Below are 113,429 nucleotides of genomic sequence, written 5' to 3' on the forward strand. Positions count from 1 at the left end.
CGGCGTCGGCGAGGTGCTTGCGGGCGCCGTGGACGAGGTCCTCGTCCACGTCCACGGCCACGACATGGCCACCGGGGCCGACGATGGTGGCCATGTAGGCGGCGTTCACACCGGTGCCTGCCCCGGCCTCGAAGATTCGCTCGCCGGGCTGGGCATCGAGCTGTTCGAGCATCAGGGCGACGATCGCAGGCTGGGAGGCGGCACTGATCTGCGTGCCGGAGCCGTCCGCCTTGGTGTAGGTGGGGTTGTCCGCGTACGCGGTCTCCAGGGGGAAGCCGGGCAGGAATTGCTCGCGGGCAACGGTGCGGAAGGCGTGCTCCACCGCGGCGCTGGCGATGGCCTTCTGGCCGAGCAGGCGGTTGGTGAGCGCGTCACGCAGCTGTCCGGCGGACGAGGCGGCGGCAGCGCCGTTGCTGAGGGTAGCCATATGGGTGACCTTAGTGGTTGTGTGGATGGTGGACTGCGAGGGTCCGGGGCCCTTAGCGGAGTGGAAGACGGCATCCAACGCCCTTGCCGCCATGGCGGCTTGGTGTTCGACCGGCAAGCCCGCGCGGTTGGCATGGAAGATCAGATGGTGGGCGAGGACCGCGCGCAGCCCGCGGGTAAGGAGGCCGTCACGGGCGAGGCGGGTGAGGTCCTGCCCGGCCCGCTCGAATGCGTCGACCCAGCCGGTGTGGCCGGCGAGAGGCAAGCCATCCAGGGTGAGTCGGCGGGTGTCGAGGCTCATCAGGTGGCGCATCGAGGCGGTCAGGGTGGCGGCCCGGTCGGGGGCGATGGCGGGTGGGGTGTCGCGGAGCGCGGCGAACTTGGCCCAGACGTCGCCTTGTTCGTACCAGTCGAGGCCGGCGGCGCGCAGCAGGGCGCCGGTCAGTACCACGGTGGTTTCGGCCCGGCCAAGCGCGACGGGCTCCGACTGGGCGGCGCGGGCGAGCAGGTGGAGGGTGTCGGTGTGGAAAAGCCGGTGGGCGATCTCCATCGCCGCAGGGCCGCCGAACGTCTCGGTCTCCGGCTCGTAGATTCCAAGGACCGACCGCTCGATGTGGCCTTCCTCGATGAGGCCGTCCAGGAGTGCCGTGACCGTGGGGGAGGGCTCGTTGGCGCGGTAGCGGAGCCGGAAGGGGGCTTTGCGCATGTACCACCAGGCGTCCAGCTCGCCTGCGGTCTGGGCGGCGGTGAGGGCGGGGGCGAGGTGGTGGGCGGCCAGGTGCTCGGTTGCGGTGCGGTCGGTGAACGCGATGTTGTGCTGGATCCAGCCGGTGGTCATCGATCGGTCCTCAGTCAGGCGGTCAGGAGGCAGGCGTCCCAGCGGGTCGCCGGTGCAGCGCCGGTGGCGGGGGCGAGCAGGGCGAGGGCGGTGCCGGCGGCGCCTTCCAGGAACGCGGGTCCGGCGCAGGCGAGCAGATGGCGGGCCTGCTCGTCGGGGTCGGTGTGGGGCGGGTGGGTGGTGTCCAGGAGCAGGGCGGCGGCTGAGCGCAGCCGGGCGGCGTTGCGCGGAGCGGCGTCGGCGGCGGCGCGGTGGGCGATGTGGGCGAGCCCGGCGTAGCCGTGGCAGGCGGACAGGTCGGTGGTTGCGGCGAGCGCGGGCGGGTCCAGCAGGGCGGTGGCAAGGACACCCTCGGCCTCGTGACGCAGACGCTGGTCACCGAGCGCGAGGGCGGCGAGCTGCTGGGAGCGGGCCAGACCGGCGGTGCCGTAGCACCAGCTCGGCCGCTGCGGTGGCAGGAGCCTGTGATCGGGGCTGGTCAGGTCGGCGCGGGTGACCCAGTACGGCCAGGCGTGGTGGTCGCGCCAGCGGTCCAGCCAGACCAGGATGGTGCCGATCGCCGTCCGCTGGCCGTCCACCTCCACACCGTGGCGCAGAGCCAGGGCGAGCAGGGCGAGGGGGCCCGCGACGCCGTGCGCAAGTCCATTGTTGGCGTGCCCGCCGGGGAAGCGTTCGTCGGCCCGCCCGGACGGGCCGCTCAGGGTCCACCAGCCGGGCAGCGCCTTCCTGTCGTACTTGACGTTTTCGGTGAGGCGAACCAGGTAGGCGAGGATCGTGCGGATCGCCTGACTGTTGGGGGTCCGGCGCAGGAGGACAGCGCCGATGCCGGCCAGGCCGCGGATGGTGTCGAACTCGGCCAGCGCTGGGAGGTCGCCGCGCTCGATGCGGGCGAGTGCCTGGTCGCAGCGCCTCTCGGCGTCGGCCGCGACCACCTGGTCGAGGTGGGCCAGGGCACGCTGGTAGGAGCCGGGCCGGGCCAGGGCGGCGCACGCGAGCGCGTGGGTGAGTGCGGGCGCGCCGTAGTACAGGTAGCTGTCCTGTCCGCGGGTGACCGGGGCGGAGGCCGCCACGGCGAGCCAGACGCGGGCGTGCTCCCAGAGCCCTCGGCCGGTGGCGGCGCGCTCGATGTGGAGCAGGGCGATGCCGGGGGCGCCGTGGGCCAGGGATTGGCGCCACTGGGGATGTGAAGTCCACGCGGCGGGAACGGTGTTGGGGTCGGCGAGCAGCTCGGCGATGCGGTCGGACAATTGCAGGGCGGGGTGGGTGTTCACTGGTCACCGGCCCGGGAGAGGCGGGCGAGGGCGGCGGCGCGGGCCAGGTACAGGACCTGGGCCTCGTCGTCGAAGTCGATGCGGTGAGCCCGGACGTAGTTGCAGTGCAAGAGGGATCCGAGCACGTCGTCCGGATCGACACCGACGGTGGCTGGGCCAGGGAAGTGGCGGCGGTAGCTGTCGAGGGCTTGGTGGCGGGCCGCCCAGGCGCCGACGATTGCGGCGCCTCCAGGCTCACCGCGCAACGCCACCCAGCTGTCGGCGGGATCGGCCAGGCGCACGGCCTCGCGGAGGACCGGTCGTGGGACGGCGGTTGGGGGCTTGGCGGGGACGTTGGCGACAAGCCAGCGCAGTCCGGCAGCAGGTGATCCGGTGAAGCCGGCGGCGATGGCGACGGCGTGGGCGGCGAGCAGCGCCTGCCGTCCGGGCCTCGCGGGTTGGGACAGTTGGGCGAGGACGGCGGTGGAGTCGGTGCGGAAGACCTGCGTGGCCGAGGCCCAGGCCGGGCCGTCGCCCCAGCGGCCGGTCTCCGCGTACGAGGTTGGGTACACGACTTCGGACAGCAGGCCGACCCGGTGCAGCTCGCCGACCCAGGTGCTGATTGTGCCGGCGGCGGATCCGAAGTCTGTTGGGGCGGGCAGGGTGATGCGCAGTCGCAGGTGCTGGCGAGGGTCGCGGAAGCGGACGAACCACCAAGCCGGGTGTCCGAGGTACTCCAGGAGGTCGGGCAGGTGGCGGGTGAGGACGGTGTCCTGGCGTTCCAGGTCGCCGTAGAGCGAGGCAAGGAGTACCCGGGAGGTGCCGGGCGAGTCGCCGTGGCCTCGGCGAAGGACGCGGGCCGACGTCGGCTGGGGCAGGCGTGGCCAGAGCGAAGCCCGGGTGGCGGTCAGGGGGACGACGATCTCATGGGCCCGGCCGCCGGCCCAGCCGAGCTCGGCCGGGGCAGGGGCCTCGATGAGCGCGGCGTGCGGGGCGGTGCCGAGGTGGGTGCGTAGCAGGACGCGGTGGCCGACGTGGTCGAGGTCGAGCGGCAGGCCCTGGCTGTCGGCGGCCAACAGGACGTGCCGCGGTGCTCGGCGCCGGACCAGCCACCCGGTCAGGGCCTCGTCCCAGCGCTCCCACGGTTCGCGAGGTCCCGGCAGTTCCGCGGCGTTGAGCCGCCAGGTGGCGGGAGAGAGGATCACGCGGCCGTGCCGCAGCCGGGGCCGGAACGGCAGGGTGCCGAGCGATCCCCAGTCGAAGCGGGTGACCTGCGCGCTCTGGGCACGAGATAGTTCGGTGATGAGCCGGGCCAGCGGCGGGGTGTGGACACGAAGGTTCAGTGCGTGGGTAGGGGCAGCCTCGATCCGCACGCCAAGCGCTGGCGCGGCCAGGTACATGCGCCGACCATCGCAGCCAACCGCCAGGTTCTCCGGGAACAGGACGCCGTCGGTGGGCTCGCGGTGCTCGGCGAGACTGACGACCAGCTGGCCCGTCGGGATGCTGCGGGCGATGTGCCCAGTGGCTGGGTCCAGGGGCGGGTAGGAAAGTTGGGCGGTGATGGCGTGTTCGTCCATCGTCGGCAGACCTGTCAGTACCCGGGTGAAGGCCGCGCGGTGCTCTGAGCCGAGCAGGTGGAGGAACCGTCCGGCCGAAACCCCGACCGCCCGCGATGCCGAGACCACCGATAGGTGGAACTCCCCGTCGTTCAGGGCCTGTTGGTCGCGGGCGTGGAGGCAGAAGCTGATCTCCAGGTGCGGGGGAAGTCGCGGTTCCTGCGGCCCCAGGTCGAGTACGGTCAGTAACGCCTCGTCGAGGACGACCTCGCGCTCGCCGTCGAGCGCCGCCCGCTGGGCGAGGGCGGCGAGGACCTCGTCGCGTTCGTCGAAGCGCGGCGGCTCGGCGGACCGTGCGCCGGGGTAGCCGTCGGGCCAGCCGATCCCGCTGTCGGCAACCATGTCGAGCAGCGGAACCAACGCGCCACGGCCGTATCGCTCATAGAAGCGTTGATGGTAGGCCCGCCATGCAGCGGTCCCGTACGGGAAGGCGCTGAGCCGGGTGAGCAGCCCGGCCGCTCGCGCGGCCTCGTCCGCGACGGACGTGGGCAGCACCAGGTCGGCGTCCAGGCGCAGGTCGACGGCCAGAGGCGGACGGTCCGCTCCATCGGGGCGGTCAGCGGTGGCCAGCGCCGTTTCGGCCCGGGCGCGGGTGGTGCGGCCGGGCATCTGGTTGTGGGCGGCGAGGATAGCGTGGGCCGCGCACAGATCGGCGAACAGTCCGGCGGCATCGGGGACCTGGCCGGCACCGGCCTGCTCCAGGGCGGCCAGGAGATGGCCGAGGGCGTCCGGTTCGGTTGCCGGGGCATGGAGGCCGGTGATCAGGGCGCGCCGGACGACGAGTTCGGTGAGCGCGCCGGTGATCCGCTCGGTGGGAGCGGCGGGGAACTCAGCGGTGAGCTTGTCGGCTAGTGCCTGGAACGGGATCGGGTGGCGGGCGGCGGCTAGGGCGAACGCGACAGGAGGGGTGTGGCGCAGCGTGACTTCGGCTGCCCTTGCACCGGGGCGGGGACGGTCGAGCGGCTGGTAAGGGATCACGAGTCGGTCGCCACGCACGTGGACGATGTCGTTCGCAGTCACATTCAGCCGGGTCAGCAGCCCGGGGTGCCGCTCGAACTGCTCGATCACCCTGGTGAGCCGGGCAGCGGAGAGTCGGGCGAGCGTGTGGTGGTCCCTGCCCCAACGGATGTCGGCGCACGGGCCGAAGACGGCTCCCTGAACGCCGGCGAAGAGCCCGAACGGCGTCGGGCGCCCGCCTGCGCGCAGCACGTATCGGGCCGTCGACAGGACGGCGCGCCGCACCTCACGCGGCGCCGGATACTCGTCGGCGACCAGGTCCTCGACTCGCCGGGCAAGCACTGGGCTGGCCAGAGCAAGCGCCTCGGCGCGGTCCTCCTCAGCCCACACCGCCCGCAGCCACGCCAGCCACTGCGGCACCAGAGTGCCGCAGTCGGCGGTGAGGTCTGGCCAAGCGGGCACCGGCAGGTCGGGCTGTGCGACGGCGCGCACGAGCGCCACGCCTGCGGCACGGTAGGAGGCCGACAAAACGGGGTGACGCATGGCGGACCTCGAATCCGGCGCGGGGATGGGGCTGGGACGGTCGGTGCCGCCGGGAACGCTCCCGGCGGCACCGATCAGATGAGTCAGTGCAGACCGGTGGTGCAGGCGCCGCAGGTGCTGCCGCAGCCGTCGTCGGTGAGGACCTGCAGGCTGGCTGCGTCGGCCACCTCGACGGCGGCCACGTCGAGGTCGAAGTCGTCGGCCGTGGTGCTCGGGGTGGCCGGGGCCTCGGTCTTGATCTGCTGAACCATGTGATTCCTCCTTGTGGACGTTCCCTTGCGGGACCTGGCGCCGGGGCGCGGGAGCACACCTTGTGTCACCAGGAGACGGTGGGGCGGTCTGGACCTGCTTCTCGCGCGGATCCCGGGCGGCAGGGAAGTTTTGGTGACCACCTCGAAGCATGGGTTCGCTGTGGCGGGCTCGGGGTTATGCGGTTCCTGGGTTCTCATCGCTTCTCCGCTCGTCTGGGGTCCGCCCCACGCTCCGTGCGCGACTACGGTCGGCATGCCGAGCGCGGCCCAGGCAGGTAGCTCTACCAAGACGATCCATGTAGCTGATGTTGAGTCAACTGCCTTTGGCTGCTGGCTTGATGATGCCTCAGGGCGTGCCGACCGCGAGACCAGCGAAGGCGATGCGGAGTGGCAGGCCAAGGTGTCGAACCCTTGCTACTTGTACCCGAGTTCACAGCTGGACTGTGGAGGTGAAGCGGCAGCGAAGACGGGCTGCCGTTGGTTTCTGCCATCGGATGATCGGGTTGATTCGGACGCTCTGATCCTGATGAGATGGGCGTCAACCTGCCTGATCCAGACGAGAGTTGCTACTCCGCTGCAGCCTGTGAGTCGAGCCGCGATCCGTTCCCCATTCCCGAGCATTCGCGCGACCTCCGCCCGGTCGGCCGGCTTAAGGGGGAGCAGGGCCAGGGACTGGGTCAGAGCTTCGAGAGCGTCCGCAAGGCGGCCGAACTCGGCTGGTTTCGTGGCCTGTTGGATGTCCACGGTCACGGGGCCGGTGTAGGGCACGGGGGGTTGGTTGAGCGGTCTGGCTCCGGTTGCAGGCATGCGTCGCACCGCCTCGCGTCAGACTGCCTGAGCGGCAGCGCGTGCGGTAACCGTATCCCTACAGAACGTGATGTTGCAAGAGTGAAACTAGGACAGCCCCCAGGGAGACGCTGGGGGCTGCCGATCAGTGCAAGTCAGAGCAGGTGGTCGAACTCGCCAGCCTTAACTCCCGCGATAAACGCCTTCAGGCGGGCTCGGTCGGTGGTAACAATCGTGTCCGGGTCGAGTGACTCCCGCACGTAGATCGCGTCACCGTCGCCCTGGGCGACTTCAACCGAGTTCCCGTCGTTGCTGCCGCTGAAGGTGGATTTCTGCCACACAGGCATGCGATGGCCTTTCAGAGTTGATACATGATGTGCTGAATGAGCCCCCACGAGTCCCGGGATGCATGGGCGCGTGCCGAGGAGCTCACCTCCACCGGCGGGAATGCAATCTTCCGCAGGTGATCGAATGTGTTTCGATATTCGGCTAGCTCGCTCTGGGCCACGAGGTACTCGGACCTGTTCGGGTGGTCGACCGCGACCGTCGCAAGCGCAGGATGCCCAGGCTGACAGATCAGAAATGGGCTCGGGTAAGGCGATGACTCCTCGACCGAAGATGGCAGCACCTGAATCTCGACGTTCGGGAGCTCTGCCACCTCCAGCAAGTGAATCAGCTGCTGGCGCATGTTGGTTGCTCCGGCGAACCGCATGTGCAGTGCGGCCTCATGGATGACGAACCGGAACTGTGGTGCACCAGGCTTCGTCAGTATTGTCTGCCGGTCCTGTCGGAACGCTAGAGAGCTCTTTGGCTCGCTTACCGTGCGACCGTACCGGTGCTCGTAGATCCTGCTCGTGTAAGCGGGGGTCTGCAGCAGTCCAGGAATGTAGAACGTCTCATAGTTGTCCAGGCGTTCTGCCGCACCCTCCATCTCCGCCAGATCGAGCGAGTAGTCGGGCATGGTGCCCTTGTATCGGCTCCACCAGCCCTTACCGTCGCCGGCGCCCATAGCAATGAGTGCTTCAATGAACGGCGCATCCTTGCAACCGCAGATCCCGGCAAGCAAGCGCAAGCGCTCCGGGTCGATACCAGTGCGGCCGGCCTCGATGTGGCTGAGCTGAGGACTGCTCATGCCGATCTCCTCGGCAGCCTCCTTGACAGTAAGTCCTGCCTCATCGCGCGCCCGTCGAACCTCGACGCCGATCCGACGCTGGCGTTCGCTGATCTTGGTCCTGAGTGCCAAGGCCTGGCCTTCCCTTCCGTGTGTGTGCAGTCTCGCCTTTCTCTGCCGTCCTGCGCTACTCGCTCGCGAGGCGGTGGTGTGCGGGGGTGGCCACGGTGCGTGGAGAGGTTGCAATCGTGAAACCTTGCCCCTACTGTATGTATCGCACCGCTTACTGACGCTTCGTCAGGCCGGGCCGAAGTGCACCCCGATTCCGTGTTGCAGATTGCCGACATCTGCATGCGCGAAATGCTCGGCGGGGGCGAGCCACGGACTGCGGATCAGCGGGCACTTACCCGACTGGAGTTGCTCATGCTGCTTCCCCTGGTACGCCCTCCCGACTGCGGCTCGCCCAACGAGTTCCGCCTCGATCTCTTCCCGCCGAACACCGCGCGCACGGTGCCCATCGTTCGGCATCTGCTGCGCGACCTGCTGGCCGCCCTCGGGCTCGAATCCGCCACACCGTGCCTCCTGCTGTCCGAACTGCTCGGGAACGCGCTTCGGTACGGCGGCAACCCGACGGTTGCGCTCGAACTCCGCGACGACCAGCTGTACATCGCCGTGGCCGATTCCTCGCCAACGCCGGTTGAAGTGTTGGACGTTGACCCGACCCAGGAGGGAGGACGCGGGCTGTTCCTCGTCAACCTCCTGGCGACCGAGTGGGGCGTCGAGCCCATCGGCACGTACGGCAAAGCGGTCTGGGCGACGGCAGCAGTATCCGCCGTGTGAAACAAGGAAGTTCAGGGTGCGGTGGTTGCAGCACTGCCGCACCTTTCAACGCCCGGCGCGACTCCTACCGGAGGTGCCGTTCGGCGCCCTGCTCGATCAGGGAGACACAGGCGGTGAACGCCTCGTCGGGTCTCCCCCACGGGTCCGGGACATCCCGGCCGCCGTCAAGGTACAGCCCCAGCTTGGGGCTGGTGTGCTCGTCGGCGAGGCTCCGGAGCGCCTCAAGGACGCTGTGGTCCATGGCCAGCACGGTATCTGCCCACTCCAGCAGCTCCGGGCTGATCAGAGTTCCTCGGTGGCCGGTCAGGTCGTAACCGCGCGCGGCCGCAGCGGCGATCATCCCCGGATGGGCGGCCCTGCCCACCCACCTGTCCAGCAGGCCGGCCGACCGGACCTCGACAGCCTCCCCTCCCCGCCGGGCGAGGACGGCTGCGGCGACCGGGGACCGGCAGTGGTTCCCCAGGCAGACCGCGAGGATGCGCCGGGGCCTTTGCCCGGTGCCCTCGGCGGGCACCGCCGCGTCGGTGGAACTCATCACCGTCAAGCCTCCGAGCCGATCGAGCGGGCGGTCCGCGCGGGATGGAGGGCACGCGGCACGGTCCGCACGCGTCCAGCGTGAACCGCCTGGCCTGGCGCCGCCACCGCATGGCGCACGTCGGGGTGCGCTGGTCCGCTCTATGGGCCTGGGGTCCCGCGCTTGCGATAGTCGTAGTCGACGGCCCGAACAGGTCTCCGCGTGGTGGGCCACGTGGTGGCGTGGTGTGCCGCTACCGGGTGACGAGGCCGTTCACCAGGGCTCGGAGCCCGTCCGAGTAGGTGTCCTGGGCAGTCAGCGCCTCCCATCGGTCGGCGGCTTGTGCCAACCGGGGAACCTCGTCGGGGTCGAGGTCGGCAAAGACGCTCTCTCGGTAGATGGGCCGGTCGTCGTTCGCGCGTCGCCGGGCCGCCGCCGCCCGGACCGCGATCTCCCCGGCTGTGTAGTACCAGATCGCGCGGTAGCCGTGCACGGCCTGATCGAGGGTCAGCCCGCAGTCGACGAGCCCGTCCACGATCTGCTCGACGAACCACAGCGCGGTCTTGGACAGCAGGTCGTCAGCGGTCAGCACTGCCACGATCCAGGGGCAGGCGGCCAGTACCTCGTGGATCGCCTCGGCGGCGACGATGACGCGCTCGCAGGGCGGTGCGGGCAGTTCGGGCCGGCGCAGTGTCCGGGTCGCGTAGTCGTCCAGCAGCAGCACGAGCAGTTCGTCCTTGTTGCGGACGTGATGGTAGAGCGCCATGGGCGTACTGCCGATCTCCGAGGCCAGCCGACGCATCGTCAACCGGTCCACGCCTTCCTCGTCCAGGATCCGGAGAGCCGTCCCGATGATCTCCTCGCGGGAGATCCGGGGAGGCCGGCCGGGAGTCTTGCGCGGTGAGGGCGTCTGCGGCATGCCCCCATCATCCCCTGGGTGTCGACAGCGGGGCGTATCAGACGCTAGTTTTCGTACATGTACAGAAACTTACGGGGGCGCCCCGGCGCCGTGCTGGCGGCGGCTGCCGTCGCCCAGTTCGTCGTCGCCCTGGACATGGCAGTGGTCAACGTCGCGCTCCCCACGATCCGCACCGCACTGGGATTCACCCCGCTCGGCCTCTCCTGGGTCGTGCACATCTACGCGCTCACACTCGGCGGACTTCTGCTGCTGGGTGGCCGGGCCTGCGACCTCTACGGTCGGCGTCGGCTCTTCGTGCTGGGCCTGGCGGTCTTCGGGCTGTGCTCACTTGCGGGCGGGCTGGCCCAGGCGCCCTGGCAACTGGTCGCCGCCCGAGCGGGCCAGGGCCTTGGCGCCGCCGCGGCCGCTCCAGCCGCGCTGGCGATGCTGACCGCCACGTTCCCCGAGGGGCCTCAGCGCACCCGGGCGCTCGGGGTGTGGAGCGCGGTGAACGCGGCGGGCGGCGCACTGGGTGTGCTCGCCGGCGGGCTGCTGACGCAGTACGCGGGCTGGCGGTGGGTCATGCTGATCAACCTGCCCATCGTCGCGGGGGCTCTCTCACTGGTCCCTGCAGGCGTGCCCGCCGACGCACCTACCACCCGGCGCAAGGATCCGGACGTGCTCGGCGCCGTCCTGGCGACCGGCGGAATCGGGCTGCTGGTGTTCGGCGTTGTCCGCACCGACACCGTCGGGTGGGACTCCCCGGCCACGCTGGTGGCCCTCGCCGCCTCGGCCGTCCTGCTGACGGCCTTCGTCGTCACCGAATCCAGGACCCCCGCACCGCTGTTGCGCCTCGGCCTGCTGCGCAGCCGCTGGGCTGCCGGCGCCAACGTGCTGGTGTTCCTCGCCGCGGCAGGGCAGTTCACCGCCTTCTACTTCGTGTCCCTGTACCTGCAACAGGTCCTCGGTATGGGCGCCGCTGCCACCGGCACCGCGTTCCTGCCGTTCTCCGCCGGCCTGATCGCGGGCACCGTCGCCGCGACCCGCATCACCTCGTCCCGCTCCCCGCGCGCGGCTCTGGTGCCCGGCGCTCTGCTGGCCGCCGCAGGGCTGGCCTGGTTCTCCACCATCAGACCGGACGGCGGCTTCCTCACCGACGTACTCGGCCCGTCCATCCTCACCAGCATCGGCACCGGACTGGTCCTGGCACCGGTCGCCGCCGCCGCGACCACAGGCGTCACCCCCCACGAGGCCGGCATGGCCTCAGGAGTCTTCAACAGCTCCCGCCAACTCGGCGGCTGCGTCGGCCTGGCCGTCCTCGCGACCGTCGCGGCGCACCGCACCGGCGCGGCCACCACCCCAGCCGCACTGAACGACGGCTATGCCCTGGGCCTGGCGGCCACCGCCGCGCTCTTCCTGCTCGCCGCGGCCGTGGCAATCGCCGTACTGCCCCGCCACCGCGCTGCGGCAACCACCCCGCAAGCCGCCACCCTCACAGAGAAGCAACTGGAAGGAACGCCGTCATGACGACGACACCCATCGACCTGTTCGCCTCGGCACTGCTGTTCCACCCCGACGGCGACGTCCGAGCCGCCGAACGCCGAATGACGAGCAGCGACTCAGGCGCATGGCAGATCGCGACCTTCCACGTCGAGACGGACGCCGACGTCCACGCCGACCACTGGGAAATGCACCCGGAGGCAGACGAGGCGGTGTGCTGCCTGGCAGGCGGCGCGCGGCTCTACTTCCGTCCCACCGGACCCGGCGAATCCAGCGAGGCGGTGCAGTTGCCGGCGGGCGCCGCCGTGATCGTTCCCCGCGGCCGCTGGCACCGCCTGGAACTGGGCACTCCGAGCGACCTCATGTCGATCACCCTTCGCCGCGGCACCCGCCTCGAAAAGCGCACCGACACCCGCTGACCGAACTGTGGCCCGGCAGGCCCTGCCGCCGGGCCACCACCCGCTGCCCAGTGCCCATGGCAGCTACGCCGGGGCGCTGGCAGGCCGTGCGGCCAACGAACCCGAGCAGTACGCGGACTCACCATCGAAGAGTTACACCCTTCACACCGAGAACGCCGTCATGGAAGGCGGTCTTGCACCCCGCCCACGGCGGTGAACACAACAAGTACACCCCGAACAACGACAAGCACCCCACCACCGCCGAGGTCTACGATCACCGCATGGTGACAGTACTGGTGAACGGACTTCCGGGGGCGGGGAAGACCACCCTTGCTCGGGCCCTGGCACGGGAGTTGAGACTGCCACTGTTCAGCAAGGACTCGGTCAAAGAGACCCTGGCCGACACTCTCGGGATTGAACCCACCGCCGGTAACGCCACCGCGCGCGAGTGGAGCAATGCCCTGGGCCGTGCAGCCGCGGAGACGCTGTGGACGCTGCTGACGTACGCACCCGACGGTGCCGTGTTGGAGAGCCCATGGCTGGGCCATGTGCGACAGTTCGCGATTTCGGGACTCGCTCGTGCGGGCGTGAACGACGTCCAGGAGGTCTGGTGCGACGCGCCGTTGGAGGTTGCACGACACCGTTACGCCGAGCGAGCCGCGAGCAGGCACCCGGTGCACCTCGATGACCATCCGGACTCCGACGAGCGATGGGAGTTGTGGAGTCGGACGGCCGAACCATTGGGCCTTGGACCCGTGCATCACGTCGACACGACCTGTCCGGTGGACATTCCGCAGCTCGCGAAGCAGATCAGGGCGACAAGCGGCGAAGACCGCCTGATCGTCCCATAGCCAAAGGTGCGTGGTCGGCTGTCCTACGTGGCCACTGCGCGTGGAAAATTCGGTGTTCTGCCCGCCCTGTGAGGACGCAGGATGGTGCGCATGACTTTGGCCACTCCCGTACTGCACACTGCTCGCCTGCGGCTGCGACCCTTCACCGACGCCGACACGGACCTCCTCTTCGCGCTGCACAGCAGCACCTACGTGATGCGCTACTGGGACTCCCCGCCGTGGAACGAACGGGCTCGCGCCGAGCGCTTCATTGTGAGGTGCCGGGAGCTGGCGGACGAAGGCACCGGGGCGCGGGTGGCCATCGACCGTGCTTCTGACGGGGCCTTCGTCGGCTGGTGCGGTCTGACCGGATGGAACCCGGACTTCCGCAGCGCGTCGTTGGGCTACTGTCTCGACGACGCGATGTGGGGCCACGGCTACGCGACGGAAGCCGCGCACGCCGTGCTGCAGTGGGCATTCGACACGCTGGACCTGAATCGGGTTCAGGCCGAGACCGATACGCGCAACGTGGCATCTGCCCGGGTTCTGGAGAAGGTCGGATTCGTACGGGAAGGGACGCTGCGGGAAGAATGCATCGTGAACGGCGAGGTATCCGACACATGGGTATTCGGGTTGATCAAGCGAGAGTGGCGGCCGTCGGCCGTGCCGATCCTGGCTGGCTGAGTCCGTTTCTGAGCTGCCTCGTCCGGGTTGAGTGAGGAAGCCCTGGCGGGTGAGGCGTCCGAGGCGGCTTGCGTCTACTTCTTCGGCGTGTGCCAGCTGAATTCGAGGATGGCGTCGTTGTAGTCGGCGTCGTCGCCGTTCTCGCCGACGATCACCATCAGGTTGTAGGTGCCGATCTCGTACGGGCCGCCGCTGTTGAGCTTGCCCGGCGAGGCCTGGCCGTCCGCCGCGCTGTACTCGAAGGTGGCGAAGATCTGACGCTGCCCGGTGATGGTCGTCTGCCCGGCGACGGCGTTGCGTTCCCCGGATCCGGTGAACACCTGATCCACCTCGCCGTCCTTGCTGGTGAGCTTCACGGTCTGGGGGGAGCTGGAGTTGGTCTTCACCTTGACGTTGACCGTTGCCCCGTCGGGGAGACTGATCTCGGCGGCGTTGCCCTTGACGAACACGTACGCGTCGGACACCGAAGGCTCCTTCGTCTCGGCCGGAATTCGGAGACGGGAAATCGTCTCTCTGAGCTCGGCCTGGGTTATCCAGAGTGATCAGGGCCGAAGGTATCCGCGTGGGAGCCGGGAACGATCAGAGTGGCGGAACCCGGGACAGGCGCAGCTCTCCCGTGGTACGGCCGGAGCAGCGGGCGCCGGCCGGTGCCTCGCTCCAGACCGCCAACTCGCCCGCAGCCGGGCCGGGTTCAGCCCAGGTCGCGGGCGAGCAGGGCGCGGATGCCCTCGATGTTGGCGGCGAGGTAGGCGCGCAGGCGGGGTGGGACGACGTTGACGGAGGTCACGCCTTCACGGGTGAAGGGGAGGCGGACGATCTCGTACTCGCCCTGGGGGTCGTCCACTTCGGGGCCGTGCCGGCGGGTGGGGTCCATGGTGGCCAGGCGGCAGACGAAGAAGTGCTGGACCTTGACCCCGTGCGGGTGGGCGAGGGTGCCGTCGTCGTGGTGGGAGTGGGAGACGGTGTCGACGAAGGCGGGAACCACGTCCACGACCTTGGCGCCGAGTTCCTCGTCGACCTCGCGGTGGAGTGCGTCCACCACGGTGCGGTCGGTGCTCTCGACGCCGCCGCCGGGAGTGATCCAGTACGGATCGCTGCCGGGGCGGGTCCGCTTGATCAGCACGATGGAGGACGGGGCGTGCGGGTCGTCCGGGTCCAGCTCCAGCAGGATGGCCCGGGCGGTGCGTTTGACGACCGGGCGGACGGGGCCGGGCATGGCCACCTCCGGTGCGTGAGCGTTGTGCAGAAGTCTCCCGCGCGGCGGCCCGGCCGAAACCCGTGGCGGAGGGCGAAAAGGAAGATCAGGTTCCGCCGAACGGATGATTTGGCGTGTCCGGGGGTGTAGTTCCGCGAGCAGGGGTGTGGCTGCCAGAGGGCTCCGATGGCAAGGCACGCACCTCCTACGGTCCGCAGGTTATTGCGTCAGGTCATGATTCAAGTGTTGATTCAAAGGCATTTTGGTGGCTGAGTTGCTGAGAGTGATTGCAGGCATCTCCGCCCTGTGCTGCAATGAGCGCGAATCGGGCAGACGGAGCAACCGGCTCCCGGTCGGGGACTGACATGGCCATCGAGCAGGTCTCGGGACCGCCGTCGGCGGAAACCTCGCGGACCACGGCGGACGGCGAGGCCCGCCCGGACCATCCGGACCGTCGGAGCCGGGCAGAACGTGAGGTAGTGGCGCATGCACAGCACGGTCCAGGGCCACGTGGTGATGCACCTCGTGGTCTCGCAGGAGCTCTCCTTCCGGATCCTGGTCGATCTCGAGTACGACCCGCTCGACCCGTACGCGGTCCGGCTCACCTTCCACCTGCCCGGTGATGAGCCGGTGACGTGGGTGTTCGCGCGTGAACTGCTGCTGGACGGGCTCTGCAGGCCGGCCGGCGAAGGTGATGTGCACATCCAGCCGCTCGGGGAGCAGTTGTCCGAGGTCGGCGTGGTGCTGCGCTCGCCCGAGGGTGAAGCGCTGCTGCGGGCCTCCTCCTCGCCGCTGATCGCCTTCCTCGCCCGTACCGACCGGCTGGTGCCGCTGGGCGAGGAGCGCACCGGCGGCGACCTGGACGCGCAGCTGGCGCTCATCCTCAGCACCGGGGCGCGCTGAGCCCCGCCGCCGTATCGCCGCGCCGCCGTATCGCCGCGCCGCCGTATCGCCGCGCCGCCGTATCGCAGTGTCCGCCGCATGCCACGGGCCCGCCGTCGCGGACGGCGGGCCCGTGGGTGTCGGGCGGGACGGCCGGCGGTCAGTCCTCTTCGTCCCCGAAGGCCAGGTGGAGGCCCCAGGCCACCAGGCTGATGATCAGCGAGCCGAGCAGTGCGGACCAGAAGCCGGTGACGTGGAAGTCCAGGTGGAGCTTGCCGGAGGCCCATGAAGTCAGCAGCAGCATCAGGGCGTTGATCACGAAGGTGATCAGCCCGAGGGTCAGGATGAACAGCGGCAGCGAGAACAGCTTGACCACCGGCTTGATCAGCCAGTTCACCACGCCGAAGACCAGCGCCACCGCGATCACGGTGATCGTCTTGTGCTGCCAGCCGTCCGATGTGAGGTCGATCCCGTTGACGAGCCAGGCGGCGACCCAGATGGCGGCCGCGTTGATGAGCGTTTTCAGCACGAAGTGTTTCACGGGTCGGCCTGCATCCAATCTTCTCTGAGCTTCTCTTGTCAGCCCTGAACGTGTCCTGCCTATAGGCCTACCGCAGCCGAGCCGAAAGCCAAACCGGCCGGCCGGCCCGCCGGTGCGGTGGCCGGTACCGGATGCGGTTGAATGCACCCAGTGCGCGACCGAGTGACGAACGAGGATGTGGGGCAGGCCCGATGAAGGTCTTCCGGTTGGACCAGCTGGACGCGGAACGGGCCGCCAACCAGGGCGCGTACCTCCGCTTCCTCAAGGAGCGCAGCATGTCCGCAGGGCTGTACGCGCTCTCGCCGGGCGACACCGACACCCAGTCGCCGCACGCGCAGGACGAGATCTACCAGGTCATCAGCGGCCGGGCCGAGTTGACCGTCGGATCGGAGACGACCACGGTGGGGCGCGGGAGCGTGGTGTTCGTCCCGGCCGGGGTGCCGCACCGGTTCCACCACATCACCGAGGAGCTGCGGGTGCTGGTGGTCTTCTCTCCGCCGGAGGACTGACCGGCCCAGTGGTCCGCCACGGGCCGGACGGCCGTGAACGGCGGGGCGGCCGGGCGGTAGGGTCGGCCGCGTACGCAGTCGAACCGCGGGAGCCCGTAGCAGCGGGCTGAGAGGGCGCTGAACGGTCCCCGGGACCGGGGCAGCTGCGCCGACCGCCAGAACCTGGCCGTGGCAGCGGGGAGCCCCCTGCCCGGGACAGGGAGGGAGTCCATACCGTGTCCCATCCGCACGCCGACGAGCAGCCCGAGCAGCCCGAGCAGCCTGGGCAGTTCACGCAGCCCGAGCAGCCCGGCTCACTCACCGCCGAGCTCTGGACGGCCATCGCGCCGATCTACGCGGAGATCCTCGCCCATCCGTTCATCGCCGGGCTCACCGACGGCACCCTGCCGCGCGAGGCCTTCCGCCACTTCGTCATCCAGGACTCGCACTATCTGCGCGACTACGCCCGTGCGCTGGCGGTCTGTGCCGCCAAGGCACCGGGTGAGCAGGACGTCCGGGCCTTCGCCGACGACGCGATCGGGGCGCTGGCCGCCGAGCAGGGGATGCACGCCGAGTTCCTGAACGCCTTCGGTGAGACGGCCGCCGAGGCCGCCGCCGAACCGGTGCTGCCGACCACCCGGGCCTACACCAGCTACCTGCTGGCCACCGTCTACGGCGGCTCGTTCGCCGAGGCCGTGGGCGCGGTGCTGCCCTGCTACTGGATCTACGCCCGGGTCGGCGAGCAGCTGCTCGCGAAGTCCTCGCCCGACCCGCTGTACGCCAAGTGGATCGCCACGTACGGCGACGAGGCTTTCCAGTCGGTGGTCCGCCGGGTGCTGGAGCTGGCCGACCGTCTGGGCCGGGAGCTCTCCCCGGCCGAACGGCGGCGGGTGGTCGAGCACTTCACCACGACGTCACGCTACGAGTGGATGTTCTGGGACGCCGCCTGGCGCGGCGAGGCCTGGCCGGTCTGACGGCCGGGCCGGCGAACCGGCCGGTGGCCCCTCGGAGACCAAGGGGCCACCCGCGCGGGTCAGTCGGCGGTGACGGTGACGGTCAGGCCGTTGCTGTAGGCCGGACCGTCGGACCAGGTCGCGAAGGTGACGGTCGCGGTGTAGGTCCCGGCGGTGGCGTACACATGGCTGACGTGTGCGTCCGTGGTGGTCAGCACGGGGCGGCACGGGTCGGCACGGGTCGGCACGGGTCGGCACGGGTCAGCACGGGGCGCGGGCCCGGAGTGGTGGGGGTATCCCTGGGCTGGGACTCGGGGGGATCTCGGGGTTCTATGGGGGGCAGGAAACCTCGTTTACGTGCTGGGACGCCCGTACGATCGAAGCATCGAAAGCGGACGGGACGCGACGGAAGAGCCGGCGCCGGCCCGAGGGGAGAAAAGGAACCGACATGGCTGAGCTCTGGAAGTCGCTGCCCTCCTGGGTGCGCAACATCGTTGTCCCGGTCCTCGTCCTGGTGCTGGCCTGGAACCTGATCTGGTTCGTGGTCGGCGTGGTGAGCTCGCTGATCGGCCTGCTGATCAAGGGCCTTGTGGTGGTCGGTCTGGCCGCCGGTGTGGTGATCCTGGTGAAGAAAGCCGCGAAGAGCTGACCCGGTCGGCCGGGTCACCGGAGCCCGGGGCACCGAAGCAGCACGACGGGCCCTGCCCCTCCCCTGGTGGAGTGGGCGGGGCCCGTCGGCGTTCCGGCGGCGTCAACGGCCGTGATGCCGGCGCCCGGAGGCTCATCCCCCACGCTGCCGCGCGGCGCCGCCCGGGGGCTACGGGTACCCAAGGGCGCCGGAGCGGCTCGACATGACATCCGTCATGCCGCTTCCCGGACGGTGGACACTGCCGGCGGACCCGCGCCGAACGGGATTCTTGGAGCACGGGGGAGGCCCGGAACAGGGACCAGGAAAGGCTCGGATCATGGCAGTCATCAGCGGCAGTGTGCTTGAGCATCCCACCAAGGCCGTGGCGGCCACCGCGGAGCAGGGCAGCGCCGCCGTCGAGCAGGGCGGTGCCACCGCGGAGCAGGGCAGCGCCGCCTCCGCGCTCCGGCCGCTGCTGATCGACATCGCGCTGCCGCTGCTGGCCTACTACACGGCGCACTCGGTGTGCCACCTGAGCATGGTCGCCTCGCTGACCGTCTCCAGCATCGTGCCCGCCGTCCGCGCCGTGCTCCAGCTGGTGCGTGAGCGTTCGCTCAACGCCTTCGCCGCCCTGATGCTGGTGGTCAACGTGGTGGGCATCGGCCTGTCGGCGGTCACCGGGGACGCCCGGCTGATGATCGCCAAGGACGGCGCGACCAGCAGCGTGATCGGTCTGGCGGTACTGGTCTCGGCCTTCTTCGGACAGCCGTTGATGACCGCCGGGATGCGGCCCTTCGTCGTCAAGGGGGCGCCCGCCATGGCGGCCGCGTGGGATCGGCTGATGTCCGGCACGGCAGCCTCGGTGGGTGCCTCGGTGGCCTTCCGCCGCTGTGAGCTGGGCTTCTCGCTGGTCTGGGGCACCGCGCTGGTGGCCGAGTGCGTCGCCAAGGTGATCGGCGCCTACACCCTTCCGGTGGCGACCATGGCCTGGCTGGGCACGGTCTTCCTGGTCGTCGCGATCGTGCTCGGCACCATGGCGGGCAACGTCTTCGCCGGCCGGATGCGCGAGCTGGTCGCCGCCGAGGCCCAGCACACCCTGGCCCCGCTCGCCTGAGCCCCGACCCCGCCTTCCCGGACAGCACTCGGGCCCGGCCACCGCGAGAGCGGTGGCCGGGCCCGAGGCATGCGGGGTCAGCCCTGCTGGTCCTGCACCGGGATCGCCTGGCTGACGGGCTTCGCCGGCGCGGCCGGTGCACCCGGGACGGCTTCCGCCTCGCCGCCGCCGGTGTTCATCGCGGCCAGCAGCTGGCGGGCGAGCCCGAGGCCGGTACCGCCCATGGTCAGGGCCTTGGCGAACATCTCGCCCATCCCGTCCGCACCGTTGAGCAGCACCATGTGGTCCACGTTGCCGAAGGCCTCGGCACCGGCGCGGACGATCTCGGGCCACTTCTCGGCGAGTTGCTGGGCGACCACGGCCTCCTGGTTCTCGGCGAGCGCGGCCGCGCGGGCCTTGATCCCCTCGGCCTCGGCCAGACCCAGCGCGCGGGCCGCCTCGGCCTGGGCGAGACCCTTGGCCTCGGCCGCCGCGGCCTCCGCCTGACCGGTCGCCTTGGTCGCCTCGGCGGCGGCCAGACCCCGGGCTCGGGTGGCCTCGGCCTCGGCGGCAGCGGCGGTCTTCAGCCGGTTCGCCTCGGCGACGGCCTTCAGCTCGGTCTCCCTGGCGTGCGCCTCGGCTGCCGAGATCCGTGCGTCACGGTCGGCCTCGGCCTTGGTGCGGGTCTCGTACGCGCGGGCGTCGGCCGGCTTGCGGACGTCCGCCTGGAGCTGCTGCTCCTTGCGGTGCGCCTCCAGCTCGGCCACCTTGGTCTCCTCGACCACGACCTCCTGGCGGGCCGCGGCCTGCGCCAGCGGTCCCGCCTGCATCGCGCGGGCCGTGGCCTGCTCCAGTTCGGCCTGGTAACCGGCCTGCTGGATACCGGAGTTGCGGGTCGCCTCGGCCTTGCGGGCGGCGGCCTCCTGCTCGGCCTCGGTGGCCGCGCGGTCGGCCGCGGCGGCCGCGATACGGGCGTCGCGCTGGACGGCGACGGCGTGCGGCGCGGCCAGGTTCATGATGTACCCGGTCGGGTCGAGGATCTCCTGGATCTGCAGCGAGTCGATGATCAGACCCAGCTTCTCCATCTCCGCGCCCGAGGCGGCCCTGGTCTCACCGGTCAGCCGCTCGCGGTCGCGGATCATGTCCTCGACCGTCAACCCGCCGACGATGGACCGGAGATGACCGGCGAAGACGTTGTGCACCCGTGTGCCCATCGCCTTCTGCTGGTCCAGGAAGCGGCGGGCGGCGTTGGCGATCGACACCGCGTCGTCGCCGACCTTGAAGATCACAACACCCTTGACGTGGACCGGAATTCCCTGCGAGGTCACGCACTCGACGTCCAGATCGGCCTCGTTGAGGTCGAGCGAGAGCCGGCGGACCACCTGCACACCGGGCGTAACCAGCGTGCCGCGGCCGGTGACGATCCGGAACCCCATGCTCTCGCCGACCCCCTCGGCGCGGTGCTTGGAACCGGAGATGACGAGTGCCTCGTTGGGCTCGGCCACTCGCCACATGAGCTTGAAGACGGTCACGATGACCACGAGAGCGACGACCGCTCCCACAACGCCGATCAACATCGGCATTCTCCCCCTTCAGGGCACCGGTTCCGTGGCTGCGCTCTGTTGTGCAGGAAAGGCGCGGAACGCGGTGGCAGCAGGATTCTGCGCCTGAAGTGATCAATTGGGAAGCGGGAGCACTGCGTGTTGTGCATCTAAATCGTCAAGATTTCGTCAACGCAGTGACAATACCGGCGATTTGGACTTGCGCGACCAGGCGCTGCTCCCGGCGCGAACGGCGCCCGGGCCGGCGCTCTGACCAGGGCTCAGATCAGCGCTCAGGCCGGGCCTCAGACCAGCGCCCGCGCCACGTAGACCGTACGCGGCGGCTGGTACTCCACCACGACCACCGGAGTGCCGATCGGCAGCGTCTCGTCCGGCACCGACGGGTACGCCAGGAACGCCTCCGTCCCCTGCCGCTCCGGTACGTGCACCAGTACCTCGCCGACCAGTCCTGCGCCGACCCTGCCGGTGACCCGGCCCGTGTTCCCCACCATGGGCCCCAGTCTGCCCGCTGTCCGAGGCGGCCGGAACCCGTCCGGGCCGGCCGGAACCCGTCCGGGCCGGCCGGAACCCGTCCGGACCGGCCGGAACCCGTCTGGACCGGTCGGGATCCGCCCGCTACGGTGTTGGACGTCTTGCGCAGGCAACACCGCCTGTGGACACGGGAGCTCGGAGCACCGGGCTGAGAGGGCGCTGACCGGTACGTGCGTACCGAACGCTGCGTCGACCGCAGGAACCTGACCGGGTAATGCCGGCGTAGGGAGTAGAAGGTCCGAGATGACCGTTTTTGATGCACAGCAGCCTGCCCACAGCCCGGCGGCGGCCGCCGAGGTCTCCGGCGCGAGCACCGGTTACCCGACCCCGGCATGGCACAAGGCGTACCGCCAGGGATCCCGCCCCGATCTGCGGGTGCCGTTCCGCGAGGTCCGGCTGACCAACGGGAAGACCGTCCCGCTGTACGACACCTCAGGCCCGTACACCGACCCCGCGTACGAGGCCGACGTGCGCCGCGGCCTGCCCGCGCTGCGCGACCCGTGGATCCGCCAGCGCGGTGACGTCGAGGAGTACGACGGCCGCGAGGCCCGCCCCGAGGACGACGGGATCAGGCACACCTCGCCGCGCGGCGGCGACCTGCGCAACCTGGACGCGGTCTTCCCGGGCCGCCCGCGCCGTCCGCTGCGCGCCCGGGACGGTGTCGCGGTCACCCAACTCGCCTACGCGAAGCGGGGGATCGTCACGCCGGAGATGGAGTTCATCGCACTGCGCGAGGGCCTGGAGGCGGAGTTCGTCCGCAGCGAGGTCGCCGCGGGCCGGGCCGTGATCCCGCTGAACGTGAACCACCCCGAGGTGGAGCCGGCCGTCATCGGCACCAACTTCCTCGTCAAGATCAACGCCAACATCGGCAACAGCGCGGTGACCTCCTCGATCGAGGAGGAGGTGGAGAAGATGACCTGGGCGACCCGCTGGGGCGCCGACACGGTCATGGACCTCTCCACCGGCCGCAACATCCACACCACCCGTGAGTGGATCCTGCGCAACTCGCCCGTGCCGATTGGCACCGTGCCGCTCTACCAGGCCCTGGAGAAGGTGGACGGCAGGGCCGAGGAGCTGAGCTGGGACGTCTACCGCGACACCGTCATCGAGCAGTGCGAGCAGGGCGTCGACTACATGACCGTCCACGCCGGCGTGCTGCTGCGCTACGTCCCGCTGACGGCCCGCCGCAAGACCGGCATCGTCTCGCGCGGCGGCTCGATCATGGCGGCCTGGTGCCTGGCGCACCACGAGGAGAACTTCCTCTACACCAACTTCGAGGAGCTCTGCGACATCCTGCGCTCCTACGACGTCACCTTCTCGCTCGGTGACGGCCTGCGCCCGGGGTCGATCGCGGACGCCAACGACGAGGCGCAGTTCGCCGAACTCCGGACGCTGGGCGAGCTCGGGCGGATCGCCCGGGCCAAGGACGTCCAGGTGATGATCGAGGGCCCGGGCCACGTCCCGATGCACAAGATCAAGGAGAACATGGATCTCCAGAAGGAGATCTGCGACGAGGCGCCCTTCTACACCCTCGGCCCGCTCACCACGGACGTCGCCCCCGGCTACGACCACATCACCTCGGGCATCGGCGCCGCGATGATCGCCTGGTGGGGCACCGCGATGCTCTGCTACGTCACCCCCAAGGAGCACCTGGGCCTGCCCAACCGGGACGACGTCAAGACCGGCGTCATCACCTACAAGATCGCCGCCCACGCCGCCGACCTGGCCAAGGGCCACCCCGGCGCCCAGGCCTGGGACGACGCCCTCTCCGACGCCCGCTTCGAGTTCCGCTGGGAGGACCAGTTCAACCTGGCCCTCGACCCGGAGACCGCCCGCGAGTTCCACGACGAGACCCTGCCCGCCGAGCCCGCCAAGACGGCCCACTTCTGCTCCATGTGCGGCCCGAAGTTCTGCTCGATGAAGATCAGCCAGAAGATCCGCGACGAGCACGGCGAGGGGGCCACGGCGGTCGCCACCGAGTACGACGCCGAAGCCCTGGAGGGCATGCAGGCCATGTCCGAGGAGTTCAAGGCCCAGGGCAACCGGGTCTACCTCCCGCTGGCGGACTGACGAAGGACTGACGAAGATGCCCCTCGACGCGAAGAGGCTGTCCTGGGGCACCGTCTCGTTGTCAGCCGGTAGCGTGGTGCCGGGCCATACTCCAGGAGGACAGATGAACCCTGAGCACCTTGCCTTGATCGAGGAGTTCCGCAGGTCCGCCCCGGCGAACTTCAAGATCGAGCTCTCTGGGGACATCGTCATCATGCAGGCGTCGCCCTCGGCCATCCACGAGCGGAACCTTTCCGTTGTCCGCCGACAGTTCGAGGCTCATGCTCCGGCTGGATACCTCTCCACGGGGAACATGGATCTGTCCTCACCTCAGGTGTCGAAGCTGCGAAATCCTGACCTCACATATCTCCCCGAAGAGGCCATGACGAGCACGGAGAACAAGGTTCCGGCCGAGCTGGCCCTCATCGCAGTTGAGATCGTCTCGCCGTCGAACCCGGAGAACGACTGGGTCGGCAAGCTCCGTGACTATCCGCTGATGCAGATCCCGCTCTACCTGTTGGTGGACGCCGCGCAGAAGACCGTCACGCTCTTCGGCGAGCCCGAGGCCGGTCGCTACCGGATGAGGGAGGACGCCGATTTCGGGGAGGCCATCCACATCCCCGAGCCGTTTGGCTTCACCCTCGACACCACGGTTCTGCTCCCGTACTGAACGGTCTCGTCTGGTCAGGCGGCGCGCCGGCGTGGTTGGCCGGCGTGCGGGAGGCCAGCGTGTGTGCTGGTTTCGGGTTGAAGTTCTGCTCGATGAAGATCAGCAAGAGCATCGCGGAGAAGTACGGCGACGGCGCGGCCTCAGCCGACTACGACGAGGCCGCCATCGAGGGCATGAAGACCAAGTCCGAGGAGTTCAAGGCCCAGGGGAACCGGGTCTACCTCCCGCTGGCGGACTGACCCGGACCGAGGGGAGACGGGGCTGTGGGTTCCACGGAATCCCGCAGCCCCGTTGTCCGCCGTCGGACGGTCGTCGGAGCCGGTCGAGGGCGTGCCCTCGCCTCAACGCCCGTGCGCCGGCGGGCCCTTGGCACCAGACATCCTCCTACCGGATCGCGGCGGCCGACTCCCGGGCGGCAGAGACGATCAGCTCACGGGCCGACCTGGGCGGGGCCTCCAGCAGGTCCGGGAGGTCGGAGCGGGCGGGTGCCGTGAACCCGGCGCCGACGTTCGAGTACAGCGAGACGGCATGCGCGATCTGGTACGGAGCCGCCCCGGCAGCCGCCAGCGTGCTCCAGGTCTCACCCAGCGGTGACGGCTGGTACCGAACCGGCCGGCCGGTCGCCTCGGCCAGCGCGTCCGCCAGGTCCGCACCCCCGACGGACGTCAGGCCCTCCAACTCGTAGGTCCGGCCCGCATGCGGCGACGGCTCACCGCCGTCGATGGCCTGCTGCGCCTCGCGTGCCACCCTCGCGGCGGCCTCGGCCAGATCCTCCCGTGCCACCACCGGCAGACTCCCCTGCCCCCACGGGAGGCGGAAGACGCCCTCGTCGACGGCGACGCGTGTGCCCGCCGCCGCCAGGCCCGCCGCGAACTCCGCGTAGATCCCGTTGCGCAGGACCGTCCAGGCCGGTGGTGCCGCCGCCAGGGCGCTCTCCGTCCAGCGGTGCGGCAGCGCGATCGTCATACGGTCGCCCGAACCGGACAGACTGGTGTAGAAGACGTGGCGCACACCCGAACGGGCCGCCGCCTCGATCGCGGCCCCGTGCCGGGCGACGACGACGTCGTCCTCCGCGTACCCGGCCGACACCAGGACCAGGACGTCGATGCCGGCGAAGGCGTCGGCGAGGCTCCCGGGGTCGTCGAGGTCGACCCGCCGCCCGCCGTCCGGCGGGGTCCTGGAGCCCGCGACCACGGGCGCTCCAGCGGCTGCCAGCCGACGGTGGATCAGGCCGCCGAGGGATCCGGACGTACCGGTGACAAGGATCATCTGAGACTCCATCGCTGTTCTCGAAGGGGAACGGGATCCATCCTCGACAGCCGACAGCGTTCGGGTAAGGAGGCAGTTTCATGTCACCGGGGCACACCGGAGTAACCACCGCCGGACTGTTCGACTCCCGGGAGGAGTGCGGGATCCGCGACGTGCTGGACCGCCTGGGCGACAAGTGGTCGGTACAGGTGGTGGTCGAGCTGAGCCGGGGGGTGCGGCGCTTCCGGGAGCTGCAACGGGCTCTCCCGGGCGGCATCTCGCAGCGGATGCTCACGCTCACCGTGCGGCGGCTGGAACGCGACGGGATGGTGTCCCGTACGGTCCACCCCACGGTGCCGCCCAGGGTCGACTACGAGCTGACGGAGACCGGACGGAGTCTTGCCCACCTCATCCGGACGCTGACCGACTGGTCACTCAGGCACCACGACGAGATCACCGACCACCGCGTCCACTGGGACGCCGCCAACCCGGGCTCCGGCATCCGTTGAGAGTCCGCCGCGCGTCGGCGGTGCCCGGTGGACGACCGGCACCGCTGCGGCAGTGCGCCTGTCCCGGACTGACGTCGGCCTCGATGACCGGCCGGCGGCGGACACCCGGTGCCGTGCTGCCGCCGTATCGCCGCAAACCGCGCTGAGGGCGCTCAGGGCATGTCCGGCGGAAACCGAGTGGTGCCCCGAGCGGCCAGAACCGCTCGGGGCACCACTTCGTCGTCGTTCGTGTCAGTTCTGCGTCTGGCGGCGGTGGCGCTGGGCGAAGAAGACCGCGCCGGCGCCGAGCACCACGAGGGCTCCGCCCGCACCGATGAGGGCACCGGAGTTGCTCCCGCCGCCGGTGGAGGCGAGCGAGGCGGAAGCGGGGGTGAGGTCGGTGGACGGGGTCGAGGAGGTGTCGGCCGCTCGGACGACCTGGCTAGCGGGCGCCTTGGCCGTGTCGGTCAGGCCGGCGTTGACCGCGGTGGACCCCGAAGGCTGCCCGGGCTGGTCGGTCGAGCTGCCGGAGCCGGTCTGCACCGGGGTGCCGTCCACGGTCACGTGCGCGACCTGGGTCTCGGCCACGGGACCCTGCTCGGTGGTCGACATCGCGGTGAGCGAGCCGGTGAAGGTGGGTGCCTTCGCGGTGTAGTTCTTGAGCGAGACCCGCAGCTTGTAGCTGTGGCTCGCTCCCTCGCCGAGGCCGTTGGACAGGGCGGGCAGGTGCCAGTAGTTCCCGGTGGAGGTGACCGGGGCCCATGCGCCGTCCTGCCAGAGGTCCAGGGTGAAGTCGGCCGGGGCGTTGTCGGCGCCCCACTTGAGGTCGAGGTTGGGGCGGATCTCGGAGTCGATGGCCGCGCCGGTGTTGGCCAGGGTGAGGGTGGTCTCGAACGGCTTCTGGAAGGAGACGGTGCCCTCGGAGTCCGAGAACGACTGGACGACCTGGGTGCCGGACTGCACCCGGGTGCCGTCCACGGTCACGTGCGCGACCTGGGTCTCGGCCACGGGACCCTGCTCGGTGGTCGACATCGCGGTGAGCCAGCCCGTGAAGGTGGGTGCCTTCGCGGTGTAGTTCTTGAGCGAGACCCGCAGCTTGTAGCTGTGGCTCGCTCCCTCGCCGAGACCGTTGGACAGAGCGGGCAGGTGCCAGTAGTTCCCGGTGGAGGTGACCGGGGCCCACGCGCCGTCCTGCCAGAGGTCCAGGGTGAAGTCGGCCGGGGCGTTGTCCGCGCCCCACTTGAGGTCGAGGTTCGGGCGGATCTCGGAGTCGATGGCCGCGCCGGTGTTGGCCAGGGTGAGGGTGGTCTCGAACGGCTTCTGGAAGGAGACGGTGCCCTCGGAGTCCGAGAACGACTGGACGACCTGGGTGCCGGACTGCACCGGCGAACCGACGGCCGCGCCGTCGAGGGCGAGCGGGGCCGGCTTGGCGGCGGACCCGAGCGTGGTGCTGACCGCCGGCTTGGCAGCGCCCGGAGCCGCGGTGTCGGCGAACGCCGCCGTCGGCGCGAGTACGGCGGCGCCGGTGGCGATGACGAGGGCGGTGGCGCCCAGCAGGCGGGAGCGACGGGCGAGCGAGTCCGCGAACATGGTTGATTCCCCCCGAGGAATGTGTTTGCAGGTGAGCGGCATGGTGTCGCAGGCGGCATGAGCTTGGTCTGCCATCCGGTCCGCTGCTCGTTCGCGCGGATCACTGGCTGCGATGTGAAGATTTTCGCAGGCAGATCGTGTGCTTGTCATCATGGAATCGTCACCAGCGCGTAACACCCTCCGGCGTCCCTGACGGCTCGTCTCAGGCCGCCCGCCGGGCGGAAACCGGGGGACAGGCGGCAGCGGGGTCCGGTACCGTACGCGTCCTCTGTTGATCGCTTATCTGATCTTTATATGGGACGTCTGTGAACCTCGACTTCAGTGCCGAGCCCCTCTTCTCCTGGTACGCCGTGCTGCTGTTCGGCAGCGGTATCGCGATGCTCGTGATCGCCTCCGTCAACTCCAGTGGCCTCAGCACCGGTTGGCGGGTCTTCAACGCGATCGCCGGCGTCGGCTTCGTGGGCTATGCCGTGTACCTCGGTTTCATCTTCGAGGGCGGCCACTACATCATCTTCTTCAAGGCCTTCATCCTGCCCGTCATGATGGTCGTCAACTTCGTCCGGTCGATGGCGAACCGCCAGAAGGTCGTGGCTCCCGCGGTCCCGGCTGCCGCCGCTGCGGCCCCCGCGGCCCCGGAGGCTCCGGTCGTTCCGCCGGCCCGATGAGGTCCACCGAGGGTGCCGTTCCGGGATGCTGTGGAAGCCCGGGGCGGCACCCTCGGTCCGTCCGTGTGGCGCTCCGGCGCAGCCGGGACCGGCGCACCGGGGGCCGCCCCGGTCCGGTCAGCCCTCGGCGTCCTGCGGGTACCAGCGCAGTTCGACGGTGTTGCCGTCCGGGTCCTGGACGTAGACCGATGTGGCGGTGCCGCGCGCGCCGAACCGGTTCACCGGCCCTTCGAGGACGGTGAACCGGCCCGACTCGGTCACCTCACGCCAGTCCAGCGGCTCCACGGTGAGACAGAGATGGTCGACGTTCGACCCCTCCCGGGGGCCGGTGACCAGGTCGATGATGGTCTCCGGGGTGACCCGCACCGAGGGGAACGGGGCCTGGCCGGCCCGCCACTCGTCGACGCGCACCGGCCCCAGGCCGAGCAGCCCGATGTAGAACTCCAGCGCACGCTCGATGTCCTGGACGTTGAGTACCAGGTGGTCGAAGGCTTTCACCCGCATGACGGTCACTTCGCTTCCGGGATCGCGGCCGGCTGCGCCGGCCGGTGATGAGCGCGCGCGGGTGCCGATGGCGGCGGATGCGCGCGCGACTTGACGGGATGTCGGGCCGGACCGTGGCGCTCCCCGCCGGGCCGGCCGACGTCTTCCATGATCTTCTGTGTGGGAGCGGCCATCAAGACCGCATCGGGGCAGGATCCTGCCGGTCCGGGGGCGAGGGAGTAACAGCCGCCGCACGGGGAACGGTCAGCGCCGGAGCGTGCCGCGCCGGACGTCCCGGACCACCGGCTGCCGCATGACGGCCACGCCCTGCGGCGGGACCGGCGGCTGGCGGCGGTGGGCGCACCGCCGCCCGTGGGCGGCACCTGCCATCGAGATGTCTGTGAGGAGCGGGCCGTGACGGGGAGTTGGGTGGCCGACCTGTCGCTGGGGTGCGTCGTGCTGGTGGGCGCGTCCGTGCAGCGGGTGGCCGGGGTCGGGTTCGCGCTGGTCGCGGCGCCGGTGCTGGTACTGCTGCTCGGGCCGGGGCAGGGTGTGGTGCTGGCGAACTGCGCGGCGGGGGCGATCAGCGCGATCGGGCTGGTCGACGGCTGGCGGCGGGTCCGGCTGGGGGCGATGCTGCCGCTGGTGGCCGCGGCCGCGTGCACCGTACCGGTCGGTGCCTGGCTGGCCGGGCGGCTGCCGGAGTCCGAACTGCTGGCCACCATGGGGGCGTTGGTGAGCGTGGCGGTGGCGCTGGTGATGGCCGGGGTCCGGGTGCCCGCCCTGCGCGGGGTCCGAGGGGCGATCACCGCAGGTGCCGCGAGCGGGTTCATGAACTCCGCCGCCGGTGTCGGCGGTCCGGCCGTCTCCCTGTACGCGGTCAACGCGGGTTGGACGGCACAGGAGTTCGTGCCCAGTGCGCAGTTCTACGGCGTCCTGGTCAACGCCCTCTCCGTCTCGGCCAAGGGCCTGCCACGGCTCACCTGGACCGCCTGGCTGCTGGTCGCGGCGGGCATCGGGGGCGGAGCGGTGATCGGGAAGGCGCTCGCCGACCGGGTGCCGGAGCGGCGCGCCCGGTGGACCGTGCTGCTGCTCGCCCTGGCGGGCGGGCTCTCCACGCTGGGAAAGGGGCTCTGGGAGCTTTAGACCGACCGGCACACCGGATCTCCGGGCCGGAGGGCGGAGAGGGCTGACGTCCGGGCCTCGGCCGGGCCAAGATGAGGGAATGCCAGATGAGCTGATCACGCCACGACGTATCGCCGACGACTACGTGGACCAGGTGGCCGCGCAGGACCCGGCGACCTCCACCGCACTGGGGCTGAACCGGGGCGACGACCGGCAGCCCGACCTGTCGCCGGAAGGCTTCGAGGCGCTCGCCGATCTCGCCCGCAGCACCCTCGCCAGGCTCGAGGGGGAAGAGACGGCCGGCGACCCCGCCGAGCAGGCCTGCGCCCGGCTGCTGCGCGAGCGGCTCACCGCCGCGCTCGCCGTGCACGACGCCGGCGACCACTACCGTGCGCTGCGCAACCTCAACTCCCCCGTGCACCGGCTGCGTTCCATCTTCACCCTGATGCCGACCGAGACCGAGGACGACTGGACGGCGGTGACCGGCCGGCTGCGCAACCTCCCCGGCGCGCTGGACGGCTACCGGGTCACCCTGACCGAGGGGATCTCACGCGGCCTGCTCTCCGCCCCGCGCCAGGTGGGCGCCGTGATCCGCCAACTCGACGCCTGGACCGGCCGGGACAGCGGCGGCGCGAGCTGGTTCGCCGGCTTCGTCTCCGCCGGCACCGCCCGGCAGCGCCCCGAACTCGACGCGGCCGCCGCACGGGCGACCGCCGCCGTGGGCGAGTTCCGCGACTGGCTGCACGGGACGTACCTGCCCGCCGTCGCCGACGTCCCGGACGCGGTCGGCCGCGAGCGCTACCTGCGCTCCGCCAGGCTCTTCACCGGCGCGAACGTCGAGGCGGACGAGGCGTACGCCTGGGCCTGGGACCAGTTCCACCGGAACCTGGCCGAGATGCGGACCGAGGCCGGGCGCATCCTGCCCGGCGCCACCGTGCTGGAGACCATGCACCACCTGGACGAGCACGGCCACGTCATCAAGGGGGAGGAGGAGATCCGGGTCTGGCTGCAGCAGATCATGGACGAGGCGATAGAGGCGCTGGACGGCACCCACTTCGACATCTCGGGGCCGCTGCGCCGGGTCGAGTCGCGGATCGCCCCGCCCGGCAGCTCGCCCGCGCCGCACTACACCCGGCCCAGCCTCGACTTCAGCCGTCCCGGGCGGACCTACCTGCCGACCCTCGGCAAGGACACCTTCCCGACCTGGGAGATCGTGAGCACCTGGTACCACGAGGGCGTCCCCGGCCACCACCTCCAGCTCGCCCGGTGGGTCGAGGTCGCAGACCGGCTCAGCCGCTACCAGGTCACCCTGGGCAGCGTCAGCGCCAACACCGAGGGCTGGGCCCTGTACGCCGAGCGGCTGATGGACGAACTCGGCTTCCTCACCGACCCGGCCCGCCGCCTGGGCTACCTCGACAAGCAGATGCTGCGCATCATCCGCGTCATCATCGACATCGGCATGCACCTGGAACTGGCCATCCCGGCCGACTCCCCGTTCCACCCCGGCGAGCGCTGGAACGCGGCGCTGGCCAACGAGTTCATGGCCGCGTACCACGGCAGTTCGGCCGAGCGCCGCATCGGCGAGGTGGACCGCTACCTCGGCTGGCCGGGCCAGGCGATCAGCTACAAGCTCGGCGAGCGAGCCTGGCTGCGGGGCCGCGAGGCGGCCAGGCGCCGCCACGGTGCCGCCTTCGACCTCAAGGACTGGCACATGAAGGCCCTCTCGCAGGGCTCCTACGGCCTCGACGACCTGGCCGACAACCTCGCCACCCTGTAGGACCGGCCGGTCGACGGGGAGCGCGGACGACCGCACCGAGCGCCGTACCCGGGAGAGGCTCGACCCCGGGTACGGCGCTCGGCCGCGCTCACGCGCCGGTCCGCCCGCTGACCGTCAGCCGAGGGTACGGGCCTGCGCCACGATCTCCGGCGTGCACTTGGCGACCGAACCGGAGTCGAACGGCGGCATCGGGTCGTACTCGGTGTAGAGCTGGACGGCCTGGGCGGTGGCGTCGTCGGTGAGCAGGGCCGTGAGGCTGAGCGCCATGTCGATACCGGAGGAGACCCCGGCCGAGGTGATGATCCGGCCGTGCCGGACGACCCGCTCGGGGGTGTACTGGGCGCCGAACGCCTCCAGTTCGGCGGTCGCGGCCCAGTGCGTGGTCGCCGTGAGGCCCTTGAGCAGCCCGGCCGCGCCGAGCAGCAGCGAGCCGGTGCAGACCGAGGTGGTGAAGCGGGTGCCTTCGTGGATCCGGCCCACCCAGGCGACGAAGTCCCGGTCGTCGACCAGGCTCCGGGTGCCGCGCCCGCCGGGCACCAGCAGCACGTCGCACTGCTCGACCTCGGCGTAGTGGGTGCCGACCTCCACGGTCAGTGCGCCGAGGGCGTCGGCGACCCGCCCCGGCTCGGTCGCGACGAACCGCACGGTGGCGCCGGGCACATGGGCGAGGATCTCGTAGGGGCCGATGGCATCCAGCGGCTCGAACCGGTCGAAGAGCGGGATCACGATGTCCATGCGGTCAGGATAGATCGGTGGACACTGCGTCAAATCGGCGACGCCGAAGCAGAGTCGGACCTTGTCCGGGCCGGTGGAGCCGGGCGGGCCGCAGGCCGGGCCGCAGGACTCGGCGGCGCTCGGCGCACGGACGGGGACGGCTGTTCACTCCGGGGTGACCGCCTCCGGCCGCCGGCGCCCGGCCGGTCCCCGGACCGGACGCCATGGCCTGGGCTTAGACCGACCGGCAATAGGGCCCGCGGCGTCGCGTGCCGATAGCTCTCTCCCTCCTTGCCCGCCATCGGGCAGGAGGGGCCCTTGAACGCACATCCCTCGTCGCGCGCAGCGCCGCTGCGCCCTCCTCACGCTGCCCAGACTCGGCTCTCGACCCTCCCCCAGCCTTCGGCCGGGGGGACCCCCTTCTTGATCCACGCTCCCTATCGCCGGTCGGTCTTACTCAGTTGAGCGGCAGCCTGGCGACCAGCAGCCGTCCCTCCATGGTGACCCCGCCGTCCATCGCGATGGCCAGCTCGTCCGCGTAGATGTACGGGCCGGGGACGTGCGGCGGTACGCCCTCCTCGGCGTGTGCGGAGCCGGTGAGGTACGGGATCGGGCTGTGGCCGTGCACCACGCGCTGCCCGCCGTAGGCGCCGAGCAGCTCGTGCACGGCCATCGGCCCGGCCTGGCCGCGGAAGGCGAACCGCTTGGTGAAGCGGCGGAAGCAGTCCCACCACTCGTCGGCGCCCTCGTCCGCGAGCAGGTGGTGCACCGCGTCGTTGACCTCGGCGATGGACTCGCCGTACTCCAGGTAGGCGGTGGTGTCGGAGTGCAGCAGCAGGTGGTCGTCCTCCAGGGCCATCGCCGGGAGCCGGGAGAGCCAGCTGATGTGGTGCGGCTCCAGGCGCTCCAGGTCCTGCTGCTGGCCGCCGTTGAGCCGCCAGGCGGCGAGGAAGGAGGCGGTGCCGGCGGTGGACTGGACCGGCTCGTCGCCGTACCTGGCGGCGCCGAGGAAGAGCAGCTCGTGATTGCCCATCAGTGCCCGGCAGTAGCCGCCGGCCGCGGCGGCCTCGGCGGCGAGCTGCATGACCAGGTCGATGACGCCGATGCCGTCGGGGCCGCGGTCGGTGAAGTCGCCGAGGAACCAGAGCCGGGCGCGGCCGGCGGACCAGTGGCCCTCGGCGTCGATCAGGCCCTGCTGGTGCAGCGCGGCGCGCAGTTCGTCGAGATAGCCGTGCACGTCGCCGACCACGTACAGCGGGCCGGGGGCCTCGCCGGGGGCGGGCTGCGGGTACGGGAAGTGCACCTCTTCGGGCAGCGGCGGGGTGAGCGGCGGGCCCAGCTCGATGGTCGGCGGGTCCTCGTGGTGGACGGGCGCCGGCAGCGGCTCGCGGTGGACCATCTGCACTGTCACGTCGTCGGGGTGACTGTGCATCGGCCAGTGCTGTTCGAGGAAGCGGGCACCGCCGTAGCCGCTGTAGGTGGACTCGTAGCCGTACCCGGGCGGCGGCTCGGGAGGCTCGTAGTAGGAGCCGTACGGGAGCACGTCGAGGTCCTGGGGGTGGTGGGGGCCTGAGTCGGGCAGTTCAGGCCCGGGGAAGCGGTCCTCGGGTGTCATTCGCCCATCATAGGAAGACCACTCTCCCGGCGTCCTCACCTGGTCGGTATCCAATCGTCCGGAGAGTCTCGCCCACCCGCTCCGAGCGGGCCCGGACGGTCCTTCCGGCGGCTTCGCCGAGGCGATGTACGCCCCGTTTTGTCCCATCCTGTGGCGGTCTAGACCTCGCCCGGAGGGCGGGGTGCGCTGATGGTGGTCCGGGGACTGCGGCGCTGCGAGGAGGCCCGCACGATCAGCTCGGTGGGCATCAGGGTGCCCGGCGGCGGTCCGGTGCCGGCGGTACGGAAGCGCGGCGGGAAGAGCCGGGCGCCCCCCAGCGGGCCCGCCGCGGCCGCACCGGAGCCGGAGTCGACTCCCTCGATGGCGTCGATCAGCAGGTTGACCACGGTGGTGCCGATCCGGCGCGGCTTGAGCGACAGGGTGGTGATCGGCGGCTCGGTGCCCGCGTAGACGTCGCTCTCGCTGCAGCAGACCAGCAGCAGGTCGTCGGGGACCCGCAGGCCGTACCGGCGGGCGGCGGCGAGCAGGTCGGTGCCGTTGGGGTCGAACAGGCCGTACACCGCGTCGGGGCGGTCGGGGCGGGCCAGCAGCCGGTCGGCGGCGACCGCGCCGGCGGCGGGGTCGTGCGCGGGGTAGGTCTCGTAGACCGGCTCCTGGCCGATCCGGTGGCACCAGGAGAGGTAGGCCTCGGTGGAGAGCCGGGTGTAGGTGTCGGTGCTGGTCCCGGTGAGCAGTCCGATCCGGCGGGCGCCGGCCTCGGCGAGGTGGTCCAGGATGCCGAGCACGGCGGCCTCGTGGTCGTTGTCCACCCAGGCGGTGACCGGGCAGTTGCCGGGCTTGCCGTCGCTGACCACCGGCACCCCGGACCGGTAGAGCTCGCTGACCAGCGGATCCTGGTCGGGCGGGTCGATCACCACGGTGCCGTCCAGGGCGATGTTGCTCCAGACGTCGTGCCGGGAGGAGGCGGGCAGCACCACCAGTGCGTACCCGCGGCCGAGTGCCGCGCTGGTGGCCGCCCGCGCCATCTCGGCGAAGTAGGCGAACTCGGTGAAGGTGAACGGTTCCTCGCCGTAGGTGGTGACGGTCAGCCCGATCAGGCCGGACCGGCCGGTGCGCAGGGTCCGGGCGGCGGCGGACGGGCGGTAGCCGAGGCGCTCGGCCACCTCGCGCACCCGGCTTCTGGTCTCGTCGGGCAGGCGCCCCTTGCCGTTGAGGGCGTCCGAGACAGTGGTGATCGACACTCCGGCGGCTGCCGCCACATCCCGGATGCCGGCCCGCTCCAGACGCCGGGAGGTGGTGGGTCGCCGACCGTTCTGATTGGCTGCTGCTGTCATGGCGGACCGATCGTATGGCGCATGACGGGGTCTGTGACCGGGGCGTGGGCTGGCCGGGAAGTACCGTTTCTCCATGAGCCGCGCCGGGCAACTCCCTTGGATATCCGCGCCAATTGGGCCTTCTCGCCTCTGACATGTGCCATGGGCACCCGACACAATGGCTGATCCGCGCCCATGACCGCGACGGGCATCTCACTCCTACGGGTGAGCGCGATCGGTATCGTTCAAGGCACCCGACCGGGGCGGAACGGATGCGTGGGAAGGGCTCGGCACCGCACGGCGACTTCCGCGGCGCCCGGACCGGCCGCAGCATGGCGTCGTGAACGGCACGCACCGGCCGCAAGAGCAGAACCGATGAGCAGAAGGAGAGCACCGTGAGCGAGACGGCAGCGCAGGGGCCCCGGCTGAGGCCGGCCCTGGACGCCATCCCGACCTACAAGCCCGGCAAGCCCGCCGGAGCCGACTCGTACAAGCTGTCCTCCAACGAGAACCCCTACGACCCGCTGCCGGGCGTTCTGGAGGCCGCCGTGACCGCGGCGGGCTCGCTGAACCGCTACCCCGACATGGCGGTCACCGAGCTCACCGCCGAACTGTCCGCCCGCTTCGGCGTGCCCGTCGAGCACATCGCCACCGGCACCGGTTCGGTCGGCGTCGCCCAGTCCCTGGTGCTCTCCACCGCGGGCCCCGGCGACGAGGTCATGTTCGCCTGGCGCTCCTTCGAGGCGTACCCGATCATCACCCAGGTCGCCGGTGCCACCCCGGTCGCCGTCCCGCTCACCGCCGACGAGGCGCACGACCTGGACGCGATGCTCGCCGCGATCACCGACCGCACCCGGCTGATCTTCGTCTGCAACCCCAACAACCCCACCGGCGTGGTGATCCACCGTGCCGAGCTGGAGCGGTTCCTGGACGCCGTCCCCAGCGACATCCTGGTCGTCATCGACGAGGCGTACATCGAGTTCATCCGGGACGGGCAGGTGCCCAACGGCATCGACCTCTACCGCGACCGCCCCAACGTCTGCGTGCTGCGCACCTTCTCCAAGGCGTACGGCCTGGCGGGCCTGCGGGTCGGCTTCGCCGTCGCGCACGAGCCGGTGGCCGACGCACTGCGCAAGACCGCCGTGCCGTTCGGTGTCAGCCGGATCGCCCAGGACGCGGCCATCGCCTCGCTGCGCTCCGAGGAAGCCCTGCTGGAGCGGGTCGAGGCCCTGGTCCAGGAGCGCACGCGGGTCGCCGAGGGCCTTGCCGAGCAGGGCTGGACGATCGAGGACTCCCAGGCCAACTTCGTCTGGCTGCGCCTGGGTGAGCGCACCCTGGACTTCGCCGCCGCCTGCGCCGAGGCCGGCGTCGTGGTCCGCCCCTTCCCGGGCGAGGGCGTCCGCGTCACCATCGGCGAGACCGAGGGCAACACGATATTCCTCGCCACCGCCGCCGCCTTCCGCAAGGAGCTCTGACCTCCGGCGGCAGCGGTCGACAGGGGCACGGCGCACAGCGCGCCGTGCCCCTGCGGCTTCCGGCGGGTGGTGTGAGGCGCGGGGCCGGGTGGAAGGAGCAGTGCCGTAGCGCTCCCGCGACAGAGAGCAGTGCGATGACTACGCTCAAGTACCTGCTGCCCGAGGACCGGATCCCCACCACCTGGTGCAACGTGCTGCCCGATCTGCCCTCTCCGGTGCCGCCGTTGCTGCACCCGGGGACCAGGGAGCCGGTGACCGGGGAGGACCTGGCGCCGCTCTTCCCGGCCGAGGTGATCGCCCAGGAGCTCGGCACCGCGCGGGAGGTGGACATCCCGGGAGCGGTGCTGGACGTCTACCGGCAGTGGCGGCCCTCCCCGCTGGTGCGGGCCCGCCGGCTGGAGAGGTCGCTGGACACCCCGGCGCGGCTGTACTTCAAGTACGAGGGCGTCAGCCCGACCGGCAGCCACAAGCCCAACACGGCCGTCCCGCAGGCGTACTACAACCGGCGGGCGGGGGTGCGGCGGCTGGTCACCGAGACCGGTGCCGGGCAGTGGGGCAGTTCGCTGGCGCTGGCCTGCTCGTACTTCGGCCTCGACTGCGAGGTCTTCATGGTGCGGGTCAGCTACGACCAGAAGCCCTACCGGCGCGGGCTGATGGAGACCTTCGGGGCCTCGGTGCACCCGAGCCCCAGCCCGCGCACGGCGGCCGGCCGGGCGGCGCTCGCGGCCGATCCCGAGGCCACCGGCAGCCTGGGCCTGGCCATCTCGGAGGCGGTCGAGGCGGTCGCGACCGGCGACGGCACGGCCAAGTACGCGCTCGGCTCGGTGCTCAACCACGTCCTGCTGCACCAGACGGTGATCGGCCAGGAGGCGCGGCTCCAGTTCCAACTCGCCGACGACCGGCCGGACATCGTGATCGGCGCGGCGGGCGGAGGCTCCAACTTCGGCGGACTGCTGCTGCCCTTCCTGCGAGAGCACCCCGCCCTCGGCGGCCGGGGCCCCGCGGTACGGGCGATCGCGGTCGAGCCGGCGTCCTGCCCCTCGCTCACCCGGGGCCGGTACGAGTACGACTTCGGCGACAGCGCCGGGCTCACCCCGCTGGCGCTGATGCACACCCTGGGGCACGACTTCGTGCCACCGGGCATCCACGCGGGCGGCCTGCGCTACCACGGCATGTCGCCGGTGATCAGCCATCTCAGGGAGCTCGGGCTGGTCGAGGCGCGGGCCGTGCCGCAGACCGCCTGCTTCGAGGCGGGCGTGCGGTTCGCGCGCAGCGAGGGGATCGTGCCCGCCCCCGAGTCCTGCCATGCCGTCCGGGTGGCCCTCGACGAGGCACTGGCCTGCCGGGAGAGCGGGGAGGCGAAGACCATCGTGTTCTCGCTCTCGGGGCACGCGCACTTCGACATGCAGGCCTACATGGACTACTTCGCGGGCACGTTGACCGACTGAACCTTCACCGGGCGGGAGGGGGCGCCCCCGTGCCCCAGCCTCCGGGGAAGCCGGAGAAGAGCACAGAAGCGTCGACCGGCGAAAAGTCTCAGAGTGTCCTGGTGGCGCACCGTAGTCAAGTGAACGCCGAGCGTGTCGGATTGCGTGTACCGTGTCCGCCGAAGCGGGTCGCCCCGGCAGAAAAGGGGCGAGCCCGGCAGGTGTTAGGGCACCGGGCCGGGCTCTTCATCCAACGAGTGGCAAGGACCACTGAGGATGCTCAGGAATGTTAGCGCGCCCTCGCGCGATTACACGCGGATCGACAACAAGCATGTCTGGGACGACGATCTCTCGGACTCGGCTTTCCGGTTGCTGGTGCGGTCGTTGGCGCTGCCGCCCTCGCGGGCTCGTGGGACGACGGTCACCGAGCTGGCGGCCGGGCTGCCCTGTGGTCGGGTCACGGCGGACCAGGCACGCCGTCAGCTGTCCAAGCGCGGGTTGCTGCACTGCGTGCGGCGGCGCAGCGCCACCGGGCAGGTGCGGACGGAGTCGCTGATCTCCAGCGTGCCGCTCGCCGACGCCGAAGCGGCACGGCTGTTCGCCGGACACTTCGCAGCGGACCGCCCGGATGCCGGAGAACCGGCTCCCGGCGAGGCCGTCATGCGGGGATCCGGCACCGCCCTCCCAAAGGGAGAAAGACTGGTTAAGGGGAATACCCCCCTCCCGGTCCCGGCCGAATCGGTGCGACCGGAACCGGAGGCACAGCCATCACAGCCACAGCCACAGCCACAGCCGGACCCAGACCCGGAGCCGGACCCAGAGCCGGACCCAGAGCCAGACCCAGCGCCGGAGCCAGGGCCAGCGCCGAGCCCGGGGGCGCCGTCGGAGCCGGAGGTCGGCCGGGCGGAGCCGGCCCTGCTCGCGGAGGCCGAGCGGGTCCTGCTGTCGCTGCGGCGCATCGACCCGAGACTTGTGCTCGGGGCGGCCGAGGTGCGGCGGCTGCTGCCGCTGGCCGCCGAGTGGCTGGCCAGAGGGGTGGCTCCGGTCGCCATGCAGCATGCGCTCAGCTCCGGGCTGCCGGAACCGGTCAAGTGCGCGTCGGCCCTGGTGCGTTACCGCCTGCGCGACAAGATGCCCGCAGTCGTGCGGATTGCCGCGCTGACGGCCTGTGAGGGCTGCGACCTGGCGTTCCGTCCGGTCAGCGGCGAGGTGCAGTGCGGGAGTTGCAGACAGCGACGTGCGGCCGCGGCCGCTCCCGCACGGGCGGACGATGCCGGCGAAAGGATCGGCTGGCGCGAACGGATGGCCAAGCTCGCGCGAGGTTGACGCGTGTCCTTCCGTCGGACCGGCGGGAGGTCGGCGGCGCTCGTCACGAGGCAGGTCCGTGGGGAGGGATGGAACGGCCCGGGTGTCCACGGACCGTTGCGGCGGCTGGTCATCCGAAGGGCCAGGTCACCCGTCTCGCGTTCGCCCGGAAGCCCCCGGCCAGATCAGAAAGCGGAACGGAAGTGCTGGGAACTCCCTGGGAGTTCGATCAACCACTGCCCAGCGGGAGGCGGAGCATGGACCGCCAGCGGCCCGGTGTGCGGTGGATTGTCCGGATTGCTGGCGTCAGCTCCCTCCCAGGCCGGGCCCAGGACTTGGCAAGAGCGCCACGTCACGCTGGCATCCATGAAGGTGCTCCCGCGACGGCGTGGTGCCGTCCTCGTCAACTCCGCGCTCGCCGTGGTCCTGCTGGGCGGCGCCGCACTGGCGTACGCCACCCTGGACGGCGGTACCAGCTCGGCCGCGGGCCAGACGCAGAGCCGTACCGCCACGGTGGCCAAGGGCACCGTGCTGGCCACGGTCTCCGGCTCCGGCACGCTCTCCTCACCCGGCGACGCCGGCCAGGACTTCGCCACAGGCGGCAAGGTGACCGCGGTCAAGGTGGCGGTCGGCGACACGGTGAAGAAGGGCCAGCTGCTCGCCACCGTGGACACCACCCAGGCGCTTCAGCAGGTCACCGCGGCCGAGTCCGCGCTGACCGCCGCCCAGGCCGGCCTCACCAAGGCGCAGGCCGGCGAGACCACCACCACCCAGGCCCCGGCCACCAGTGGCAGTGGCAGCGGCAGCGGCAGCGGCAGCGGTCGCGGCGGTGCGACGCCCGCCCCCAAGGAGACCACCGTCACCACCACCAAGGTGGACGCCGCTCAGGTCGCCCAGGCCGAGCAGCAGGTGACCACGGCCGAGGCCGGGCTCGCCAACGCCAAGGCGGCGCTCGCGGGCACCAGCCTGGTCGCCTCGGAGGACGGCACGGTGGCCTCCATCGAGGGCAAGGTCGGCGACACCGTCTCCGGCAGCTCGAACTCCTCCTCCGCCGGCTCGGGCGGCAGCTCGGGTGGCGCCAAGTCCAGTGGCAGCGGCTCGGGTTCGGGTACGACGACCACGCCCACCGGCTTCATCGTGCTCACCAACCCGACCGGGATGCAGGTCTCTGCGGCCTTCTCCGAGCTCGACTCGCTGAAGCTGAAGAAGGGCCAGGCCGCCACCGTCACTCTGAACGCGCAGTCCGACACCCAGCTCAAGGCGACCGTGCTGTCGGTGAGTTCGCTCCCGGTCAGCTCGGGCAGCGGCAGTGCGGGCGGCTCCTCGGGCGCGGTCCAGTACGGCGTGGTGCTGCAGATCGACGGTGACACCAGCTCGCTGCGGACCGGTCTCAGCGCCACCGTCTCGGTGGTCACCGGCGAGGCCGACAACGCGCTCTCGGTCCCGACCGCCGCGCTCTCGGGCACCGGTACCAGCCGGACCGCGACCGTGGTGCACGACGACGGCTCCACCGAGCGGGTCGACGTCACGGTCGGGGTCGAGGGCGACACCACGGTCCAGGTGGTGTCCGGGCTGACCGAGGGCGAGCACGTCCAGCTCACCTCGACCACCGCGGGCACCGGAAACGGCTTCCCCGGCGGCTCCTTCCCGGGCCTGGGCGGCGGCGCCGGAGGCTTCGGCGGCGGTGGTGCCGGCGGCGGCGGGTTCGGCGGCGGTGGTGCCGGCGGCCGCGGCGGCAACGGCGGTGGCGGGGGCGGTCGCGGATGACGCTCAGCCAGACCGCGGCGCAGTGGGAGGCCCGGGACCGGGCCGCTCAGCAGCCGCCGGTGATCCAGATCCGGAACCTCACCAAGGCGTACGGCCACGGGGACGCGACCGTGCACGCCCTGTGCGGCCCGTTCGCGCCCGGCGGCGATGAACCCCAGGGCGTCAGCCTCGACATCGAGCAGGGCGACTACGTGGCGGTGATGGGCAGTTCGGGCTCCGGAAAGTCCACGCTGATGAACATCCTGGGCTGCCTGGACGTCCCGACCTCCGGCCGCTACCTGCTGGACGGCGTCGACGTCGGCCACCTGGACGAGCAGCAGCTCTCGCTGGTCCGCAACCGCAAGATCGGGTTCATCTTCCAGTCCTTCAACCTGGTCCCCCGCACCACCGCGCTCGCCCAGGTCGAACTCCCGCTGGCGTACGCCGGTGTGCGTGCCGCCGAGCGCAGGCGCCGGGCGCTCGCGGCACTCTCGCTGGTCGGTCTGCTGGAGCGCGCCGGGCACAAGCCCAACGAGCTCTCCGGCGGGCAGCAGCAGCGCGTGGCGGTCGCCCGCGCGCTGGTCACCGCCCCCGCGATGCTGCTCGCCGACGAGCCCACCGGAAACCTGGACAGCCGCTCCACCAAGGAGGTGCTGGCGATCATCGACGGCCTCAACGCCACCGGCCGCACCGTCGTACTGATCACCCACGAGGACGAGGTCGCCGAGCACGCCAAGCGGGTGCTGCGCCTGGTCGACGGGCAGATCGTCTCGGACGTCCGGCAGGCCCCGGTGGACGGACCGCCGCCCGCGCTGCGCGAACCCGCGGGAGCCCGCCCGTGATCGTCTGGCAGATGCTCCGCTTCGCCCTCGGCGGACTGGCCGCCAACAAGGTCAGATCCGCACTCACCATGCTCGGGGTGCTGATCGGTGTGGCCTCGGTGATCCTGCTGCTGGCGGTCGGCAACGGCTCCTCGCAGGCCGTCAAGAACTCCATCACCTCGCTCGGCACCAACTCGCTCACCGTCTCCTCGATGAACGCGCGCGGCAGCGGCACCGCCGCCAAGAAGCTCACGGTGGAGGACGCCAAGGCGCTGGCCGCCGCCACCGACGCGCCCTCGATCAAGTCGGTCGCCCCGGTGGTCACCGCCACCGCCACCGCGCTGTACGGGAACATCTCGTACACCCCGGGCTCGATCGTCGGCACCTACCCGGCGTACTTCGAGACCTCCAACCAGAAGGTGGCGCACGGCGACTACTTCAGCAACGACGACGTGCTGAACTCCCGCAAGGTCGCGGTGATCGGTTCCACCACCGCCACCCAGCTGTTCGCCGACGAGGACCCGGTCGGCAAGCGGATCGTGGTCGGCGGCACCCCGTTCACCGTGGTCGGCGTGCTCGCCACCAAGGGCAGCACCGGGTTCAACGACCCGGACGACGTGGTGATCGCGCCGCTGCCCACCGTGCAGAACGCCTTCACCGGCTTCGGCGCGGTCAGCCAGATCCTGGTGCAGGCCTCCTCGGCCGACGCCACCACCGCCGCACAGAGCGACATCACCCGGATCCTGATGGGCACCCACGGCATCAAGGACCCGAGCAAGGCGGACTTCCGGATCAGCAACCAGGCCTCGCTGCTGACCGCCAGGGAGAGCACCACCAAGACCTTCACCGTGCTGCTGGGCGCGGTCGCCGCGATCTCGCTGCTGGTCGGCGGGATCGGGATCACCAACATCATGCTGGTCACCGTCACCGAGCGGACCAGGGAGATCGGCATCCGCAAGGCGCTCGGCGCCCCGAAGGCGGTCATCCTGGGGCAGTTCCTCACCGAGTCCACCCTGCTCTCGGTGCTCGGCGCCGGGCTCGGGGTGCTGGCCGGCCTCATCGGCTCGCGGTTCAGCATCGTCGGCATCAAGCCGGTGGTCATCCCCGAGTCCGTGCTCGGTGCCTTCGGCATCGCGGTGGCCATCGGCCTGTTCTTCGGCAGCTACCCCGCCAACCGGGCCGCCTCGCTGCGTCCGATCGACGCCCTCCGCCACGAGTAGACCCCTGCCAGACGAGAAGAAGAAGGCCCTCCATGACCTCCGCACACGAGCCGCCCGCGCAGCCCGTACCACCGGCCGACCCCGCCGGGCACGTCGAACTGCTGGCCACCGCGCCGGACACCCGCGACATCAGCGCCGAACTCGCCGCACCACCGCGCCGCAAGCTGCCCTGGCTCACGCTGGCCCTGGCCGGCGCTGCGATCGCCGTGTTCTCCTTCGCGGGCGGCGTCTGGTACGAGCAGGGCAACGGGAAGAGCGGCACCACCCAGCAGGCCGGCCAGCGCGGGCCGGGTTTCGGCGGCGGTGGCCAGGGCGGTTACGGCCAGGGCGGCGGTGGCCGCCGGGCGGGTGGCCAGGGCGGTCCGGGCGGCGCGGGCTTCACCCGGGGCACGGTCAAGTCCGTGGACGGCAGCACCGTCTACCTCACCGACGCCAGTGGCAACACCGTCAAGGTCACCACCGGCGACAGCACCAAGGTCCAGCTCAGCAAGGAGGGCAAGGTCTCCGACCTCCAGCCCGGCCAGAGCGTGACCGTGATGGGCACTCCCGACTCCTCCGGCGGCTACGCGGCCACCCAGCTCACCGAGGGAGCCGGCGGGTTCGGCGGCGGTGGCGGCGGTGGCTTCCCCGGAGCCCGCAGCTCGTCCAACGGCTGACCCCCGGACGCTGGACGAACCCGGGCCCGGCCGATTCCCCCTCGGCCGGGCCCGATGCATGGCCGTGGCCGCTCGGCCGGGCCATGCGCCGGGGCCGTCCAGGATGGTTGATGTACGTCTAATCCAGTCCTCATCAACCGCGCGTAGCCTCCCCGGGCTATCGTCCAACAAGGATGCATCGTCCGACCGGGAGGCGGAACAGCAGTGCAAGGGACAGTGTCGACAGCCGGCGGTACCGCCACAGCGGGGGTTCCCGCACGCCAGGCAGGCTCTGCCAGCGAACCGTTCCTGCTGGTGGTGGACGACGAACCGAACATCCGGGAGCTGCTCTCGGCGAGCCTGCGCTTCTCCGGTTTCCGGGTGGCCTCCGCCGCGAGTGGCGAGGAGGCGCTGGAGGCCGTCGCCGCCGAGCGGCCGGACCTGGTGGTGCTCGATGTGATGCTGCCCGACCTGGACGGCTTCACCGTGGTCCAGCGGCTGCGCGAGCAGGCCCAGTGGCCGCAGTCCGGCGAGCACGTCCCCGTGCTCTTCCTCACCGCCAAGGACGGCACCGGCGACAAGGTCCAGGGCCTGGCCGCCGGCGCGGACGACTACGTCACCAAGCCGTTCAGCCTGGAGGAGCTGATCGCCCGGATCCGCGCCATCCTGCGCCGGGCCGGCGGCCCCGCCGAGGACGGCCGGCTGGTGGTCGGCGACCTCACCCTCGACCCGCTCGCCCACGAGGTCAGCCGGGGCGACCGCATGGTCTCGCTGTCGCCGACCGAGTTCAAGCTGCTGCACTACCTGATGGCCAACGTCGGCCGGGTGGTCTCCAAGGCCCAGATCCTCGACCACGTCTGGGCGTACGACTTCGGCGGCGACCTCTCCATCGTCGAGTCGTACATCTCCTACCTGCGCCGCAAGCTCGACTCCGGGCCCGCCCACGGCCCCAAGCTGATCCACACCGTGCGCGGCATCGGCTACGCCCTGCGCCGCCCGCCCCAGCACTGAACCCGTGCGCCGCGTCCGCCCGTCCATGAGGCTCCCGAGGCTGTCCAGACCGTTCCGCTCCCGCCGGCCGTTCCGCTCCCGCTGGCCGTTCCGCTCCCGGCGGCTGTCCCGCCTCGCCCGGGTGCTCCGCCTCTCCCGGCTGTCCCTGCGGACGCGGCTGCTGGTGCTCGCGGTACTGCTGGTGGCCACGGGGCTGGTGGTGAGCGACACCGTCGTCCTCGGGACGGTCCGGGTCCAACTGGCCGACCGGGCCGACCAGCAGCTGCTCCGCTTCGCCGAGCCGCTCTCGCACCGCACCCCGGGCGGCTACCACCAGAACAGCCCGAGCCCGAACCTGCGACGGGCAGGCCAGTTCCTGCCCAGCCAGTACGTGGTGCAGTACCTGACCGCCGACGGCACGGCCCAGCAGACCATGCGGCAGCCGATCGCCGACACCGATCCGGCTCCCGATCTGGGTAAGTTGACGGATCGTCAACTCCACCAGCACGCGGGCGACCTGACCGGGTTCGACCTTCCCGACCAGACCGGCCAGGGGCGCTGGCGGGTGGTCGTGCTCCCGTTCGTCCACTCCGGCGGCAACCAGTTCGTCGCCCCCGCCTACCTGCTGGTGGCGGTCTCGATGGACGACGTGGACGCCACGGTGGCCAAGCTGCGCGCGTCCTTCTGGGCCATCGGCGGCGCCGTCCTGGTGCTGATCGCCGCACTCGGAGCGGTGGCCGTACGGGCCGGGCTGCGACCGCTCGCCCGGATCGAGCAGGACGCCGAACTGATCGCCGCCGGCCGGCTCTCGCACCGCATGCCCGAACTCCCGCCCGGCACCGAGGTCGGGCGGCTCTCCGCGACCCTCAACGGGATGCTCACCCAGATCGAGGCCGCGTTCGCCGCCCGGGCCGAGTCCGAGGCCAGGATGCGCCGCTTCGTCGCCGACGCCTCGCACGAGCTGCGCACCCCGCTCGCGGGCGTCCGGGGCTTCGCCGAGCTGTACCGGATGGGCGCGCTGTCCGACGTGGACCGGGCGATGGACCGGATCGAGAGCGAGGCCGTCCGGATGAGCGGTCTGGTCGAGGACCTGCTCACGCTCGCCCGCCTCGACGAGGAGCGCCCGCTCGACCTGGCCCCGATGGACCTGCGCACGCTGGCCGCCGACGCCCTGCACGACCTGACCGCGCTCGACCCGGGCCGCCCGGTCGCCCTCACCGGGCCCCAGGGCAGCGGTGCCCCGCAGCCCGCCCCCGTGCTCGGTGACGAGGCCAGGCTGCGGCAGGTGGTGACCAACCTGGTCGGCAACGCGGTCAAGCACACCCCGTCGGGCACCGCCGTCCGGATCGGGGTCGGCACCACCGAGGACGGCCGCTGCCTGCTGGAAGTGGCCGACTCGGGCCCCGGTCTGACCGAGGAGCAGGCCGCCCAGGTCTTCGAGCGCTTCTATCGCGTCGACGCCTCCCGCAGCCGCCAGGAGGGCGGCGGCGCCGGCCTCGGCCTCGCCATCGCCACCGCCCTGGTCCAGGCCCACGGCGGCACCCTCAGCCTCTCCACCGTTCCGGGCGAGGGAGCGGCCTTCCGCGTCCACATTCCCGCCCAGCCGCACTGAGTCAGGGCCTTTCGGCCCCTTGTACCGGGCGGGTCTCCCGCGCCCACGGGGAGCCCGGCCGCTGTCGGGCTGTCAAGCTCCCGAGTGGCGAAGAAGCCCCTCCCAATCCGTCCCGGTGCTTCTTGTCGCAGGTCACGGCCTCGTCGGATCATCCGGTTGAACCGTCCGACCCCCACCCCGCCGTCCGCACTGTCGTAAGCATGGTGGATACTGCCCTTGTGAACGTGTTCACGTTCACAAGCGGACAAGCTTGTGTCGATTGATCACGCTCTCCCCCCGGGGGAGTCGTTTGTCCGAAATGCGGGGAGCGACCAGAGAGAGGCGCCGTGGAACTTGCAGTCGCCCACGAGACCATAGCGAGATGGCAGTTCGGGGTCACCACCGTCTACCACTTCCTGTTCGTGCCACTGACGATCAGCCTCGCCGCCACCGTGGCGGGCCTGGAGACCGCCTGGGTGCGGACCGGCAAGGAGAAGTACTTCCATGCCACCAAGTTCTGGGGAAAGCTCTTCCTGATCAACATCGCCATGGGCGTGGTGACCGGGATCGTGCAGGAGTTCCAGTTCGGCATGAACTGGTCGGACTACTCGCGCTTCGTCGGTGACGTCTTCGGCGCACCGCTCGCGATGGAGGCGCTGATCGCCTTCTTCTTCGAGTCCACCTTCATCGGCCTGTGGATCTTCGGCTGGGACAAGCTGCCGAAGAAGATCCACTGCGCCTGCATCTGGATGGTGTCGATCGGCACCGTGCTCTCCGCGTACTTCATCCTGGCCGCCAACTCCTGGATGCAGCACCCGGTCGGCTACGCGATCGACAAGGCCACCGGCAAGGCGCGGCTGACCGACATCACCAAGGTGCTGTTCCAGGACACCACCCTGGTCGTGGTCTTCCACACCCTCACCGCCGCCTTCCTGACCGGCGCCGCCTTCATGGTCGGCATCGCCTCGTTCCACCTGGTCCGGGCCAGAAGGGCCGCCGCGTCGGGAGAGGTCCGCACGGAGGCCGACCGCAAGAAGGTCGCCACCATGCGGACCTCGCTGCGTGTCGGCCTGGCCATGGCCGTGGTGGCGGGTCTCGGCACCGCGATCAGCGGTGACAGCCTGGCCAAGGTGATGTTCGAGCAGCAGCCGATGAAGATGGCCGCCGCCGAGGCGCTCTGGGACACCCAGTCGCCCGCCCCGTTCTCGGTCTTCGCGGTCGGCGACGTCACCAAGGGCCACAACTCGGTGGCGCTGGAGGTCCCGGCGGCGCTCTCCTTCCTGGCCAAGAGCGACTTCAGCTCGGCCGTCCCCGGCATCAACGACACCGCCGCCGCCGAGGCGGCCAAGTACGGCGGCAAGCCCACCGACTACATCCCGAACGTCTTCGTGACGTACTGGGGCTTCCGCCTCATGATCGGCTTCGGGATGACCTCCTTCGTGGCCGGCCTGGTCGGGCTCTGGACCACCCGGAGAAGATTCATGCTCGCCCCCGAGTTCCACACCGCCGAGGACGAGGTGCCCCGGCTGATGCTCACACGGACCCGCGAGATGGGCCCGTTCCTCACCAAGTGGAGCTGGCGGATCGGCATCTGGACCATGGGCTTCCCGCTGATCGCCAACAGTTTCGGCTGGGTCTTCACCGAGATGGGCCGCCAGCCCTGGGCCGTCTTCGGCCTGATGACCACCGCCGACGCCGTCTCGCCCAACGTCGGCGTCGCCACCCAGGTCGGCGCGCTGACCACCTTCACCCTGCTCTACGCCGTGCTCGCGGTGATCGAGGTGCGGCTGCTCGTCAAGTACGCCTCGGCCGGTCCGGTCACCTCGGAACAGCCGCCCGCCAAGGACCCGACGCTCCGTGGCCCGTCCTCGGACGAGGACGCCGACAAGCCCCTTGCCTTCGCCTACTGAGACCCTGATCACCGAGGGACAGTGACATGCAACTCCACGACGTCTGGTTCGTCCTCATCGCGGTCCTGTGGATCGGCTACTTCTTCCTCGAAGGCTTCGACTTCGGCATCGGCGTGCTCACCAAGCTGCTCGCCAGGAACACCGCCGAACGCCGGGTCCTGATCAACACCATCGGCCCGGTCTGGGACGGCAACGAGGTCTGGCTGCTCACCGCCGGCGGTGCCACCTTCGCGGCCTTCCCCGACTGGTACGCCACCCTGTTCAGCGGCTTCTACCTGCCGCTGCTGGTGATCCTGGTCTGCCTGATCATCCGGGGCGTGGCCTTCGAGTACCGGGCCAAGCGCAGTGACGAGCGCTGGCAGCGCAACTGGGAGCACGCCATCTTCTGGACCTCCCTGCTGCCCGCCTTCCTGTGGGGCGTGGCCTTCGCCAACATCGTGCACGGCGTGGCGATCGACGCGCACAAGAACTACGTGGGCGGCGTCCTCGACCTGCTCAACCCGTACGCGCTGCTCGGCGGGCTGGTCACCCTGGTGCTGTTCACCTTCCACGGCGCGGTGTTCGCCTCGCTCAAGACGGTCGGCGAGATCCGCGACCGGTCCAGGGCGATGGCCCTGCGGCTGGGGCTGGCCACCGCCGTGCTGGCGCTGGGCTTCCTGGTCTGGACCCAGGTCCACCAGGGCACCGGCTGGAGCCTGGCCGCGCTTCTCGTCGCGGTGCTGGCACTCGTCGCCTCGCTGGCGGCCAACCAACTGGGCCGCGAGGGGTGGGCGTTCACCTTCTCGGGGCTGACCATCGTGGCGGCGGTCGCGATGCTCTTCCTGTCGCTCTTCCCGGACGTCATGCCCTCGACGCTGAACGGCAGTTGGTCGCTGACGGTCGAGAACGCCGCCTCCTCGCCCTACACCCTCAAGCTGATGACCGTCATCGCGGCGGTGTTCACCCCGCTGGTGCTGCTCTACCAGGCCTGGACGTACTGGGTGTTCCGCAAGCGGATCGGCGTCCAGCACATCCCGGCCGCCCACACCGCCGGCCACTGACCCGTCCGCGTACGTACCGAAGGAGCCGACCATGAAGCCCGTGGACCCCCGGCTCCTCAGGTACGCCCGCACCACCCGCGCCTTCCTCGCCGGATCGGTGGTCCTCGGCGGGGTGGGCGCGGCGCTGGTGGTGGCCCAGGCCTCGCTGATCGCCGAGATCGTGGTCCGGGCCTTCCAGCGGCACTCCCACGACCTCACCACCCCGCTGCTCTGGCTGGTCGCCACCGCGGTCGGCCGGGCGGTGGTCGCCTGGCTGACCGAGCTGACCGCACACCGCTCGGTCGCCACGGTGAAGTCCACCCTGCGGCAGCGGCTGCTCGACCACGCCACCGCCCTCGGCCCCGCCTACCTCGCCGGCCGCCGGACCGGTGAGCTCACCACGCTGGCCACCCGGGGAATCGACGCCCTGGACGACTACTTCGCCCGCTACCTGCCGCAGCTGGCCCTCGCCGTGGTCGTCCCGGCGGTGGTGCTGGCCCGGATCCTCGGCGCCGACTGGACCTCCGCCGCGATCATCGCGGGCACCCTGCCGCTCATCCCGCTCTTCATGGTGCTGATCGGCTGGGCCACCCAGTCCCGGATGGACCGGCAGTGGGCCTCGCTCTCCCGGCTCTCGCACCACTTCCTGGACGTGGTCGAGGGCCTTCCCACCCTCAAGGTCTTCAACCGGGCCAAGGCCCAGGCCCGCACCATCGCCAGGATCACCGACGACTACCGCAAGGCGACGCTGAAGACCCTGCGGATCGCCTTCATCTCCTCCTTCGCCCTGGAACTGCTCTCCACCCTGTCGGTCGCCCTGGTCGCCGTCTCGATCGGCTTCCGGCTGGTGGACGGCAGCCTCGGCCTGGAGACCGGGCTGCTGGTCCTGATCCTGGCGCCCGAGGTGTACTTCCCGATCCGGCAGGTCGGCGCGCTCTACCACTCCAGCGTCGAGGGGCTCACCGCCGCCGGCCAGATCTTCGAGGTACTGGAGACCCCGCTGCCCGCCCGGGGAGCGATCCCCGCGCCGCCGCTGGCCGGTGCGGTGATCTCGGTCGAGGGGGTCGGCGTCACCCACCCCGGCCGGAGCACCCCCGCGCTGTCCGGCCTCTCGCTGACCCTCCGGCCGGGGAGCACCACCGCGCTCACCGGCCCGAGCGGCGCGGGCAAGAGCACCCTGCTCTCCGTCCTGCTCGGCTTCACCCGGCCCGACTCGGGCCGGATCCTGGTCGACGGGCGGGACCTCGCCGACCTCGACCCGGAGAGCTGGCGCGGCCAGATCGCCTGGGTGCCGCAGCACCCCCACCTGTTCGCCGGGACCATCGCCGAGAACGTCCGGCTCGCCCGCCCCGACGCCACCGACGACCAGGTCCGCGCCGCCCTCGCCGCCGCCCACGCCGGCGACTTCGCCGCCCCGGACACCGTCCTCGGCGAGGGCGGGGCCGGCCTCTCGGCCGGCCAGCGCCAGCGCATCGCGCTCGCCCGTGCCCTGCTCACCGACCGCCCCCTGGTGCTGCTGGACGAACCCACCGCCAACCTGGACGGCGCCAGCGAGGCCGCCATCGTCGAGGCGGTCCGCGCCCTGCGTGGCCGCACCGTCCTCCTGGTCGCCCACCGCCCGGCGCTGCTCGCCACCGCCGACCACCGCCACCACCTCACCGCTCCGGAGCCGGTGCACGACGGCGGCCTTCCGCCCCGTACGGTTCCCCGGGGCTCCACGGGTGCGCTCCCCGCCGGTGAGAGCGAGACCTCCGCCCGTGAGAGCGAGCCACCCGCCCGCGAGAGCGAGCCACCCGCCCGTGAGGCTTCGGCAGTCCCGCCGGAAGCGCCCGCGGGGCCCCGACTGGCGCCGGCCGTCCTCCTGGGCTCCCTCGCCCTGGGCTGCGCCGTGGCCCTGATGGCCACCTCCGGCTGGCTGATCTCGTACGCCTCCGAGATGCCCCCGGTGCTGTACCTGATGATGGCCGTGACCTCCGTCCGGGCCTTCGGCATCGGCCGCAGCGTCTTCCGCTACGCCGAGCGCCTGGTCTCCCACGACGCCGTGCTGGGGGCCCTCGGCGGTGTCCGCGCCGCCGTCTACCGCCGGCTCGAACGGCTCGCCCCGGCCGCCCTGCCCGCGTTCCGCCGCGGCGACCTGCTCTCCCGCCTGGTCTCCGACGTGGACGCGGTCCAGGACCACCACCTGCGCTGGCGCCTGCCCGCCGCGGTGGCGCTGCTGGTCTCACTCGGCTCCGCCGCCGCCCTGGCCGCCTTCCTCCCGCTCGCGGGTGCCCTGCTGGCCCTCGGCCTGCTGCTCGCGGGGGCCGTCGTCCCCGCCCTCGCGATTCGCCTCTCGGGCCGTAGCGAGCGCCAACAGTCGCCCGCCCGGGGCGAGTTGGCGGTATCGGTGGTCGACACCCTCACCGGCACCGCCGAGCTGGCCGTCGCGGGGGCGCTCCCCGCCCGTCTCGCGGCCACCCGCACCACCGACCGCCGGCTGACCGCCCTCGCGGCCCGCTCCGCCGCCGTCGGCGGCATCTCGGCGGGGCTGACCGCCCTGGTCACCGGGCTGACCGTGGCCGCGAGCGCGGCCGCCGGGGTCCACGGGGTCAGCACCGGCACGCTTCCGGGGGTGTGCCTGGCGCTGGTGGTGCTCACCCCGCTCGCCGCCTTCGAGGCGGTGGCGGGCATGTCCACCGCCGTCCGGTTCCGTGAGCGCAGCCGGGCCGCGACGGCCCGGCTCACCGAGGTGCTGGCGGCCGAGCCGCCGGTCGCCGAGCCGGCCGCACCGGCCGTCCCGCCCGCCGACCCGTTCCCGGTCACCGTCCGCGGCCTGACCGCCCGCTGGCCGGGCCAGGCCGAGGACGCGCTGCACGGTATCGACCTCGACCTCACCCCGGGCCGCCGGATCGCCGTGGTCGGCCCGTCCGGCTCCGGCAAGACCACCCTCGCCCAGGTGCTGCTCCGCTTCCTCGACCAGCGCTCGGGCTCCGTCACCCTCGGCGGCCGTCCACAGCCTGTGGACACCCGTACGCTCGACTCGGACGACGTCCGCCGCACCATGGGCCTCTGCGCCCAGGACGCCCACGTCTTCGACAGCTCGCTGCGCGAGAACCTCCGCCTCGCCAGGACCGACGCCACCGAGGAGCAGCTCCGGGCCGCCCTCGCCGCCGCCCGCCTGCTGGACTGGGTGGACGGCCTCCCCGAGGGCCTGGACACCATGGTGGGCGAGCACGGCGCCCGGCTCTCCGGCGGCCAGCGCCAGCGCCTGGCGCTCGCCCGCGCGCTGCTCGCCGACTTCCCCGTACTGATCCTGGACGAGCCGGCCGAGCACCTGGACCTGCCCACCGCCGACGCCCTCACCGCCGACCTGCTCGCCGCCACCGAGGGCCGGACCACCCTGCTGATCACCCACCGGCTGGCCGGGCTGGACGACCGCACGGTGGACGAGGTGATCGTCCTGGACGGCGGCCGGATCGTGGAGCGTGGCCGCTTCGGTGAGCTCGCCGACGACCCGGACAGCCTGCTCGGCGAGCTCCACCGGCGCGAGCGGCGGGCCGACACGCTGCTGGCCGCCTGAGCGGCCCGGTCAAACGCCGACACGCTGCTCGCCGCCTGAACGGCCTAATCAAACCCGGACAAACTAGGCTCTCAGCATGGAGAGCAGACCGGAGCGCCCCCAGTCGGACCGTCCCCAGCCGGGCCGTTCCGTTCCGGAGCGTCCCGTCCCGGGGTACTCCACTCCGGACCCCGCCGGGCCGCCGGCCTCCGACCAGGCCCCGCCCCGGGTGCCCGAGATCGCCTCACTCGGCCTGGACACCCTGGTCACCGAGGTCGCCGAACGCCTCCAGTCCGCGGCCGCCGTCACCGACCGGATGCAGCGGCTGCTGGAGGCCGTGGTCTCCGTCGGTGCCGGACTCGACCTGCACGCCACCCTCCACCGGATCGCCGCCGCAGCGGCCGAACTGGTCGACGCCAAGTACGTGGCGCTCGGCGTGATCTCCCCGCACGGCGACGGGCTCTCCGACTTCATCCACATCGGGATCGACGACGACACCGCCGACACGATCGGCCAACTCCCCACCGGACGCGGCATCCTGGGAGCCCTGATCGAACGTCCCGAACCGCTGCGGCTGGCCGACCTCGCCACCGACCCGCGCTCGGTCGGCTTCCCGCCGCGCCACCCGCCGATGACCTCCTTCCTCGGCGAGCCGATCCGGGTCAGGGACGAGGTCTTCGGCAACCTCTACCTGACCGAGAAGCAGAGCGGCAGTGGCGTCTTCACCCCCGAGGACGCCCAGGTGCTGAACGCCCTCGCCGCCGCCGCCGGGGTCGCCATCGAGAACGCCCGCCTCTACGAGGAGGGCCGCCGCCGCGAGCGCTGGATCGCCGGTGCCGCCGCCGTCTCCACCGCGCTGCTCTCCACCGACGAGGCCGAGGTCGCCCTCACCGTCGCCGCCGAGCAGGTGCGCGAACTGGCGGACGGCGCACTCGGCATGATCCTGCTGCCCACCGGCGACGGCCAGATGCGGGTGGCCCACGCCTCCGGCGAGGCGGCCGAGTACGTCCGGGGCGAGCTGCTGCCGGAGGGCAGCTTCGCCTCCCGGCTGCTGGCCGGTGAGGGCGTCTACCTGGACGACATGTCCACCGACCCCGATGTGGAGATCCGGCTGGCCCGCAACTTCGGTGCCTCGATGGCCGTTCCGATGATCGCGGCCGGACGGGTCCTCGGCGGCCTCTGCGTCTGGCGCAGCGTCGGCGCGCCCCCGTTCACCGAGACGGAGAAGCAGCTCGCCCAGACCTTCGCCTCGCAGTCCGCGCTGGCCCTGCGGCTGGCCGAGGGCCAGCGCGACCAGCAGCGCCTGGCCGTCTTCCAGGACCGCGACCGGATCGCCCGCGACCTCCACGACCTGGTGATCCAGCGGCTGTTCGCCACCGGCATGATGCTGGAGGGCGCGGCCCGGCGCGCGATCGTCCCCGAGGTGAAGACCGGCATCGGAAAGGCGGTGGACGAGCTCGACGCCACCATCCAGGAGGTCCGCACCACCATCTACGCCCTCCAGCACGACGACCACGGGGACGAACCCGACAACCTCAGGACACGGGTCCTGCGCGAGGGCAGCCAGGCCGCCGCCGCCCTCGGCTTCAAACCCTCGGTGGTCTTCACCGGGCCGGTGGAGAGCCTGGTCGGGGAGCAGACCGGACGCCAACTCCTCGCCGCACTGCGGGAGATGCTCTCCAACACGGCCCGGCACGCCCGGGCCTCCCGGGTCGGCGTGGAGATCGACGCCACCGTCCACCTCGACGCCGGGGGCCACCCGGTCTCCGGCGACCCCGAGTCGCTGGAACGGGCCGGCCGGCCGGGTGTACTGCTCACCGTCACCGACGACGGCGTCGGCATCCCGCACGGCGGGCGGCGCAGCGGACTGAGGAACCTCGCCCGGCGCGCCGAGAACCTCGGCGGCGCCGCCTGGCACGAGCCGGGGCCCGACGGCGAGGGCGCCCGGGTCCGCTGGTCCGCGAGGCTCTGACGGGCGGGCCCTGTTGCCGGTCGGTCCAAGGCGCCCTACGCCCGCCTGAGGAGCTCCTCGATCGCCACCGCCACCCCGTCGTGCTCATTGCTGACGGTGTGCTGCGCGACCGCCGCCAGTACCTCGGGATGGGCGTTGGCGACGGCGTACGAGGTCCCGGCCCAGGCCAGCATCTCCAGGTCGTTCGGCATGTCGCCGAAGGCCACCACCTCGGAGCGGTCGATCCCCTGCTCGCGGCACCAACTCGCCAGCGTGCTGGCCTTGGTGACGCCGGGCGCGCTGATCTCCAGCAGGGCGACCGGTGCCGAGCGGGTGATCTCGGCGAGGTGCCCGGCGGCCTGGCGGGCCTGGGTCAGGAAGGTATCCGGGTCGAGGTCGGAGTGCTTGGCGAGCACCTTGTACAGCCCGCGCACCGGGCCGTCCTGGGTCAGCAGCTCCTCGGCCCGGGCGACCGGCTGGGCGTCGTCGTCACCCCACATCCTGAGCTCGTACTCGGGCTCGCGGGCGAAGCCGTCCAGGTGCTCGAAGGCGAACGCGGTGCCCGGCAGCGCCTCGCGCAGCGCCGTGATCACGGTCAGCGCGTCCGGCGGGCTCAGCGGGAAGACCTCCACCATCTCGCCCCGCCGGACGTCGAAGACCGCTCCGCCGTTGGAGCAGATCGCCACCCCGTGGCCGCCGATGTGCGGGCTGATCTGCTGCATCCAGCGCGGGGGCCGTCCGGTCACGAACACCACCTGCACGCCCGCCCGCTCGGCCGCCGTCAGCGCGGCGGCCGTCCGTTCGGAGACGTTCCCGCTCGGGCAGAGCAGGGTGCCGTCGAGGTCGGTGGCGATCAGGCGGGGGCGTACGGGGTTGGTGGTCACCGCTCCATCTTCGCTCACCCGTCCGCCGTAGCCCCGTCCCCGGGCGGTTCCGCCCGGGGACGACGGGCCCGCCCCACCGGTCCGGCGTCCGGTGGGGCGGGCCCGAGGGGTCAGGAGTGCCAGATCTCCTTGATCTCGGTGATCTTCCCGTCGGCACCCTGCGTGATGTCGTAGACCGGGTGGGAGGAGCAGGTCTGCGGCGGCTTCACGTTCTGGCCGCCGTCCAGGCAGTCGCCGATGTGGTTCCACAGCTCACCGACCGCGACCGAGGTGTAGCCGGCCGCGCCGTTGGTCAGCTCGGCCTTGGCGTGCGGCGCGAAGAGGTACCTGGCCGCACTGCCGGTCGCCTCCCAGTGGCCGTCGTTGGGGTCGCAGGCGAACGTGGTCGCCTTGGCGAGCATGGTGTCCTGCTTGGGCTGCGCCACCGGCTGGACGATCTTGTGACCGGCCGGGAGCTTGGGCGTGGCGCAGTTCTCACCGGGGTCCCCGCCGGGATCCACGGTGGGAGCCTTCGAGGAGGCGCCGGCGGGTGCGGGCTGCGCCGCACCCGCGGCCGGGGCGGACGCCTGCGGCGCCGCGGCGGCCGCCGAGGAACCGCCCGAGCCGTTGCCCGAGGGGTCGTTGGGATCGCACCCGACCAGCCCGAGGGCGGCGACGGTGAGCACGGCGGCAGTGATCAGTCTGCGAGAGTCCATCACGAAGGTTTCCCCCATAGTTGCGACGCGGCGGTTCCGGGCCGAGCTGACGGCCAGACAGGCTATCCACCTTCCCCGGCACCCGCCCACCCAGCCCGCCCGCGCTCACCTCGCACTCACACCTCGTGCACACTCCGGGATCTGACGGCCGGTGGCCGAACGCGCGATCAGTGCCCGGCCGGCTTGAGGGCGGCCATCAGCAGGCGGCCGGAGATCGCGGTCGCACGGCCGTTGTTCAGGTCGGTGGTGGAGACCGAGAAGACGCCCTTCATGGACAGGTCGCGGGTGGCGAACATGCCGTTGGCGTAGCCGAGGTCGTGGCCCGTCTTGCCCCAGAGCGTGGTGCCGTCCGGCAGCGGGGTGGCCATCAGCCCGGCGCCGAAGCAGGCGGTACCCGGATTGCCGTTGCCGTCGGTGCAGTTGGAGTCGTCGAAGTACTTGAGCGTCTTGCCGTCGGCGCCCTCGGGCAGCCGGAACATCTCGTCCAGCTGGGCGGCGGGCAGCAGCCGGCCCTGGAACAGCGCGGTGATGAAGTGGTCCAGGTCGAGCGGGGTGGAGATCATGTTGGACGGGTTGCCGCCCTGCTCGCTGACGTCGACCGGCACGCCCGCGCTGTCGGTCAGGTAGCCGTGCAGATACGGCCGGGGCATCCGGGTGCTGTCCCCGGGCACCGAGGTCTGCGAGAGGTGCAGCGGCTTGATGATCCGCTCGGTGACCTCCTCCTTGAACGAGTTGCCGGTGATCTGCTCGATCAGCTTCCCGGCGATCCGGAAGCCCAGCGAGTTGTACTGCTGCGCGGTACCGGGCGCGAAGTTGGGGCCGGGCGCCGGGCGGCCGAGCGGGTGCAGGGTGTCCTGGATGACCTGGTCGAAGGTGCGGTACTCGGCCCGCTCGGCGATCAGCTCGTCCGCCGGGAGGGCCGGCGCGCCCTGGTCGACGTCCGGCAGGCCGCTGGTCATGTCGAGCAGCTCGCGCACGGTGACCGGCTGGAACGTGTCCTGCGGCAGCAGGCCCGGCATGTAGTGCTGGACGGTCTGGTCCAGATCGATCTTCCCCTCGGCGGCCAGCTGCAGGACCACGACGGTCTCGAAGGTCTTGGAGATGCTGCCGATGTGGAAGTGCGCGTTGGCCGGGACGCTCCGCCCGGTCACCGTGTCCCCGGACGACCCCTGCCACACCTGGCCGTCCTTGACCACCCGCGCGATGGCCCCCGCCGCTCCCTCCCCCGGCCGGGGCTGGATCGCCGCCTGCAGCGCCGCGACGTCCAGCGTCTGCTGCTGCCCGGCCCGCGCCGGGCCCCGCTCACTCGCCATCGCCTGTCCCCCGACCACGGCCGTGGTGCCGACCGCCGCCGCACAGGCCAGCCCCAGAGCCGAAACACGCCGTACGAGCTTGTCCACCGAAGACTCCACAATCCCTCGACACCGCCCACCGCGGTTCCTGCCCCCAAGCCTGTCCCGCCGCCCCGCCCCCACGGAACGGGTGATCGCCCTGACCGGACCCTGAACCGACCCTGACTGGTCATCAGGTATCCCGGGCCGCGATGGTGACCGAGCGGATGCGGCTCGGCACGCTGGTGACCTCGGTCAAGCCTCGTTCACCTATCGCATGCTGACCTGCGCCGACGTCTGCCGCAGCGGCTGAGATGCCTGCCCGCTTAGGGCGGCAGCGGTCCGGGCGCGCAATCCCTGGAACCGCACCCGTGGTGCGGCGTCCTGGGCTACGGTCGGCTGGAACGCGTGTGCGCCATCAGAGGGGGAGGGGGCACTGTGGCGATCGATCTGCCGGGTGAGGTGGTGTCGTTCCTGCAGTTCATCGGGGTGAACTGGCCTCAGGTGAACGAGGACAAGGTCCGTGAGTTCGCTTCGCACGTACGGGAGTTCGCGGACAACATCCAGAACGCCCACCAGGATTCCACGAACACGATCCAGCAGTTGGGTGAGGCGTATCAGGGGGGCGTCGTACGAGGCGTTGATCGCCAAGTGGGGCCAGCTGTCGGGCAGTCACATGCAGGAACTGGTGCAGGCGTGCCATGTGGTGGCGACCGCGCTGGACGCGGCGGCGGACGTGATCGTCGGGATGAAGGTCGAGGCGATAGGCGAACTCGTCGTGATGGCTGCCGCGTTCGTCGCGGACCAGGCGGCGGCGGTGTCGACGTTCGGTGCGGCGGAGGCGGCGCTGGTCCTGATCGAGGAGGGTGCCAAGAAGCTGGTCAACTACCTTGAGCAGCAGCTGGAGCAGTACATCATGGGCCAGGTGATCGAGGCCGCGGTGAATCCGCTGGTGGAGGTCGTGGGGAACGCGGTGAGCGGGCTGGTGTTCCAGGCTGCGGAGTCCGCCCTCGGGGTCTCCGGGGGCGGGGCGGCGGGGGCGGGTTTCCGGATCCACCCGGACATGGTCGAGCAGCATGCGGCGACCATGCAGCGGCACGCCGAGACGATCGCCGGGCATGCGGAAACGTTCCAGTCCAAGCTCGCAGGGGTGAGCTTCGAGTGAGCAACCAGATCGTCAAGGCGCTTGAACACGCGGCGGAGAAGATCGGCGCCACGCTCGCCAAGGACGCTGGCAAGGCCGTCAAGGACCTGTACCACTCGGCGGGCCAGAACCTGAAGAAGGTCGCCAATAACGTCCGCGAGGTCGAGGAGAAGCACGTCGCCGATCTCAGGAAACTCATGGAGGGCGGCAAGAAGGATGTGCCGCATCCGCGCTCGTCGGGCGGTGGTGGCAGGCATCGCGGCGGCCCACACCCCAAGGGCCGTGGCCGTGAGCAGGTTCGTAGTCCGCGTATCGAGGGACGGCGGCTCGACTCCCGCTGCGGCGGCGGCGAGCCCGTCGACATGGCGACGGGGCGGATGTACATCGACCAGGTCGATGTCTCCCTGCCCGGCTCCCTCCCGCTGGTGTTCACGCGTAACTTCGAGTCCGGCTATGCGGCGGGCCGCTGGATGGGGCCGAGGTGGGTGTGCACCTTCGACGAGCGACTGGAGATCGACGACGAGGGCATTGTCCACATCCGTGCCGACCGCATCACCCAGGCATACCCCCACCCCGAGCCGGGTGACCCGGTCTACGCCAGTGCCGGTGCCCGCTGGGAACTCGCTCTCACCGACAATGGCGACTACGCCCTCAAGGATCCCTCCACTGGTGTCGTCCGCGAGTTCGCCCTCCAGCCTGGTGCCGAGGAAGCCCTCCTCACCCAGGTGCGGGACCGCCACGGCCGCCGCTACACCCTTGCCTACGACGACGACGGCACCCCGCTCAGCATCACCCACTCCGGTGGCTACCGGCTTCTGGTCACCGTCGACGCAGGCCGCATCACAGCTTTACGCCTCGCCGGCGGCGCCGAGGGCGGCCACGACGCCCTCCTGATGCGCTACGGCTACACCGACGGGCATCTGAGCAGCGTCTACAACTCCTCCGGCAAGCCGATGCGCTTCATCAACGACGCATCGGGGCGGATCCTGTCCTGGATCGACCGCAACGACTCCCAATACCTCTACCAGTACGACCAGTTCGACCGCGTCATCGACGAGGGCGGCGCCGACGGCACCCTGCGCTTCCACTTCACCTACGGCACCCCCGACCCCGACACCGGCCTCAAACTCCACACCGAGACCAACGCCCTGGGCCACACCACCACCTACACGGTCAACGAACACGCCCAAGTCACCGCCATCACCGACCCGCTCGGCCACACCACCCACTACGAACGCGACGAGTACGACCGCCTGCTGGCAGAGACCGACCCGCTCGGTCGCACCACCCGCTACGAATACGACGGCGCTGGCGACCTGATATCCGTCACCGACCCGGATGGCGGGCGAAGCACTGCGGTCCTCAGCGACACGCTGGGTCTCCCCGTCCAGGTCACAGAGCCCGGCAATGCGCTGTGGATCAACACCTACGACGAGTTCGGCCGTCGAACTTCGCTCACCGACCCCGTCGGCGCCACCACGTCGTACGGCTACGACGACCTCGGCCACCTGGTGTCCGTGTCGAACGCGTTGGGCGGCACCACACAGGTGCGCCGCAATTCGGCCGGGCTCCCCGTGGAGGTCACGGACCCGGCCGGTGCGACGACCCGGTTCGAGCACGACGCGTTCGGGCGCTCCGTCGCGGTCACCGACCCACTTGGCCACACGACCCTGATGACCTGGACCGTCGAGGGGTACCTGAAGTCCCGTACGGCCCCCGACGGGACCGTCGAGAGCTGGCAGTACGACGGCGAGGGCAACCTCCGGTCGCACACCGATGCGCTCGGTCGGCTCAGCACCTTCGAGTACACCCACTTCGAGACGCTGGCCAGTGCCACTGGCCCCGACGGCGCTCGTTACGCCTTCACCTACGACGCCAACATGCAGCTGACCGGCGCGACCAATGCCGCAGGTCAGACGTGGGAGTACAGCTACGATGCGGCGGGGCGCCTGATCGCGGAGCACGACTTCGACGGACGCGGCGTCACCTACGAGCTCGACGCCGCCGGCCAGATCGTCTCTCGCGCCAACGCTATGGGCCAGCAGATTCGCTACGCGTACGATCTGCTCGGTCGCATCACTCACAAGGACACTGGATTCGGCGTCGTCGGCTACGAGTACGACCCTGCCGGGAACCTGATCCAGGCGAACGGCCCGGATGCCTCGGTGACACGCACGCTCGATGCGGTGGGCAACCTGCTCAGCGAATCGGTCAACGGACGTGTACTGGCGTACGACCGGGACGTCCTGGGGCGCCCGACGCGGCGAACGACACCCCAGGGACACGTCAGCAACTGGGCGTACGACACGGCGGGGCGGACCGCCACACTCACCGTCGCGGGCAGGACCATCGACTTCACGTACGACCCTGCCGGACGTGAGCAGCAACGGATGTACACCGAGAGCCTGGTCCTGACCAATACCTGGGGCCCCCGCAGCCGCCTCGCCCGCCAGAGCGCACGTGCGGTCTCCCAGCCTCAGGGCTCTGCCCTGCTGCAGCGGAGCTACGCCTACCGTGACGACGGCAACCTGGTGGCGATCGACGATCACCGCACTGGCAGGCGCACCTTCGCACTCGACCGGGCAGGCCGGGTCACCGGTGTCCAGGCCGACAACTGGACCGAGTTGTACAGCTACGACCAGGACGGCAACCTCGTCGAGGCGGACTGGCCGGGGACAAACAGCGCGCGGGCCGCGGTCGGTGAACGCCAGTACCAGGGAACCCGGCTCCAGTCCGCCGGCCGCGTCCGCTACGAGTACGACGCCGCAGGGCGCGTCACCCTCCGTCAGAGGGCCCGCCTGTCGAGGAAGCCGCACAACTGGCGGTACACCTGGGACGCCGAGGGTCGGCTCACCCAGGTCATCACTCCTGATGGCGCCCGGTGGCGTTACCTCTACGACCCGTTCGGGCGGCGGATCGCCAAGTACCGTCTGGGTCCTGACGGTTCGGCGGTCGAGGAGCGGGTCGAGTTCAGCTGGGACGGGGCGACGCTCGCCGAGCAGACCACATATGCGCCGTACTTGCCCGGTCCGTACACGCTCAGCTGGGACCACGAGGAGTTCCACCCCCTCGCCCAGACCGAGAAGATCACCATTCCAGATCCGGCCGGTGACGCGCAGGACCGGATCGACAGCAAGTTCTTCGCCATCGTCACCGACCTCGTGGGCGCCCCGACCGAACTGATCGACCCCAGCACGGACAGCATCGCCTGGTCTGCCACGAAGACCCTCTGGGGACACACCACGTGGCCGGCGGAGAGCCTCACGAACACTCCCCTGCGCTTTCCGGGCCAGTACTTCGACCCGGAGACCCGTCTCCACTACAACGTCAACAGGTACTACGACCCGGAGACGGCCCGCTACACCAGCCCCGATCCTCTGGGGCCGGCCGCCTCGGGAAATCCCTACGCCTACGTCCACAACCCGCACACCTGGTCCGATCCGTTGGGCCTGTCACCGCACCAGCACGACGACCTCCTCGACGCGGTGCATGCGCAGGCGGACGAGTCGAGCAAGGTGCGGCCGAACCGGAACACCCCGGGAACAGCCGAGGGCCTCAAGCTGCCCAATGGAAAGATCACGACGAGTCCCAGCATCAAGGGCGCCGCTCCGGTGCTGCATCCCGACGTACAAGCCATTCTCGACACGGTTCAGATTCCGGGGGACGGCCACGGCAAGTGCGGGCTCCCGACGCTGCTGACGGATGCTTTGAACAACGGCGATGATCCCACCGGATCCGCCGCGGCTGCTGTGATCATCCGCAGCAACAAGGAACACCCGAAGCACCGCCACCCGATCGGACCGTGCAAGAGCTGCCGACCGCTCAAGGACCACTACGATCTTGACTTCATTACCGATGACGGGATGTGAGTGGCATGAGTGCCCCGACGAGGTTCTCGGACGAGGTCGAGCGTGTCCTGCGGGCCGCCGGCTGGGAGCCCGGTAGGAACGTCAGCATCGAGCCTTGGCGCCGGATGTTCGAGGGCTCCAACCTACACATGCATGAGGCGGCCGAACACTTCCTCTCCGAGTTCGGTGGCCTGACCGTGAACCCCGACGGGCCCGGGATCTCCCGCGCACCCACGCAGTTCGAACTGGACCCGGGGCTGGCGGACGGGGAGGAAGAGCGGTTCTCCGAGTGGAGCGAGGAGATCGGCGAGACCATCGTGCCGATCGGTGAGTTGGACCGCGGGCGGTACTTCCTCGGCATCGACACCTCGGCGAGGATCTACATCGTCACCGACTGGGTCTCCTCGTTCGGGGAGATGCCCGAGGCGTTCGAGAAGCTGATTATCGGAATCGCCGCGACGGTGGTCCGCGAGTAGCGGTGCCGGGCAGGGCCCCGGTTGCCCAGCCAGCCGAGTGGCGGCCCTCCCGAGACGTAGGGTCGGGGGCATGCGCTTGAGTACCGTGATCCTTCCCATCCACCAGTGGGCCGAGGGACAGAAGATCTGGCGGCGGGCCGAGGAGCTCGGGTTCCACGCCGCGTACACCTATGACCACCTGTCGTGGCGGAGCTTCCGTGAGAAGCCGTGGTTCGGGGCGGTCCCGACGCTGGCGGCGGCCGCGATGGTGACCGAGCGGATGCGGCTCGGCACGCTGGTGACCTCGCCCAACTTCCGGCATCCGGTCACGCTGGCGAAGGAGCTGATGTCGCTCGACGACATCTCCGGCGGGCGGTTGACGGTGGGGATCGGGGCGGGCGGGCTCGGGTTCGACGCCACGGCGATGGGGCAGGAGGCCTGGTCGCCCAAGGAGCGGGCGGAGCGGTTCGGGGAGTTCCTGCCGCTGCTGGACCGGCTGCTGACCCAGGACGACACGACGCATCAGGGCACGTTCTACTCGGCGGTGGAGGTGCGGAACATCCCGGGCTGTGTGCAGCGGCCCCGGGTGCCCTTCTACGTGGCGGCCACCGGCCCGCGCGGGCTGCGGCTCGCGGCGGAGCACGGGCAGGGCTGGGTGACGTACGGCGACCCGAAGGGCCCGGCGCAGGTGCCGGTTGAGCAGGCGCCCGGCGTCATCAAGGCGCAGCTGGACAAGCTGGCGGCGGCCTGCGAGGCGCGGGGCCGGGACGTGGCCACGTTGGAGAAGGTGCTGCTGCAGGGGTCGACCGCGGAGAAGCCGCTGCAGTCGGTGGGCGCCTTCGTGGACTGGGCCGGGACGTACCGCGAACTCGGCATCACCGAGCTGGTCATCCACTGGCCGGTACCGGACTCGGTCTTCGAGAGCGACCTCACGGTCTTCGAGGAGATCGCCACCGAGGGTCTGGCGCAGCTGGGCTGAGCCCGGGCTGCGGGTACGGCGCCGGGGTGTCCGAGTGGCACCCCGGCGCCGTGCGGTACGCATGCGAGGGCTGGCGCGCGGTACGCGCCCTGTGGTGCGGGCCTGCTGCGGTGCGGGTCGCCATGGTGCGGCCCGTTGCGGTTCGATCACGAACGCGTCCGATTGATCGGCCAATGCGCCGACTGTCGGTATCCAACGTGTCGTTGGGGTGCTGGACGGCTTGATAATTTCGGCTGAACGCGTTGCGGCCGGTCCGCGCGGAGCAGGTGGGGGTGGCTCGACCGGGGACCGCGCGCGGCGTCATCCGTTCATGCTGGGGGGATCCCTTGTCCACATCCGACACCGTGCCGGCCGACAGGCCGCCGTCCGATCCGCCGGGGCCCGCGCCCGTATCCGCGCCCGTATCCGCGCCCGTATCCGCGCGCGGGCTGCCGCGCGCCGCGAGCATCGCGCTGGTGACGGCAGGCCTGCTCGCCGTGACCGCGGCCAGCGCCGCGGTCACCGTCGCCGTGGGCAGGCCGACGGCGCACCCGGCCGTAACGGCCGTCCGTCCCGCACCGTCGGTCACGGCCGCCGCCCCGAGCGCGAGCCGGGGCCCGAGCGCCGCCCCGAGTACGAGCGCAGCGCCGGTGCCCTCCCCGAGCAGCACCCTGCACGGCACGGTGAACGGCAGCACGCACGGCGGTGACATCCGCTACTTCCTGCTCCCGGTCCCCGACGGCGCCGAGCCCTACGGCCCGACCGACGGAACCGGGTTGAGCGTCAAGGACATCGCCGCCGAGTACAGCAACGCCGGCGACATCCCCGCCGTGCTGGACTCGTACGGCTACCAGGACGACGGTGCCACCCGCCGGTACCGTACGGCGGACGGCAAGCAGGAGGTCGAGGTCCGCCTGCTGCGCTTCAAGTCCCGTGCCATGGCCCAGGAGTTCGCGCGTTCGGAGACGTTCAAGAACGGCGAGAGCTTCGGCATCGACGGCGACGACTCGGCCCAGGGGTATCTGCTGAAACCGCGTCAGGAGGCCTGGACCGGGAACCTGGTGGGGGTCGGCTACGCCGGCGACATCGAGTACCAGGTCACCGTCTCCGTGAAGGGCACACCCGACAAGTCGCAGCTGATGGACGTGATGAAGCGGCAGCGCGAGCGGCTGTCCGCCGGTGGCTGAGCAGCCGCCGCCGCCCGGCGGCACCGGTTGCCCCGACTCCCTTCCGACACCGCGGCCGAACCGCCGCACTGGAGAGAACGTGATCACCCACGGGACCGAAGAGTCTCCCGAACCGCGTCAGGAGCAGAGCCGGGCGCAGGACCCGGCGGTCGAGTCCGACGACGCCGTCTCGTCCGGAGCGTCCACGCCCGAGCCGGCCGTCGAACCGGCGGTCGAGCCGGCCGCTGGTCCGGACACCGAGCCGGCCGCAGGACCGGACACCGAACCGGCCGCCGGGCCGAAGGCCGGGCGCCGTCCCCGTACCGTGCCGCTGCTGGTCGGTGCACTGCTGCTGGGCCCGCTGCTGGGCGCCGGTGTCGGTTACTCGATCCAGGCCGGCCGTCCCGCGACGCCGCTGCCGTCGCTGCACATCGCGGCCCCGGAGTACCCCGCCACCCCGCTGGACCCGGCCGCCGCCGCCGAGGCCGCGCCGAAGCCGCTCCCGATCGACGGCGACCTGCGCAAGCTGCTGATCAGCAAGCCCGACGGCGCGGACGACTGGGACAACTACGGTCACGGCGACGGGTCCGGCTGGCTCAGCGTCGGCTCGAAGGCCGGCTCGTACGGCCGCGCCGACACGGAGTTCAGGACCCTGGTCCACGAGGGCTTCCGCCGGGACGCGATGGTCGCCTGGACCAAGGGGGGCAACAACTACCGGGTCGAGCTGATCCAGTTCGACGCGGACCACGCCGACTCGGCGATCTCCTGGACCGCGGGGGAGTCCGGTAGCACGCTGGACGGCACGCTGCACGGCACCTACCGGGCGCGGACCGAGCCGAACCACTTCGCCGACAGCACCTCCACCTACTACTACGGGAGCGCGACGGCACGGCACGGCGACGTCGTGATGATGGTCAGCATCTACTCCCAGAGCCAGGTCTCCACCGACGAGCTCAAGGACATCGCCGAGCAGCAGTGGAAGCGGCTGATATGAGTGAGGCCACCGGCATGACCGGTACGGACGAGACCGCGGTGCGGGAGATCACGGCTCAGCAGCCCACCCCGGAAGGCGAGTCGAAGCCGGGACCGGCCCTGCGCGCGGGTGCGGCGGTGGTCGCAGCGGCGCTGCTCGGGGTCGGGATCGGCGTCGGCATCCTGAAGGTCCGGTACGGCGATCCGGCGCCGGAGGCCGCCGCCCGGGCCGCCGTGCCCACCACGGCGCCGAGCGCCTCGGCAGGGTCTTCCTACGGTGCGCAGTCCAACGGCACGCACTTCGGTTCGATGCGCGACCTGCTGCTGCCCGTGCCCGACGGATACCGGCTGGGTCCGGACGCCGGAGCGTACGGCAACGACACCGAACTGACGGATGACCAGCGCAAGGCGTGGGTCGACGACCAGATCAGGTCCCTGCCGGGCGGACTCCGGGACGATGTGCGCAAGGTGTGGCAGGACGCGCCGCTGAAGGGCGGCGGTGTCCGCAGCTACGCGGATGCCGGCGGCGGCGATTTCGTGATCACTGTCTGGCTGCTCCAGTACCACCAGGACGCGGTGAAGGCGGACAACGCCTTCGTGGGCGCGATGGCGTCGGACTCCGGGCTGTTCCGCGCGGGCCCGCAGGTGCCCGGCCACCAGGAGGCGCACTGCTACCTGCCGTCCGCGCCACCGGGCGACAAGCTCGACGCGCTGGTCTGCTCGGCGGCCGTGGGTGACCTCCGGGTCGAGGCGCAGGTGGAGGGTGTGGCGCCGCTGCCCAAGGACAAGGTCGTGACCCTCCTCCGCCGGCAACTCGACCGGCTCGCCCTGCCAGGAGCATCCGCATGACCGAGAGCACCCGACCCGACGCACCGGTCGAGCAGCCTGTCGAGCCGGCGGTGCCCGGCGCCGCTGCCGAGACGCCGTCGCCGACGCCCGCGCCCGCGGTGGCGCCCGAACCCGCGGTGGCGCCCGAACCCGAACCCGCGGCGGTGGGGAGCCCCGGGGACCTCTTTGCCAAGGCCGCCGCCGCCGAGGACGCCCGGAAGTCGCACCGTGCGACCGTACTGCGCTGGGGTGCCGCCGCGCTCCTGCTGCTGCTCTCGGGGACCGCGACGGGGGTGGCGGTCACGGGGCAGGCCAGGACCGACATCCCCGGCCTGCGGACCGCGAACGACGGGCGGTACGTGTTCCCGGCGCTGACGCTGCCTCCGCTGCCGTCCGGCAAGCCCGCGCCGGGCGCGGACAAGGGCAACCGTCGCCACTACGCGGACCTGCGCAGGCTGCTGCTGCCCGCCCCCAGGGGAGCGTCGGACGTGTCCGGTCCCCCGGACGCCCCCGCTCCGGCGAGCGCCGGGTCCTCAGCCAACTCCGCACCCTCCGCGAGCAGTTCACCAACCGCGAGTGCCAGCGCCGCCGCGAGCGCCAGCGCTGCCGCGAGCGCTGCCGCGTCCGCGCCCGCGCCCGCGGACGCCGGCTGGGCGAAGTGCTCGGAGTTCACGGATCGCTACAAGTCCCCGGCGCTGCCGGCCGCCGCGCTCGACGAGAACGCCTGCCGTGCCGCGACCAAGCGGGTCTGGACGGGGCCGGACGGCACCCGTACCGAGATCTGGCTGCTCTCCTTCGGCGCCGGCACCGATGCCGGCGAGTTCTACCACGACCTCGGTCTGAACGACCTCAAGGGCGTACCGGCGCTGACGGGCGATCCCGGGCGGATCGACGCGGGCTCGGACATGACGCCCAAGCTGTTCGCGACCAAGGAGACCGGCAGCACCGGGGACCCGGTCGGCCGGGAGGTCCTGTTCTTCGACGGCGAGGTGTTCGCCTCGATCGTGATGACCAATCCGAAGGGCGTCCCGCTGCGGGCGTTCCAGCAGGTGACGATCCTTCAGGAGGGCATGCTGCACTGACGCCTCACGACACCTGGGGCCCGACCCCTAGGGGATCGGGCCCCAGGTGTCATCCCACAGGCGCAGACGGGATTCGTCGTGCCAGCTCATATCGCGCGCGGCCGTCGCGCACTACGTTGGGAGACGTGTCCACTGTCATCAAGACGGACGGCCTCACCAAGAGGTTCCCCCGGGTCACCGCGCTCGACCAGCTCACCGTGGAGGTGCAGCCCGGGGTGGTCGGCCTGGTGGGGGCGAACGGTGCGGGCAAGTCCACACTGATCAAGATCCTGCTCGGGCTCTCCCCGGCGACTTCCGGTACCGGCCGGGTGCTCGGTCTGGACATCGCCACCGAGGGCCCGGCCATCCGTGAGCGGGTCGGCTACATGCCGGAGCACGACTGCCTGCCACCGGACGTCTCGGCCACCGAGTTCGTCGTCCACATGGCCAGGATGGCCGGTCTCCCCGCGGCCGCCGCCCGTGAGCGCACCGCCGACACGCTGCGGCACGTCGGGCTCTACGAAGAGCGCTACCGGCCGATGGGCGGCTACTCGACCGGTATGAAGCAGCGGGTGAAGCTCGCCCAGGCGCTGGTCCACGACCCGCAGTTGGTGCTGCTGGACGAGCCGACCAACGGTCTCGACCCGGTCGGCCGCGACGACATGCTGGCACTGATCCGCCGGGTGTACAGCGACTTCGGCATCTCCGTCCTGGTCACCACCCACCTGCTGGGCGAGCTGGAGCGCACCTGCGACCACCTGGTCGTGATCGACGGCGGCCGCCTGCTGCGCTCCTCGTCCACGGCCTCCTTCACCGAGGCCACCCAGCTGCTCGCGGTCGAGGTCACCGACCACCCGAGTGACCTCGGTTTCGACGCCGACGCGGCCGTGCGCGCCCGGCTCACCGAGGCAGGGCTCACCGTCTCGCCGGACGGCTCCAGGGTCCTGCTGGTCGAGATAAGGGACGACGACACCTACGACACGGTCCGCGACACCGTCGCCGACCTGGGGCTCGGCCTGGTCCGGCTGGAGCAGCGCCGGCACCGGGTCGCCGAGATCTTCACCGGCGGCGCCCCGGCCGGCGGCGCCCGCAGTGACGGCTCCGTCCACGACGGCTCCGTCCACGACGGCTCCGTCCACGACGACCCCCGAACCGATGCCGCCCGGACCGGAGCGGCACAAGAGGCAGGAGGTGCCCACGATGTCGCTGCCTCCTGAGGCCACGGCCGACCGGACGGCCGCCGCGGACAGCGGCGTGATCCACAACATCGGCTACCGCTCGTACCAGGGCCCGCGCCTGGGCCGCTCGTACGCCACCCGCTCGCTCTTCGTGCAGAGCCTGCGGGCCGCGTACGGTCTCGGGCGCTCGGGCAAGTCCAAGGTGCTGCCGATGCTGGTGCTCGGAGCCCTGACGGCGCCGGCCCTGGTGATCGTCGCCGTCGCGATCCTGCAGCACGGCAAGCGACTGCCGCTGGACTACCCGCAGTACCTGGCCAGCTTCACGATCTTCATCGAGATCTTCCTGGCCGCCCAGGCACCGGTGCTGATGTCCCGTGACCTGCGCTACCAGACGGTGCCGCTGTACTTCTCGCGACCGATCACCCGGGGCGACTACGTACGGGCCAAGTTCGGTGCGATGGTCGCGGCGATGACGCTCCTGATGGTGCTGCCGCTGGTGGTGCTCTACCTGGGCGCGGTCCTCGGCGGACTGCCATTCGGCCACAACACCGCCCACTTCCTCTACGGACTGGCGGCCGCCCTGCTGTACGCCGTGCTGTTCTCGGCACTCGGCCTGCTGATCGCCGCGAGCACTCCGCGCCGGGGCTTCGGCGTCGCCGCGATCATGGGCGTGCTGGCGATCAGCTCGATCATCGCTGGCATCGTCTTCGGCCTGGCGGGCGGGGTGAAGGACGTGGTGCCCGACTCCGCGCAGTGGTCCTCACTGCTCTCCCCGTCGATGCTGGTGAGCGGCCTGGTCAACCAGGTCTTCGGCCAGCCGGCCGGCTCGCGTGCGGCACACGCCCCCGGCGCGCTCGGCGTGGTGGTCTTCGCCGTCGAGATCGCCGTACTGGTGGTCGGTTCGTACTGGCTGATGCTCAGCCGCTACCGGAAGATCTGAGAGGGCGCCGGCATGGCTGTCATCACCATCGACAAGGTCTCCCGCTGGTTCGGCAACGTCGTCGCGGTCAACGACGTGTCCATGAGCATCGGACCGGGTGTCACCGGCCTGCTCGGGCCGAACGGTGCGGGCAAGTCCACCCTCATCCACATGATGAGCGGCTTCCTCGCCCCCTCCGCCGGGGCCGTCACCCTGGACGGCGAGCCGATCTGGCGGAACCAGCAGGTGTACCGGAAGATCGGCCTGGTCCCCGAGCGCGAGTCGATGTACGACTACCTGACCGGATGGGAGTTCGTGCTCGCCAACGCCGAACTGCACGGCCTGCCCGACCCGGGCGCCGCGGCCCGCCGGGCACTCGCCCTGGTCGAGATGGAGTACGCCCAGGAGCGCCGTACCGGCACCTACTCCAAGGGCATGAAGCAGCGCGTCAAGATGGCCTCCGCCCTGGTGCACGATCCGACGGTGCTGCTGCTCGACGAGCCGTTCAACGGCATGGACCCGCGCCAGCGCCTGCACCTGATGGAGCTGCTGCGCCGCTTCGGCGCGGACGGCCGGACCGTGCTGTTCTCCTCGCACATCCTGGAGGAGGTCGAGCAACTCGCCCGCCACATCGAGGTGGTGGTGGCCGGACGGCACGCCGCCTCCGGTGACTTCCGCAGGATCCGGCGGCTGATGACCGACCGGCCGCACCGCTACCTGGTCCGCTCCAGCGACGACCGGCGACTGGCCGCCGCGCTGATCGCCGACGGCTCCACGGCCGGGATCGAACTCGACTGGCAGGAGCGCGCGCTGCGCATCCAGGCGATCAACTTCCAGGGCTTCACCACCCTGCTGCCCAAGGTCGCCAAGGAGGCCGGCATCCGGCTCTACACCGTCTCCCCGGCCGACGAGTCGCTGGAGAGCGTCTTCTCCTACCTCGTCGCGTCCTGACCCCGCGTTCCACTGGAAGGGCTGGAACCCCATGAACCGGACCGTAGCCAGGCTGACCGTACGCGGACTGCTCGGCCGCCGCCGCGGCGTCCTGCTGCTGGTCGTCCCGGCACTGCTGCTGATGATCTCCGTGATCGCACGGAGCTCGGGAGCCGACAGGCACGACCTGGCCGTCAGCATCCTCGGCACGCTCTCGCTCGGCACCCTGGTGCCCATCCTGGGCCTGGTGGTCGGGACGGGTGTGATCGCCACCGAGATCGACGACGGCTCGATCGTCTACCTGCTGGCCAAACCGCTGCCCCGCTGGAAGATCATCACCACCAAGCTGGCCGTGGCCACCGTCACCACCTGGCTGTTCGCCGCCGTCCCAACCCTGCTGGCGGGCCTGATCATCTACGGCACCAAGGACAACCTGGCCGTCGCCTTCACCCTGGGCACGCTGGTCTCCGGCGCCGCCTACAGCGCGGTCTTCCTGCTGCTCGGCGTGGTCACCCGGCACGCGGTGATCGCGGGCCTGGCGTACGCGCTGGTCTGGGAGAGCCTGGTCGGCAACTTCATCGACGGCGCCAGGACCCTCAGCATCCAGCAGTGGGGACTCTCGGTGGCCAAGGCCTTCGCCGCCGACGGTGCGCTGACCGCCCCGGTCGGCCTCGCCGTGGCCGTCCCCCTGCTGATCGTGATCACGGTCGCGGCCACCGCCTTCGCCTCCGTGCGACTGGCGGGCCTGACCCTCGCCGGCGAGGAGTGAGACCGACCGGCGATAGGGCCCGCGGTGTCGCGTGCCGATAGCTCTCTCCCTCCTTGCCCGCCATCGGGCAGGAGGGGCCCTTGAACGCACATCCCTCGTCGCGCGCAGCGCCGCTGCGCTCTCCTCACGCTGCACGCCCAGACTCGGCTCTCGACCCTCCCCCAGCCTTCGGCCGGGGGGACCCCCTTCTTCACCCACGCTCCCTATCGCCGGGCGGTCTAGACCGCCCGGCGCGGCCCCCTCCTCTGCCGGGTGGCGGGGCGTCAGCGCCGGGCGAGGTGCTCCCCGAGCCGGTCGAGGCTGGAGTTGAGGCCCGCGAGGGCCTCCGGGGTGCGGTACATCGGCGGGACGCCGGTCTGGTGGACCACGACCTCCGTCCGGTCCCCGCCGAGGTCGACCAGCCGGATGCTGCCCACCAGCGGCGATCCCTCCTCGGCGAAGGTGAGCAGCTCGGGCTCCTTGACCTCCAGGAAGGCGGCCTTCAGCGGGTACCGGTCGCCGGTCGCGTCGATGACCATGGTGCTGTCGAACCGCCCGCCCGCCCACGGCTCGAGGGTGACGGTGTCCAGCGGCACGCTCGTGCCGGCCGGCCCCCAGAAGCGGACGAACTGCTCCGGCTCGGTGTAGGCCGCGAACACCACCTCGCGGGAGGCGGCGAACTCACGGGTGATGGTGACCTCGCCGAGCTCGTTCGCGTCAGTCATGTCGTTCTCCCAGTCTCGGTTTCGCTGTGTGCACCCTGCGGTGCGCTTTCACAGGGGTAGACCGGGGGGCGACGCGGAACTCATCGCTCCGCTGAGAACTTTTTTCGAAAGTTTCCGACCAGCGCTCAGAGCGTGCGGTTGCGCCCCGCGCCCCAGCCCGCCACGGCGACGACCAGGGCGAAGACCAGCAGCAGGATCAGCGGCAGGTCCCAGCTACCGGTCGCCTGGTGCAGGGCACCCGCGCCGACCGGCCCGGCCGCGGCGACCAGGTAGCCGATCGCCTGGCTCATCCCGCCCAGCTGGGCGGCGCCCGCCGCGGTGCCGGTCCGCAGCACGATGAAGGCCAGCCCCAGCCCGAGCGAACCGCCCTGGGCGACACCGAGCACCGCGGCCGAGACCCACGCACCGGAGACCGGGGCGACGAGCAGACCGGCGACGCCCAGCCCGTTGAGCACGGCCATCGAGACCGCCAGCGCGCGCTGGCTGGTCATCCGGCCGGCCGCCAGCGGGACCAGGAAGGCGCCTCCGACCTGCACCAGGTTGCTGAAGGCGAAGACCAGACCGGCCTCGCCGCGGTCCATGCCGTGGTCGGCCAGGATGGTCGGCATCCACGCGACCAGGGTGTAGACCATCAGCGAGGAGATGCCCATGAACAGGCTGATCTGCCAGGCCAGCGGCGAACGCCAGATCCCCTCGATCGGCTTGCTCGCCACGCCGGCCGCCGCCGACCGCGCACCGGCGGGCGCGGCGCCCACCGCCCGCTCCTGACGGGAGCGCAGCACCTGGGGCAGCCAGGCGACCGCCGCGATCAGCGCGAGCACCGACCAGGCACCGAGCGAGCCCTCCCAGCCGCCGCCGAGCGCCTTCTCCAGCGGCACCGAGGAACCGGCCGCCAGGGTGGCGCCGATCAGCATGGTGGTCGAGTAGACGCCGGTCATGGTCGCGGCCTTGTCCGGGAACTCGCGCTTCACCAGGCCGGGCATCGAGACGTTCAGCACGGCGATCGCGACACCGATCACCACGCAGCCCGCGTACAGCGCCGCCACCGAGGGCAGCACCCGCAGCAGCACCCCGGCACCCAGCACCAGTACCGCGCCGAGCACCACCCGCTCCGCGCCGAAGCGCCGGGTGAGCCGGGGCGTGAGCGGCGCGCCGACACCCTGGAACAGCACCGGGACGGTGGTGATCAGCCCGCTCGCGGTGGAGGACAGCCCGAAGGCCCGCTGGATCTCGCCGACCATCGGTGAGACGGCGGCCAGACAGGCGCGCATGTTGAGCGCGACCAGCACGATGCCGAGCAGCAGCAGCGCGGGGTGGGCGAGCTTGGTGCGGGTACTGACTACCGGGGTGGTGACCGGCTGCTGGGCACGGGTGACCGACATGGCGGGCTTTCTCTCCGGGCAGGGACCGATGAGGTCCGGGCAGGAACCGGGGTCCGGGCAGAGCGGACCCGGGGCGGGACGGGGATGAGGTACGAAAGGACGCGGCCGGCGCGTCGAGCCGGGCGCTACTTGCGCGCGGCGATGCTGGCGAGCAGCTGCTCCACGGCGGCCGTCGGATCCGCGAGCAGCTCGCGACACGCGGCCTCGGCGAGGTCCGGGTCGCCGCTCTCGATCGCGTCCACCAGTGCCTCGTGGGTCGCGACGACCGCCTCGGGCATCTCGTGGTCGCCGAAGGCCGCCCGCATCGACTCGTGCACCGAGGCGCCGAAGTAGCGGTAGACCTCGGTGAGCGCGGGGTTGTGCGCGGCTTCGACCACGGCGGTGTGGAACTCCAGGTCGTGCTCGACCGTGGCCTCCCGGCCGGCCCGCTCCGGGTGGGAGGCGAACACCTCGGCCTCCCGGGCCAGCGCGTCGCGCATCCGGGCGATGTCCTCGGGCGTGTGCCGCAGCGCGGCGAGCCGGGCCGCCTCGGTCTCCAGTGCGGCGCGGACCTCCAGGACGTCCCGTACACCGGAGCGCTGCACACCGCGCAGCACGGCGGCCGGGTCACTGGTGGACCGGACGAAGGTCCCCTCACCCTGGCGCGACACCAGCATTCCGGCGTGCACCAGCACCCGGATCGCCTCGCGCACGGTGTTCCGCCCGACCTGAAGGCGTTCGGCCAGCTCGTGCTCGGTCGGGATCTTCCCGCCGACCGGCCAGCTGCCCGCGCTCAGCTGCTCCCGCAGCTGCTCGATCGTGGCGTCGACGAGCGAGCGCCGCCCGGCGGCCTGCAGACCGTCGTTGCTTGTAGTGGTCATGCCGGGCTCCCTCCAGGTCGGGTGGCGATCATCTCAAAACCGCTTGCCCGGTCATCCTACAAGTAGTTGTCCGGTTGTCCTACAACTGACCGCCTGGTTGTCCTACAACTCACAGTCCGGTTGTCCTACGGCGTGCTGTCCGCTTGTCGTACGGCCCGCTGTCCGCCGGTCCTGCGGCTCGCCGGCCGGTCGTGGTGACAGCCGCCCGCGGACCCCGGGGATGTCCATGTCCTCACGGCTTCCGCGCGGGCCGGCCGTGCCGGGAGGACATCCGTTATGTGAGGGATCGGACAACCCGGTGCCCGGGCGGTGACTTCATCATGTGGCCTTTATATGCTCCGCTGAAGCTCTCTGCGTATGTCTGTGCGAGAGCTGCGTGCCACCGGGGGCGGTGGTGCGGCACGTTCGGCGGGCGCCGGGCGTTGCTCCAGCACACGGCGGGTCCGCTGTGTGCTGTGTTCCTGCCGTCTGGTGAAGGGTGTGGGTATGTCAGGCCAGCGGGCGGGAGCGTCCGGGCACGACGCCGAGTGGTGGCGCGACGGCCGGGGCCCGGGCGGCGCTGCGAGCGCCTCGTACGGAGTGCCCGGGCAGCGTCGCGGGGCCGCGGCCACGGACGAGCCGAGGCCCGGGGGCCGGGCGGCGGCCCGCCGCGGCAACGGCGGCGGTGGCAGCGGTGACGGTGACGGCGACGGCGGTGGACGCGGCGGTCGGGGGTCCGGCCGGGGCGGGCCGCGCGGCAAGCAGAAGCGCAGCAAGAAGAAGGTCATCGCCTGGGTGGCGGCCTCCTCGCTGATCCTGCTGGTGGCCGGCGCCGGTGCGGTCTACCTGAAGCTCAACGGCAACATCAGCACCTTCGGCCAGGACGGTGTCAGCAAGGACCGCCCGGAGGCGGGTGCCGCCGACGCCAACGGCAACCGCCCGGTCAACGTGCTGATGATCGGCTCCGACTCGCGCGGCGGCACCAACAAGGACCTCGGCGGCGGCGGTGACGCGGGTGCGCGGTCGGACACCACGATCCTGTTGCACATATACGCCGACCACAAGCACGCCGTCGGCATATCGTTCCCGCGCGACGCCCTGGTCACCCGCCCCGCCTGCAAGCTGCCGAACGGCAAGTGGACCAAGGAGGAGAACAGCGTCATGTTCAACTCCGCGTTCGCCGTGGGCGACACCGACAAGGGCAACCCGGCCTGCACCCAGAACACCGTGGAGAAGCTGACCAACCTCCGGGTCGACCACACCATGGTGGTCGACTTCGCCGGCTTCGCCGCGATGACCAGCGCCATCGGCGGTGTCACGGTCTGTCTGCCGAACGCCATCTACGAGGGCGACCTCGACCCCAACCTCGGCCACAAGGGCAAGCAGATCTTCCCCAAGGGCGAGCAGACGGTCGAGGGCCAGCAGGCGCTGGACTACGTCCGGCTGCGGCACGGCGTCGGCGACGGCTCCGACATCGGCCGGATGAAGCGCCAGCAGGCGTTCCTCTCCGCCCTGATCAAGGACGTCAAGGGCAAGGGCATGAGCCCGACCAACCTGCTTCCGCTGGCGGACGCCGCGACCAAGTCGCTCACGGTCGACGAGGGCCTGGGCTCGGCGGACAAGCTGCTCTCCTTCGCGCTCTCGCTGAAGAACATCGACCTGCACGACATCAAGTTCATCACCGCTCCCTGGAAGTACGAGGGCGCCCGGGTCGCGCTGGTCCACCCGGACACCGAGGAGCTCTTCGCCGCGCTGAAGGCCGACCGGACGCTGGACGGCCAGGACGCGAGCGGCGGGGCGAGTGCCGCCCCCTCGGCCGACGCCTCCTCGGCCCCCGCCTCCGACAGCGGTCAGAACGCGCCCGCGCCCGCCTCGGTCGACGGCACCGGCATCAGGGTCGGCATCTACAACGGCACCACCACCCAGGGCCTGGCCACCACCGCGGAGACCAAGCTCAAGGACGCCAAGTTCATCGTCACCACGAAGACCAACGCGGCCACCCGGGACCACGCCACCACCTCGGTGCAGTACGGCCCCGGCGAGAAGGCCAAGGCGCAGACGGTCGCCTCGCTCTTCCCCGGCGCCACGCTGGAGCCGGTGTCCAAGGCGGGCATCAGCGTGGTCCTCGGCAAGGACTTCGCGGCGGCGGGCGGCGGCACCGGCGCGGGCGGAGCCTCCGGCGGGTCGGGTGCGGCCCCGGGCCCGCTGCCGACCAGCGTCAGCAACGACGCCCGCTCGGCCGACGACGACCCGTGCAGCAACGTGTCGTACGGCTGACCGGCCCACAGCGGCCGGCCGGCGGCTGAACACGACGGCGGTGGCCCGCTCCCGGATCCGGGAGCGGGCCACCGCCGTATGACGGGCGGGCTCAGCCGGCCGCCGGGAAGAGCCGTTCCAGGACGACCGCGACACCGTCCTCGTCGTTGCCGACGGTGACCTCGTCGGCGACCGCCAGCAGCTGCTCGTGGGCGCCCGCCATGGCGACCCCGTGCGCGGCCCAGGCGAACATCGGGATGTCGTTGGGCATGTCGCCGAAGGCGATGGTCTGCCGGGACTTCACCCCGAGCCGGTTGGCGGCGACCGCCAGGCCGGTGGCCTTGCTCAGGCCGACCGGCAGCAGCTCCACTATCCCCGCCCCGGCCACGGTGACGCCGACCAGGTCGCCCGCGACCTGCTGCGCGATCCGCGCCAGCGTGTCGTCGTCGTGCTCCGGGTGCTGGATGTAGAGCTTGCTGATCGGCGCGGTGAGCAGCTCGGAGCCGTCCACCCGGACGATCGGGAGGTCGGAGCCGATCTGCAGCTGGTAGCCGGGGCCGGCCAGTACGGCGCCGTCCAGGCCGTCCTGGTTGGCGGCCACCGCGAGCGGTCCGGTCTCGGCCTCGATCTTGGCCAGCGCCAGCGCCGCGAGCCGCCGGTCCAGGGTGAGCGAGGTGAGCAGCCGGTGCTCGCCCGCGTGGTAGACCTGGGCGCCCTGGCCGCAGACGGCTATCCCGGTGTAGCCGATCGCGTCGAAGACCGGGCGGGCCCAGTTGGCCGAGCGGCCGGTGACGATGATGTGCAGCGCCCCGGCGGCGACGGTGGCCGCCAGCGCGGCGCGGGTCCGCTCCGAGACGGTCTCGGCCGAGGTCAGCAGGGTGCCGTCAAGGTCGGTGGCGACCAGCCGGAAGGGCAGGTCGCCATCGGGGGAGACGTCGGGTCGGTGGCTTGCGGTGCTCATCTGCCGTGCGTCTCCCGGGAGTTGCATGAGAGTGTCCGGCGTCGCGTGCGGACCGCCGGACGGTGGTGCCGAGACCGGTGGGCGACAGGGGCCGCTTGAGCGGTGCCCCCTGCCGCCCACCGGGTGCTACTTGACGGGCTCCAGCACGGTGCGGCCGCCGAGGAACGGGCGGAGCGCCTCGGGGACGACGACCGAGCCGTCGGCCTGCTGGTGGTTCTCCAGGATCGCCACGATCACACGCGGGACGGCGACCAGGGTGCCGTTCAGCGTGGCCAGCGGGCGGACCTTGTTGCCCTCCTCGCGCAGGCGGATGGAGAGCCGGCGGGCCTGGTACTCGGTGGTGTTCGAGGTGGAGGTGACCTCGCGGTACTTGCCCTGGGTCGGGATCCAGGCCTCGATGTCGAACTTGCGCGCGGCAGAGGCGCCGAGGTCGCCGGAGGCGACGTCGATCACCCGGTACGGGAGCTCCAGGGCGGTGAGGAAGTCCTTCTCCCACTGGAGCAGGCGGCGGTGCTCGGCCTCCGCGTCCTCCGGCGTGGTGTAGACGAACATCTCCACCTTCTCGAACTGGTGGACGCGGATGATGCCGCGGGTGTCCTTGCCGTAGGTGCCCGCCTCGCGGCGGAAGCAGGACGAGTAGCCGGCGTAGCGCAGCGGCAGCTTGTCGGCGTCGATGATCTCGTCCATGTGGTACGCGGCCAGCGGGACCTCGCTGGTGCCGACCAGGTACCGGTCCTCCTCGGGGAGGTGGTAGACGTTCTCGGAGGCCTGGCCGAGGAAGCCGGTGCCGTCCATGGCGGCCGGGCGGACCAGCGCCGGGGTGATCATCGGGATGAAGCCGGCCTCGGTGGCCTGCGCCATCGCCATGTTGACCAGGGCGAGCTCCAGCAGCGCGCCGACGCCGGTCAGGTAGTAGGAACGGGCGCCGGCGACCTTGGCGCCGCGCTCGGTGTCGATCGCACCCAGGATCTGGCCCAGCTCGACGTGGTCCTTGGGCTCGAAGCCCTCGGCCGCGAAGTCGCGCGGGGTGCCGATCTCCTCGAGGGTGACGAAGTCCTCCTCGCCGCCGACCGGGGCGGCGGGGTCGATCAGGTTGGCGAGCGCGCGGAGCAGGCGGTCGGCCTCCTCCTTGGCCTCGGTCTGCTCGGCGTCGGCGGCCTTGACCGCGGCGGCCAGCTCCTTGGTGCGCTGGAGCAGCGCGGCCTTCTCCTCGCCCTGGGCCTTGGCGACCTGCTTGCCGAGCACCTTCTGCTCGTTGCGCAGCTCGTCGAAGCGACTGCCCGAGGCCCGGCGCCGCTCGTCGGCGGAGAGGAGGGCGTCGACCAGGTCGACGTCCTCGCCACGGGCGCGCTGCGAGGCGCGCACTCGGTCAGGGTCCTCACGAAGCAGGCGAAGGTCAATCACGGGGCCAGCCTACCGGGGAGCGGAGCGCTCACAGGAACCGGTTTTGGCGCGTCGCGTCGGGCCCGGGCGCCGGACGGGCCATGGCCGCGCCGGCCCGCCGGTGGTGCCGCCGGTGGTGTCGCCGCCCGCCCGGTCGTCCGGGATCCCGTCCTCCTCCCGGCGGCGGCCGGTGCCGGGCCCCTCTGGCACGCCGGATGACGGTGGATCAGGCCTGGGGATAACTCCCGCCATCCTGTGGATAACTACTGTGGACGAAGGGCTGGGGACCGGTTTTTGCGGCACTGTCCACAGGCTCTCCGCGAGGCCTGTGGATGGGCGGAAGGTGACGAAGTACGGGGTAGCCGACCAGGGAAATGAGGTTTGAAACCCCGATTTACCTTCCCGCGTGAGGTAATTTGCTCACCCGGGCTGGTGATTTGATGGAGCTAGGGTGACTCTGGTCCGATTGGTCGCTCCTGACCGCCTAGCTGATGATCTAGGTGGCCGTGTAGATGGATATGCCGGTTTGTCGATTCGTCCCCAGCCCTGTGGATAACTGTGGATAACTCGACGCCGCCCCGGTCTGTGGATGAACGGTCAAGCCTGTGGATGAGCCCGGTCTGCCGGCATCCCGGGGTCGAGGCCGTGCGACCGCATGGGTGAACCGTCCATCCGTCGAAAAAGGGCGGAATTGGACTGAAATGCACCGAATCGTTCCGTGCTGTTCATGAAAACGATCGCTGGGGAGCGAGGTGCACGGTGCCGCCGGGCGGATCGCCCGGACGGATCAGAGTTCGCCGCGTCCGTCGAGGCAGCGCGAGAGCCAGTCGGCGGCCGCGCTGAAATCCGTGTCCGCGGTACCGGGGCGCTGCGGCGTCGGGGTCCCGTGGTCGGCGCGGGGGTACGAGCCCAGGAACCGCACCTGCGGGCAGATCCGCTTCAGACCCATCAGCGCCTCGCTCACCCGCCGCTCGCTCAGGTGGCCCTCGCAGTCGATCAGGAAGCAGTAGTTCCCCAGCCCCTCGCCGGTCGGCCGGGACTCGATGCGCATCAGGTTCACCCCGCGCACCGCGAACTCCTGCAGCAGCTCCAGCAGCGCACCCGGGTGGTCGTCCGGCAGCCAGACCACCATCGAGGTCTTGTCCGCGCCGGTCGGCGAGGAGACCCGCCCGGGCCGGCCGACCAGGACGAAACGGGTGGTCGCGTTCTCCGCGTCATGGATGTCGTCGACCAGGACGTCCAGGCCGTAGATCGGGGCGGCGAACGCACCCGCGAAGGCGCCGTCGTGCCGTCCCTCCTGCACCAGCCTGGCGCCGTCCGCGTTGGAGGCCGCCGACTCCCAGCGGGTGTCCGGCAGGTTGGCGGCGAGCCAGCGGCGGACCTGCGGCTGGGCGACCGGGTGGCTGGTGACGGTCTTGATGTCCGCCAGCGTGGTGCCGGGGCGGACCAGCAGCGCGAAGGCGATCGGCAGCAGCACCTCGCGGTAGATCATCAGCGGCGCGCCGGTGGCCAGCTCGTCGCTGGTCGCCGTCACCGCGCCCTCGACCGAGTTCTCCACCGGGACGAAGGCGCCGGCGGCCTCCCCGACCCGCACGGCGTCCAGCACCGCCGGCACCGAGGCGAGCGGCACCAGCTCACGGGTGCCCGCTTCGGGCAGGGTGCGCAGGGCGGCCTCGGTGAAGGTGCCCGCGGGCCCGAGATAGGTGTAGCGGGTGGCCGACATGCCGCCTCCGTGCGAAAGGGGTGGTACGTGATCGTGCTCGACGTGCCACCTTAGCCACTTGGGACCGCTGACGGCGATGCCTTCCACCCCGTGAACAGCCGCCCCGTGACAGGAGGCGGGCCCTCGGGCCGGGTGGGTGGCCGCTCGGGAGAAGGGCTCATGCGCTCGGACGCGCCGCAGGGCGGGCGGGCAGGCCCTCGCGCCCCGGGCCCACCCGGCCCACGCCCCCGAAAGCTCACCCCTCCAGCAGGGCCTGGCCCACGTAGCCGCCCTCCGGGGCGCCCGGCGGGACGGCGTACAGTCCGCTGGCCTCGTGCCGCAGGAAGCGGGAGAGGCTGTCCCCCCGGGCGAGCCGGCGCTGGACGGGGACGAAGCCGCGTGCCGGGTCGGCCTGGAAGGCGACGAACAGCAGCCCGGCGTCCAGCGAGCCGTCCGGGAGCAGTCCGTCATGGTAGGAGAACCCCCGGCGGAGCATGGCCGCCCCGCCGTTGGAGGCGGGTGCGGCGACCCGGACGTGGGCGTCGACGGGTATCGCCAGCAGCCCGTCGTCGTTCTGCTTCGCCAGGTCGACGGGGGTCGACTCGGTGCCGCCCGAGAGCGGTGCGCCGTCCGACTTGCGGCGGCCGATGACCCGTTCCTGGCGGTCCGTCGGCAGGTTCTCCCAGTTGTCCAGGAGCATCCGGATCCGCCGGAAGACCACGTACGAGCCGCCGGCCAGCCATCCGGGACCGTCGGCGAAGACCTTGGCGGCGAAGTCGGGGTCGGCGGGTTTGGGATTGTTGGTGCCGTCCACCTGGCCCATCAGGTTGCGCGGGGTCATCGGGCGGTCGGTGGCACCCGGAGTGCGGCTGAAGCCGGACATCTGCCAGCGGAGCGCGGCCAGCCCGGCGGCCTGCTGCTGGAGGACCCGCAGGGCGTGGAAGGCGACCAGTGCGTCGTCGGCGCCGATCTGCACCCAGAGGTCGCCGTCGCTGCGGGCGCGGTCGATGGCGTCCTCGGGGAAGTCCGGCAGCGGGTCGAGCTGGGGCGGGCGCTGGGCGGTCAGTCCGGCCTTGTCGAAGAGCGAGGCGCCGAAGCCGAAGGTGACGGTCACGGCGCAGGGGCCCGCGTCCAGCGCGATCTGGTTCTCGTGCGTCCCGGCCGGCTCCCCGCGCGCCAGCAGCGCGGCGGTCTGGGACCAGCCCTTCATCAGCTTGACCAGCCCGTCCCGCCCCGCGCCGGGAGCCAGGTCGAACGCGGCCAGCTGGGCACGGGCCTGCGCGGGCTGGACGATCCCGGCCTGGTGCGCCCCGTGGAAGGGGACGGACGCCCGGCCGAGTGCGGCGGCGCCCTCGGTCCGGCTGCCGCCGCGCTGTGCGGCGAGGGCCCGGCCGCCGAGTGCTCCCGCGCCGGCGCCGACCGCGAGTCCGGCCCCCGCACTGCCCAGCAGGGCCCGGCGGGAGAAGCCCGCGGCCGCGGGTGCCTCCGTCTCCGGTGTCCTTGATATCTCCGCGATCTGCTCGGTCATCACGTTCACCCGATCTTGAGCGACTTGACCTCGGTCGACTGGTCGATGTCCGAGGAGCGAACCGTCACCGAGACCACCCAGTCGCCGGTGAGCGGGAGTTGGGCCGTACCGGTCCAGCGGCCGGGCCCGTCGGAGTTGAGGGACGCGGGCAGCGGCCCGAGGTCCCGGTCGGGCAGGGTGAAGGCCAGCTGCAGCTCGGGCACCTCGGCGGGCTTGCCCGAGGAGTCGTCCAGGCTGAGCTTCACCGTGTTGGAACCGGTCGCGGCGGGGCTGAGCACCACCGTGGCGGTGCCCTTGGCGTTCGGGGTCCTGCCACCGGTGTCGTACGGGATCCTGAGTTCGACCGTCTTCGCGGCGGCGGCACCCGGCGCACCGCTGCTCGCGGGCGCCGCCGCGCCGGTGCCGGCCGTGGCCTGGGCGACCCGTCCGGGCGGGGAGTTGGTCAGCAGGGTGGTGACCACCAGGACGACCACCGCGACGGCGCTCTCGGTCAGCACCGAGCGGCGCAGCCCCGCGCGGGCCGGCGGTCCGTCCTGGGCCCGCTGCGCGCTGGCCGTCCGCCGGGCCGCTCGCTGCCGGGCCAGCTGGGCCTGCCGCACGGGGTCGGCGGCCTCGTCCCCGGCCGCAGCCGCAGCATCGTTCCCGGCCGCAGCCTCGGCCGGGGTACCGCCCGCGGCCGTGGCATCGGTGCTCGCACCCGAGGTGACGGCAGCCGCCACCACGCCGGTGCCTTCGTCCTCGGCCGCCGTGCGCAGCCGGGCGACCCAGGAGCGGGAGATCCAGGCGACGCCGACCATCGCGGCCACGCAGCCGATCTTCACCAGCAGCAGCCGCCCGTACTCGGTGTCGAGCAGCGCGCCCCAGGAACCGACGCCGCGCCAGGACTGGTAGACGCCGGTGGCGGTGAGGACCGAGACGGCGCCGAGGGCGAGCTTGGAGAAGCGTTCGACCGCGGCGACCGGGAGCCCGCCGCGCAGTCCGGCGACCAGGGCGGCCAGCCCGCCCAGCCAGAGCGCCATGGCCAGCAGGTGCACGATCCCGAGCGGCAGCGCCAGCCAGACCTGGATGCCGACCGACGCGTGGTCGGCTCCGGCCCAGGTGGCGGCGAGCGCCGTGGCGAGGATCAGCCCGGCGATCCCGAGGCCGAGCCGGGCGTCCCGCTGCGGGCGTTCGGCGGCCAGGCGCTCCAGGCGGCGCAGCTCGTCCTCCTCCGGGTCGCCGCTCGTGGCGGCGGCACCGTCGGGCTTGCCGGACTGCTCCTCGTCGGGCTGCCCCAGCTGCCCCACCAGCACGGAGAGGAACACCCCGCCCGCGGCGAGCAGCAGCAGCCGTGCGGAGAGCGCGGTGCCGATCCGCTCCTCCAGCGTGCTGCGCACCAGCGAGAGGTCGAAGGCCACGCCGATGCCGCTGCCGCGCTCGTAGGGGGCGCGCAGCAGCAGGACCGCCACGGTGGCGGCCAGCAGTCCGATCCAGCCGGTCATCAGCATCCGCTGCACCGAGCGCACCGCCGCGCCCCTGGGCCAGCAGATCAGTACGAAGGCGGACACCCCGGCGAGCAGCGCGAAGGCGGCGTAGGCGACGATCCGGGCGAGCCCGTAGACGGCGGCGACCGTGCCGTCGGCCTTGGCGCCCTGGAGCTGACCGGTGGAGACCGTGGTGGCGGAGGGGGCGCCGACGGAGAAGGTGAACGCACCGCCGACCGGGTGTGAGTCCTCCGAGACGGCTCGCCAGGCGACGGTGTAAGTGCCGTTCGCCAGGCCGCTGTTGAGCGAGACCCGGGCGGTGTCGTTCTTCCCGTCCAGGTGACTCGGGTTGCCGGTGTCGACCTGCTGCCCGGTCGGGCTGAGCACCCGGACCGAGTCGGCGGAGAGCGAGACGCCCTCGCTGAAGGTCAGCGTCACCGAGGCGGGGGCCTGCGGGACGACCGAGTTCTGGGCGGGGTCGGTGCTGATCAGCGCGGCGTGGGCGGCGGCGGGCACGGCCGTGCCGAGCAGCAGCACCAGTGCGGCACCGAGGGCCGCCACCAGGGCGCCGAGTCTCTTCAGCATGTCGCGGTCAGCTTCCCGGTCGGTAGGTGAGGGGTTTGACCGGCACCTGGACGGAGATCTTGTCGCCCTTGGCGAAGGTCAGGTCGAGTTCGAGCTTGTCGCCGACGGCCGGGGTCTTCTGCCAGCCCATGATCATGAGGTGGTTTCCGCCCCGGTCCAGCGCGAGTGTGCCGTGGGCGGGCACGTCGAGGGCGTCGACCTCCTGCATGGTGCTGTCGGTGGAGCGGTGCATGGTCACCGACTCGGCACCCGGGCTGGACACCTTGACCAGCTGGTCGTCGGCCGAGCCGGTGTTCTTCACGGTCAGGTAGCCGGCCGCCATGCCGCCGGGGGTGGCCGGGAGCGGGATGTAGGAGTCGGCGACGCTCAGCTCGGGCCTGCGGTCGCCCGCGCTGCCGCCGCCGCTGCCGCAGGCGACGAGTATGGTCCCGGCGGTCAGGGCGGTGGCCACTCCGGCGCCGATCAGCGCGGTGCGGCGGAACTGCCTGCTCATGCGCGCTCCTCGGCTCGCTCGGTCGGGGTGGTCACGCGGGCACCCCCTTGGCCAGCAGCGGCAGGTCGTGCTTGTAGGTGTCGATCGAGCTGTTGCTGAGGTAGAGCAGGTGGGCCCGGTTGTCGGACGGCAGGAAGGCGAGCACCTGGGCGCCGTGGCTGGAGGTGACGCTGCCGTCCTTGTTGACGATCGGGTCCTCGACCATGACGCCGAGGGTCTTGGCGGCGGCCTTGACCTTGTTCAGGTCGCCGGTGAGTCCGATGAAGTCCTTGCCCATCGAGTCCAGCCAGGTGCGCAGCACCTTGGGGGTGTCGCGCTCGGGGTCGGTGGAGACGAAGACCACGTCGATCTTCTTCCGCTCCTCGGCGGGCAGCGAGGCCATCGCGACGCCGATGTCGCCCATGGTGGTCGGGCAGACGTCGGGGCAGCTGGTGTAGCCGAAGAAGAGCAGGGTGGTGTGTCCGTCGGTCTGCTTGCGCAGGTCGAAGGGCTGGCCGGAGGTGTCGTCGAGCACCAGGTCGGGCTTCTCGAACTGCTTGGTCAGCACGGTGCCCTGGTACGGGGAGTTGCTGGCCTCCTTGACGACCTTGGCGGCGCCGTCGGAGCTGGAGCCGTTGGAGCCGCAGGCGCTCAGGGCGAGGGTGGCGGCCAGGCCGAGGGCGGCGGCGCCGAAGGCCCGGCGGCCGACGCGGCGGGCGCCGGTGGAGGTGGTCGCGGTGGTGGGACGTGGCATGGCGGTGGGTCCGATCGTCTGCGTGGTGCGCCGGGCGGCGGGCCGTGCCTCGGTGGGCACGGCCCGCCGCCCGGCCGGTCTCAGGAGGCGGAGCCGGTGTTCTTGCGGCGCAGGCCCGCGACGCCGAGGCCGGCGCCGATCACGCCGACGACGATGCCGGCCACGCCGAGCGTACGGGCGGTGGAGTCGGAGGACTTGGCTGCGGCCTGCTTGTCGGTGCTGTCGTCGTGCGAGGCGTCCGCGGCGGCCGAGGGGGCGGCCGAGGCGCCGCCGTGGTGGTCCCCGGCAGCGGCGGCGGCCTTGGTGAGGGTCAGCACGGGGGCCGGGTGGGCCGGCTCGGGCTGGCCGTCCTTGGCCTCGTCGATCCAGCGGACGATGTCGCCGTTGTCGTAGGTCTGGAGCGCCTTGAAGGTCAGCTTGTCGGTGTCGGTCGGCAGGGCGCCGAGCGAGACCTTGAACTCCTGGAACTGGCCGGGCGCGATCTTCGCACTGTCGTCGGCGGTCCAGGTGATCTTGGAGACGGCCTCGGTGATGTCCTGGCCGTGCGACTGCAGCGGCTTGTCGAGCTTGGACTTCTCCAGGGTGGCGGTCCAGCCCGGCAGCGGCAGGATGCGGACCGAGGCCATCGGGTGGTCCATCGGCAGGTTGACCTCCAGCTTCACGGTGGAGGCGGTGTCGCTCTCGTCCGGCACCCGGAACGCGACGGCGGTGTAGTCGCCCTGCTGGGCGGTGCCCGGCTGCACGGTGACGTGCGCGAAGGCGGGAACGGCGAAGGCGACCACGGCGGTGGCGGCGGCAGCGGAGACGGCGGCGATCCGGCGGGCGGAGGTGATGCGCATCGGGATGTTCTCCAACGGCGAGGGGGCACGCGCGCGGGCCTGGGTGGCGGCGCACATGCGCGGGGGCTGGGGGGACGACGCCGTGACGACCTGGTGGCGTACGGCCGCGCCGCTGGTGACGTGCCCGACTCGTACCGTCCAAAAGGCCCGGACACCTCGGGTGTCATCGGCCCGGACGCGTACCGCTGTTCGGGACACGGCGGCGCGCTGGCGCGCCCGGAGCTCCCCGACCACCCGCAGCCGCAGCTGCCGGAAGGGGGCTCAGCGCGCGAAGGCCGCCACCGGCGGACCCCGCCGGATCACGCTGTGCCGCAGCGCGGCGGCCACCGGCAGCCGCCAGTCCTCGGCCCGGCCACGGGTGAGCCCGGTCGGCCGTGCCTCGGCGGCAGCGCCCAGCAGCAGCGCCGCGAGCAGTGCGAACGCGGTCCGCAGCTCGGTCGCGCACTCCTGTGCAACGGCGGCCGTCACCCGGAGCAGCCGCCACAGCGCGGCCTCGCCGCGCCGCAGCCACCAGCCCGCCAGCACGGCGGCGGCGAGGTGGCCCAGCAGCATCGAGGGCGTGATCCCCGGCAGCGCGTCGTGCGGCGCCGCCGCGTACGCCTGCGGGTCGAGGCCGGCGGCGCTGACCAGCTGCTCGGGGGAGGCCGACGGGATCACGGTGAGCCCGGTGCGCCCGGCGTCGTCGCAGACCAGCCGACCGGCCACCTGCGTCAGCGTGAGCGGGCCGCCCTGGCCGGCGGCGGTGTGCATACCGGCCATGGCGGAGTGCTGACCGAGGCCGTGGAAGAGGAGGTGCAGCCCGAGCTGCCCCGCGCCGAGCGCGCCGGCGATGGCGGCCAGCGACCGCTCACGGCCGCCGAGCAGCACCGCCGGGAGGCAGACCGCGGCGAAGCCGGCCGCGAGCGCGGGCAGGGCGACGTCCCCGCCGCCCACCATGGCGTGCCCGGCCGCCGCGATCAGCGTGCAGACCAGCGCGAACGGGACCGCCCGCGCCACCCGCAGGTCCCAGGCCGCGGCCGGGGCCCGGAGATCCGGGGCGGCGGCGCCTGCGCGAGGGGCGGCATGGTGGTCGGTCATAGCCGGGACATCATCTCACCGCCCACAACCACGGCCCAGGGAGGGGGCGGCCAAGGGCCGGATTGGCCCGTTCGGGCCCGGCGCGCGCGCCGGGTAGTGCGCCGCCCGGCACAGGCTGCTGCCCCCGTCCATCCGCCGAACGGGCGGTGGTGACCGCAGCGCGCGGTTCGTCCCGGGATCGTCCGGAGATACCTCGTTCTATGTGGAGCCGCAGCCTATGCGGAGCCGCAGCCAGGAGGGACCTCCCGTGGACATCTGGTGGACTCTGCACCTCAAGCGCGACCCGGCCAGCGTTCCGCTCGCCCGGCGCATCCTGCTCAGCGCGATGGAGACCGCCGGGGTCGATCCGCAGGTCGCGCACGACCTCGGGATCGCGCTCACCGAGGCCTGCGCCAACGCGGTCGAGCACGCGGTGAGCGGACGGCCCGACGAGGGCTTCCAGGTGACCGTCTCGATCACCTGGGACCGGCTGCGGATCGAAGTGGTGGACTCCGGCCCCGGGCTGCCGGGCGCGGCGCTGCCGGTCCTGCCGCCCGCCCCCGCGCTGCCCGCCGCCTCGGGGGCGAGGGCGGCGCCGGCGGCGGTTCCCACACGGCCGGGGGGTGTGCCCGCACTGCGGCGTACCGGGGCACCGTCCGCCAGACCCGTACGGCCGCCCGTCGGGCACCGGCACGGCCGCCGGGGCCGGGCGGCCCTCTCGGTGCCGGTGCTGACCGCACACCGTCCCCGGCGCGCGGACCGGCCCGCGCCCTACGACACGCACGTCCTGCCCGGCCTGCCGCCGCGACCGCCCGTCTCCGCGCTGTCGGACCCGCTGCTCGGACTGCCCTTGCTCGCCGACCTGTCGGGGGCGGGCGCGCCGCTGGAGACCTCCGGGCTCGAACTGCCGGCCCTCGACGCGGAGAGCGGCCGCGGACTGTTCCTGATCCATGCGCTCACCGACCACGTCCAGCTGCGCAACCACCCGCTGCGCGGGGCGATCGTCAGCTTCGACAAGATCCTCAGACGGCGGGACGGCTCGCTGCTGCGCGCGGTCTCCTGAGCCGTCCGCGCCCTCGGCGGCCAGCAGTGCGCGAGCCGGGCGGCCGCGACCCGTGACCGGTCGGGGAATCCCGGTCGGACGCGGGGCGCCGCAGCGCCCGCCCGCGGGCCCCGGCGCCGTAGCGTGGAGCCATGGAGCCACCGATCCCGCTCGTGCACGCGGCAGCCGCGCTGCGCGCCGGTGAGCCGGGCCTCGCGGTCGAGGTCGAACGGCTGTGCAACCGCATCGACCGGACCGACTCCGTCCTCCGGGCCTTCACCCCCGAGCCCGGCCGGTACGAACGGCTGCTCGCCGAGGCCCGAGCGGTCGAGTCCCGCTACCGGCGGACCGACGCGGCGAGGGCCTGCGCCGGAGGGACCGAGCCGTCCCCGCTGTACGGGGTGCCGGTCGGGGTCAAGGACGTGATCCAGGTGGACGGCCTGCCCACGCACGCCGGGTCCGCGCTGCCGCCGGGAGTGCTCACCGGTCCGCAGGCCGAGGTGGTGGACCGGCTGCGGGCCGCTGGCGCGCTGGTGGCCGGTAAGACCGTCACCGCCGAGTTCGCCGTCAACGCGCCCGGGCCGACCCGCAATCCGCACCACCCCGCGCACACCCCCGGCGGCTCCAGCAGCGGTTCGGCGGCGGCGGTCGCGGCGGGTCTGGTGCCGCTGGCCGTCGGCACCCAGACGATCGGGTCCGTGATCCGCCCGGCGGCGTACTGCGGGGTGGTGGGCTTCCGGCCGACGTACGGCCGGATTCCGACCGACGGGGTGCTTGCCAGCGCACCGACCGTGGACACCATCGGCACCTTCACCACCGATGTGGCGGGCACCGCGCTGGCGGCGTCCGTCCTCTGCGACGACTGGTCGGACGCCGAGGGGGACGGGCCACCCGTGCTCGGGGTCCCGGTGGGGCCGTACCTGGAGCGGGCCGAGCCGCTCGCCCGGGAGGCCTTCGCCGGGCAACTGGACGCGCTGCGCGGGAGCGGCCTGGTGGTCCGCGCGGTGGCGGTGCTGCTGCCCGACCTCGACGACGTGGTGCGCACCTTCCGGACCGTCAACGGCTATGAGCTGGCCCGGGTGCACGCCGAGCTGTTCCCGCGCTTCGCGGCCCTCTACCGGCCCGAGACGGCGGCGGCGATCAGACGCGGGCGCGAGATCGACGGGGTGGCGTACGCGGCGGCGCTCCAGGCCAGGAGTTCGTACCGGCGCCGGATCGCGGACCTCATGGCGGCGCAGGGCGTCGACCTGTGGGCGGCCCCGGCGGCCACCGGACCGGCGCCGCTCGGGCTGGACAGCACCGGGGACGCGATCATGTCGCTGCCGTGGAGCCACGCCGGTCTGCCCGCGATCACCCTTCCGGCGGGGTACACGCCCGACGGGCTGCCGCTGGGGCTGCAGCTGGTCGGCGCGGAGAGCGCGGACGAACGGCTGCTGGCGTGGGCGGCGCACATCGAACCGCTGCTCGGCGGGGGCGCTCGGCGCCGCGCTGCGGGGGCGGCGGCCCGGGGGGTGCGTGGCTCCGTCCGGTCGGCCGCGTGTGCGAGCGACCACCCGCGTTCGTAGCGGGCCGGCCGCACACGCGCCCGGACGGGACCACGCGCCCCTTGGGGACGCCGCTCAGCCGCCGCTCTTGCGGCGGAAGGTGCGCTTGCCGCCGGCCGCCGCCTGGGTGTTGTGGATCTTCGAGCCACCGGCCCCCGGGCCGCCTACCGTGCCCCGGCCGCCGTGCTTGTGCTGGAGGGCGGCGCGGAACCGCGCCTTCAGCTCGTCCGGGTCGGCCTGCGCGTCCGGCGCGTCCTGTGGCGCCTGCGGCTCGGCGGGTTCGGCTGCGTCGCTGCTCATGCGTGACCTCCTGGGCGAGAGCTGGTGTGCAAGGGCCACCCTCCCACGCCGAAGGCGTTCGATGTCCGGATTTTCCGGGCCAGGGCGGGTCAGTGGCGGGGCGGCCGGTAGTTCGGTCCGCCGATCAGGAAGAGCAGTGCGGCGACCGGGAAACCGATCGAGGCGACCACGAGGATGATGAACTGAAGGACCATCACGGCAGGCTCCGGAAGGCTCGGCGGCTGCTCAACGGCAGGTAGAGCCGACGGTATGTCCAGATTCATCCCGTTGTCATCCGCTGTCCCGGCCGGTGCCTCCTTCGAGGGATCATGAACCGGCCTCTGTTCCGGGCCCGGGCGGGCCACCACACTGGGCGGCATGCAGGTAGAGCTCGCTGGGGAACCGCAGAGGCCGGGCCTGGAGACCGAGGACTTCGCCGCCGCCTCGCCCGAAGCGCTGGTACTGCTCGACGGCTCCGGCCCGCCGGCCGGGATGGAGTCCGGCTGCCGGCACGGGACCACCTGGTACGTACGCCGCCTGGGAGTGCACCTGCTGGCCCGCCTGACCGACCGGTCGGACCGGTCGATCTCCGAGTGCCTGGCCGACGCCATCGTGGAGACGGCGGCCCTCCACGGCGGCCGCTGCGACCTGGCCCATCCGAACACCCCGGCCGCGATGGTGGTCGCCGCCCGGCTGCACGGCAGCTCGCTGGAGTACCTGGTCCTCGGCGACTCGCTGCTGGTCCTGCAGTTCAAGGACGGTCCGCCCCGGGTGGTCGGCGACAACCAGCGCTTCCCGGGCGGCGAGGAACTGCGGCGCCAGATCTGGGCGACGGTCCCGGGCTCGGCCGAGCGCAACGCCCTGCGGCTGCGGTACGCGCTGGCCGTCCGGGCCGCCCGCAACACCGGCTGCGGTCCGTGGATCGCCGCCGCCACCCCGAAGGCCGCCGCCCGGGCGGAGACCGGGTTCGTCCGGCTCTCCGGGCTGCACGCGGTGGCCGCCGTGACCGGCGGCGCCTCGCGCTTCACCGAGCGCTTCGGCCTCGGCAGCTGGTCGGACGCGCTGCGCCTGCTCGCCGAGTCGGGCCCGGCCGAGCTGATCGCCCAGGTCAGGGCGGTGGAGCGGGCCGACGCCCGGTGCGAGCGCTGGCCGCGGGGCAAGACCCATGACGATGCCTTCGCGCTCTACGCGCGCATCTGACGAGATGTCGGCCCGGGGCCGGGATCACGTGGTCCCGGCCCCGGGCCGAGGGGGTCAGTCGGTCGGCTGGCCGAAGGCGCCGGACTGGAAGTCCCGCATGGCCTGCTCCAGTTCGCGGTGGCTGTTCATCACGAACGGCCCGTACCAGGCGACCGGCTCCCGGATCGGCTGCCCGCCCAGGATGATCACGTCCAGGTTGGGGTGCCGGGACTCCTGCCTGGCGTCGGCGGAGATGGTGAGGGTGTCGCCCTCGCCGAAGACCGCGGCCTGGCCGGTGTGGACCGGGCGGCCCTCGGCGCCCACCGTGCCGGAGCCGTTCAGGACGTACGCCAGTGCGTTGAAGTCCTTGCGCCAGGGGATGGTGAGCCGGGCGCCCGGGGTGACGGTGGCGTGCAGCAGGGTGATCGGGGTGTGGGTGACGCCCGGCCCCCGGTGCCCATCCAGCTCGCCGGCGATCAGACGCAGGATCGCGCCGCCGTCCGGGGTGGAGAGCAGCCTGACGTGCCCGCCGTGGATGTCCTGGTAGCGCGGGGTGGTCATCTTGTCGGAGGCCGGCAGGTTGACCCACAGCTGGATGCCGTGGAACAGGCCGCCGGTCATCACCAGCTGCTCGGGCGGGGTCTCGATGTGCAGGATGCCCGAACCGGCCGTCATCCACTGGGTGTCACCGCCGCCGAGGCGGCCGCCGCCGCCGTGCGAGTCCTTGTGGATGAACTCGCCGTCGATCAGGTAGGTGACCGTCTCGAAGCCGCGGTGCGGGTGCCACGGGGTGCCCTTGGGCTCGCCCGCCGCGTACTCCACCTCACCCATCTGGTCCATCATGATGAACGGGTCGAGGTACTTGGTGTTGATCTTGGCGAAGGCGCGGCGCACCGGGAAGCCCTCGCCCTCGTAGCCCTCGGGGGCGGTGACCACCGTGAGGACCGGACGGGCGGCGTTCGCGGTGGGGTCGGGGGTGGCGACGCGGGGGAGGGTCAGCGGGTTCTCGACGGTCACGGCGGGCATGTCGGCCTCCTTCGGGGGTTCTGTGGCCTACGTCCACGAGATTAGTTCAATGCTCAACTAGAAGCAAGTTGAAAGTTGAACCATATGGTTGCGGGAGTGCCCGGGTGGGGTGCTCCGGGGTGCTGCCGACTCGCGGTGCCGGACCGTGACGGGTGCGGGTCCTTACCGCCCGACGGGCGTCAGCCGTACATCCGCCGCATGGTGAAGTCGACCATCTGCTCGACCGCCTTGGCGTCGAAGACCATCCGGTGCTCGCCCTCCATGTCGAGCGCGAAGCCGTACCCGGTGGGCAGCAGGTCGAGCACCTCGGCGCCGGTCACGCTGAAGTGCTTGGACTCCTTGCCCGCGTAGCGGCGCAGCTCCTTGAGCGAGCTGAACATCGGGATCACCGGGGTCGGCGTGTTGTGCAGGGCCAGGAAGCCGGGGCGGTCGCCGCGCGGGCAGTGCACCTTGGAGGTGATGAAGATGGCCTGGAAGTCCTCGACGGTCATCGAGCCGGTGGTGAAGGCCCGGACGGCGTCCGCGAGTGAGGGTGGCGAGGGCTCGGGGTAGAGCGACTGCTGGGGTGCGGCCTGCGGCTGCTCGCCGTACGGGCCGGGGCCGGGCATGCCGTTCATCCCCGCCTGCTGCTGGTAGGGGCCGCCCTGGTAGCTGCTCTGGTCGTAGCCGTACACGGGGACAGGCTATCGGGATCAAGGCTCCCCGTGGGGCGGCCGATTCGGACAACTCGTGGTGCCATCGGGTTGTGGGGTACGGCCCGGACGGACGTGACCACCTTCATAGGACTTTCGCACCGGAAGAGCGCGAGAGGGGCTTGAACAAGTTACCAACGGGTAGCATCATGGGATTCTACTGGTGGGTAAGTGGGGCGCTCGTAGCGGCGGACCCCCGGAAGCGACGAACCGGAGAGAACGGTCATGGGTCACTACAAGTCCAACCTGCGGGACGTGGAGTTCAACCTCTTCGAGGTGCTCGGCCGCGACCAGGTGTACGGCACCGGTCCGTTCGCCGACATGGACGTCGACACCGCGAAGAACATCCTCAGCGAGATCTCGCGCCTGGCCGAGAACGACCTGGCCGCCTCCTTCACCGACGCCGACCGCAACCCGCCGGTCTTCGACCCGGAGACCAACACCGCGCCGATCCCGGCCACCTTCAAGAAGAGCTACCAGGCCTACATGGACGCCGAGTGGTGGCGCCTGGGCATCCCGGAGGGCATCGGCGGCCAGGTCACCCCGTCCTCGCTGATCTGGGCCTACGCCGAGCAGATCCTGGGCTCCAACCCGGCGATCTGGATGTACTCCTCCGGCCCGGCCTTCGCCGGCGTCGTCTACGACGAGGGCACCGAGGAGCAGCACAAGGTCGCCCAGCGCATGATCGACGGCCAGTGGGGCGCCACCATGGTGCTGACCGAGCCGGACGCCGGTTCGGACGTCGGTGCCGGCCGCACCAAGGCGATCAAGCAGGAGGACGGCTCCTGGCACATCGAGGGTGTGAAGCGCTTCATCACCTCCGGTGAGCACGACATGTCCGACAACATCATCCACCTGGTGCTGGCCCGCCCCGAGGGCGGCAAGCCGGGCACCAAGGGCCTCGGCCTCTACATCGTGCCGAAGTACGACTTCGACTGGGAGACCGGCGAGCTCGGCGAGCGCAACGGTGTCTACGCCACCAACGTCGAGCACAAGATGGGCCTCAAGGCCTCCAACACCTGCGAGATGACCTTCGGCGCCAAGCACCCGGCCAAGGGCTGGCTGCTCGGTGAGAAGGTCGACGGCATCCGCCAGATGTTCAAGATCATCGAGTTCGCCCGGATGATGGTCGGCACGAAGGCGATCGCCACCCTGTCCACCGGGTACCTGAACGCGCTGGAGTACGCCAAGGAGCGCGTGCAGGGTGCGGACATCTCCCAGTTCATGGACAAGACCGCCCCGCGCGTCACCATCACCCACCACCCGGACGTCCGCCGCTCGCTGATGACCCAGAAGGCGTACGCCGAGGGCATGCGCGCCCTGGTGCTCTACACCGCCTCGGTCCAGGACGACGTGGTCGCCGCCCGCCTGCGCGGCGAGAGCGACGAGGCCGCCGAGCGCCTGAACGACCTGCTGCTGCCGATCGTCAAGGGCTACGGCTCCGAGAAGTCCTACGAGCAGCTCGCCCAGTCCCTGCAGACCTTCGGTGGCTCCGGCTACCTGCAGGAGTACCCGATCGAGCAGTACATCCGCGACGCCAAGATCGACACCCTCTACGAGGGCACCACGGCGATCCAGGGCCAGGACTTCTTCTTCCGGAAGATCGTCAAGGACGGCGGCCAGGCGCTGACCGCGGTCTCCGAGCAGATCCAGAAGTTCCTCGGCGCGAACGAGGGCGGCGACGCCCTGGCCGCCGAGCGCGAGCTGCTCGCCAAGGCCGCCGGCGACCTGGAGGCCATCGTCGGCAAGATGCTCGCCGACCTCTCCTCGGTCGAGCAGGACGTGAAGAACATGTACAAGGTGGGCCTGAACGCCACCCGCCTGCTGCTGGTCTCCGGTGACGTCGTGGTCGGCTGGCTGCTGCTGCGCCAGGCCGTCGTCGCGCTCGCCAAGCTGGAGGCCGGTGCCGCCGACAAGGACGTCGCCTTCTACCAGGGCAAGGTCGCGGCCGCCCGCTTCTTCGCCCGCAACATCCTGCCGACCGTCGCCTCCCAGCGCCAGATCGCCGACGGCGTCGGCAACGAGATCATGGAGCTCGCGGAGGAGGCCTTCTGAGCAAGGCCCAGGTGACCACCTGACACACCCTCACGCTGCGGGGCCCGGCCGTACTGTGCCGGGCCCCGCAGTGCTTCGCCGGCCGGTGGTTTCCCATGTCGGCCCGCGAGTTCGGGCCGGGGCCGCGGTTTCGGGGCCGGTGGCCGGCCGGCGGTGGGAATGTCGACCTTCACCATTCCGTCACTGTTCCCGGGTTCCCCGTTCCGTGTCCGTGTACGGGCATATGCTCAGGGGCGAAGCCGAACCCCCATCCGGCTTCCGCCCTCCCTCTACTCAGGAGCAGCATGTCAACCGCCGCCTGTCAGGCCGCCTTCGACCGAACGCACACCGACGACCTGATCGCCTACCTGAGCGCCTCGCCGTCGCCGTTCCACGCCGTGGCCAGCGCTGCGGAGCGGCTGGAGAAGGCCGGGTTCCGGCGGGTCCAGGAGACCGACGCCTGGGACGCCGCCCCCGGCGGCCGGTACCTCATCCGCGGCGGCGCGCTGATCGCCTGGTACGTGCCCGAGGGGGCCGGTCCCGAGACGCCGTTCCGCGTGGTCGGCACGCACACCGACTCGCCGAACCTGCGGGTCAAGCCGCTGCCGGACACCGGCTCGGCGGGCTGGCGGCAGGTCGCCGTGGAGATCTACGGCGGGGTGCCGCTGAACACCTGGCTGGACCGCGACCTCGGCCTGTCCGGGCGGCTCGCGCTGCGCGACGGCTCCACCGTCCTGGTGCAGATCGACGAACCGCTGCTGCGCGTACCGCAGTTGGCCATCCACCTGGACCGGCAGGTCAACGAGGGCCTCAAGCTGGACAAGCAGCGCCACCTCACGCCGATCTGGGGACTCGGTGAGGTCACCGAGGGGTCGCTGATCGAGTTCGTCGCCGAGCGGGCCGGGGTGGCCGCGTCGGACGTCATCGGCTGGGACCTGATGACCCACGACGTGCAGCCGCCGGCCTACCTGGGCCGGGACCGCGAGCTGCTGGCCGGCCCCCGCCTGGACAACCTGCTCTCGGTGCACGCCGCCACCGCCGCGCTGGCCGCCGTCGCGGGCGCCGAGCTGCCGTACATCCCGGTGCTGGCCGCCTTCGACCACGAGGAGACCGGCAGCGAGTCCGACACCGGCGCGCAGAGCCCGCTGCTGGGCAACGTCCTGGACCGCAGCGTCCACGCCCGCGGCGGCACCGCCGAGGACCGCGCCCGCGCGCTGGCCGGCACCGTCTGCCTCTCCTCCGACATGGGCCACGCCGTCCACCCCAACTACAGCGAGCGGCACGAGCCGGGCCACCACCCGCTGCCCAACGGCGGACCGATCCTCAAGGTCAACGTCAACAACCGGTACGCCACCGACGCGGTCGGCCGGGCGGTGTTCGCGGCCGCCTGCGAGAAGGCCGGCGTGCCGTGGCAGACCTTCGTCTCCAACAACGCCATGCCCTGCGGTACGACCATCGGCCCGATCACCGCGGCCCGGCTCGGCATCACCACCGTGGACTGCGGGATCGCTGCGCTCTCCATGCACTCGGCCCGCGAGCTCTGCGGCGCGGACGACCCCTACCTGCTGGCCAGCGCCATCAAGGCGTTCCTGGAGGGCTGAGCACTCCACGGGCGAGGGTGGGCGGATCAGGAGGATCCGCCCACCCTCGCTTCCGTGAGCCCGGAGCCCGGAGCCCGGAGCCCGGGCCCGGGGGCGTGGGCCTGGGTTACTCCATGCCCGCCAGGACGAGCGGGAGGCGGGTGGCGCCGGAGGCGGTGAGCCTCACCGGGACGCCCCAGTCCTGCTGGTGGACGTGGCAGGCCGGGAACTCGATCCCGGGGTCGTCGTCGCAGGAGGCGGCCATCGCCGACACGTGCAGCACACCCTCGGCCACCTCGGCGGAGAGCACCAGCTCCCGGGAGAGCGCGGTGTCCGCCCCGGCCCCGGAGACCAGCAGCTCCGGCGGCGTCGAGCTGACCAGCAGCCGGGTGGAGGGGCCGTAGCGCTCGTCCAGCTTCTGGCCGGTGGGCGCCGAGAAGACCACGTCCAGCCGCAGCCTGCCCGGGGCGACCTCGGTGGCCGCCCGCTGGGTGCGGTGCGCGACCGACTCGACCCGGACCGCCTCCTCCGGCAGCCGCAGCCGGGTCAGCCGGTGCCGGGCCGACTCGACCACCACGATGTCACCGTCCACCAGCACCGCGCCCGAGGGCTCGCGCAGATCGGTCGCCAGCGTGGTGACCTCGCCACCGGCCGGCTCGTAGCGGCGCAGCGCGTGGTTGTAGGTGTCGGCGATCGCGACCGAGCCGTCGGGCAGCACGGTGATCCCGAGCGGGTGCTGGAGCAGGGCCTGGCCTGCGGCGCCGTCGCGGTGGCCGAAGTCGAACAGACCGGTGCCGACGGCGGTGTGCACGGACTTGGTTTCACGTGAAACCCAGCGCACGGCGGAGGTCTCCGAGTCGGCCACCCAGAGCCGCTCGCCGTCGGCCGAGACCGCGAGCCCGGACGGCTGGGCGAACCACGCCTCGGCCACCGGACCGTCCACCAGGCCCTCGTTGGTGGTGCCGGCCGCGACAGCCACGGCGTCGGCCACCGGGTCGTAGGCCCACAGCTGGTGCACCCCGGCCATCGCGATCCAGAACCGGCCGTCGAAGTACGCGACGTCCCACGGCGAGGAGAGGTCGACCTCGCGGGCCGGGCCCTCGGTGGGCGAGCCCTGCCACCACTGCCGCCCGGTACCGGCCAGCGTGGTGACGCTGCCGTCGGCCAGCCGGACGCCGCGCAGCGCGTGGTTGACCGTGTCGGCGACGATCACGTCGTAGTCCAGGCCCAGCCCGGCCGGGACCAGGGCGAGGCCCTGCGGCTCGCTGAACCGGGGAGCGGTGCCGTCCAGCAGACCGCGCTCGCCGTCGCCGATCCGCCGCAGTACCGTCTCGCCGTCCTCGGCGAGCTCGACCAGCGAGTGGTGGCCGGAGTCGGCGACCAGGAAGGTCCCGCCGGGCAGCCGCACCGCCTTGCCCGGGAAGCGCAGGTCGCCCGCCTCCGGCTCGGGTGCCACGTACGGGCCGTCGCCGCGCCGCAGCGTGCCCTTGGCCTGGTGCTCGGCCTCCAGCTCCTCGACCAGCCTGGCGATGGCGTGCGCGTGGCCCTCGCCCGCGTGCTGTGCGACCACGTACCCCTCGGGGTCGATCACCACCAGCGTCGGCCAGGCGCGGACGGCGTACTGCTTCCAGGTCGCGAGCTCCGGGTCGTCCAGCACCGGGTGGTGCACCTCGTAGCGGGCGACGGCGTCCAGCACGGCCTGGTGGTCGGCCTCGTGCACGAACTTGGGGGAGTGGACGCCGACGATCACCACGGTGTCGCGGTGCCTCTCCTCCAACTCCCGCAGCTCGTCCAGGACATGGAGGCAGTTGATGCAGCAGAAGGTCCAGAAGTCCAGGATGACGATCTTGCCCCGGAGGTCGCCCAGGGTCAGTTCCTTGCCACCGGTGTTGAGCCAGCCGCCCTTGCCGGCCAGTTCGGGGGCGCGTACGCGTGCACGTGTAGCCATGCCCCAATCAAACCTCACGGTGTTCGCGCTCATTCCGGCGCGTGACCGCCTGCGTGGACTTTCGTTGTACCCGTCGGTGCCTGACATCACCACCGGACTGCGACGAGGAGCGGGAGATGGCTGCGATCGCCGGTTCGCCCCAGACGAGTCCCGAGGCCTTCGAGAACCTCGCCGTCACCGCAGAGCGCAACGACGTCCGCCTTGAGTTCATCAACGGCAGGATCGCAGTGAAGCCGCTGCCGGACGGGGACCATGACGAGATCGTCAGGTGGCTCATGGAGCGCTGTATGCGGCAGCGGCCCGATCTATGGCTCTATCCGGAGCGCGGTCTGATCGTCGAGAGCCATCGCGCGGGCAGGGCCCGTCCGGATGGCACCCTGGCGCCCAAGGGCAGCTTCTCCGGCCAGGGCGAGTGGGCCGGCGCGGGCCGGGTGCTGACGGCCGTCGAGGTGACCTCCTACGACCGGGACGCCGACCAGTGCGATCTGCTGAAGAAACCCGCGGCCTACGCGCAGTCGGGTATCCCGGTCTACCTGCTCGTCGACCGCGAGCAGGGCGAGATCATCGTCCACTTCGATCCACTCGACGGCCGGTACCGTGCGCGGACGTACTTCTTCGGTGACAGCGTGGTGATCCCCGAACCGGTCGGTATCACCCTGGACGACACCGAGATCCTCAAGGACCACGTGCGGTAGGCGCGGCTCAGACGATGATGTGCGGCAGGAAGCGGGCGCCCTGATGGGTTATCAGGCTGTCCTCGGTCTCGCGGATGCCGAGGCCCGCGCTCTCGCCGTCGACCACCCAGGCGCCCAGGACCGGGCGGTTGCCGTCGAAGTCCGTTAGCGGGCAGAGCTGTTGGTAGCAGTAGCCCTCGGCGCCGTAGCGCTCGGGGTCGCCCGCCCAGTCGGCCAGGCGGCTGGCGGAGCCGTCCGGGGCGACGATCCGCACCCCCGCGCCCTCCCGGCCGAGCAGCGGCTTCGCCGCGTAGCCGGGGCCGCCGGGCTCGGCCAGCCCGCGGGGGCCGTCGAGGTAGGCGGGCAGCAGGTTGGGGTGGCCGGGGAAGAGCTCCCAGAGGACCGCCAGCAGCGCCTTGTTGGAGAGCAGCATCTTCCAGGCGGGTTCGATCCAGAGCGTGCTGCCGCTGCCGCCGCCCTGGTCCAGCCCGGTGAGCAGCTGCTCGGCGAACTCGTCCCGGGCCAGCCACTCCCACGGGTAGAGCTTGAAGACGGACCGGATGTAGCGCTGCTGCAGGTCCACGAAGCGGCCGGAGAGCGGGTCCCAGCCGATGTCCTCCATCGCGATGCCCACGGTCGTGAGCCCGGCCTGTTCGGCGGTCTCCTGGAGGTAGAGGGTGGTCATCCAGTCCTCGCCCTCGCTGTCCCCGCGCGAGTGCGCGAAGTGGACCGGGCCGGGCGGCAGCAGGTGCTTCTGCCGGGCCCAGGCGTCGACCAGCCGCTCGTGCAGCGAGTTCCACTGGTCGGCGCCGGGGAAGCGCTCCTCCATCCAGAACCACTGCGGGCTGGCCGCCTCGATCAGCGAGGTCGGGGTGTCGGCGTTGTACTCGAACAGCTTGGCCGGTCCGTCGCCGTCGTACGCGAGGTCGAACCGCCCGTACACGGACGGCTGTTCGTCGCGGCGCCGCCAGGACTCGGCGACCGCCTCGGCGAGCCTGGGGTCGGTGATGCCGTACTCGGCGAAGCGGCGCTCGCGCACCACGTGCCCGGCGGCCTCCAGGCAGAGCTCGTGCAGCTCCTCGACCACCTTCTCCAGCCGCTCGACCTCGGGCAGCGAGAACTCGTAGTACGCGCTCTCGTCCCAGTAGGCGTACTCCTGGCCGGGGTTGCGGGGATCGTCGCAGACGGCGTACAGCAGCCCCTGGCTCTCCACGGTCTGCTGCCAGCCCGGGCGGGGCTCGATGGTGCGGCGGCGCACGGCGGTTCAGCCCCCGGCCGAGTGTGCGGGGCAGCCGAAGCCGCCGCGCTTGGTGGCGGCCTTGTCGAAGGTGCCGCCGGTGGCGATCGTGCTGCCCGAACCGCAGTAGTACCAGCGGCCGGTGGACCTGCTGTCGGTGCAGGAGTGGTTGTCCAGGACCTTGAGGGTGCCCGGGTCCACACAGCGCCGGGGCGGGTTGTCGCCGGACGAGCAACCGGTCAGCGCCAGCGCGAGCGTACCGACCATGCCCAGGGCGACGAACCCCGAGCGGCGTCTGCCTGCGGGTGCGGCGTCGGACTGCGTCATAGCGGGGATGCTACTCGGGCTCCGCGACGGCGAAGGCGCCGAGGGGGCGGGGCCGAGGGACGGGGTCGAAGGGGCGGAGCCCAGGGCTCAGCCGGCCGCCAGGCGTTCGGTCAGGCGGGCCTTCGCGGCCGGCCACTCCTCGCGCAGCATCGAGAAGTACACGGTGTCCCGGAAGCTCCCGTCCGCCCGGCGGCGCTCGCGGCGGTGGGTGCCCTCGTACCGGGCGCCGAGGCGGCGGATGGCGTTCTGGGAGCGCTCGTTGAGGTTGTCGGTCTTCCAGCAGACCCGGCCCATGCCCAGCTCCTCGAAGGCGTGGGTGAGCAGCAGCAGCTTGGCCTCGGTGTTGACGGCGGTGCGCCAGACCGAGCGGGCGTAGCAGGTGCCGCCGATCTCCAGCCGCTCGTCGCCGGTGCTGATGTCGAGGTAGCAGGTCAGGCCGACGGTGCGGCCGCTCTCCTGGTGGACCACCGCGAAGGGCAGGAAGCCGCCCTGCCGCCAGATGCCGACGAGTTCGGCGAGCTGCCGCTCGGTCCGCGGGACCGGCGACGGGATCCACCGCCACACCTCCTCGTCCGCCCCTACTGCCGCGAAGAGGTCGGGCAGGTGGGTGTCGTCGAAGGGTTCCAGGCGGACGTGGGAGCCGACGAGGGTCACGGGCGCGGGCGGCTTGGCGGTCATGGGCCGCACGCTAGCCAGAAATTGAACTATGCGCAATAGATTTATGAACTAGTTCAAACTTCCCGATGGCTCCGGCCCATGCGAAAGGGCCCGCACCGAAACGGTGCGGGCCCTGTTCGACCGGGGGCTAGATGAAGGAGTTGATCTGGATGGTCTCGTCGCGGCCGGGGCCGACGCCGATCGCGGAGATCGGGGCGCCCGACATCTCCTCCAGGGCCTTCACGTACGCCTGCGCGTTCTTCGGCAGCTCGCCGAAGGTCTTCGCCTTGCTGATGTCCTCGCTCCAGCCGGGCAGCGTCTCGTAGATCGGCTTGGCGTGGTGGAAGTCGGACTGGTTGTACGGGAGCTCCTCGACCCGGCGGCCGTCGATCTCGTACGCCACGCAGACCGGGATCTGCTCCCAGCCGGTGAGCACGTCCAGCTTGGTGAGGAAGAAGTCGGTCAGGCCGTTGACCCGGGTGGCGTAGCGGGCGATCACCGCGTCGAACCAGCCGCAGCGGCGGTCACGGCCGGTGGTGACACCGCGCTCGCCGCCGATCCGGCGCAGCGCCTCGCCGTCGGCGTCCAGCAGCTCGGTCGGGAACGGGCCCGAACCGACGCGGGTGGTGTACGCCTTCAGGATGCCGATGACCCGGTCGATCTTGGTGGGGCCGATGCCCGCACCGGTGCAGGCACCGCCGGAGGTCGGGTTGGACGAGGTCACGAACGGGTACGTGCCGTGGTCGACGTCCAGCAGGGTGCCCTGGCCGCCCTCCAGCAGGACGACCTTGTTGTCCTTGAGAGCCTGGTCCAGGACCAGGGTGGTGTCGGCCAGGAAGGGCTTGATCTTCTCGGCGTAGCCCAGGTACTCCTGCAGCACCAGGTCGGCCGGGATGGCGCGGCGGTTGTAGAGCTTGACCAGGATCTGGTTCTTGTCGTGCAGGGCCGCTTCGATCTTCTGCTGCAGGATCGATTCGTCGAACAGGTCCTGGACCCGGATGCCGACGCGGTTGATCTTGTCCGCGTAGGTCGGGCCGATGCCACGGCCGGTGGTGCCGATCCGGCGCTTGCCGAGGAAGCGCTCGGTGACCTTGTCCAGGGTGCGGTGGTACGGGGTGATCAGGTGGGCGTTGCCCGAGATCAGCAGCTTGGAGGTGTCGATGCCGCGCTCGTTCAGGCCGTTGAGCTCGGAGAGCAGCACGCCCGGGTCGATGACGACGCCGTTGCCGATCACCGGCGTCACGTTCGGGCTGAGGATGCCGGAAGGCAGCAGGTGCAGGGCGTACTTCTGGTCGCCGATGACCACCGTGTGACCGGCGTTGTTGCCGCCCTGGTAACGGACGACGTAGTCGACGGAGCCGCCGAGGAGGTCGGTGGCCTTCCCCTTGCCCTCGTCTCCCCACTGAGCGCCAACGAGCACGAGTGCCGGCACAGGCGTACACCCCTTCCGGTTGGGGCATCCTGCGTAGGCCGCAGTCTGCCCCGAGATAGACGAAGCCCCTGGCGCAATAGCGCAAGGGGCTCTTGCACCGAGAGATTACCTGAGGAAGGACCGGTCGTGTCGTCGCTGTCCACGCCCGAATCCCGCGCGATGGGCCAGGCAGGTCCCGACCACCTCCTTGTGCTTCTCGACCCGGTGGCCCGGCGGAGCGACGGCGAGTCGGTGCGGATCGCCAGGGACGTCCTGTGCGGCGGCGCGGATGTGAAGGTGGCGCTGCCGGAGAGCCCGTCCGAGCTCGACCGGGCGCTTGCGCGCCGTGGCCGTCGGCGACCGGTCGTGATCGGTTCCGATCTGGCTGTTCAGCGGGTCCTTCAGGCCCTGCACCGGCACCGCGAGTTGGGCGTCGACGCGCTCGGCGTGGTACCGGTCGGCGGCCCGGGCGCGGTGGCCGCGGTGCGGGCGCTGGGCGTGCCGCCGGAGCCGGTCGCGGCGGCCCGCGCGGTGATAGGCGGCAGCTCGCGGAAGCTGGACCTGTTGATCGACGACGCCGACGAGGTGGTCCTCGGGGACCTGCGGATCCACCCGTACCGGCGGAGCCGCCCGGGCTGGCGTTCGCTATGGGCGAAATTCTCTGCGCCCGAGCAGGCGACTGCACCCGCCGGTCATCCCCGGCTGCGGATCGAGGCGGACGGCCGGCTGCTCGCCGAGGTCCACCGGCCGCCGTGCCGGCTCGACGTCACCGTCCCGGCCGGCGCGGGCGCGCTGGAGCTGCTGCTGCGCACCGGCGGCGAACCGCGGCGAATCCGGGCGGGCAGCCTCACCGTGACCGGCCACGGCTTCGGCGGCGAGGCGGACGGCCGCGCGCTCGGCACCCTCGGCGCCCGCACCTGGACGGTGCACGCCGGGGTGTGGGAGCTGGTGCTCCCCGCCGAGTGAGCAGTATCACGTCGCCGCCCCGGCCCCGACGCGCCGTCAGGCCTCCGATATCCCCGCGAAGGCGGACGGCACAGGGAAAGTCGGCGCTCCGGCGAAATGCGATGTCTGAAATGCGCTCGCGGTAAGGGGTTTTGTCTACGCGCGTTGCTATTCGATCGGCCAATAACCGGGGGCTCCCCGGTTCCGGAAGGCCCGCGGAACTGCCCTAGACTCGAAGACGTGCCACGTGGTGACGGAAGACTCAACCACGATCTTCTTCCCGGCGAGAAAGGCCCTCAGGACGCTTGCGGCGTCTTCGGTGTCTGGGCTCCCGGCGAGGAGGTCGCAAAGCTCACGTACTTCGGCCTCTATGCCCTGCAGCACCGTGGACAGGAATCCGCGGGTATCGCAGTGAGCAACGGCTCCCAGATTCTCGTCTTCAAGGACATGGGACTGGTCTCCCAGGTCTTCGACGAGGCCTCGCTGGGGTCCTTGCACGGGCATATCGCGGTCGGACATGCCCGCTACTCGACCACAGGTTCGTCGGTCTGGGAGAACGCCCAGCCGACCTTCCGGGCGACCGTGAACGGTTCGCTGGCCCTCGGCCACAACGGGAACCTGGTGAACACCGCCGAACTGGCGGCCATGGTGGCCGAGCTGCCCGGCGAGGAGCACGTCTCCCGCTCGGGGCGCACCGCGGCCACCAATGACACCGACCTCGTGACCGCCCTGCTCGCCGGTCACCCCGACCTCACCATCGAGGAGACCGCCCGGCAGGTCCTGCCCAAGGTCAGGGGCGCCTTCTCGCTCGTCTTCATGGACGAGCACACCCTCTACGCCGCCCGCGACCCGCAGGGCATCCGCCCGCTGGTGCTCGGCCGGCTGGAGCGCGGCTGGGTGGTCGCCTCCGAGACGGCGGCCCTGGACATCGTCGGCGCCTCCTTCATCCGCGAGGTGGAGCCGGGCGAGCTGATCGCCATCGACGAGAACGGTCTGCGCGCCAGCCGTTTCGCCGAGGCCAGGCCCAAGGGCTGCGTCTTCGAGTACGTCTACCTGGCCCGGCCCGACACCACCATCGCCGGGCGCAACGTCCACCTCTCCCGGGTGGAGATGGGCCGCCGCCTGGCCCAGGAAGCCCCGGTCGAGGCCGACCTGGTGATAGCCACCCCCGAGTCCGGCACCCCCGCCGCGATCGGCTACGCCGAGGCCAGCGGCATCCCGTACGGCTCGGGCCTGGTGAAGAACGCCTACGTCGGGCGCACCTTCATCCAGCCCAGCCAGACCATCCGCCAGCTCGGCATCCGGCTCAAGCTCAACCCGCTGAAGGAAGTCATCGCGGGCAAGCGCCTGGTGGTCGTGGACGACTCCATCGTGCGCGGCAACACCCAGCGCGCGCTGGTGCGGATGCTCCGCGAGGCCGGCGCCGCCGAGGTGCACATCCGGATCTCCTCCCCGCCGGTCAAGTGGCCCTGCTTCTTCGGCATCGACTTCGCCACCCGCGCGGAGCTGATCGCCAACGGGATGAGCGTCGAGGAGATCGGCCGCACCCTCGGTGCCGACTCCCTCGCCTACATCTCGATCGACGGCATGATCGAGGCCACCAAGCAGCCCAAGGACCGGCTCTGCCGGGCCTGCTTCGACGGCGAGTACCCGATGGAGCTGCCCGATCCGGCGCTGCTCGGCAAGCTCCTGCTGGAGGCCGAGATCGCCGGGGGCAAGCAGCAGCCGCCCGTCCGCGGCAAGCCGACCGGCGACCTGGACGGGGTCCAGTCGCTGATCGGGGGCGCGGGCGCGGGCGACGCGCTGCGGCGGCCGTAACCGGACCCTCCGGGGCGGCCGGGTGAGTGACCAGGGGCGCGGGGAGCCGCGCGGGCGACGCGCTGCGGCCCCCGCGCGGTGACCCGCGCCCCCACTGCTTGACCCGGCCGCTGCGGGAGGCCTCCCGCCGACCGAGGTATCTGTTCCAACCCCTTCGACCCGAGAGGGCCGCACAGCAGTGACCAGCAACGAGAGCGGTGCCACCTACGCCGCCGCAGGTGTCGACATCGAGGCCGGCGACCGCGCCGTCGAGCTCATGAAGCAGTGGGTGAAGAAGACCGACCGCCCCGAGGTGGTGGGCGGCCTCGGCGGCTTCGCCGGGCTCTTCGACGCCTCCGCGTTCAAGCGCTACGAGCGTCCGCTGCTGGCCTCCGCCACCGACGGCGTCGGGACCAAGGTCGCGATCGCCCAGGCCATGGACAAGCACGACACCATCGGCCACGACCTGGTCGGCATGGTCGTCGACGACCTGGTGGTCTGTGGCGCCGAGCCGCTGTTCATGACCGACTACATCTGCGTCGGCAAGGTCGTGCCCGAGCGGGTCGCCGCGATCGTCAAGGGCATCGCCGAGGGCTGCACGCTGGCCGGCTGCGCGCTGGTCGGCGGCGAGACCGCCGAGCACCCCGGCCTGCTGGGCCCGGACGAGTACGACGTCGCCGGCGCCGGTACCGGTGTGGTGGAAGCGGACGCGCTGCTGGGCGCCGACCGGGTCCGCGCGGGTGACGTGGTGATCGCGATGGCCGCGTCCGGGCTGCACTCCAACGGGTACTCGCTGGTGCGCCACGTCCTGCTGAACCAGGCCGGCTGGTCGCTGGACCGCCAGGTCGAGGAGTTCGGCCGGACCCTGGGCGAGGAGCTGCTGGAGCCCACCAGGATCTACTCGCTGGACTGCCTGGCGCTCACCCGGGCCACCGAGATCCACGCCTTCTCGCACGTCACCGGCGGGGGCCTCGCGGCCAACCTGGCCCGGGTCATCCCGGACGGCCTGCACGCCCGCCTGGACCGCGGCACCTGGACCCCGCTGCCGGTCTTCCAGACCGTCGCCGAGGTCGGCCGGATGACCGCCCTGGAGATCGAGAAGACCCTGAACATGGGCATCGGCATGGTCGCCGTCGTACCGCCGTCCTCGGTGGACGTCGTGCTGGCCGTCCTGGAGGACCGCGGCGTCGAGTCCTGGCTGCTCGGTGACATCGTCGAGCGCACGGACGAGCACGACGGCGGTGCGGCCCTCTACAACACGTACGAGGGCTTCCGGCTCTGACACCCGCCGCAGCCGACGGAGGGGCCCTTCGGGGCCCCTTTTCCGTACCCGGGCGAGTCAGCCGCCCCAAGGGGCCTCCAGGGGGCGCGCAGACGCTCTCCGGGCCAACGGGCCGCTCAGGGCCGGCCGACCCCGCCGTGCGCACGCGGCAGGCCGGGCAGCGCCCGGGGGTTCACCCGCCCGGCCCGCGGGAGCCGCCTCGGCCCCGGCCCGCGAGAGCCGCCTCGGCCCCGGCCCACGGGAGCCGTCTCGGCGGCGGGCGGCCGCGGGAACGCCGAAGACCGGCCTGGCGCTTCGGGAGCGCCAGGCCGGTCCGGTCAGGCTCTTACGCGCGGCGGCGGGGCTGGCTGTTGCTGCCCGCGTCCTGTGCGTCGTCGTCCTCGTCGGCGTAGAGATCCGCGTACGCCGCGTAGGGGTCGTCGTCCTCTTCTTCGATCGGCTCAGGGTTGATCGAAGCGTTCGGGCTTACGCCCAGCTCGTTGGACAGACGGTTAGCGTCGAAGCCGCCGCTGTTGTACTTCAGCTGGCGGGCGACCTTCGTCTGCTTGGCCTTGGCCCGGCCGCGCCCCATGGGTCGACCCCCTCAACGGTGGGGCTCACGGCCCCGAGTCTGACACGTGTTCATGATCAGGAGCGGCGCGCCCGAAGTGGGAGTGCCGTCCCTTGGAGCATTAACGGTACCTGTTTCCGCCGCCGGACGGTACGTCGCCGGTGTGACGTGGCGCGCACAGTCTGTCCCCGAAACCGGTTCTTTCCTGGTCAGGCGGGGACTTCCGGGCTGCTGCAGGCTGTCCGTCGCCTGCCTTGGTTCCGTTGTTCCTGGACCGATTATCCCTCGCCCGGGGGCCAGGATCGCCCGTTCGGGCTATGAAGTGAGAATCCGGTTCCACATTGTGATGCGCGCCGGGTGGCGGCCCGGCGGCCGCGGACCCCCACCCGGCCGGTCGCCCGTTCGGACGACGGTCGATCAGCCCTTGCGGGCGCCCGGCAGCAGGACCGTGCGCAGCGCGCTGATCTCCCGCATCCGCTTCTCGGCCAGGCGGTCGGCCGCCACGGCCGGCGGGACGCCGTCGGTGGCCGCCCGGGTGAAGATCTCCAGGGTGGTGTCGAAGATCTTGGTGGCCTTGTTCTTGGCGCGCTCGAAGTTGAAGCCGTCGATCTCGTCGGCGACCTGGATCACTCCGCCGGAGTTCACCAGGTAGTCGGGCGCGTAGAGGATGCCGCGGTCGGCCAGGTCCTTCTCGACGCCCGGGTGGGCCAGCTGGTTGTTGGCCGCGCCGCAGACGATCGAGGTGCCGGCCGCGCCGAGCGCGCCCACGGTCACGTCGTCCAGCGCGCCGCCCAGGGCGCAGGGGGCGTAGACGTCCAGCTCGGCCTGGAGCAGGGCCTTGGTGTCGGCCACCACCTGGACCTCCGGGTGCGCCGCGCGGACCCGGTTCAGGGCGGTCTCGGAGACGTCGGTGATGACCACCGTGGCGCCGTCGGCGACCAGGTGGCCGACCAGGTAGTGGCCGACCTTGCCGACGCCCGCGACGCCGACCCGCCTGCCGCGCAGGGTGGGCTGGCCCCAGCGGGCCTGGGCGGAGGCGCGCATGCCCTGGAAGACGCCGAAGGCGGTCAGGATGGAGGAGTCGCCGGCGCCGCCGTGCTCCGGCGAACGGCCGGTCACGTACTCGGTCTCGCGGGCGATTACGTCCATGTCCTGGACGTAGGTGCCCACGTCGCACGCGGTGATGTAGCGGCCGCGCAGCGACTGCACGAAGCGGCCGTACGCACGGAGCATCGCCTCGTTCTTCGCCTTGTCCGGGTCACCGATGATGACGGCCTTGCCGCCGCCGAGGTCGAGGCCGGCGAGCGCGTTCTTGTAGCTCATGCCGCGGGACAGGCGCAGCGCGTCCTCCAGGGCCTCCTCCTCGGAGGCGTACTGGTGGAACCGGGTGCCGCCGAGGGCCGGGCCGAGAGCGGTGGAGTGGATGGCGATGATCGCCTTCAGGCCGCTGCTGCGGTCGTGGCAGAGCACGACCTGCTCGTGGCCGTCGCCGGGGACGCCGTCCTGCTCGGTACGGAAGATCCTGCTCAGCACGCCGGGTGCGGGGTGCGTCGCGGAGGTCTGTACGTCGGTCACTGTGGTGACTCCAGTATCTGTGGCCCACTGCTGTGGTGTGGGCGCCTGGGCGGAAGCGTAGCCCCGGGGCGGGCCCCGGATCTGCCCCCGTGCGGCAACAAAAAGGGGACGGAACCGGCAACGAGGGAGAGCCGCCGAGGGCAACGGGCGGGCGCGGTCCCGAAGAGGCCCGGAACACCCTCCCGGCGGGCGGGGGCGGCGTGCGACGATGCGATGCGTGACCACCGTGCGCACTTCGGTTCTTCCGCCGTACGCCGCCCATCTGCGGGTCTACGAGCCGCTCGCCGCCTATCCGGAGCCCGAGCGGGCCCGTTGGCAGGCGTATGCCGCCGCGCACGGCCCGGACGCGACCGCTCCCGAGCACTCGGTCGCGCCGGCCGCGCTGGCCGAGCAGCGCCGGGCGCTCGCCGATGTGGTGGGCCGCACACCGCGCGCCCTGCCGGACCGGGAGAGCGAGCTGGCCTTCGTCCGGCAGGTGGACGGGGTGACGTACGTCTGTCCGTGGGCGACCAGGCTGCGGAGCTGGCAGGCGCTGGACGAGCTGCGTGCCTCGCTGCCGGTGGCGCTGCTGGACACCGTGCTGCCGCCGGTCGCGCGGGCCGCCGCGGTGGCCGAGAAGGACCGCTGGCAGGCGGGGCACCCGGACGCCCGGCCGTGGATTCTGACCAGCCGTTGGGAGGTGCCGCTGCGCTGGTTCCTGCCGTTCGGGGCGGAGGACCGCCGCTTCGTGCCGGGCAGCGCCGAGGGACGGCCGGTCCCGGCCGCGCTGTTCTACCTGACGCCGATGGCGCAGGCGCGCCGCCGGGTGGCGCGTGCCTACCGGGCGCTCCGGGAGCGGGAGGGACAGGGCGGGCTGCTCCCGGGCCGGGGACCGGTGCGGCGGCCGGTCGGCCGGAGCGGGCCGCTGGTGCAGGAGGTGGAGCAGATCGGGCGCTGGCTGGAGGAGTTCCATCCGAGGTCGCTGGTGGAGCTGGACTACGGGGGCCTGGTGCACCTGCTGGGCCCCGAGCGGCTGGCGGTGGAGGATTCGGTGGCCGAGGTCGAGTCCGGGCTGCTGGCGCTGCGCTCGGGCGACGAGGCCGGCGCGGCGCGGGCATACGAGTCGGTGACGGCGCGTTGGCGCCAGGTGCTGGCCCTGCGGCACGCCAGCTGACCGGGGCGCCCGTCGGGCGGCGGAAGGCCCGCGGGGGCGGCGGGCGGCGGCTGACGGGCCCTCAAGAGGCCGCCGGGGGGAGGGTGTCAGAGGTCCGGGTCAGGATGGTCTGGTCCTTGGCGGTCCCGGGGCGAGGACCTAGGTCCCGGTTCGGGTCAATACCCCTCGAACGTGACACTACTCACCGTTGACGCGAACTTACACCTATGTGCAAAAATGGGACAACCAGCCCAAGTTCACTCAGGTGTGTCCACTTTTGGGTGGATGTGACGGCGGTGCGTGCTTTGCGGGGAAACTAAGGGTCTGGTCCACTCCTGACCGATGGTCACCGTACGGTGACTGTCCGCTATGGGCTGGTCCATGGCCATCCGTCGTGCTTGAACCCGTGAGGGGTCAATTTTGGCGGTTTGGCCGATGGGGCTGGACGAATGGTGTAGTTGTAGACACCAGGACAAGCCGTTCGTCCTATTACCGACTCGGCCCGTCTGTGCCATTTCGGGCATCGCGGGCCAAGGTGCAGAATTTGAAGGATAGAACCGCCCTGGTTCGGTTCTCCCGAGGAGGCCGCTCATGACCGCTCGTACCCCTGACGCTGAGCCGCTGCTGACACCGGCAGAGGTCGCCACGATGTTCCGTGTTGACCCGAAGACGGTTACCCGTTGGGCCAAGGCCGGCAAGCTCACGTCCATCCGCACTCTCGGCGGTCACCGCCGTTACCGTGAGGCGGAGGTGCGCGCACTGCTGGCCGGTATTCCGGCGCAGCGTACGGAGGCCTGAGAGGCCAGCTGACACATTTCGTAAGGGGCCGTATCCCTGACTCCGCCGGGTCTGGGGTGCGGCCCCTTACGTGTGCCGGAATCGGGTGTTCCTATTGGTGCTGATGTGAGTGGGGGGAATTCCCGGGAAATACATGTGCAATTTTATATATTAAATGAGGGGGGTACGCTCGGGGTGTCTGGAGTGTCCGGCCTCAAGAAAAGATAAGTGATGACGATCACGGGATCGCCGCCTTGTGGTCCGCGCCCGGTCCGGGGTAGTGACTGACACCCGCTCAGCGCAAAACGAGAGGCCCGGAACCTTACGGCTCCGGGCCTCTCATGTACTGCGATCCCGACGGGACTTGAACCCGCGACCTCCACCTTGACAGGGTGGCGAGCTAACCAACTGCTCCACGGGACCAGAGTGTTCTGATCTCCTGTCCGCTTGCTTGTCGCTCGCGAACAAGACAGATCGTACTGCATGTCTGGCCCCCAGGTCGAACTGGGTCCGCGGCCCGTCCTTCCCCCCGTGCCCGGAGGGAAGGACGGGCGGCTACAGAGTCGCCGCGGCGGCGTCCATCGCCTTGAGGATGCGCTTCTCCGAGACGGGCGCCGGGGTGCCCAGGCCCTGGGCGAAGAAGCTCACCCGGAGCTCCTCGATCATCCAGCGGACCGCCCTGACCTCGGGCGAGGGCTCGCGGCCGGCCGGCACCCCGGCCAGCAGCCGTCCGTAGGCGTCCTGGACCTGCTGGATCTTGCCCAGGTGCAGCAGGTCGCGCTGCGGGTGGTTGGGCAGGGCCTCCAGGCGGCGGTCCACGGCGAGCAGATAGCGCTTCAGGTCGGGCAGGCGCTGCCAGCCGGTCTCGGTGACGAAGCCGGCGTGGACGAGCGAGGCGAGGTGCAGCCGGACGTCGTTGACCGCCGAGAGCAGGACCGGGCTGGAGACCGACTTCAGGCGGGTGGACGCCTTGTGGAAGGCGATCAGCGCACTGGCCGTCTTCAGCGTGGTGTCCGCCGACAGGTCGTAGAGGTCGGCCCGCACCTTGTCGTACAGCTTGGTGAAGGCCGCCTCCTCCCAGACCGGGCCGCCGTTCACGGTCATCAGCCGGTCGGTGGCCGCCGCGACGATGTCCTCGAACAGTGCTGTGATCGAGCCGTGCGGGTTGTAGGAGAGCGCGAGCTTGGCCTGGTTGCCCAGCCGGCCCTGGATCGACTTGGCGGGCGAGGGGATGGTGAGCATCAGCAGCCGCCTGGTTCCCGCCCACATCGCCTGCGCCTGGGCCTCGGGCGTGTCGAAGAGCCGGATGCCCACGCTCTCGCCCTCGTCCACCAGTGCCGGGTACGCGCGCAGCGAGTGCCCGCGCGAGCGCTGCTCGAAGGTGCGCTGGAGCAGCGGCAGGTCGGCCGGCCAGGCGGTGAGCCCGCCGCGCTCGATGCCCTGGCCGGAGGCGGCGCTGGAGAGCGTCTCCTTCAGCCTGGGCTTCAGCTTCAGCCGCAGGTCCTCCAGGTCCTTGGACTCGGCCAGCTTCCGCTTGCCGTCCACCACCCGGAAGGTCACCTTCAGGTGGTCGGGGATCCGGGAGTCGTCCCAGGCGTCCGCCGGGATCGGGAGCGCCGACATCCGGTGCAGGATCCGCTCCAGGGTGGGCAGCAAAGGCTCCTGACGGTCCTTCACCTGCTTCAGCGCCGCCGCGGCGAAGTCCGGGGCGGGGACGAAGTTGCGCCGGATCGCCTTGGGCAGCGAGCGGATGTACGCGGTGACCAGCTCGGCCCGCAGGCCCGGGATCTGCCAGTCGAAGCCCTCCGAGGAGACCTGGTTGAGCACCGGCAGCGGGATGTGCACGGTCACGCCGTCCGCGTCGCTGCCCGGCTCGAACTGGTAGGTCAGCTTGAAGCGGAGCTTGCCCTGCTGCCAGTAGTCCGGGTAGTCGGCCTCGGTGACGCCGCCGGCGGCGTCGTTGATCAGCATCGACTTCTCGAAGTTGAGCAGGTCCGGC

Annotated in this window: 102 protein-coding genes and 1 tRNA gene (2 of these 103 cut by a window edge); 54 read left to right on the forward strand and 49 right to left on the reverse strand. The window is 71.5% G+C overall.

Going from position 1 to position 113,429, the window contains the following annotated elements; translation table 11 throughout:
- From fxlM to ACSMTC_RS19685, 6 genes are all read right to left on the reverse strand, one after another.
- Positions 1-1,264 carry the 5' portion of a methyltransferase, FxLD system gene (gene fxlM, locus ACSMTC_RS19660; RefSeq protein WP_436561005.1) on the reverse strand. Its footprint begins 821 nt before the window's first position, so 1,264 of the gene's 2,085 nt are visible here — the first part of the coding sequence; the start codon lies at positions 1,262-1,264; the stop codon falls past the left edge of the window.
- Between the two features lie 14 nt (positions 1,265-1,278).
- Positions 1,279-2,535 (reverse strand): lanthionine synthetase C family protein, encoded by a 1,257-nt coding sequence (locus tag ACSMTC_RS19665; RefSeq protein ID WP_436561006.1) that lies wholly within the window; start codon positions 2,533-2,535, stop codon positions 1,279-1,281.
- The gene (locus tag ACSMTC_RS19670; RefSeq protein ID WP_436561007.1) at positions 2,532-5,588 is read right to left on the reverse strand and encodes a lantibiotic dehydratase; all 3,057 of its coding nucleotides are present in this window, start codon (positions 5,586-5,588) and stop codon (positions 2,532-2,534) included. The genes ACSMTC_RS19665 and ACSMTC_RS19670 overlap by 4 nt, the downstream gene beginning before the upstream one ends.
- A 125-nt stretch (positions 5,589-5,713) precedes the next feature.
- Complete coding sequence (fxlA, locus tag ACSMTC_RS19675; protein WP_436561008.1) at positions 5,714-5,881, reverse strand: FxLD family lanthipeptide; 168 nt, start codon at positions 5,879-5,881, stop codon at positions 5,714-5,716.
- 941 nt (positions 5,882-6,822) lie between these two features.
- On the reverse strand, positions 6,823-7,014 hold the full coding sequence (locus tag ACSMTC_RS19680; protein ID WP_436561009.1) for a DUF397 domain-containing protein: 192 nt from the start codon (positions 7,012-7,014) through the stop codon (positions 6,823-6,825).
- A gap of 11 nt (positions 7,015-7,025) precedes the next feature.
- Entirely contained in the window at positions 7,026-7,910 is an 885-nt protein-coding gene (locus tag ACSMTC_RS19685; protein WP_436561010.1) for a helix-turn-helix domain-containing protein, read from the reverse strand.
- 195 nt (positions 7,911-8,105) lie between these two features.
- Here ACSMTC_RS19685 and ACSMTC_RS19690 point away from each other — a divergent pair, with 195 nt between their 5' ends.
- Complete coding sequence (locus tag ACSMTC_RS19690; RefSeq protein WP_436561011.1) at positions 8,106-8,618, forward strand: ATP-binding protein; 513 nt, start codon at positions 8,106-8,108, stop codon at positions 8,616-8,618.
- Positions 8,619-8,682: 64 nt separating this feature from the next.
- Here ACSMTC_RS19690 and ACSMTC_RS19695 read toward each other — a convergent pair whose 3' ends face one another.
- Together ACSMTC_RS19695 and ACSMTC_RS19700 are read right to left on the reverse strand one after the other, a co-directional pair.
- Positions 8,683-9,153 carry a low molecular weight protein-tyrosine-phosphatase gene (locus ACSMTC_RS19695; protein ID WP_436561012.1) on the reverse strand — a complete coding sequence of 157 codons (471 nt, stop codon included), beginning with the start codon at positions 9,151-9,153 and terminating at the stop codon, positions 8,683-8,685.
- Between the two features lie 232 nt (positions 9,154-9,385).
- Entirely contained in the window at positions 9,386-10,051 is a 666-nt protein-coding gene (locus ACSMTC_RS19700; RefSeq protein ID WP_436561013.1) for a TetR/AcrR family transcriptional regulator, read from the reverse strand.
- Positions 10,052-10,108: 57 nt separating this feature from the next.
- On the opposite strand from ACSMTC_RS19700, the gene ACSMTC_RS19705 reads away from it, so the two are divergent.
- The 4 genes from ACSMTC_RS19705 to ACSMTC_RS19720 all read left to right on the forward strand — a co-directional run bounded on the left by ACSMTC_RS19705 (position 10,109) and on the right by ACSMTC_RS19720 (position 13,442).
- Entirely contained in the window at positions 10,109-11,557 is a 1,449-nt protein-coding gene (locus ACSMTC_RS19705) for an MFS transporter (RefSeq protein WP_436561014.1), read from the forward strand.
- Positions 11,554-11,949, forward strand: coding sequence for a cupin domain-containing protein (locus ACSMTC_RS19710; protein WP_436561015.1), 396 nt, complete (start codon positions 11,554-11,556; stop codon positions 11,947-11,949). Before ACSMTC_RS19705 ends, ACSMTC_RS19710 begins: the two co-directional genes overlap by 4 nt.
- Before the next feature lie 173 nt (positions 11,950-12,122).
- On the forward strand, positions 12,123-12,779 hold the full coding sequence (locus ACSMTC_RS19715) for a P-loop nucleotide/nucleoside kinase family protein (RefSeq protein ID WP_436561016.1): 657 nt from the start codon (positions 12,123-12,125) through the stop codon (positions 12,777-12,779).
- 90 nt (positions 12,780-12,869) lie between these two features.
- Positions 12,870-13,442 carry a GNAT family N-acetyltransferase gene (locus tag ACSMTC_RS19720; protein ID WP_436561017.1) on the forward strand — a complete coding sequence of 191 codons (573 nt, stop codon included), beginning with the start codon at positions 12,870-12,872 and terminating at the stop codon, positions 13,440-13,442.
- 74 nt (positions 13,443-13,516) lie between these two features.
- On the opposite strand, the gene ACSMTC_RS19725 is transcribed toward ACSMTC_RS19720, so the two are convergent.
- Positions 13,517-13,906, reverse strand: coding sequence for a fucose-binding lectin II (locus ACSMTC_RS19725; RefSeq protein ID WP_436561018.1), 390 nt, complete (start codon positions 13,904-13,906; stop codon positions 13,517-13,519).
- Positions 13,907-14,133: 227 nt separating this feature from the next.
- Entirely contained in the window at positions 14,134-14,658 is a 525-nt protein-coding gene (locus ACSMTC_RS19730; protein WP_436561019.1) for an NUDIX domain-containing protein, read from the reverse strand.
- Positions 14,659-15,123: 465 nt separating this feature from the next.
- On the opposite strand from ACSMTC_RS19730, the gene ACSMTC_RS19735 reads away from it, so the two are divergent.
- Positions 15,124-15,540, forward strand: coding sequence for an SsgA family sporulation/cell division regulator (locus tag ACSMTC_RS19735; RefSeq protein ID WP_436561020.1), 417 nt, complete (start codon positions 15,124-15,126; stop codon positions 15,538-15,540).
- Positions 15,541-15,679: 139 nt separating this feature from the next.
- On the opposite strand, the gene ACSMTC_RS19740 is transcribed toward ACSMTC_RS19735, so the two are convergent.
- The gene (locus ACSMTC_RS19740) at positions 15,680-16,060 is read right to left on the reverse strand and encodes a phage holin family protein (protein ID WP_436561021.1); all 381 of its coding nucleotides are present in this window, start codon (positions 16,058-16,060) and stop codon (positions 15,680-15,682) included.
- A 191-nt stretch (positions 16,061-16,251) separates the two neighbouring features.
- Here ACSMTC_RS19740 and ACSMTC_RS19745 point away from each other — a divergent pair, with 191 nt between their 5' ends.
- Entirely contained in the window at positions 16,252-16,569 is a 318-nt protein-coding gene (locus ACSMTC_RS19745; protein ID WP_436561022.1) for a cupin domain-containing protein, read from the forward strand.
- 215 nt (positions 16,570-16,784) lie between these two features.
- Positions 16,785-17,522, forward strand: coding sequence for a thiaminase II (gene tenA / locus ACSMTC_RS19750; protein WP_436561023.1), 738 nt, complete (start codon positions 16,785-16,787; stop codon positions 17,520-17,522).
- A gap of 59 nt (positions 17,523-17,581) precedes the next feature.
- On the opposite strand, the gene ACSMTC_RS19755 is transcribed toward tenA, so the two are convergent.
- Positions 17,582-17,719 (reverse strand): hypothetical protein, encoded by a 138-nt coding sequence (locus ACSMTC_RS19755; RefSeq protein WP_436561024.1) that lies wholly within the window; start codon positions 17,717-17,719, stop codon positions 17,582-17,584.
- Positions 17,720-17,949: 230 nt separating this feature from the next.
- Between ACSMTC_RS19755 and ACSMTC_RS19760 the strand changes: the two genes are divergently transcribed.
- Both ACSMTC_RS19760 and ACSMTC_RS19765 read left to right on the forward strand, forming a co-directional pair.
- Positions 17,950-18,150: a DUF5326 family protein gene (locus tag ACSMTC_RS19760; protein ID WP_436561025.1), complete on the forward strand. Its 201-nt coding sequence runs from the start codon at positions 17,950-17,952 to the stop codon at positions 18,148-18,150.
- Positions 18,151-18,466: 316 nt separating this feature from the next.
- Positions 18,467-19,243 (forward strand): VC0807 family protein, encoded by a 777-nt coding sequence (locus tag ACSMTC_RS19765; protein ID WP_436561026.1) that lies wholly within the window; start codon positions 18,467-18,469, stop codon positions 19,241-19,243.
- Positions 19,244-19,320: 77 nt separating this feature from the next.
- Here the strand turns inward: ACSMTC_RS19765 and ACSMTC_RS19770 are convergent, their stop codons facing one another.
- Together ACSMTC_RS19770 and ACSMTC_RS19775 are read right to left on the reverse strand one after the other, a co-directional pair.
- Entirely contained in the window at positions 19,321-20,805 is a 1,485-nt protein-coding gene (locus ACSMTC_RS19770; protein ID WP_436561027.1) for an SPFH domain-containing protein, read from the reverse strand.
- Positions 20,806-21,068: 263 nt separating this feature from the next.
- Positions 21,069-21,275 carry a hypothetical protein gene (locus tag ACSMTC_RS19775; protein ID WP_436561028.1) on the reverse strand — a complete coding sequence of 69 codons (207 nt, stop codon included), beginning with the start codon at positions 21,273-21,275 and terminating at the stop codon, positions 21,069-21,071.
- A gap of 283 nt (positions 21,276-21,558) precedes the next feature.
- Here ACSMTC_RS19775 and thiC point away from each other — a divergent pair, with 283 nt between their 5' ends.
- From thiC to ACSMTC_RS19790, 3 genes are all read left to right on the forward strand, one after another.
- Positions 21,559-23,385 (forward strand): phosphomethylpyrimidine synthase ThiC, encoded by a 1,827-nt coding sequence (gene thiC, locus ACSMTC_RS19780; protein WP_436561029.1) that lies wholly within the window; start codon positions 21,559-21,561, stop codon positions 23,383-23,385.
- Positions 23,386-23,488: 103 nt separating this feature from the next.
- Positions 23,489-24,034, forward strand: coding sequence for a Uma2 family endonuclease (locus ACSMTC_RS19785; protein ID WP_436561030.1), 546 nt, complete (start codon positions 23,489-23,491; stop codon positions 24,032-24,034).
- A gap of 92 nt (positions 24,035-24,126) precedes the next feature.
- Entirely contained in the window at positions 24,127-24,273 is a 147-nt protein-coding gene (locus tag ACSMTC_RS19790) for a hypothetical protein (protein ID WP_436561031.1), read from the forward strand.
- A 145-nt stretch (positions 24,274-24,418) separates the two neighbouring features.
- Here ACSMTC_RS19790 and ACSMTC_RS19795 read toward each other — a convergent pair whose 3' ends face one another.
- Entirely contained in the window at positions 24,419-25,303 is an 885-nt protein-coding gene (locus ACSMTC_RS19795) for an NAD(P)H-binding protein (protein ID WP_436561032.1), read from the reverse strand.
- 80 nt (positions 25,304-25,383) lie between these two features.
- Here ACSMTC_RS19795 and ACSMTC_RS19800 point away from each other — a divergent pair, with 80 nt between their 5' ends.
- Positions 25,384-25,791 carry a winged helix-turn-helix transcriptional regulator gene (locus ACSMTC_RS19800; RefSeq protein ID WP_436561033.1) on the forward strand — a complete coding sequence of 136 codons (408 nt, stop codon included), beginning with the start codon at positions 25,384-25,386 and terminating at the stop codon, positions 25,789-25,791.
- Between the two features lie 231 nt (positions 25,792-26,022).
- On the opposite strand, the gene ACSMTC_RS19805 is transcribed toward ACSMTC_RS19800, so the two are convergent.
- Positions 26,023-27,360 carry a hypothetical protein gene (locus ACSMTC_RS19805; RefSeq protein WP_436561034.1) on the reverse strand — a complete coding sequence of 446 codons (1,338 nt, stop codon included), beginning with the start codon at positions 27,358-27,360 and terminating at the stop codon, positions 26,023-26,025.
- Positions 27,361-27,665: 305 nt separating this feature from the next.
- On the opposite strand from ACSMTC_RS19805, the gene ACSMTC_RS19810 reads away from it, so the two are divergent.
- Complete coding sequence (locus ACSMTC_RS19810; protein WP_436561035.1) at positions 27,666-28,025, forward strand: hypothetical protein; 360 nt, start codon at positions 27,666-27,668, stop codon at positions 28,023-28,025.
- 117 nt (positions 28,026-28,142) lie between these two features.
- Here the strand turns inward: ACSMTC_RS19810 and ACSMTC_RS19815 are convergent, their stop codons facing one another.
- Both ACSMTC_RS19815 and ACSMTC_RS19820 read right to left on the reverse strand, forming a co-directional pair.
- Positions 28,143-28,529, reverse strand: coding sequence for a VOC family protein (locus ACSMTC_RS19815; protein ID WP_436561036.1), 387 nt, complete (start codon positions 28,527-28,529; stop codon positions 28,143-28,145).
- A gap of 243 nt (positions 28,530-28,772) precedes the next feature.
- Positions 28,773-28,898, reverse strand: a complete 126-nt coding sequence (locus ACSMTC_RS19820) for a hypothetical protein (RefSeq protein WP_436561037.1) — start codon at positions 28,896-28,898, stop codon at positions 28,773-28,775.
- 24 nt (positions 28,899-28,922) lie between these two features.
- On the opposite strand from ACSMTC_RS19820, the gene ACSMTC_RS19825 reads away from it, so the two are divergent.
- Together ACSMTC_RS19825 and ACSMTC_RS19830 are read left to right on the forward strand one after the other, a co-directional pair.
- The gene (locus tag ACSMTC_RS19825; protein WP_436561038.1) at positions 28,923-29,654 is read left to right on the forward strand and encodes a TSUP family transporter; all 732 of its coding nucleotides are present in this window, start codon (positions 28,923-28,925) and stop codon (positions 29,652-29,654) included.
- A gap of 79 nt (positions 29,655-29,733) precedes the next feature.
- Positions 29,734-31,410: a DUF885 domain-containing protein gene (locus ACSMTC_RS19830; RefSeq protein ID WP_436561039.1), complete on the forward strand. Its 1,677-nt coding sequence runs from the start codon at positions 29,734-29,736 to the stop codon at positions 31,408-31,410.
- A 114-nt stretch (positions 31,411-31,524) separates the two neighbouring features.
- Here ACSMTC_RS19830 and ACSMTC_RS19835 read toward each other — a convergent pair whose 3' ends face one another.
- From ACSMTC_RS19835 to ACSMTC_RS19845, 3 genes are all read right to left on the reverse strand, one after another.
- The gene (locus tag ACSMTC_RS19835) at positions 31,525-32,145 is read right to left on the reverse strand and encodes a DJ-1/PfpI family protein (RefSeq protein ID WP_436561040.1); all 621 of its coding nucleotides are present in this window, start codon (positions 32,143-32,145) and stop codon (positions 31,525-31,527) included.
- A 436-nt stretch (positions 32,146-32,581) separates the two neighbouring features.
- Positions 32,582-33,739, reverse strand: coding sequence for a metallophosphoesterase (locus ACSMTC_RS19840; protein ID WP_436561041.1), 1,158 nt, complete (start codon positions 33,737-33,739; stop codon positions 32,582-32,584).
- 158 nt (positions 33,740-33,897) lie between these two features.
- Positions 33,898-35,073: a LacI family DNA-binding transcriptional regulator gene (locus tag ACSMTC_RS19845; protein ID WP_436561042.1), complete on the reverse strand. Its 1,176-nt coding sequence runs from the start codon at positions 35,071-35,073 to the stop codon at positions 33,898-33,900.
- A gap of 374 nt (positions 35,074-35,447) precedes the next feature.
- Here ACSMTC_RS19845 and hisC point away from each other — a divergent pair, with 374 nt between their 5' ends.
- Positions 35,448-36,527 (forward strand): histidinol-phosphate transaminase, encoded by a 1,080-nt coding sequence (gene hisC / locus ACSMTC_RS19850; protein WP_436561043.1) that lies wholly within the window; start codon positions 35,448-35,450, stop codon positions 36,525-36,527.
- Positions 36,528-36,661: 134 nt separating this feature from the next.
- Positions 36,662-37,975 carry a TrpB-like pyridoxal phosphate-dependent enzyme gene (locus ACSMTC_RS19855; protein WP_436561044.1) on the forward strand — a complete coding sequence of 438 codons (1,314 nt, stop codon included), beginning with the start codon at positions 36,662-36,664 and terminating at the stop codon, positions 37,973-37,975.
- 747 nt (positions 37,976-38,722) lie between these two features.
- Here the strand turns inward: ACSMTC_RS19855 and ACSMTC_RS19860 are convergent.
- Complete coding sequence (locus tag ACSMTC_RS19860; protein WP_436561045.1) at positions 38,723-39,013, reverse strand: hypothetical protein; 291 nt, start codon at positions 39,011-39,013, stop codon at positions 38,723-38,725.
- Here ACSMTC_RS19860 and ACSMTC_RS19865 point away from each other — a divergent pair.
- The 11 genes from ACSMTC_RS19865 (at position 39,005) to ACSMTC_RS19915 (ending at position 54,701) form a co-directional block, all read left to right on the forward strand.
- Positions 39,005-39,280, forward strand: a complete 276-nt coding sequence (locus tag ACSMTC_RS19865) for a hypothetical protein (protein ID WP_436561046.1) — start codon at positions 39,005-39,007, stop codon at positions 39,278-39,280. The two genes, ACSMTC_RS19860 and ACSMTC_RS19865, sit on opposite strands and share 9 nt — an antisense overlap.
- 345 nt (positions 39,281-39,625) lie before the next feature.
- Positions 39,626-41,026: an efflux RND transporter periplasmic adaptor subunit gene (locus ACSMTC_RS19870; RefSeq protein WP_436561047.1), complete on the forward strand. Its 1,401-nt coding sequence runs from the start codon at positions 39,626-39,628 to the stop codon at positions 41,024-41,026.
- Positions 41,023-41,847 carry an ABC transporter ATP-binding protein gene (locus tag ACSMTC_RS19875; protein ID WP_436561048.1) on the forward strand — a complete coding sequence of 275 codons (825 nt, stop codon included), beginning with the start codon at positions 41,023-41,025 and terminating at the stop codon, positions 41,845-41,847. The genes ACSMTC_RS19870 and ACSMTC_RS19875 overlap by 4 nt, the downstream gene beginning before the upstream one ends.
- Positions 41,844-43,046, forward strand: a complete 1,203-nt coding sequence (locus ACSMTC_RS19880; protein WP_436561049.1) for an ABC transporter permease — start codon at positions 41,844-41,846, stop codon at positions 43,044-43,046. Before ACSMTC_RS19875 ends, ACSMTC_RS19880 begins: the two co-directional genes overlap by 4 nt.
- 32 nt (positions 43,047-43,078) lie before the next feature.
- Positions 43,079-43,702: a hypothetical protein gene (locus ACSMTC_RS19885; RefSeq protein ID WP_436561050.1), complete on the forward strand. Its 624-nt coding sequence runs from the start codon at positions 43,079-43,081 to the stop codon at positions 43,700-43,702.
- 297 nt (positions 43,703-43,999) lie between these two features.
- Positions 44,000-44,692 (forward strand): response regulator transcription factor, encoded by a 693-nt coding sequence (locus ACSMTC_RS19890; protein ID WP_436561051.1) that lies wholly within the window; start codon positions 44,000-44,002, stop codon positions 44,690-44,692.
- Between the two features lie 25 nt (positions 44,693-44,717).
- Entirely contained in the window at positions 44,718-46,283 is a 1,566-nt protein-coding gene (locus ACSMTC_RS19895; RefSeq protein ID WP_436561052.1) for a sensor histidine kinase, read from the forward strand.
- Positions 46,284-46,609: 326 nt separating this feature from the next.
- Positions 46,610-48,172, forward strand: a complete 1,563-nt coding sequence (locus ACSMTC_RS19900) for a cytochrome ubiquinol oxidase subunit I (RefSeq protein WP_436561053.1) — start codon at positions 46,610-46,612, stop codon at positions 48,170-48,172.
- A gap of 26 nt (positions 48,173-48,198) precedes the next feature.
- The gene (gene cydB, locus ACSMTC_RS19905; protein WP_436561054.1) at positions 48,199-49,212 is read left to right on the forward strand and encodes a cytochrome d ubiquinol oxidase subunit II; all 1,014 of its coding nucleotides are present in this window, start codon (positions 48,199-48,201) and stop codon (positions 49,210-49,212) included.
- A gap of 31 nt (positions 49,213-49,243) precedes the next feature.
- Positions 49,244-52,750 (forward strand): thiol reductant ABC exporter subunit CydD, encoded by a 3,507-nt coding sequence (gene cydD, locus ACSMTC_RS19910; protein WP_436561055.1) that lies wholly within the window; start codon positions 49,244-49,246, stop codon positions 52,748-52,750.
- Positions 52,751-52,826: 76 nt separating this feature from the next.
- The gene (locus tag ACSMTC_RS19915; RefSeq protein WP_436561056.1) at positions 52,827-54,701 is read left to right on the forward strand and encodes a GAF domain-containing sensor histidine kinase; all 1,875 of its coding nucleotides are present in this window, start codon (positions 52,827-52,829) and stop codon (positions 54,699-54,701) included.
- A 35-nt stretch (positions 54,702-54,736) separates the two neighbouring features.
- Here ACSMTC_RS19915 and ACSMTC_RS19920 read toward each other — a convergent pair whose 3' ends face one another.
- The 3 genes from ACSMTC_RS19920 to ACSMTC_RS19930 form a co-directional block, all read right to left on the reverse strand.
- On the reverse strand, positions 54,737-55,564 hold the full coding sequence (locus tag ACSMTC_RS19920) for an HAD family hydrolase (RefSeq protein ID WP_436561057.1): 828 nt from the start codon (positions 55,562-55,564) through the stop codon (positions 54,737-54,739).
- A 110-nt stretch (positions 55,565-55,674) separates the two neighbouring features.
- Positions 55,675-56,259 carry a hypothetical protein gene (locus ACSMTC_RS19925; RefSeq protein ID WP_436561058.1) on the reverse strand — a complete coding sequence of 195 codons (585 nt, stop codon included), beginning with the start codon at positions 56,257-56,259 and terminating at the stop codon, positions 55,675-55,677.
- Positions 56,260-56,426: 167 nt separating this feature from the next.
- Positions 56,427-57,659, reverse strand: coding sequence for a serine hydrolase domain-containing protein (locus tag ACSMTC_RS19930; protein WP_436561059.1), 1,233 nt, complete (start codon positions 57,657-57,659; stop codon positions 56,427-56,429).
- Positions 57,660-58,197: 538 nt separating this feature from the next.
- Between ACSMTC_RS19930 and ACSMTC_RS19935 the strand changes: the two genes are divergently transcribed.
- From ACSMTC_RS19935 to ACSMTC_RS19990, 12 genes are all read left to right on the forward strand, one after another.
- Positions 58,198-58,755: a hypothetical protein gene (locus ACSMTC_RS19935; protein WP_436561060.1), complete on the forward strand. Its 558-nt coding sequence runs from the start codon at positions 58,198-58,200 to the stop codon at positions 58,753-58,755.
- Entirely contained in the window at positions 58,752-62,603 is a 3,852-nt protein-coding gene (locus ACSMTC_RS19940; RefSeq protein WP_436561061.1) for an RHS repeat-associated core domain-containing protein, read from the forward strand. The genes ACSMTC_RS19935 and ACSMTC_RS19940 overlap by 4 nt, the downstream gene beginning before the upstream one ends.
- 5 nt (positions 62,604-62,608) lie before the next feature.
- Positions 62,609-63,058: an SUKH-3 domain-containing protein gene (locus ACSMTC_RS19945; RefSeq protein WP_436561062.1), complete on the forward strand. Its 450-nt coding sequence runs from the start codon at positions 62,609-62,611 to the stop codon at positions 63,056-63,058.
- A gap of 70 nt (positions 63,059-63,128) precedes the next feature.
- On the forward strand, positions 63,129-64,016 hold the full coding sequence (locus tag ACSMTC_RS19950) for an LLM class flavin-dependent oxidoreductase (protein WP_436561063.1): 888 nt from the start codon (positions 63,129-63,131) through the stop codon (positions 64,014-64,016).
- Between the two features lie 455 nt (positions 64,017-64,471).
- Positions 64,472-65,182, forward strand: a complete 711-nt coding sequence (locus ACSMTC_RS19955; protein ID WP_436561064.1) for a hypothetical protein — start codon at positions 64,472-64,474, stop codon at positions 65,180-65,182.
- Positions 65,183-65,261: 79 nt separating this feature from the next.
- Positions 65,262-66,155 carry a hypothetical protein gene (locus tag ACSMTC_RS19960; RefSeq protein ID WP_436561065.1) on the forward strand — a complete coding sequence of 298 codons (894 nt, stop codon included), beginning with the start codon at positions 65,262-65,264 and terminating at the stop codon, positions 66,153-66,155.
- Complete coding sequence (locus tag ACSMTC_RS19965; RefSeq protein WP_436561066.1) at positions 66,152-66,982, forward strand: hypothetical protein; 831 nt, start codon at positions 66,152-66,154, stop codon at positions 66,980-66,982. The genes ACSMTC_RS19960 and ACSMTC_RS19965 overlap by 4 nt, the downstream gene beginning before the upstream one ends.
- Positions 66,979-68,043, forward strand: coding sequence for a hypothetical protein (locus ACSMTC_RS19970; protein ID WP_436561067.1), 1,065 nt, complete (start codon positions 66,979-66,981; stop codon positions 68,041-68,043). The genes ACSMTC_RS19965 and ACSMTC_RS19970 overlap by 4 nt, the downstream gene beginning before the upstream one ends.
- Positions 68,044-68,168: 125 nt before the next feature.
- On the forward strand, positions 68,169-69,239 hold the full coding sequence (locus ACSMTC_RS19975) for an ABC transporter ATP-binding protein (RefSeq protein WP_436561068.1): 1,071 nt from the start codon (positions 68,169-68,171) through the stop codon (positions 69,237-69,239).
- Positions 69,223-70,140: an ABC transporter permease subunit gene (locus ACSMTC_RS19980; protein ID WP_436561069.1), complete on the forward strand. Its 918-nt coding sequence runs from the start codon at positions 69,223-69,225 to the stop codon at positions 70,138-70,140. The genes ACSMTC_RS19975 and ACSMTC_RS19980 overlap by 17 nt, the downstream gene beginning before the upstream one ends.
- Before the next feature lie 12 nt (positions 70,141-70,152).
- On the forward strand, positions 70,153-71,070 hold the full coding sequence (locus tag ACSMTC_RS19985) for an ABC transporter ATP-binding protein (RefSeq protein WP_436561070.1): 918 nt from the start codon (positions 70,153-70,155) through the stop codon (positions 71,068-71,070).
- Positions 71,071-71,101: 31 nt separating this feature from the next.
- Entirely contained in the window at positions 71,102-71,818 is a 717-nt protein-coding gene (locus ACSMTC_RS19990) for an ABC transporter permease (RefSeq protein WP_436561071.1), read from the forward strand.
- A gap of 263 nt (positions 71,819-72,081) precedes the next feature.
- On the opposite strand, the gene ACSMTC_RS19995 is transcribed toward ACSMTC_RS19990, so the two are convergent.
- From ACSMTC_RS19995 to ACSMTC_RS20005, 3 genes are all read right to left on the reverse strand, one after another.
- Entirely contained in the window at positions 72,082-72,522 is a 441-nt protein-coding gene (locus tag ACSMTC_RS19995; RefSeq protein WP_436561072.1) for an SRPBCC family protein, read from the reverse strand.
- A gap of 125 nt (positions 72,523-72,647) precedes the next feature.
- Positions 72,648-73,904, reverse strand: coding sequence for a CynX/NimT family MFS transporter (locus ACSMTC_RS20000; protein WP_436561073.1), 1,257 nt, complete (start codon positions 73,902-73,904; stop codon positions 72,648-72,650).
- A gap of 125 nt (positions 73,905-74,029) precedes the next feature.
- Positions 74,030-74,764: a FadR/GntR family transcriptional regulator gene (locus ACSMTC_RS20005; protein ID WP_436561074.1), complete on the reverse strand. Its 735-nt coding sequence runs from the start codon at positions 74,762-74,764 to the stop codon at positions 74,030-74,032.
- A 486-nt stretch (positions 74,765-75,250) separates the two neighbouring features.
- Between ACSMTC_RS20005 and ACSMTC_RS20010 the strand changes: the two genes are divergently transcribed.
- A complete protein-coding gene (locus ACSMTC_RS20010) occupies positions 75,251-77,020 on the forward strand; it encodes an LCP family protein (RefSeq protein WP_436561075.1) in 1,770 nt (589 codons plus the stop codon).
- 91 nt (positions 77,021-77,111) lie between these two features.
- On the opposite strand, the gene ACSMTC_RS20015 is transcribed toward ACSMTC_RS20010, so the two are convergent.
- From ACSMTC_RS20015 to ACSMTC_RS20055, 9 genes are all read right to left on the reverse strand, one after another.
- Complete coding sequence (locus tag ACSMTC_RS20015; protein WP_436561076.1) at positions 77,112-77,960, reverse strand: HAD family hydrolase; 849 nt, start codon at positions 77,958-77,960, stop codon at positions 77,112-77,114.
- 126 nt (positions 77,961-78,086) lie between these two features.
- Positions 78,087-79,364 (reverse strand): serine--tRNA ligase, encoded by a 1,278-nt coding sequence (serS, locus tag ACSMTC_RS20020; protein ID WP_436561077.1) that lies wholly within the window; start codon positions 79,362-79,364, stop codon positions 78,087-78,089.
- A 766-nt stretch (positions 79,365-80,130) separates the two neighbouring features.
- Complete coding sequence (gene pheA / locus ACSMTC_RS20025; RefSeq protein ID WP_436561078.1) at positions 80,131-81,066, reverse strand: prephenate dehydratase; 936 nt, start codon at positions 81,064-81,066, stop codon at positions 80,131-80,133.
- 235 nt (positions 81,067-81,301) lie between these two features.
- A complete protein-coding gene (gene efeB / locus ACSMTC_RS20030; protein WP_436561079.1) occupies positions 81,302-82,573 on the reverse strand; it encodes an iron uptake transporter deferrochelatase/peroxidase subunit in 1,272 nt (423 codons plus the stop codon).
- A 5-nt stretch (positions 82,574-82,578) separates the two neighbouring features.
- Positions 82,579-84,621, reverse strand: a complete 2,043-nt coding sequence (locus tag ACSMTC_RS20035; RefSeq protein ID WP_436561080.1) for a copper resistance CopC/CopD family protein — start codon at positions 84,619-84,621, stop codon at positions 82,579-82,581.
- A gap of 7 nt (positions 84,622-84,628) precedes the next feature.
- Positions 84,629-85,114 carry a copper chaperone PCu(A)C gene (locus ACSMTC_RS20040; RefSeq protein WP_436561081.1) on the reverse strand — a complete coding sequence of 162 codons (486 nt, stop codon included), beginning with the start codon at positions 85,112-85,114 and terminating at the stop codon, positions 84,629-84,631.
- Between the two features lie 31 nt (positions 85,115-85,145).
- Positions 85,146-85,847 carry an SCO family protein gene (locus ACSMTC_RS20045; RefSeq protein ID WP_436561082.1) on the reverse strand — a complete coding sequence of 234 codons (702 nt, stop codon included), beginning with the start codon at positions 85,845-85,847 and terminating at the stop codon, positions 85,146-85,148.
- A gap of 80 nt (positions 85,848-85,927) precedes the next feature.
- A complete protein-coding gene (locus tag ACSMTC_RS20050; protein WP_436564742.1) occupies positions 85,928-86,686 on the reverse strand; it encodes a YcnI family copper-binding membrane protein in 759 nt (252 codons plus the stop codon).
- Positions 86,687-86,947: 261 nt separating this feature from the next.
- Positions 86,948-87,763: a hypothetical protein gene (locus ACSMTC_RS20055; RefSeq protein ID WP_436561083.1), complete on the reverse strand. Its 816-nt coding sequence runs from the start codon at positions 87,761-87,763 to the stop codon at positions 86,948-86,950.
- A 247-nt stretch (positions 87,764-88,010) separates the two neighbouring features.
- Between ACSMTC_RS20055 and ACSMTC_RS20060 the strand changes: the two genes are divergently transcribed.
- Together ACSMTC_RS20060 and ACSMTC_RS20065 are read left to right on the forward strand one after the other, a co-directional pair.
- On the forward strand, positions 88,011-88,805 hold the full coding sequence (locus ACSMTC_RS20060; protein WP_436561084.1) for an ATP-binding protein: 795 nt from the start codon (positions 88,011-88,013) through the stop codon (positions 88,803-88,805).
- Between the two features lie 131 nt (positions 88,806-88,936).
- The gene (locus ACSMTC_RS20065; protein WP_436561085.1) at positions 88,937-90,349 is read left to right on the forward strand and encodes an amidase; all 1,413 of its coding nucleotides are present in this window, start codon (positions 88,937-88,939) and stop codon (positions 90,347-90,349) included.
- Between the two features lie 54 nt (positions 90,350-90,403).
- Here ACSMTC_RS20065 and ACSMTC_RS20070 read toward each other — a convergent pair whose 3' ends face one another.
- On the reverse strand, positions 90,404-90,628 hold the full coding sequence (locus ACSMTC_RS20070) for a DUF5302 domain-containing protein (RefSeq protein ID WP_436561086.1): 225 nt from the start codon (positions 90,626-90,628) through the stop codon (positions 90,404-90,406).
- A 357-nt stretch (positions 90,629-90,985) separates the two neighbouring features.
- On the opposite strand from ACSMTC_RS20070, the gene ACSMTC_RS20075 reads away from it, so the two are divergent.
- Positions 90,986-91,807 (forward strand): integrase, encoded by an 822-nt coding sequence (locus ACSMTC_RS20075; protein WP_436561087.1) that lies wholly within the window; start codon positions 90,986-90,988, stop codon positions 91,805-91,807.
- Positions 91,808-91,861: 54 nt separating this feature from the next.
- On the opposite strand, the gene ACSMTC_RS20080 is transcribed toward ACSMTC_RS20075, so the two are convergent.
- Both ACSMTC_RS20080 and ACSMTC_RS20085 read right to left on the reverse strand, forming a co-directional pair.
- Positions 91,862-92,812, reverse strand: a complete 951-nt coding sequence (locus ACSMTC_RS20080) for a pirin family protein (protein WP_436561088.1) — start codon at positions 92,810-92,812, stop codon at positions 91,862-91,864.
- Between the two features lie 179 nt (positions 92,813-92,991).
- Positions 92,992-93,486, reverse strand: coding sequence for an SseB family protein (locus ACSMTC_RS20085; protein ID WP_436561089.1), 495 nt, complete (start codon positions 93,484-93,486; stop codon positions 92,992-92,994).
- 243 nt (positions 93,487-93,729) lie between these two features.
- On the opposite strand from ACSMTC_RS20085, the gene ACSMTC_RS20090 reads away from it, so the two are divergent.
- Positions 93,730-95,559, forward strand: a complete 1,830-nt coding sequence (locus tag ACSMTC_RS20090; protein ID WP_436561090.1) for an acyl-CoA dehydrogenase — start codon at positions 93,730-93,732, stop codon at positions 95,557-95,559.
- A 284-nt stretch (positions 95,560-95,843) separates the two neighbouring features.
- The gene (locus ACSMTC_RS20095) at positions 95,844-97,139 is read left to right on the forward strand and encodes a M18 family aminopeptidase (protein WP_436561091.1); all 1,296 of its coding nucleotides are present in this window, start codon (positions 95,844-95,846) and stop codon (positions 97,137-97,139) included.
- Positions 97,140-97,245: 106 nt separating this feature from the next.
- On the opposite strand, the gene ACSMTC_RS20100 is transcribed toward ACSMTC_RS20095, so the two are convergent.
- The gene (locus ACSMTC_RS20100) at positions 97,246-99,066 is read right to left on the reverse strand and encodes an NHL domain-containing thioredoxin family protein (protein ID WP_436561092.1); all 1,821 of its coding nucleotides are present in this window, start codon (positions 99,064-99,066) and stop codon (positions 97,246-97,248) included.
- Positions 99,067-99,182: 116 nt separating this feature from the next.
- On the opposite strand from ACSMTC_RS20100, the gene ACSMTC_RS20105 reads away from it, so the two are divergent.
- Positions 99,183-99,761 carry a Uma2 family endonuclease gene (locus ACSMTC_RS20105; protein ID WP_436561093.1) on the forward strand — a complete coding sequence of 193 codons (579 nt, stop codon included), beginning with the start codon at positions 99,183-99,185 and terminating at the stop codon, positions 99,759-99,761.
- A gap of 7 nt (positions 99,762-99,768) precedes the next feature.
- On the opposite strand, the gene ACSMTC_RS20110 is transcribed toward ACSMTC_RS20105, so the two are convergent.
- The 4 genes from ACSMTC_RS20110 to ACSMTC_RS20125 form a co-directional block, all read right to left on the reverse strand.
- Positions 99,769-100,998 carry a glutathionylspermidine synthase family protein gene (locus ACSMTC_RS20110; protein WP_436561094.1) on the reverse strand — a complete coding sequence of 410 codons (1,230 nt, stop codon included), beginning with the start codon at positions 100,996-100,998 and terminating at the stop codon, positions 99,769-99,771.
- 6 nt (positions 100,999-101,004) lie between these two features.
- The gene (locus ACSMTC_RS20115; RefSeq protein WP_436561095.1) at positions 101,005-101,304 is read right to left on the reverse strand and encodes a hypothetical protein; all 300 of its coding nucleotides are present in this window, start codon (positions 101,302-101,304) and stop codon (positions 101,005-101,007) included.
- An 87-nt stretch (positions 101,305-101,391) separates the two neighbouring features.
- Positions 101,392-101,982, reverse strand: coding sequence for a GNAT family N-acetyltransferase (locus tag ACSMTC_RS20120; RefSeq protein WP_436561096.1), 591 nt, complete (start codon positions 101,980-101,982; stop codon positions 101,392-101,394).
- A 127-nt stretch (positions 101,983-102,109) separates the two neighbouring features.
- Positions 102,110-103,393, reverse strand: a complete 1,284-nt coding sequence (locus tag ACSMTC_RS20125; RefSeq protein ID WP_436561097.1) for an adenylosuccinate synthase — start codon at positions 103,391-103,393, stop codon at positions 102,110-102,112.
- Positions 103,394-103,519: 126 nt separating this feature from the next.
- Between ACSMTC_RS20125 and ACSMTC_RS20130 the strand changes: the two genes are divergently transcribed.
- The 3 genes from ACSMTC_RS20130 to purM all read left to right on the forward strand — a co-directional run bounded on the left by ACSMTC_RS20130 (position 103,520) and on the right by purM (position 107,396).
- Complete coding sequence (locus tag ACSMTC_RS20130) at positions 103,520-104,338, forward strand: diacylglycerol kinase (RefSeq protein ID WP_436561098.1); 819 nt, start codon at positions 103,520-103,522, stop codon at positions 104,336-104,338.
- Between the two features lie 219 nt (positions 104,339-104,557).
- Positions 104,558-106,135: an amidophosphoribosyltransferase gene (gene purF / locus ACSMTC_RS20135; protein WP_436561099.1), complete on the forward strand. Its 1,578-nt coding sequence runs from the start codon at positions 104,558-104,560 to the stop codon at positions 106,133-106,135.
- A 178-nt stretch (positions 106,136-106,313) separates the two neighbouring features.
- Entirely contained in the window at positions 106,314-107,396 is a 1,083-nt protein-coding gene (gene purM, locus ACSMTC_RS20140; RefSeq protein ID WP_436561100.1) for a phosphoribosylformylglycinamidine cyclo-ligase, read from the forward strand.
- Positions 107,397-107,721: 325 nt separating this feature from the next.
- On the opposite strand, the gene ACSMTC_RS20145 is transcribed toward purM, so the two are convergent.
- Together ACSMTC_RS20145 and ACSMTC_RS20150 are read right to left on the reverse strand one after the other, a co-directional pair.
- Positions 107,722-107,967 (reverse strand): DUF3073 domain-containing protein, encoded by a 246-nt coding sequence (locus ACSMTC_RS20145; RefSeq protein WP_436561101.1) that lies wholly within the window; start codon positions 107,965-107,967, stop codon positions 107,722-107,724.
- A gap of 396 nt (positions 107,968-108,363) precedes the next feature.
- On the reverse strand, positions 108,364-109,521 hold the full coding sequence (locus ACSMTC_RS20150; RefSeq protein ID WP_436561102.1) for a Glu/Leu/Phe/Val dehydrogenase dimerization domain-containing protein: 1,158 nt from the start codon (positions 109,519-109,521) through the stop codon (positions 108,364-108,366).
- A 217-nt stretch (positions 109,522-109,738) separates the two neighbouring features.
- Between ACSMTC_RS20150 and ACSMTC_RS20155 the strand changes: the two genes are divergently transcribed.
- Both ACSMTC_RS20155 and bldC read left to right on the forward strand, forming a co-directional pair.
- On the forward strand, positions 109,739-110,674 hold the full coding sequence (locus ACSMTC_RS20155; RefSeq protein WP_473965317.1) for a DUF8083 family protein: 936 nt from the start codon (positions 109,739-109,741) through the stop codon (positions 110,672-110,674).
- A 570-nt stretch (positions 110,675-111,244) separates the two neighbouring features.
- Positions 111,245-111,451 (forward strand): developmental transcriptional regulator BldC, encoded by a 207-nt coding sequence (bldC, locus tag ACSMTC_RS20160; RefSeq protein ID WP_014137253.1) that lies wholly within the window; start codon positions 111,245-111,247, stop codon positions 111,449-111,451.
- Positions 111,452-111,779: 328 nt separating this feature from the next.
- Here the strand turns inward: bldC and ACSMTC_RS20165 are convergent.
- Positions 111,780-111,853 (reverse strand) — tRNA-Asp (locus tag ACSMTC_RS20165).
- A 132-nt stretch (positions 111,854-111,985) separates the two neighbouring features.
- On the reverse strand, positions 111,986-113,429 hold the 3' portion of the coding sequence (gene hrpA, locus ACSMTC_RS20170; protein ID WP_436561104.1) for an ATP-dependent RNA helicase HrpA. 2,522 nt of this gene lie beyond the right edge of the window; 1,444 of the gene's 3,966 nt are visible here — the last part of the coding sequence; its start codon lies beyond the right edge, outside the window; the stop codon is at positions 111,986-111,988.

The sequence above is a fragment of the Kitasatospora sp. HPM-01-4 genome, from assembly GCF_051374625.1.
Lineage (GTDB): Bacteria > Actinomycetota > Actinomycetes > Streptomycetales > Streptomycetaceae > Kitasatospora.

Excerpts from the sequence above, each read along its gene's own strand:
- fxlA (WP_436561008.1), bottom strand. The coding sequence starts at position 5,881 with ATGGTTCAGCAGATCAAGACCGAGGCCCCGGCCACCCCGAGCACCACG.
- ACSMTC_RS19680 (WP_436561009.1), bottom strand. The coding sequence starts at position 7,014 with ATGCCTGTGTGGCAGAAATCCACCTTCAGCGGCAGCAACGACGGGAAC.
- ACSMTC_RS19695 (WP_436561012.1), bottom strand. The coding sequence starts at position 9,153 with ATGAGTTCCACCGACGCGGCGGTGCCCGCCGAGGGCACCGGGCAAAGG.
- ACSMTC_RS19700 (WP_436561013.1), bottom strand. The coding sequence starts at position 10,051 with ATGCCGCAGACGCCCTCACCGCGCAAGACTCCCGGCCGGCCTCCCCGG.
- ACSMTC_RS19705 (WP_436561014.1), top strand. The coding sequence starts at position 10,109 with ATGTACAGAAACTTACGGGGGCGCCCCGGCGCCGTGCTGGCGGCGGCT.
- ACSMTC_RS19710 (WP_436561015.1), top strand. The coding sequence starts at position 11,554 with ATGACGACGACACCCATCGACCTGTTCGCCTCGGCACTGCTGTTCCAC.
- ACSMTC_RS19720 (WP_436561017.1), top strand. The coding sequence starts at position 12,870 with ATGACTTTGGCCACTCCCGTACTGCACACTGCTCGCCTGCGGCTGCGA.
- ACSMTC_RS19730 (WP_436561019.1), bottom strand. The coding sequence starts at position 14,658 with ATGCCCGGCCCCGTCCGCCCGGTCGTCAAACGCACCGCCCGGGCCATC.
- ACSMTC_RS19735 (WP_436561020.1), top strand. The coding sequence starts at position 15,124 with ATGCACAGCACGGTCCAGGGCCACGTGGTGATGCACCTCGTGGTCTCG.
- ACSMTC_RS19745 (WP_436561022.1), top strand. The coding sequence starts at position 16,252 with ATGAAGGTCTTCCGGTTGGACCAGCTGGACGCGGAACGGGCCGCCAAC.
- ACSMTC_RS19760 (WP_436561025.1), top strand. The coding sequence starts at position 17,950 with ATGGCTGAGCTCTGGAAGTCGCTGCCCTCCTGGGTGCGCAACATCGTT.
- ACSMTC_RS19765 (WP_436561026.1), top strand. The coding sequence starts at position 18,467 with ATGGCAGTCATCAGCGGCAGTGTGCTTGAGCATCCCACCAAGGCCGTG.
- ACSMTC_RS19770 (WP_436561027.1), bottom strand. The coding sequence starts at position 20,805 with ATGCCGATGTTGATCGGCGTTGTGGGAGCGGTCGTCGCTCTCGTGGTC.
- ACSMTC_RS19775 (WP_436561028.1), bottom strand. The coding sequence starts at position 21,275 with ATGGTGGGGAACACGGGCCGGGTCACCGGCAGGGTCGGCGCAGGACTG.
- thiC (WP_436561029.1), top strand. The coding sequence starts at position 21,559 with ATGACCGTTTTTGATGCACAGCAGCCTGCCCACAGCCCGGCGGCGGCC.
- ACSMTC_RS19785 (WP_436561030.1), top strand. The coding sequence starts at position 23,489 with ATGAACCCTGAGCACCTTGCCTTGATCGAGGAGTTCCGCAGGTCCGCC.
- ACSMTC_RS19790 (WP_436561031.1), top strand. The coding sequence starts at position 24,127 with ATGAAGATCAGCAAGAGCATCGCGGAGAAGTACGGCGACGGCGCGGCC.
- ACSMTC_RS19795 (WP_436561032.1), bottom strand. The coding sequence starts at position 25,303 with ATGATCCTTGTCACCGGTACGTCCGGATCCCTCGGCGGCCTGATCCAC.
- ACSMTC_RS19800 (WP_436561033.1), top strand. The coding sequence starts at position 25,384 with ATGTCACCGGGGCACACCGGAGTAACCACCGCCGGACTGTTCGACTCC.
- ACSMTC_RS19805 (WP_436561034.1), bottom strand. The coding sequence starts at position 27,360 with ATGTTCGCGGACTCGCTCGCCCGTCGCTCCCGCCTGCTGGGCGCCACC.
- ACSMTC_RS19815 (WP_436561036.1), bottom strand. The coding sequence starts at position 28,529 with ATGCGGGTGAAAGCCTTCGACCACCTGGTACTCAACGTCCAGGACATC.
- ACSMTC_RS19820 (WP_436561037.1), bottom strand. The coding sequence starts at position 28,898 with ATGGCAGGTGCCGCCCACGGGCGGCGGTGCGCCCACCGCCGCCAGCCG.
- ACSMTC_RS19830 (WP_436561039.1), top strand. The coding sequence starts at position 29,734 with ATGCCAGATGAGCTGATCACGCCACGACGTATCGCCGACGACTACGTG.
- ACSMTC_RS19835 (WP_436561040.1), bottom strand. The coding sequence starts at position 32,145 with ATGGACATCGTGATCCCGCTCTTCGACCGGTTCGAGCCGCTGGATGCC.
- ACSMTC_RS19840 (WP_436561041.1), bottom strand. The coding sequence starts at position 33,739 with ATGACACCCGAGGACCGCTTCCCCGGGCCTGAACTGCCCGACTCAGGC.
- ACSMTC_RS19845 (WP_436561042.1), bottom strand. The coding sequence starts at position 35,073 with ATGACAGCAGCAGCCAATCAGAACGGTCGGCGACCCACCACCTCCCGG.
- ACSMTC_RS19855 (WP_436561044.1), top strand. The coding sequence starts at position 36,662 with ATGACTACGCTCAAGTACCTGCTGCCCGAGGACCGGATCCCCACCACC.
- ACSMTC_RS19865 (WP_436561046.1), top strand. The coding sequence starts at position 39,005 with ATGCAGCATGCGCTCAGCTCCGGGCTGCCGGAACCGGTCAAGTGCGCG.
- ACSMTC_RS19860 (WP_436561045.1), bottom strand. The coding sequence starts at position 39,013 with ATGCTGCATGGCGACCGGAGCCACCCCTCTGGCCAGCCACTCGGCGGC.
- ACSMTC_RS19870 (WP_436561047.1), top strand. The coding sequence starts at position 39,626 with ATGAAGGTGCTCCCGCGACGGCGTGGTGCCGTCCTCGTCAACTCCGCG.
- ACSMTC_RS19875 (WP_436561048.1), top strand. The coding sequence starts at position 41,023 with ATGACGCTCAGCCAGACCGCGGCGCAGTGGGAGGCCCGGGACCGGGCC.
- ACSMTC_RS19885 (WP_436561050.1), top strand. The coding sequence starts at position 43,079 with ATGACCTCCGCACACGAGCCGCCCGCGCAGCCCGTACCACCGGCCGAC.
- ACSMTC_RS19895 (WP_436561052.1), top strand. The coding sequence starts at position 44,718 with ATGAGGCTCCCGAGGCTGTCCAGACCGTTCCGCTCCCGCCGGCCGTTC.
- cydB (WP_436561054.1), top strand. The coding sequence starts at position 48,199 with ATGCAACTCCACGACGTCTGGTTCGTCCTCATCGCGGTCCTGTGGATC.
- cydD (WP_436561055.1), top strand. The coding sequence starts at position 49,244 with ATGAAGCCCGTGGACCCCCGGCTCCTCAGGTACGCCCGCACCACCCGC.
- ACSMTC_RS19915 (WP_436561056.1), top strand. The coding sequence starts at position 52,827 with ATGGAGAGCAGACCGGAGCGCCCCCAGTCGGACCGTCCCCAGCCGGGC.
- ACSMTC_RS19925 (WP_436561058.1), bottom strand. The coding sequence starts at position 56,259 with ATGGACTCTCGCAGACTGATCACTGCCGCCGTGCTCACCGTCGCCGCC.
- ACSMTC_RS19945 (WP_436561062.1), top strand. The coding sequence starts at position 62,609 with ATGAGTGCCCCGACGAGGTTCTCGGACGAGGTCGAGCGTGTCCTGCGG.
- ACSMTC_RS19950 (WP_436561063.1), top strand. The coding sequence starts at position 63,129 with ATGCGCTTGAGTACCGTGATCCTTCCCATCCACCAGTGGGCCGAGGGA.
- ACSMTC_RS19965 (WP_436561066.1), top strand. The coding sequence starts at position 66,152 with ATGAGTGAGGCCACCGGCATGACCGGTACGGACGAGACCGCGGTGCGG.
- ACSMTC_RS19970 (WP_436561067.1), top strand. The coding sequence starts at position 66,979 with ATGACCGAGAGCACCCGACCCGACGCACCGGTCGAGCAGCCTGTCGAG.
- ACSMTC_RS19980 (WP_436561069.1), top strand. The coding sequence starts at position 69,223 with ATGTCGCTGCCTCCTGAGGCCACGGCCGACCGGACGGCCGCCGCGGAC.
- ACSMTC_RS19985 (WP_436561070.1), top strand. The coding sequence starts at position 70,153 with ATGGCTGTCATCACCATCGACAAGGTCTCCCGCTGGTTCGGCAACGTC.
- ACSMTC_RS19990 (WP_436561071.1), top strand. The coding sequence starts at position 71,102 with ATGAACCGGACCGTAGCCAGGCTGACCGTACGCGGACTGCTCGGCCGC.
- ACSMTC_RS19995 (WP_436561072.1), bottom strand. The coding sequence starts at position 72,522 with ATGACTGACGCGAACGAGCTCGGCGAGGTCACCATCACCCGTGAGTTC.
- ACSMTC_RS20000 (WP_436561073.1), bottom strand. The coding sequence starts at position 73,904 with ATGTCGGTCACCCGTGCCCAGCAGCCGGTCACCACCCCGGTAGTCAGT.
- ACSMTC_RS20005 (WP_436561074.1), bottom strand. The coding sequence starts at position 74,764 with ATGACCACTACAAGCAACGACGGTCTGCAGGCCGCCGGGCGGCGCTCG.
- ACSMTC_RS20010 (WP_436561075.1), top strand. The coding sequence starts at position 75,251 with ATGTCAGGCCAGCGGGCGGGAGCGTCCGGGCACGACGCCGAGTGGTGG.
- ACSMTC_RS20015 (WP_436561076.1), bottom strand. The coding sequence starts at position 77,960 with ATGAGCACCGCAAGCCACCGACCCGACGTCTCCCCCGATGGCGACCTG.
- pheA (WP_436561078.1), bottom strand. The coding sequence starts at position 81,066 with ATGTCGGCCACCCGCTACACCTATCTCGGGCCCGCGGGCACCTTCACC.
- efeB (WP_436561079.1), bottom strand. The coding sequence starts at position 82,573 with ATGACCGAGCAGATCGCGGAGATATCAAGGACACCGGAGACGGAGGCA.
- ACSMTC_RS20035 (WP_436561080.1), bottom strand. The coding sequence starts at position 84,621 with ATGCTGAAGAGACTCGGCGCCCTGGTGGCGGCCCTCGGTGCCGCACTG.
- ACSMTC_RS20040 (WP_436561081.1), bottom strand. The coding sequence starts at position 85,114 with ATGAGCAGGCAGTTCCGCCGCACCGCGCTGATCGGCGCCGGAGTGGCC.
- ACSMTC_RS20045 (WP_436561082.1), bottom strand. The coding sequence starts at position 85,847 with ATGCCACGTCCCACCACCGCGACCACCTCCACCGGCGCCCGCCGCGTC.
- ACSMTC_RS20050 (WP_436564742.1), bottom strand. The coding sequence starts at position 86,686 with ATGCGCATCACCTCCGCCCGCCGGATCGCCGCCGTCTCCGCTGCCGCC.
- ACSMTC_RS20055 (WP_436561083.1), bottom strand. The coding sequence starts at position 87,763 with ATGACCGACCACCATGCCGCCCCTCGCGCAGGCGCCGCCGCCCCGGAT.
- ACSMTC_RS20065 (WP_436561085.1), top strand. The coding sequence starts at position 88,937 with ATGGAGCCACCGATCCCGCTCGTGCACGCGGCAGCCGCGCTGCGCGCC.
- ACSMTC_RS20070 (WP_436561086.1), bottom strand. The coding sequence starts at position 90,628 with ATGAGCAGCGACGCAGCCGAACCCGCCGAGCCGCAGGCGCCACAGGAC.
- ACSMTC_RS20075 (WP_436561087.1), top strand. The coding sequence starts at position 90,986 with ATGCAGGTAGAGCTCGCTGGGGAACCGCAGAGGCCGGGCCTGGAGACC.
- ACSMTC_RS20080 (WP_436561088.1), bottom strand. The coding sequence starts at position 92,812 with ATGCCCGCCGTGACCGTCGAGAACCCGCTGACCCTCCCCCGCGTCGCC.
- ACSMTC_RS20090 (WP_436561090.1), top strand. The coding sequence starts at position 93,730 with ATGGGTCACTACAAGTCCAACCTGCGGGACGTGGAGTTCAACCTCTTC.
- ACSMTC_RS20095 (WP_436561091.1), top strand. The coding sequence starts at position 95,844 with ATGTCAACCGCCGCCTGTCAGGCCGCCTTCGACCGAACGCACACCGAC.
- ACSMTC_RS20100 (WP_436561092.1), bottom strand. The coding sequence starts at position 99,066 with ATGGCTACACGTGCACGCGTACGCGCCCCCGAACTGGCCGGCAAGGGC.
- ACSMTC_RS20105 (WP_436561093.1), top strand. The coding sequence starts at position 99,183 with ATGGCTGCGATCGCCGGTTCGCCCCAGACGAGTCCCGAGGCCTTCGAG.
- ACSMTC_RS20115 (WP_436561095.1), bottom strand. The coding sequence starts at position 101,304 with ATGACGCAGTCCGACGCCGCACCCGCAGGCAGACGCCGCTCGGGGTTC.
- ACSMTC_RS20120 (WP_436561096.1), bottom strand. The coding sequence starts at position 101,982 with ATGACCGCCAAGCCGCCCGCGCCCGTGACCCTCGTCGGCTCCCACGTC.
- ACSMTC_RS20145 (WP_436561101.1), bottom strand. The coding sequence starts at position 107,967 with ATGGGGCGCGGCCGGGCCAAGGCCAAGCAGACGAAGGTCGCCCGCCAG.
- bldC (WP_014137253.1), top strand. The coding sequence starts at position 111,245 with ATGACCGCTCGTACCCCTGACGCTGAGCCGCTGCTGACACCGGCAGAG.